Source organism: Massilia sp. LXY-6 (assembly GCF_051233485.1).
In the GTDB taxonomy this organism is placed as follows: Bacteria; Pseudomonadota; Gammaproteobacteria; order Burkholderiales; family Burkholderiaceae_D; genus Telluria.
The window spans coordinates 1-95,478 of the sequence record NZ_JBKFGF010000051.1 but is presented as its reverse complement, the minus strand read 5'-3'; the positions used below and the strand labels follow the sequence as shown (position 1 = coordinate 95,478).

Below are 95,478 nucleotides of genomic sequence, written 5' to 3'. Positions count from 1 at the left end.
TGAAGGCGAAGCAGGGGCGTATCATCAACATCACCTCGGTGGTGGCATCGAGCGGCAACCCGGGCCAGATGAACTACGCGGCTGCCAAGGCCGGCGTGGAAGGCATGGGCCGCGCGCTGGCGCGCGAGATCGGCAGCCGCAACATCACTGTCAACAGCGTGGCGCCGGGCTTCATCGATACCGACATGACCAAGTCGCTGGGCGAGGGACAGCACGAGGCCCTGCTGACCCAGATTCCGCTGGGCCGCCTGGGCCAGCCGGAAGATATCGCACACGCGGTGGCCTTCCTGGCCGGTCCGCAAGCCGCCTACATCACGGGCACGACCCTGCACGTGAATGGCGGCATGTACATGAACTAAGCCAGATCTCATCTTTTAGCAGTAGTTTCAGACGAATTAGCATCAAACGCTGAAAATAGTTTTTCAACGCGCAAACCCTGATAAAATGCGCGCACTTTCCGCAACACATACCTAATGGAGCCATAACATGTCGGATATCGAACAACGCGTTAAAAAAATCGTCGCTGAGCAACTGGGCGTTGCGGAAGCAGACATCAAAATCGATTCCTCGTTCGTTGACGACCTCGGCGCAGATTCCCTGGACACCGTTGAACTGGTGATGGCCCTGGAAGACGAATTCGAAATGGAAATCCCTGACGAGCAGGCTGAGAAGATCACCACCGTTCGTCAAGCCATCGAGTACGCACAAGCGCACGTCAAGGCCTAAGCTTTTAAGTAATTCAGGAGAAACGCTTGAGTTCACGCAACCGTCGTGTCGTCGTAACTGGCCTGGGTTGCATTTCCCCGATCGGTAACACCATTGCCGAAGCGTGGGAGAGCGCCCTGGCGGGCAAATCGGGGATCGCCGATATCACCCGTTTCGACGCCTCGCAATTTTCGACCCGTTTCGCGGGCGAAGTGAAGAACTTCAACGTCGAGGACTACCTGCCCGGCAAGGAAGGCCGCCACATGGATACCTTTATCCATTTCGGCATGGCCGCGGGTATCCAGGCGTTACAGGATTCGGGCCTCGAAGTCACCGAGCAGAACGCCGACCGCATCGGCGTCATGGTGGGTTCGGGCATCGGCGGTCTGCCGATGATCGAAGCGACCAAGGAAGAGTACGCCGCTCGCGGACCGCGCCGCATCTCGCCGTTCTTCGTGCCGGCCTCGATCATCAACATGATCTCGGGCGACCTGTCGATCAAGTTCGGCCTGCGCGGCCCGAACCTGGCGATCGTCACCGCCTGCACCACCGGCCTGCACTGCATCGGCGCGGCGGCGCGCCTGATCGAGTATGGCGATGCCGACGTGATGATCGCCGGCGGCGCCGAGTCGACCGTCTCGCCGCTGGGCCTGGGTGGCTTCGCCTCGGCGCGTGCGCTGTCGTCGCGCAACGACGATCCGGCCACGGCTTCGCGTCCCTGGGACCGCGACCGCGACGGCTTCGTGCTGGGCGAGGGTGCCGGCGTGATGGTGCTCGAAGAGTACGAGCACGCCAAGGCCCGTGGCGCGAAGATCTATGCGGAAGTCGTCGGCTTCGGTATGAGCGCGGACGCCAACCACATCACGGCTCCGCTCGAAGATGGCAGCGGCGCCTCGCGCTGCATGGTGTCGGCAATGAATTACGCCGGCATCAACCCGGACCAGGTGCAGTACGTGAACGCGCACGGCACCTCGACCCCGGTCGGCGACGTCGCCGAAGTGAAGGGCATCAAGCGTACGTTCGGTGGCCATGCCGGCAAGCTGGTGGTCAATTCGACCAAGTCGATGACCGGCCACCTGCTGGGCGGCGCCGGCGGCCTCGAGTCCGTGTTCACCGTGCTGGCGATCCATAAGCAGGTATCGCCGCCGACGATCAACATCTTCAACCAGGATCCGGAATGCGATCTGGACTTCTGCGCCAACACGGCGCGGGACATGAAGATCGACTACGCGGTGAAAAACTCCTTCGGTTTCGGCGGCACCAACGGCACCCTGGTCTTCGCCAAGGTCTGATCGACTCCACCGAGCCTGAACCAAGAACGCCCATTCCGGTCCAAGGAATGGGCGTTTTGTCTTTTGCGGCCTTAGTTTCGGCTTCGGCTACGCGTCCTCTGTTCCCATTCATTCATATCGCCCATGCCGATAGCGGTTTCCGCCATCGTCAGGCCGTCGCGCATCCACCGTTGCCTGCTCATCGGCGCCGGCCTGGCCCTGTTCGCCGCCGCTCTCGCGGTGGGCGTATTCGCGTCCGTACGCTTCCACGCCGGCTTCCTCCAGGCGGGTTTGCTGGCCGGCGCCGGTGCCGTACTGATGCATGCGGGGTCGGGCAGGGCAAAGACGCACCGGCTTGATATTTCTGGAACCGGTGGCCTGGTCCTGACGGTACAACAAGGACTGCGCAAGCGGAGCCCTGCCGGGCGTGCGGGCGCCGCGAATGACGTGGCCGGCGTGGTCCTGTTGCCGGGATCCGTCGTCTGGCCGCCGCTGATGCTGCTGCGCTTGCGGGACGATCGGGCCTGCGTGCACGTCCTGCCCGTGTGGCGCGACAGTGTCGAGCCGGGCGCCTGGCGGGTGCTGGCGGTTGCCGTGCTGGCGCTCGGGCGGCGCGGCGTCAAGCGGGCCGCGTGCGGCGACAACGATGAACTTATTGCAGTGAGCCAACTCTTAAGCAACAAGGACGTTCAGTGACGACCGAACGCGAGTGTGATCAACTGCTGGTTGAGCGTGTCCAGGCTGGCGATCGCCGGGCGTTCGATCTGCTGGTGTCGAAATACCAGCGCCGCCTGATGCGCCTGGTGTCGCGCCTCGTCCACGATCCGGCGGAAGCGGAAGACGTGGTGCAGGAAACCTTCATCAAGGCATTCCGTGCGCTGCGCCATTTCCGTGGAGATTCCGCGTTTTATACCTGGCTGTACAGGATCGGCATTAACACGGCAAAGAATTTTCTCGTCACGCAAGGTCGCCGGGCACCGACCTCGACGGAAGCCGATGCCGAGCGTGCGGAAGGATTTGACGACGCGGACAGCTTGCGAGACATTAATACACCGGAGTCCGTTTTAGCCAGCAAGCAGATCGCGTACACGGTCAATGCCGCGATGGAAGCGTTGCCGCTGGAGTTGCGGACCGCGATCGTCCTGCGCGAAATCGAAGGCTTGAGCTACGAGGAAATCTCCGAAGTGATGGCCTGTCCAATCGGTACAGTGCGCAGCCGGATTTTCCGGGCGCGCGAGGTGATTGCCGAGAAATTGCGGCCCTTGCTCGATATTCCAGCTGACAAACGTCGGTAGCTGACGACAAACGACCAGGTAAAACGAGGATTCGAGACCGACGTGATGGAACCAAGATGGACACGAACAAAAAAAACCGCGAATACATCTCTGCCCTGATGGACGGCGAGACCCCCGAGGCCGACCAGGAACTGGCCATGGCCGCGCTCGCAGGGCCGGAGGGCGAGCAGGCCTGGGACATCTACCACCACGTCGGCGACATCCTGCGCGCCGAGGCCACCGCGGAGCTGTCGCCCGGCTTCGCGGAGCGCCTTGCCGCGCGCCTCGCGGCCGAGCCGCTGCCGAGCAAGCGCGCGGCCGGCACCGCCGAACCCGCGGCCAGTACCGCCGTCGCCGGGCCACGCTGATCCCGGATCGTGCCGGCCGCGGCCCGCCGCCGCGCCGCGCACGCCGCACCCATGGGCCTGTACCGTGGCGACAACGTTGGTATTTTGGCTTACCATTACATTAATTCAAGCCTGAACACCCATCGATCCCATGACAAGCAAAACTGGAAGCACGATCCTGTCGGCCCTCATGTTTGCGGGCGCGAGCCTGATGTTCTCCCCGGCGGCCCAGGCCGCGCCTGCGGCCGCGGCCGCCTCTGCCGCCGCCCCCGTGGTGACCCCGCCGGTCACCGGCCTGCCCGATTTCACCGACCTGGTCGACCGGGTCGGCCCGGCGGTCGTCAACATCCGCACCACCGAGCGGGTGAAGCTCGGGCAGGGCGGGCCGGACGAGGAGATGCAGGAATTCCTGCGCCGCTTCTTCGGCGGCCAGATTCCGCCGCGCGGCGGCCGCGGCGGCCGTGGCACGCCGCAGCAGCCCCAGGAAGAGGAAGTGCAGCGCGGCGTCGGCTCCGGCTTCATCATTTCGGACGACGGTTACGTGATGACCAACGCCCACGTGGTCGAGGGCGCGGACGAGGTCACGGTCACCCTGACCGACCGCCGCGAATTCAAGGCCAAGGTGCTCGGGGCCGACAAGCGCAGCGACGTCGCCCTGCTGAAGGTCGAGGCGAAAAACCTGCCATCGCTGCGGATCGGCGATTCCAACCGCATCCGCGTGGGCGAATGGGTGATCGCGATCGGCTCGCCGTTCAACCTCGAAAACACGGTCACCGCCGGCATCATCTCCGCCAAGGCGCGCGACACCGGCGAATACCTGCCGCTGATCCAGAGCGACGTCGCGGTCAACCCCGGCAACTCCGGCGGTCCGCTGATCAATATGCGCGGCGAAGTCATCGGCATCAACTCGCAGATCGCGACCCTGTCCGGCGCCTACAACGGCATTTCCTTCGCGGTGCCGATCGATGAAGTGATGCGGGTGGCCGACCAGATCAAGAAGACCGGCAAGGTCACGCGCGGGCGCTTGGGCGTGCAGATTTCCGAAGTCACGCGCGACGTCGCCGAATCGCTGGGCATGGGCCGCGCGCACGGTGCCGAGGTCGCGATGGTCGAGCCGGGCGGACCGGCCGAGAAGGCCGGCATCAAGGTCGGCGACATCATCCTGAAATTCAACGGCAAGGACGTCGAGAAGAGCTCGGACCTGCCGCGCCTGGTCGGCGGCACCGCGGTCGGCAGCCGCGGCTCCGTTACCGTGTTCCGCCGCGGCACCCAGCTCGACCTGCCGGTCACCATCGCCGAACTGAAGGACGAGCAGCCGGCCGGCGCGCGCAACCAGCCGAAGAAGAAGGCGCCGGAGCAATCCACCAACGCCCTCGGGCTGCAGGTGTCGGACCTGACCCCGGCCCAGAAGCGCGAGCTGAAGATCGAGTCCGGCGTGCTGGTCGACTTCGTGGACGGCCGCGCCGCCACCGCCGGCATCGAGCAGGGCGACCTGATCCTGCAGATCAATAACGCCGAAGTCAGCAGCGCAGCCCAGTTCAACAGCCTGGTCACCAAGCTCGATCCGAAGAAGACCGTGGCCCTGCTGGTGCGGCGCGAGAACGTCACGCGCTACGTCGTGATCAAGCCGCGTCAATAAGGCGCCCGGCCGGCATGACGCACTTTACTTTGTACTCGCGCAGCTACTGCCACCTGTGCGAGGACATGCTGGCGGCCCTGCGCGCCTTCATGGCGCGCGAAGGGCTGGCCTTCGAGGTCCGCGTGATCGATATCGACACCAACCCGGATGCCGATCCGGGCCTGGCGGCGCGCTACGACGAACTGGTGCCGGTGCTGGTCGGCGCCGATCCGCTCGGACCCGAGTTGTGCCACTATTTCCTCGATGAAGCCGCACTGCGGCGCCACCTGGGGCTGGCGCTTCCCGCCTAGCGCCTCGATCTGGGGCCGCCGCCCCAGAAACCGGGCTTTCTGACCCGAAATCCGGTAAAATGCACGGCTTGGATTCTTACGCTTGATGAAAGCGCTCGCCCGGGGACGGCATTGAACCCCGCCGAAGCGCTTTTTTCGTATTGCCGCGCATGCTTGCATGCCGCTCTTTTTGGTCTTGAGTTTGTTAATGAAAAACATACGTAATTTTTCCATCATCGCCCACATCGATCACGGCAAATCGACGCTGGCTGACCGCATCATCCAGCTGTGCGGCGGCCTGTCGGAACGTGAAATGGACGCGCAGGTGCTCGACTCGATGGACCTGGAGCGCGAGCGCGGCATCACCATCAAGGCCCAGACCGCGGCGCTGCAGTACAAGGCGCGCGACGGCCAGACCTACAACCTGAACCTGATCGACACCCCGGGCCACGTCGACTTCTCCTACGAAGTCTCGCGCTCGCTGTCCGCCTGCGAAGGCGCGCTGCTGGTGGTCGACGCCTCCCAGGGCGTGGAGGCGCAAACGGTCGCCAACTGCTACACCGCGCTCGACCTGGGCGTGGAAGTCGTGCCGATCCTGAACAAGATCGACCTGCCGCACGCCGATCCGGACAACGCCAAGAAGGAAATCGAGGACGTGATCGGCATCGACGCGTCCGACGCCACCACCTGCTCGGCCAAGACCGGCCTGGGCGTGGAAGACGTGCTGGAAACCCTGATCGCCAAGGTGCCGCCGCCCGAAGGCGACCCCGACGCCCCGCTGCAGGCCCTGATCGTCGACTCCTGGTACGACCCGTATGTCGGCGTCGTCATGCTGGTGCGCGTAGTCAACGGCACCCTGCGCCCGAAGGACAAGATCCTCCTGATGGCGACCGAATCCGTGAACCTGGTCGAGAACATCGGCGTCTTCACGCCGCGCTCGGTCTCGCTGCCGGAACTGTCGGCCGGCCAGGTGGGCTTCATCATCGCCGGCATCAAGGAACTGACCGCCGCCAAGGTGGGCGATACCGTGACCCTGGCGAACCGCCCGGCACCGGCGCCGCTGCCCGGCTTCAAGGAAGTCCAGCCGCAGGTGTTTGCCGGCCTGTTCCCGGTCGAGGCCAACCAGTACGACGCGCTGCGCGACTCGCTGGAAAAGCTGAAGCTGAACGACGCCGCCCTGATGTACGAGCCGGAAGTGTCGCAGGCGCTGGGCTTCGGCTTCCGCTGCGGTTTCCTGGGCCTGCTGCACATGGAAATCGTGCAGGAACGCCTGGAGCGCGAATTCGACATGGACCTGATCACGACGGCGCCGACCGTGGTGTACGAGGTCGAGATGCGCGACGGTTCGGTGATCCGCGTCGACAATCCGTCGAAGATGCCGGAGCCGTCCAAGATCAACGAAGTGCGCGAGCCCATCGTCGACGTCAACCTCTACATGCCGCAGGAATACGTGGGTTCGGTGATGACCCTGTGTAACGGCAAGCGCGGGGTCCAGATGGACATGGCCTACCACGGCCGCCAGGTCAAGCTGCACTACGAAATCCCGATGGCCGAGATCGTGCTGGACTTCTTCGACCGCCTGAAGTCGACCTCGCGCGGCTATGCCTCGATGGACTACGAGTTCAAGGAGTACCGCGCCGCCGACGTGGTCAAGGTCGACATGCTGATCAACAGCGAAAAAGTCGATGCGCTGGCGATCATCGTGCACCGCGCCAACGCGCCTTACCGCGGACGCCAGGTGGCCGCCAAGATGCGCGAACTGATCCCGCGCCAGATGTTCGACGTGGCGATCCAGGCCGCGATCGGCGCGACCATCATCTCGCGCGAAAACGTCAAGGCGCTGCGCAAGAACGTGCTGGCGAAGTGTTACGGCGGCGACATCAGCCGCAAGAAAAAGCTGCTCGAGAAGCAGAAGGCCGGCAAGAAGCGCATGAAGCAGGTGGGCTCGGTGGAGATTCCGCAGGAAGCCTTCCTGGCGATCCTGCAGGTCGAAGACAAATAAGCTGAACAAGCAGACAGGAAAGAATAACTAGCGATGAATCTGCAGCCGATCCTCGGAAATTTTGCACTGATCCTGTTCGTGGCCATGGTGGTCACGGGTGTCATCTGGTTCCTCGACGTGTTCGTGCTGTCCAAGCAGCGCCGCGCGAAGGCGGATGCGGCCCTGGCCGAATACGATGCGCACCGGTCCAAGCTGACCGCCGACGGCATCAAGGTCGACAACGGCAACCGCGCGGCGCTCGAAGCGTCGATCCTGCGCCAGCCGACCTGGGTCGAGTACTCGGGCAGTTTCTTCCCGGTGATCGCACTGGTGTTCTTCCTGCGCTCCTTCCTGTTCGAGCCGTTCAAGATTCCGTCGTCCTCGATGGTGCCGACCCTGCTGGTGGGTGACCTGATCCTGGTGAACAAGTTCGACTACGGCATCCGTCTCCCGGTGATCAACAAGAAGATCGTCGACGTCGGCACCCCCCAGCGCGGCGACGTCATGGTCTTCAAGTACCCGAAAGACATGAGCCAGGATTACATCAAGCGCGTCATCGGCGTGCCGGGTGATAAAATCGTTTACGATAACAAGCGCCTGACGGTCAACGGGGTTCCGGTCCAGTACGAACCGATGGACGATTACCTCGACGACGAGCGTCCGGTGTACCACAAGCAGTTCGTGGAGAAGCTCCCGAACGCGCCGCACCGTATCCTGAACATGGATGGGCAGCGCACGATCAACTTGGCTGCGGTCGATCCGGACTTCCCCCATCACGAAAATTGCACCTATTCCTACGATAAATTTACCTGTATCGTACCGGAAGGCAATTATTTCATGATGGGCGATAACCGCGACAACAGTGCAGACAGCCGTTACTGGGGCTTCGTGCCGGACCAGAACATCGTCGGCAAGGCTGTGCTTGTTTGGATGAACTTCAGTAACCCGAAGCGCATCGGCGGTATCCACTGACAGGCGGAGGCGCGGATGCGATGTGCAGTAAAGGGTAGGGAGGCCGGCGTTTCGCTGTCCGGCCTGGTCGTAGTGCTGGTGGTGCTGGGCGCGGCGGCGCTGGTGGCGATGCGGGTATTCCCGGCCTGGGCCGAATACCGCTCGATCAAGCAGGCCATCGTGGTGGCGAAGGCCACCGGCGGCAGCAATCGCGAGATGCAGCAGGCCTTCGAACGGAATGCGGAGATCAACAACATCACCGTGATCTCCAGTCGCGACCTGGTGATTACCCGCGACAACGGCGAGGCCGACATCAGCTTCGCCTACGAGAAACGGATTCCGCTGGCGGGCAACGTCAGCCTCCTGATCGACTACGCCGGCACCACCGATCCGAGCGGAGACGTGGCTGCCAAGGCCACCAAGTAACAAGCCGGGCTGGCGCGGGGCGAGAGTCCGGCGTGTCGGGCTCAAGCAAAATGAAACGACAATGAATCTTCAGTTATTGCAAACTCGCCTCGGTTATACGTTCCGGGACCCCAGCCTGCTCCAGCAGGCGCTGACCCACCGTAGCCACAGCAGCCTGCATAACGAACGCCTCGAGTTCCTCGGAGATTCGATCCTCAACTGCGTGGTCGCCTCGGTGCTGTACGAGCGCTTCAAGGACTTGCCCGAGGGCGACCTGTCGCGCCTGCGCGCCAACCTCGTCAAGCAGCAGTCGCTGTACGAGATCGCCCAGAAGCTCGAGCTGTCGCAGTTCCTGCGCCTCGGCGAAGGCGAACTCAAGTCGGGCGGCTTCCGCCGTCCTTCGATCCTGGCCGATACCCTGGAAGCCCTGCTGGGTGCGATTTTCCTCGACAGCGGCTTCGACAGCGCGCGCGACGTGATCCGTGCCTTCTACATTCCGCTGCTGGACTCGGTCGACCCGCGCACCCTCGGCAAGGATGCGAAGACCCTGCTGCAGGAATTCTTGCAGAGCAAAAAGATCGCGCTGCCGACCTATAACGTGGTGGCGACCCACGGCGCCGCCCACAGCCAGGAATTCGAGATCGAGTGCCTGGTGCCCAAGCTCGGCATCCAGGTGTTCGGGCGCGGCGGCAGCCGCCGTGCCGGCGAGCAGGCGGCCGCTCGCCTGGCCCTCGAGGTCGCCGAACAGGCGGTGCAGAAGAGCCCGGGCAACGCGCGCAAGAGCCGTCCCCGTTCGGCCCAGCTGAAGCTGGCCGGCATCGCGACGGACCAGAGCGCGGAGCAGGGCGCCAACCCGAGCACGGCCCAGGGCGCCGACCAGCCCCGGCATTGAAAGATGCATTGAAAGAATCAACCAGGAACGCAGCATGAACATCGACACCACCCAAGGCGACAACAAGCAGGAGGCGGATTTCCGCTGTGGCTACATCGCCATCGTCGGCCGCCCCAACGTGGGCAAATCGACGCTGATGAACGTGCTGATCGGCGCGAAAGTGTCGATCACCTCGCGCAAGGCCCAGACCACGCGCCACCGCATCACCGGCATCCAGACCCGCGACGACGCCCAGTTCATCTACGTCGACACCCCGGGCTTCCAGACCCGCCACGCGAATGCCCTGAACAAGACCCTCAACAAGACGGTCTCGAACACGCTCACCGCGTCCGACGTGATCCTGTTCCTGGTCGAAGCGGGCACTTTCGGCCCGGCCGACCAGCAGGTGCTGGACCTGCTGCCGAAGAACGTGCCGGTGATCCTGGTGATCAACAAGTCCGACCGCATGAAGGACAAGGCCGAGCTGATGCCGTTCGCGGCCAAGGTGGCCGGCCTGCGCGATTTCACGGCCGTGGTGCCGGTGTCGGCCAAGCTGCGCTTCCAGGTCGACGCGCTGGAAAAGGAAATCCGCCGCCACCTGCCGGAGAATCCGCCGGTGTTCGGCCCGGACGACATCACCGACCGCAGCGAGAAATTCCTGGCCGCCGAGATCGTCCGCGAGAAGGTGTTCCGCCTGGTGGGCGACGAGTTGCCCTACACCAGCACGGTGCTGATCGAACAATTCGAGCAGGAAGGCAACCTGCGCCGCATCTTCGCCGCCATCCTGGTCGAGCGCGATACGCACAAGGCGATGCTCATCGGTAACAAAGGCGCACGCCTGAAAGAGATCTCGACCCAGTCGCGCCTGGACATGGAAAAACTGTTCGGCGGCCCCGTGTACCTGGAAATCTGGGTCAAGGTGAAGTCGGGCTGGGCCGACAACGAAGCCGGCCTGCGCGCCTACGGCTACGAATAAGCTACCGGCGCCCGCCCGCATGCCCGGCCAGGACGACCAGGAAAACAAGCGCCCCGACCAGGCGCAGGAAGCTGCGGCGCCGTATGCCGTGCGGTCCGCCGTCGCGGCGCCCCCTGCACCCGCGCCCGTATCCGCACCTGCGCCCGCAAAAGCCGAACGCCGGCGCACCCCGGCCCGCGATACCCGCGTGCTCGGCCAGCCCGGCTTCGTGCTGCACAGCTATCCCTACAAGGAAACCAGCCTCATCGTCGACATGTTCACCCGCGACCATGGGCGCATCGGCGTGGTCGCGAAAGGGGCCAAGCGTCCGCTGTCCAAGCTGCGCGGGGTGCTGCAGACCTTCCAGCCGCTGTCGATTTCCTTCTCCGGCAAGTCCGAGCTGCGCACCCTGATCGACGCCGACTGGGTCGGCGGCATGCTGCCGATCGAGAAGACTGCGCTGCTGTGCGGCTTTTATCTGAACGAACTGCTGGTCAAGCTGCTGGCGCGCGACGACCCGCATCCGAAGCTGTTCGACCATTACGTGGCGACGCTCAACGAATTGGCGCACAATGAACCGGCGCAGATCGTCTTGCGAAAGTTCGAACGGGCCTTACTTAAGGAGACCGGGGTTGCCGCCGACCTGACGCGCGACACCGGCACCCGCGCGCGGGTCGAGCCGGGCGAGCTGTACGTGGTCGACCCGGAGCGCGGCGCACGCATGGCGCGGATGGGGGATACCTGGCCCGTCGTGACCGGCAAGACCCTGATCGACATGGAGAACGAACACTACGTCGACCCGCAGACGCAGGCGCAGAGCAAGCAGCTGATGCGTTTCCTGCTGGCCTACCACCTCGGTGGCGCGCCGCTGAATACGCGCCAGATTTTGATAGACCTGATGCAGCTTTAAGAAAAATATTATGAGCTTCCTGCAACCCGCCGGCCCGGTCATCGACCTGGGCGTGAACATCGACCACATCGCCACCGTCCGCAACGCGCGCGGGACCGTCTATCCGGATCCGCTGCGCGCGGCCCTGCTGGCCGAGCAGGCCGGCGCCGACCTGATCACGCTGCACCTGCGCGAAGACCGCCGCCACATCAAGGATGCCGACGTGCTGGCGATCCGCCCGCAGCTGCTGACGCGCATGAACCTCGAAGCCGCCGTCACCCGCGAGATGATCGACTTCGCCTGTCAGGTCCGGCCGCAGGACGTCTGCCTGGTGCCCGAGCGCCGTGAAGAGGTAACCACCGAGGGCGGACTGGACGTGATCCGCTACTACAAGGAAGTGGAAGCCGCGGTGACGCAGCTGGCTGGCGAGGGCATCCGCGTCTCGCTGTTCATCGACGCCGACGAACAGCAGATCGCCGCGGCGGCGGCGGTCGGCGCGCCGGTGATCGAGCTGCACACCGGCCGCTATGCGGAGGCCGAGGACGAAGAAGAAGTCGCGCGTGAGCTGGCCCGTATCAAGCTGGGCGTGCGCGCCGGCGTCAAGCATGGCCTGCGCGTGAACGCCGGCCACGGCCTGCACTACACCAACGTGCAGCCGATCGCCGCCATCCCCGAGATCCACGAGCTGAACATCGGCCACGCGATCGTCGCGCACGCCCTGTTCGTCGGCTGGGAGCACGCGGTGCGCGAGATGAAGGCGATCATGGTCGATGCCCGCCTCGGGGTCGCGCTCGGCAATCCGTCGTCGGAGACCTGACAGGGGACCTCATGATCTACGGGATCGGCACCGACATCGTCCAGATCTCGCGCGTCGAGGCCGCCCTCGCGCGCAACGGCGAGCGCTTCGCCGAGAAGATCCTCGGACCGCAGGAACTCGCCAAATACCATGCCCGCCGCGCCAACAACGAGGTGCGCGGGCTGCGCTTCCTGGCCACGCGCTTTTCGGCCAAGGAAGCGTTCTCGAAGGCGATCGGGCTGGGCATGCGCATCCCCATGACCTGGCGCTCGGCCCAGATGCTCAACGCGCCCAGCGGCAAGCCGGTCATCGTCTGCAGCGGCGCGCTCGAGGAATTCATGCGGGAGAACCGCCTCACGGCGCAGGTGACGATCAGCGACGAAGCCGACTACGGCGTGGCCTTCGTGATCGTGACCCAGGCGCCCGAACCTATCTAGCAGGACCCAAGTGACCAAGGAAGTTCGATCAAATGAGCAGCCGGATCTTCCGGCGGCTCCCGAAGTGACGCAGGAAGTCCACGAGGCGCACGTCGCCTATGTGGCCGCCGGTGGCGCCGCCATGCCGGCCCCGGCCCCCGTCGCACCGTCCAAACGCACCCGCGCCGCCAGCAACCGCGCCAAGGCCGAGGGCCAGCCGGAGGGGGCACCGCGCGCGCGCCCGGACGCCTGGCAGGCGATGAAGGAAGAACTCAACGCCACGCTGACGAAGGATGCGACGCAGGGCGTGAAGCCGGGCCTCGAAACCCGCGAGCAGGTGCTGGCGACGGTCGCCAAGCTGCCCGGCCTGCCCGGCGTGTACCGCTACTTCGACGCCGAGGACAAGGTCCTCTACGTCGGCAAGGCGCGCAACCTGAAGAACCGCGTCTCCAGCTACTTCCAGAAGAATCTGTCGAGCCCGCGCATCGCGATGATGGTGTCGCAGATCGCGCGCCTGGAAACCACGGTGACGCACAGCGAGGCCGAGGCCCTGATCCTGGAAAACAACCTGATCAAGACCCTCAAGCCGCGCTACAACATCCTGTTCCGCGACGATAAGTCCTATCCCTACCTGAAGATCACGGGCGGAGACGCCCCCCGCATGGCCTACTACCGCGGCGCGCTGGACAAGAAGAACCAGTACTTCGGTCCCTTCCCGAGCGCCTGGGCGGTCAAGGAATCGATGCAGCTGCTGCAGAAGGTGTTCAAACTGCGCACCTGCGAAGACAGCGTGTTCCACAACCGCACGCGGCCCTGCCTGCTGCACCAGATCGGCCGCTGCAGCGGTCCCTGCGTCGACCTGATCGCCCCGGAAGACTACAAGCGCGACGTCGACAACGCCGCGAAATTCCTGCGCGGGCGCCAGACCGAGGTGCTGGAAGACCTGAACGCGAAGATGCTCGGCTTTGCCGAAAACCTGAAGTTCGAGCAGGCGGCCAGCGTGCGCAACCAGATCCAGGCGCTGTCGAAGGTACTGCACGCGCAGAGCATGGAAACCACCGGCGACGCCGACGTCGACATCATCGCGGTGGTGGTGCAGGGCGGGCGCGCGTGCGTCAACCTGGCGATGGTGCGCGGCGGCCGCCACCTGGGCGACCGCGCCTACTTCCCGACCCAGGTCGGCGACGCATTGGGCAACCCCGTCGAAGAAAGCCCGATCGAGGTCGAGGTGCTGGCCGCCTTCCTGGCCCAGCACTACGCCGACAAGTTCATCCCCGGCACCTTCATCCTGAACACCTTCTTCGACATGCCGGAGCTGGTGAATGCCCTGACCGAGCAGTGCGGGCACCGCATCAACCTGGTGTTCCAGCCGCAGGGGCAGCGCCGCCAGTGGCTCGAACTGGCGCAGAAGAATGCCGAGATCTCGCTGGCTCGCCTGCTGTCGGAGCAGGGCTCGCAGCAGGCGCGCACGCGCGCGCTGGCCGAGGTGCTGGGACTGGACAGCGAGGAGCTGGAAACGCTGCGCATCGAGTGCTTCGACATCAGCCACACGGCCGGCGAAGCGACCCAGGCCTCGTGCGTGGTGTTCCACCATCACCAGATGCAGAACGGCGAATACCGGCGCTACAACATCAACGACATCACGCCCGGCGACGACTACGCCGCCATGCGCCAGGTCCTGATGCGGCGTTACGAGAAGGTGGCGGGCGGCGAGGGTGTGATGCCGGACATCGCCCTGATCGACGGCGGCAAGGGCCAGGTCGAGATGGCGCGCCAGGTGTTCTCCGAGCTGGGCCTGGACGTGAGCTCGATCGTCGGCGTGGCGAAAGGGGAGGGGCGCCGGGTCGGCCTCGAGACCCTGATCTTCGCCGACGGCCGCGCGCCGCAGGAGCTGGGCAAGGAATCGGCGGCGCTGATGCTGGTGGCGATGATCCGCGACGAGGCGCACCGCTTCGCCATCACCGGCATGCGGGCCAAGCGCGCCAAAACGCGCCAGGCCTCGCGCCTGGAGGAGATCGAAGGCATCGGCGCCAAGCGCCGCCAGAAGCTGCTGGCGCGCTTCGGCGGCCTGCGCGGCGTGATCGATGCCAGCGTCGAAGACCTGATGTCGGTCGAGGGCATTTCGAGCACGCTGGCGGAAGAGATCTACCGGCAGCTCCACTAAGCTTCGCCGTCGCTCCCCGTGCTTCACCGTCGTCCCGCGAGGGCCGGGACGACGTTCAAGGGTTTCATCCACGACCGATGAGTTGAACTGGTTCAAATGGCAAGAGCCATGTAGACTAGCGGCGCCATCTCACAGAAACACGCTCTATGCCCTTCAACATCCCGATCCTCCTGACCTGGTTACGCGTTGCACTCATTCCGCTGGTCGTCGGCGTCTATTACCTGCCCACGCCCTGGCTGCCACTCTCCGACCGCAACCTGGCCGCGACCCTGGTCTTCATCGTCGCCGCCATCACCGACTGGTTCGACGGCTACCTGGCGCGGCGCTGGAACCAGACCTCGGCCTTCGGCGCCTTCCTCGACCCGGTGGCCGACAAGCTGATGGTGGCGGGCGCGCTGCTGGTGCTGGTGCAGCTGGGACGCGTGAATGCAGTCCTCGCCTTCATCATCGTCGGCCGCGAGATCACCATTTCGGCCCTGCGTGAATGGATGGCGGAGATCGGCGCGCGCAAGTCGGTGGCGGTGAGCTCGCTCGGCAAGATCAAGACGGCGGTGCAGATGGTCGCCATCCCGATGCTGCTGTTCCACGATCCGCTGTTCACGGTGCTCGACATGCACATCGCGGGGGAGATCCTGCTGTGGATCGCAGGCGTGCTGACGGTCTGGTCGATGTTCTACTATCTGCGCCGCGCTTGGCCGCTGATCAAGGAAAAGTCGGGCGCGGTATAAGATTTCTGTTGGGTCATCCTTGACACATAGCTCAGCATCTCTATAATGCCTGCCTGTTGCGAGACATTGCAGCAAACGAAACGAAGCGGGAGTAGCTCAGTTGGTAGAGCGCAACCTTGCCAAGGTTGAGGTCGAGAGTTCGAGACTCTTCTCCCGCTCCAAAGTTTGCTAGTGTTGAATGCAATAAGTTATAATCGCAAGTTCCAGCGACGCGGGAGTAGCTCAGTTGGTAGAGCGCAACCTTGCCAAGGTTGAGGTCGAGAGTTCGAGACTCTTCTCCCGCTCCAGTCGACGCAAGTCGATGCCGGAGCAGCGGTAAGCAGTAAAAGTAAGACTCCATGCGGGAGTAGCTCAGTTGGTAGAGCGCAACCTTGCCAAGGTTGAGGTCGAGAGTTCGAGACTCTTCTCCCGCTCCAGTCGACGCAAGTCGATGCCGGAGCAGCGGTAAGCAGTAAAAGTAAGACTCCATGCGGGAGTAGCTCAGTTGGTAGAGCGCAACCTTGCCAAGGTTGAGGTCGAGAGTTCGAGACTCTTCTCCCGCTCCAGTGTTTTACGCATCATGTGATGAACTCCTAAGCGGGAGTAGCTCAGTTGGTAGAGCGCAACCTTGCCAAGGTTGAGGTCGAGAGTTCGAGACTCTTCTCCCGCTCCAAGTGATTCACGAACAGCAGGACTCCATGCGGGAGTAGCTCAGTTGGTAGAGCGCAACCTTGCCAAGGTTGAGGTCGAGAGTTCGAGACTCTTCTCCCGCTCCAGAATTCAGGGAAGCCCGTCTTCCCGTGGCGTTGTGGCAGATAACCGGCCCCTCGTCATCGTCAAGTCTCCTCGGGCGAGGTAGCAAAGCGGTTATGCAGCGGCCTGCAAAGCCGTCTAGACGGGTTCGACTCCCGTCCTCGCCTCCAAATTCCCCAGTAGGACAGCGTTTCACTCCCTGTTCAGCCCGGTTGGGCACCGCATGGAATTTGCGGTGCACCCGCACCCGTAGACGGCTAAATTGCCGCGTCGACCGCCCGGTAGAGATAAGCCGATTGGCCACGAAGCCTGACGTAGATCTCGTCCACACGCCAGCACCTACCGGCCTGCGCTGAAAAGCGGCGCCAGCGCGTGTCGGACTCTGGAGCATACGGCTGCACCCGGTGCAGGCAGGTACCAACATACGCAGAGAATGATGGGTTCCTGCTCGACGTGGCGGCCCTTGAACAGGTCGCTCTTGCTGGGACAATTACGCATGCCGGGCAGGGTTCACCATTCTAGCCCAGCCGCAGATTTGCGCCAGAGCTCGCTCGCGGCGTTCATCACCGGCCATGTGCACGATAACTGATACACTCGGGCGATCGAACACTACAAAAGAAACTATCATCGCCCTGATCCGGACGTAACGCTGCTGTTCGTTCCTTGAAATCGGTGGCGGACGTGCGCCCTCGCTGACACCTGAGGAGGTACATGAATCGGCCTGCACAACACCGTCAACGCTATCTCGCAGCGCGAACTGGACCGTTGTCCGGACTGGCTCCCGCGTGCGTTCGACGCACGTTTGACCAGCTCCGGAGAACCATCCCCCATGTTCCCTGCCCACGATGACTGGTGCCGTGCCACCGATAGCGTGCTGGAGAGCATACGCCGTGTCGGCTTCACGGACGTGCAAGTTGTGCGCTTCCACGGGCACGGGTACTTCAGGAAAATAGCAGGATTAGGTGTGATCGAGGACGCGTTCAGCCGGATTGCGATACGAAGCGGTTCCCACTGGTACACCCCGTATGCGTACCCGCTGGTGCCGCGCTGACCAAGGCAGGAGATGCTCGTGGATTCCGTCCGTGTTGGCTTGCTGATCGATGACCTGGTCATGCCGGCCTGGCAGTACCGTGTAATCGAACTCGTCTTGCGTGTGCCTGGCATCAGCACCGTCCTGGTGATCGCTGACGGTCGCAGGGAGCGTGGCGTGCGTGCCCCGCGCCAGGCATCCGGCAAGCGCCTCGGTCCGGGCAACGCCGGCTCGCTGCTGTTCGACATATGGAAAAAGGTGGACAAACGCGTGTTCATAATGGAAGCCGACGCGTTTCGGCAGGTAGATGCATCCCGCCTCCTCGACGGTATCCCATTGCTCCGGTCACACGCGGGGAGGGCGCCCGCGACCGGCAAACCTGTGTACGACGAAATCGCCCGCCACAGTCCAACGGTGTTGCTGCAGCTTGGCGCTACCGAACCGGCACCCGAGATCACGCGCATGGCGCCATGCGGCGTCTGGGCACTCCGGATCGGCGAGCATCCAGCATGCAGCGCGGAGGAGCAGGGACTCTCGGAGGTGCTACTGGACAGGCGCGTCGTCCCCGCGGTCGTCTATATGCGCAGGATGGTCGGCGGGACCCTGCACGAGGTGGGGATTTATCGTTCCTGGTCCGCCACCAATCGGCTATCGCTTTATCGGACTGTCAATCGCTGCTGCTGGAAAGGTGCGTCCTTTTTCCCACGCCTGTTGCGGCGGTTGGCACAAGTGGGGCCAGCCGCGTTTATTGCCGAGCACGTCGAGCGCAATCCCGACCAGGTACAGGCGCCGGCTAGCTGTCCTGCCTGGCAGCGTGACAACGTTCCTGTCGCTTTGCTGGGCAGTCTGTTGCGTCGTCTGCTGTCGGCTGGTGTGAGCCGGCTCTTGTTCAGGGAGCAGTGGTTCCTGCTGTATCGCTCTGGCGGAATGGCCTCGTTGCCATCGATCGTGCAGGGTCTCAAGCCGCTCATGCCGCCCAAAGACCGGTTCTGGGCGGACCCGTGCGTCGTCCGTTACCGCGGCAGGCGTGCAGTGTTCATCGAGGAGCTTGAATATGCAAAGAAAAACGGGCATATCTCCGTGATCGAGTTTGACAAAGACGGCACCCCCTCTCTTCCTCCAGTAAAAGTGCTCGAGAAACCGCATCATTTGTCATACCCATTCGTCTTCGAAGATGATGGCGAACTGTTCATGATTCCCGAAAGCCACCAGAGCAGGAGCGTAGAGATTTACCGTTGCACCCGGTTCCCTGATCAATGGGTGTGGGTCATGAACCTGATGGAGAACGTGATCGTCGTCGATCCGACTCTCTGGCGCCATAACGGCAAGTACTGGCTTTTTGTGAATATGATGGAGCAGGACGGCTGTTCGACTGTAGATGAGCTTTTTCTCTACTGGTCCGATTCCCTGCTGAGCACGCAATGGGTCGCGCATCCGGCCAATCCAATCGTCACAGACGCCCGGCGCGCACGCCCGGCCGGTAGAATCTTCGAGCACGACGGACACTGGTATCGCCCTTCGCAGGATTGCAGCGGCGCTTATGGCCGCGCCATTTGCGTCAACCGCATTGACATGATCAGTGAGCATGCGTATCGGGAAACTCCGCTGTGGTATATCGAACCGGACGGCGGAAAACGGGATTGTCGCGCTCATACGCTTGCGCTGTCCGACGACCTGATATGCGCCGATGCGATGACATTACGCTCAAAAATGGGATTGGTCCGGGCGCGCTTGCCGCCAGTGCTACGCGCGACCCCATTTCCTTGGCGCGAGTATTGAAAGCCGTCTAGACGGGTTCGACTCCCGTCCTCGCCTCCAAATTCTCCTGGTCAGGCAGTGTTTCGGCGCGGGGCCGGTCCGATTGGACACACGCCCTCGCGGAACAGCTTACTCAAGATCGCCGCTATTCAGCTGTACCAATCTTGTATTGACAAGATAATCATGGCAGGATATGCCATCCTGACATCGCGCCAGTGTGCGTGCGCATGTTCGAACCGGGTTTCGATATGCCAGACGAAAACGCCCCCTCCGATCACGACGAGATCCTTGACTGCAAGGTAAGCGAAGCCCGCTATCGCGCGGTATTCGAGCATTGCACCGACGCCATGCTCCTGACAAAGCCGGATGGGCGCATCCTGTCCGCCAACGCGGCCGCCTGCCAACTGTTCGGCTATACGACGGCGGAACTGCTGGCGTGCAATGTAAGCCAGCTGCTCGACAGCAGCGATCCCCACCTGGCGCCGGCGCTTGCGCGGCGCGCAAACGGCGGGGAGATGACGGCCGAGCTGCGCTTCGTGCGCCGTGGCGGCGAATGCTTCGACGCGCGCGTTGCCTCAAGACTGTTCACGGACGGCGGCGGCCAGCCAATGGCCAGCATGATCGTGCATGACATCAGCGACCGTAAACATGCTGAGGCGCGCTTACGCGAGAGCGAGCAGCGTTTCCGCCTGCTGTACGAGAATGCGCCGGTCGCCATCGGCCACGTCGACCTGGACGGCAACTGGACCTATGTCAATCACGCGTTCGCGGCGATCGCCGGCTACGCGCCGCAAGAACTGGTCGGCCGCAGCAATCTCGAGCTTGCCCCGCCCGACGAGCGCGAGCGCAGCCGCCAGTTCACCGATCAACTGCTGGCTGGCGCCATCGAAATCCAGCGCGACCGGCGTCTGCTGCGCAAGGACGGCAGCACGCGCTGGATCCGCATGACCGCGAAAATGCTGCGCGACGATGCCGGCCAGCCGCTGTACGGCATCGTTCTGTTCGTCGACATTACCGACGCCATGCGCGCGGAGGAAGCGCTGCGCCGGAGCGAGGAACGGTTTCGCACCACCTTCGAGCATGCGCCGCTCGGGATCGCCGAATGCGCCGCCGATGGCCGCTTCGTTGCCGCGAACAAGACCCTGCTGGCGATGCTCGGCTACACCATGGCCGAGCTGGAAAACCTGTCGAACCAGGACATTACTCATCCGGCCGACCAGGAGGCGGCAATCCAGAATTTCCACCGGCTGCTGACCGGCCAACAGGCGGTGACGGTCGCGGAGCAGCGCTACCTGCGCAAGGACCGCTCGCAATTGTGGGTGAACGTCACGATCTCGCTGCGCGGCAGCGGCGATGGCCCGCAGGTGCTTGCAATCGTCGAGGACGTCACTGCGCGCAAGAAGGCCGAGGAAGCCTTGCGCAGCGCCGTCGAGTATTCCTACCACTTGGCAAGCCACGACGCCCTGACCGGCCTGGCCAACCGCGTCAGTTTCAACGAACGCCTGAAGGACGCACTCAAGTACGCGCAGCGCGACCGGCATCTGGTGGCGGTGCACATGCTCGACCTTGACCGCTTCAAGTCGATCAATGACACCCTCGGCCACCACGCCGGCGATCTGCTGCTGAAGGAAGTCGCGCGGCGCCTCAAGTCCCACATCCGCGAAACCGACCTGGTTGCGCGTCTTGGCGGCGACGAGTTCGTGATCGTCCAGACCCACCTGGCCGAGGCGGCCGCTGCCGAAGTGTTGGCCGACAAAATCGTGGCGGAGCTGAGCCTTCCCTACCAGTTGGACGGCCAGGAAGTCTATAGCGGCACCAGCATGGGTATCGCCCTGTATCCGGATGATGCGTACGAGCCGGGCCAGCTCATGAAGCTGGCAGACCTGGCCTTGTACGAAGCCAAGAACCAGGGCCGCCTGAACTACCAGCTGTACCGCGCAGCGCTCGGCACGGCGGCCCAGGAAGCCAAACGGTTTGAACGTGAGCTGCAGCGTGCATTGCGCGAGGAGGAGCTATGCATGCACTACCAGCCGCAATACGATCTGGATAACGGCCGCATCGTCGGCATCGAGGCGCTGATCCGCTGGCGTCACCCGGACCGTGGTCTATTGACTGCCGCCGATTTCATTCAGGAGGTGGAAAATGCCAACCTGATGCTGCCGGTCGGAGAATGGGCGCTGCGCACCGCGTGTACGGCCCAGGCCGGCTGGGTGCGCGCGGGGCTCGTGGTACCGCTGACGCTCAATGTGTCGTCAAAACAAGTGCGCCATCCGCGCTTCCTGGCGATGTTGAATAAGATCCTGGAAGACACCGGACTGCCGGCCTCGCTGCTCCGCCTCGAAATGCGGGAAAGCGTGTTGCTGGACCCAAAATTCTCGGCCAACGCGCTGGGGGATATGCGCAAGCGCGGCGTGCGGCTGGGGCTGGACGATTTCGGCGCCGAGCTGGCAGCCCTGACTTCATTGCAAAAATTTCCGCTCGATATAGTCAAGCCGGGCCAGGAACTGGTGCGCCGCCTTTCGCGTGACGAAAATGACTCGGCCATCCTGTCAGCGCTGGTCGGGGTCGCGCGTGACGTGAACATCACGGTCTGCGCCGACGGTATTGAAACGACCGACCAGCTTGCAGCCGTCAAACACCTAGGCTTCACATGCGGCCAGGGCTATCTGCTCAGTCCGCCGCTGCCGGCGGCCGAAATGGATCACCTGGTGGCAGCCGAGCTGGCCGGCTGAGCCTCCGGGACCGGCCTCTCGAGATTCGGGCCATAGTCGTTTGGCTTGATGCGTTGTACGGTTAACGTTGGTCAAGCGCGAAGGATGCCACAGGGTCGCCACCAATTGCTTGAGAGCGATTTGCGTCGACGCAGGAATAAATTCCCCGCCGTATTGCCTCGCCATGTCGAATGCGAAACGGATCTTGGCGGACTCATTGGCCGGGAATAATGATAGGGGTGCTGGCACCAAGAATTGATGAAAGCCCGGGAGTATTAAATAATATTTGCCCCAATTTTTTTGCTTGAGAAGAATGGAGCATTAAAGTGATCGGTGGCGATTCCTGTCGATGCAATTAACATGGGCGGATCCGGCTGTAGCTGCCGCACAAGAAAAGCCAGCAAATTTATTGGTATATCCAGTTTAATAAAAATAATTTTGTCGCACTACGCGTCGCCGAGGAATAAGGTTAAACAGATAATTCTCGGGGAGGCAGAAATGAAATCTTCAACATACAAAGCAACATTTGTTATTGCAGCGGTCGCCATTGCAGCTGTCGGCATGCTACGCGACCCGGATGCGGCGAAAACAGATGAGGTGGGCGTCGCCCACACCGTGGGCAGCACGCCGGGCTACCAGTCCGTTGCGAACGTGCCAAAGTACGAGACCCTGAGCGCAGACAACCTGGCCAAGCTCAACGCGCCGTTGACCGAAACTGCTCCGACCTTCTAGCGGCAGGATCCTCCGATCCTGCATTTCTCGTGCTGATATCGCGTCAGCTGCCAGTGTCTGGAATAGTGCATGCAATACGCATAAAATATTGAGCTGCCGTTATTCCATCGGCCTGAGCGCCAGCTGGCAGAAGACGTAATTCATCGGCCACGAAGCGAAGCACCAAAGTAGACAATTCTCGGCGCTAAATGAAAGGAAAAGCAGGGCGAGCGCAACAAAGTACGCGGCGAGAAAGCCAAGGAGTGTGAGAATATCCGATACCGGGCTGTTCGAGCGGGTGAGCCCGGTGCACAGAAATTCGACGCAGATGGCCAGCATGATCGGTAAACCGAGCAGTGGCACGGACAGGAATATGGATATCGGCATCGCGCCGGCTTTTATTACTCGCATTGTTTTGATGCAGGCTACGTAAAGCGTTCATGCTACATGGTGCTGAGTGCCATATTTATATCGAATATCCACATACTTGTGACCTTACGAAAAATTAATGTTGTGATAATTGATGAGCGAAAGCACGTCGGCCCGGCGGACCGCGTCGTCGCGCCATCATCAATTCGGATTGTCGCGCTGCGCGAGCAGACGCGCAGAGACATCGAGTGACTTGCAAACTTGCTCGAGGCCTGTTCGCGGACGATCTGATCAAGGCCCGCGCAGCGCGCGATTGGATTGCCTCTCTTCTCCTCGGCACAAGTCGATCTTGCCCAACAGGCAAGGGAATGCGGTATGCTTGAGTTCGCTTAGCAAACCGCAATCATCCCGTCGAAGGAGCCGACTTGAAACGCCTGATCGCCAGTTTCGTTGCCATTGCCCTGATCGCATCCGATGCCTCGACCCTGGTCCTGGCGCAGGACTATTCGAAGTACAGTCAGGAGGCGCTGGACAAGGAGCTGGCCCGCACGGTGGCAGCCCGGCTTGGCGTGATGGTGCCGATGCGCGATGGCCTTGCGTTGTCGACCGATGTCTACACGCCGAAAAACGCGAAGGGTCCGCTCCCTACCATCTTCTGGAAGACGCCGTACAACGAGCACAAGCTGCGCGGCGGAACCCTGCGCTATGTCCTCGAATCGGTCAAGCGCGGCTATGTGTTCATCGTCCAGAACGAACGCGGGCGCTATTTTTCGCAGGGTAAATGGGAGATCCTCGGCCACCCGCAGACCGACGGCTACGACACCTTGAGCTGGATCGCGCAGCAAGCCTGGTCGAACGGCAAGGTCGGCACGCTCGGCTGCTCGTCCTCGGCCGAATGGCAACTGGCACTGGCCGCGATGAACCACCCGGCGCACGCGGCCATGGTGCCGATGTCGGCCGGCGCCGGTATCGGCAAAGTGGGGCGTTTTCAGGAGCAAGGCAACTGGTACACGGGCGGGGTACCGCGCAACCTGTTCTTTGTCTGGCTGTACGGCGTCGAGAACCCGCTGCGTGCGGAGCTGCCGGCCTCCCTGACCGACGAAACGCTGCGTGCCCGCATCGAGGCCTACAACGACCTGGATGCGACCAAGCCCAAGGTCGACTGGAACAAGCAGATCAAGCACCTGCCGGTCGACCAGATGCTGAGCTCGCTCGGCGAACCGCCGTCCACCTTCGAGCAATTTATCAAGCGCACGCCCGCCGATCCGGCCTGGCACCAGGGCGGCTTGTATCACGAAGGCATGGGCTGGGGCGTGCCCGCGCTCTGGTTCAACAGCTGGTACGACGTCTCGATCGGACCGAATCTCGAACTGTTCAATGCGGCGCGTGCGGCGAATACCGACAAGGAGGCCAGCGCGAACCAGTATGCGGTGGTGGCGCCGGTCCCGCATTGCCAGTACGCGCGTCTCGGACCCGACACGGTGGTCGGCGAACGCGCCATGGGCGACACCAGCTTCGACGTCGACGCTGCCGTCTACGGCTGGTTCGACCGCTGGCTGAAGGGCGAGCGCAAGGCCTTCCCGGCCGCCACGCCGCATGTGCGCTACTACATGATGGGTGCGAACCGCTGGCAAAGCGCGGCCCAGTGGCCGCCCGAGAACGCGCAGCCGATGCGGCTCTATCTGCGCTCGAAAGGGAACGCGAACACCCTGAACGGCGACGGCCGCCTGGCAGCCGAGGCGCCGCCGGCGGGCGAAGCGCCGGACCGCTATCGCTACGATCCGATGAATCCGGTGCAGACGATCGGCGGCGGCGATTGCTGCAACGGCGGCGTGGTAGTGCCGGGTGCCTTCGACCAGCGCCAGGTCGAGGCGCGTGGCGACGTGCTGGTCTACAGCAGCGATCCGCTCACCAGGCCGGTCGACGTGGCCGGCTTCGTCGACGCCGTGCTGAAGGTGTCGTCGAGCGCCAGGGATACGGACTTCGCGGTCAAGCTGGTCGACGTCGCGCCGGACGGCACGGCCTGGATCGTCGGCGACACGATCTTCCGCGCCCGCTACCGCAAGGGCTACGACAAGCCCGCCTTGATGACGCCGGGCGAGGTGGTGACCATCCACCCGACGCCGATCGCGACCGCCATCCAGTTCGGCGTGGGCCACCGCATCCGCGTCGAGGTGAGCTCGTCCAATTTCCCGAAATTCGTCCGCAACCTGAACACCGGGGGGCCGAACGAGAGTGAAAAGGAGGGCGTCGTCGCCGACAACGCCGTGTACCATGGCCCCGATGCGGCCAGCTATATCGAGTTGCCGGTGTTGCGCTAGCCACACTGCCGACATGCCGACATGCCGATCTCAGCTCAGCAGTTCGAGCCATCGGCGTCGTTGATGACGCTGGTTCCGGTATCGGGTGCGTACACGAGGCGGCAATTCGGATGTTGCGGATCGACGGCGATGACGCCGGCCACCCGGGTGTCGTAGTGATCCGCTAGCCCTGCGGCGATGAGGATGCCGGCGCTGGTCGGATAACCTGACTCGTTCATCTGCACGTTATCGAGGACGGTCGCCCTCGCCGGCGAACCGGCCAGCATCCACTTCATGTGATACACCTGCGCCGACTTGATCACGGCGTCGTGCGCCACTTCCATCTTGGCGACGCGCGCACTGCGCATCATGTCGACATAGCTCGGCAACGCAAGGGCCGACAGCGTGCCGACGATTGCGATCACAGCGGTGGTCTCCAGGAGCGTAAAACCGCCCTGGCGTTTCGACATGCGCATGACATCGCTCCGGACGAAAGGCAAGCGGGGCGCGAATGTGCGCTATCGCGCCCCGTGCGATAAGGAACATCAAAAGTCACTATTCCGATGCATTTTAGACAATTGTCGGGCTGGTCGGCGCGCGCTTGCCTGTCGCAGCTGGTGTTCTACATGCTGCGCCTGGGAACGCTCGGATTCGGCGGCCCGGTCGCGCTGGCGGCCCAGCTCGGCATCTACCTCGGATTCGTCCATTAATGCCTGAGGTGGGTGACGGCGGACCGTGGAGCAAGGAGACACCCGGGTACGCTCCGGGCTGGCCGGTGTCAATTTGGCGCTGTTCGTGATGCTTCATCACCCTAACTTGCGGCGGCTCCGCCGGCAAGCCGCGCAGCCGTGGTGATGCGGCCCTGCGTCATTGATGCCGATGGTAAAATACGGCCAGCAATCCAGGATGCACGAACAAAATCGCCGCCAGCCGGCGATTTTGCATTTCTGGTTCCCCTTTCGATAGCGAACACATCATGGATCAAGAGATCAAGACCATCAAACAAGCCGGCGCGCTCGTGCTGCAGGCCTTGCGCGCAGCGGCGCCTTTCTTCCTCAGCATCGAACTCTGGCTGATGGTCGGGGTGGCCTTTGCCACCGTCGCCGGTTTCTGGCTCGCCGTCCTGGGCAACGCCGGCTGCCTGCTCGCATTCAGCTTCGCGTTCGGCTACCTGGCCGCGCGCTCGGTGCTGCACATGAAGCGCATCCTCGCCTGGCCTTTCATTGCTTGAGCTGCCGCATGGCCCGCTTCTCCCGTAGAGCTACGATTGTCTTCGGCGAGGTAGCAAAGAGGTTATGCAGCGGCTTGCAAAGCCGCGTAGACAGGTTCGATTCCTGTCCTCGCCTTCAACACATCCCCTTTTGAATAGCCCACCGCCGCGTGGGCTATTTTTTATCCCGCGTCGATACCACTGACTATTCCAGTCCATGCCATGCCACGCGACGCGATTGCGCCCACCGTGCCGGGCCCGCTAAAGCGGCCGGCCGCTACGCTGGGCGCGCTGCCGTCCAGCGCTAAGTGATGCCCGCAATCGTGCTGGATAAGCCCATTCGTCAAATGTGTGCCTGCCGCGCACGAATGAGGCGGCGCAAAGCTGCGGGCTTCCGGGCTCGTAAGCTGGGAATCCTTATCCAGGATGAGTAGGAGACCAGCATGCCGCCAGTGCCCCGCATCAGCGTCCTGATGCCGAGCTTCGAGCAGGCGCATTTCCTGCCGCGCGCCCTGGCCAGCCTGCAGGCCCAGACGCTCGGCGAGTGGGAGGCGGTGATCGTCGACGACGGCTCGCGCGACGCCACCTGGCAGGCCGCCGCGCCCTTCCTCGAAGACGCCCGCATCCGCTACCTGCGCCTGCCGCACAACGAGGGGCTGGGCGGGCGCTGAATGTGGCGCTCGATCAGGCCGGCGCCAAGCTGGTGGCCTACTTGCCCAGCGACGACGTGATCTACCCCTGCCACCTGGAGCGGCTGGCGGGCGCGCTGGACGCGGCTCCAGGGGCCGTGCTGGCGTATGCGGGCGTGCGCCACCATTACAACCGCAGCGCACCGGGGGCGATCGCGGATGAAGCCGGGCAGGGCTGGCTGCAGCTAGTGCAGTGCATGCACCGGCGCGTCGACATGCGCTGGATCGAGCGCGCCGAACTCGAATCGGACGACCTGGACCGCCTGTTCTGGTCGCGCCTGCGCCTGCTCGGCGCCTTCGTCGGTACCGGCGAGCTCAGCTGCGAGTGGGTCGACCATCCGGCCCAGCGCCACAAGACCATGCGCGAGCCGATCGGCGGCATCAACCCGTTCCGCCAGCGTTACCGCGTGCGCACGCCGCTGCGCTACCATGCCAGTATCGGCAATGCGATCGACGAGGCGCGCCTGTACCGCCAGTTCCGCGAGCGGCCGCCCACGCCCGCCGCGCCGGATGGGCTGCGCATCCTGCTGGTGGGCGAACTCGCCTACAACGCCGAGCGCGTGCTGGCGCTGGAAGAGCAGGGGCATGCGCTGTACGGCCTGTGGATGCGCGAGCCCTGCTGGTTCAACACGGTCGGCCCGCTGCCTTTCGGCCACGTGCAGGATTTGCCGTGCGAGGACTGGCGCGCCGCCATCCGCGCGCTGCGCCCGGACCTCATCTACGCCCAGCTCAACTGGCAGGCGGTGCCCTTCGCGCACGAGGTCATGCGGGCCACGCCGGGCATCCCCTTCGTCTGGCATTTCAAGGAAGGTCCGTTCATCTGCCTGGAGAAGGGCAGCTGGCCCCAGCTGCTCGAGCTGTACCGCCATGCCGACGGCCAGATCTTCTGCAGCGCCGAGATGCGCGACTGGTTCGACACCGTCTGCCCCGGCCTGAGTGCCTCCACGCCCAGCCTGGTGCTGGATGGTGACCTGCCCAAGCGCGACTGGTTCGAGGCCGCCGCCTCGGCGCGGCTGGCGGATACGGACGGCGAGGTGCACACCGTGGTGCCCGGACGCCCGATCGGCCTGCACCCGCACACGCTGGAGGAGCTGGCCCGGCACGGCATCCACCTGCATTTCTACGGCGACTTCACCCAGGGCCAGTGGCGCGGCTGGATCGACCGGGTGCGGGCGCTGGCGCCGCGTCACCTGCACCTGCACGCGAACGTCGCGCAGGACCGCTGGGTCGAGGAATTCTCGCGCTACGACGCCGGCTGGCTGCACTGCTTCGCCAGCCGCAACGGCGGCGAACTGGCGCGCGCCGACTGGGACGACCTGAACCTGCCGGCGCGGATCGCCACGCTGGCGGCGGCCGGGCTGCCGATGATCCAGCGCGACAACCCGGGGGCGATCGTCGCCGCCCAGGGGCTCGTGCGGCGGCTCGATATCGGCCTGTTCTACGACGAAATCGAGGACCTGGCGGCCCAGCTGCGCGAGACGGCACGAGTGGACAGCCTGCGCGCCAACACGTGGCGCCAGCGCGAGCTATTCGCCTTCGATACCCACGTGCCGGCGCTGCTCGGCTTCTTCCGCGAGGTGATCAGCTAGGAGCGCCCGACAAATCCGCAGGGCAAGGGAGGCGGCCAGCCGACGCATCGCCGCAGCGGCGGACCGCCGCAACGCCGCCATGTGGGCTTTGTTAAGCGCTCAAGGTCCCCACAGCAGGTCGGCGCGCGGATAGCCCCATCCCGGCACCGGATGCGGGCAGGGCTTGCCGTCCGCTTCGGCCAGCGGCATGGTCGAGAAGTTGCGGCTGCCCGGTTCGCCCCAGCGAACGTCGGTGGCGACGCCGTCCGCCAGCGACGGCACACGCGCGAAGCGCAGCCAGGCGTTCACGCGGCAGTTGCCGGCGGCCTGGGCACGCAGGACCGCCAGCGGCTGGCGATCCTCGGCCTGCCACGCGATCTGCGGCGGGGCATCCTCGAGCGCTGGCCCGGCGACGCGCGCCGGGCAGTGCGACACGGGGAGGATGCCGGGCGCGACGCTCAGCAAGCCACGCCGCAGGTGGACGCTGCCGGCGCCGTGTTCTCCGGTGCGCGCCACGGCGGCGAACGACCAGCACAGCGGATTGGCGGGATAGGCCGACAGCGCCGTGTCCAGCAGGCGCTCGCCCGCGTCGATGCGATGCAGTTCCGCCGCGACGATGGCGCGCGCCTGCTGCAGGGCAAGGGCCTGCAGGCCGACGAAGGCGAGCGAAGCGGCCAGCCCGGCCGTGAGCGCCGTGCGTCCGCGTTCGGAGCGGGTTTCGCCATGGTGTTCATCGTTGCGGTGCTGGATCCAGGCCAGCAGCAAGCCGAGCCCCAGCAGTCCGGCCAGCGAAGCCCAGTGCAGGAAGCCGAGCAGCGCCGCGCCGAGCGGTACCAGGGCGATCACGGCCAGCCACAGCCAGCGCAGCGGTCGGCTGCGCACCATGGCTGCCAGCGGCACCCCGAAGCCGATCCAGAATACCGGTTCGACGATGAACACCAGGTCGCCGTAAAACCAGTTCGGGTCGAATGGCCAAAACGGATGCACGCCGTAGACGTTCAGGCTGTCCATGCCGATGTGCAGCAGCAGGCCCGCAGCGGCTGCCAGCAGGGCGCCGCGCCGTGCGGTCGGGCTCTCGCGCAACAGGCGCCGCGCTGCCGGCCACAGCAGCCAAACCAGGGCCAGCAGCAGGGCAGCTTCGCCGATCGCGGCCAGCAGCGTGTGTGTGTGGCCGCGGTGGTGCAGCAGATAGCCCAGCGGCGGCTCCAGCAGGCCCGTGAGAACCAGGTCGAGGTCGGGGAAATTGCTGGCCAGGCAGCCGATGAAGAGCAGCATGCGGGAGCGCAGGCGGCGGCTGTCCGGGTCCGGCTCGGCGGGGAGGGTGCGGTCGATCAGGGCGCCGACCCCGAGGCCGACGACGGAGTGGGTGAGGTTGTCCATCCTGCAATCTTACCCTGATTGCAAGTTGGGTAGGATGCGGTTCAGGCCGGCGGCAGGGCCAGCACGCCGGCGTAGCCTTCCGGCAGGGTCAAGGGCAGGCAGCGGCAGGCGTCCAGCGCATGGTCGCCGTCTGCGCTCCATTCCACCAGCTCGCGGCCCAGGTATTTCAGGCGCGCCTCGCGTTCGCTCCAGGCGCGCGCGAAGGCGGCCGGGCGCTCGTCCGGCGGCAGCGCGGCCAGCGCCGCGGCGGTGTCGGGGCCGAGGTAGTCGCGCGCGACCGGTTCCCAATCCGGAAAGGCAGCCGGGTCGGCGATCTGCGTGACATCGATGCCGACCGGACCGTGCAGGGAGATCGCGGCGACCGACAGCGCGCCGTCGTGGCTGATGGCGAGCCAGGTGCGGCGCGGGCCGTCGGGGAAGCCGAGCTCGGCCCATGGGACCTTGCCGCGCAGCGTGTGCACGATGATCCGCTGCGGCGACAGGCCGCTCAGCAGCAGGAGTTCGGCCGCGATGGCCTCGCGGATCGCGCGGCGTGCCAGGTCGCGGTCGGCCTGGTCCTGGATGCCGATGACGACCAGTTCGCCGCCGCCTTCGAAATTTGCAACTAACCGACGAAAGGTGGCCGGAGCATCAAACCCCAGGCCATCAGGCGCGGCCGGGGCGGCCACGCCGCCGTCCAGCCGGCGCCACTGGACCGGAACGGCGGCGGGAAGCGAGGCGCCGGCCATCATCTTCAGGCCCGCTGCGGCGCCGCCGGCAAGCCGTTCCAGGCGGTCGCCGCGGGAATGTGCTCGCCCTTCATCACCAGGGTCAACGGGCCGATGCGGGCGTTGTCGCCGACCCTGGCGCTGTACAGCACCGCGCTGCGCGGTCCGATGTAGACCTTGCTGCCGATGTCGACCCGGTCGATCTTCATCACGCGGTCTTCGAACAGGTGGGTCTGCGGGCAGGACAGGGCGTTCAGTTCGCTGTGGTCGCCGATATGCACGCAGTCGAATTCCGTGATGTCGGTGGTGTCCATGTAGACGCCCTTGCCGATCCGGCAGCCGAGCAGGTTGAAGGCCAGCGGCAGCCACGGCGTGCCGCGCAGGTAGCGCATGAAATTGGGCACGGCGATACCCTCGTACATATTGGTCACGCCTTCGGACAGCCAGACGAAGGGCGTCCACATCGGTTCCGCGCGCTTCTGGTAGCGGCCCAGCAGCAGCCATTTGAAGGCCAGCACGAACAGATAGTTCCCGATGCCGAAGGCCAGGCCGACCAGGGCCAGGTCCCAGATCACTTCGCCCCAGCGGCCGGCGCCGGCCAGCGGCATCAGGTCCAGCACCACGGTGTAGCCGACCGCGATCACCACCGCGTGCGGCGCGACGATGCGGAAAGCCTCCACCAGGGTACGCCCGAGGCGCCGCGCCATCGACGGCCGGTAGGTCAGGTGTTCCGGATAGCCGCTGACCTGCTCGCGCGCCGGCAGGTGGATCGGCGGCGAGCCGAGCCAGGTATCGCCGCCCGTCATGCGCTCGTTGGACGGGGCGTGGGTGTGCACGCCCACCAGCACGCCTTCCGGCAGCACGGTGCCGTCGGGGATGTAGCTGCCGTTGCCCACGAAAGAACGGTTCGAGACCACGGTCGGCTCCATCGTCATCCAGCCGCCGTCGATCTGCTCGTCGCCCAGCATCACGGCGTCGGCGATGAAGGTCTCGTCGCCGAGGGTCAGCATGTCGGGCACCACGCCCAGCGCCGTCGAGATCTCGGCGTCGCGTCCCACCTTGGCGCCCAGCAGGCGGTACCAGAAGGGCGCGAACACGGTCGCGTAGATGCCGTGCAGGACGTTCAGGCTCGATTCCTGGATGTGGCTGACCAGCCACTTCTTGCAGTAGGCGTTGCTGTGCACGGCCGAGCGGCCGGGTTGCATGCGCGGCAGGAAGCCCCAGCGGATCCCCGCCGACACGATCATGGTCAGGAAGATCAGCACCGCGCTGGCCGGCAGGGCCAGCACGAAGTAGCGGATCAGCTGGCCCTGGATGGTGTTGGCCTGCATCCAGGCCAGCGTGCCGCGCTCGTCGAACCAGTCGATCAGCACGAAGCTGGGGAACACCGGCATGAAGAACAGGGTCGCCACCAGCAGGATGCCGAACACGAAGAACAGGGCCTCGCCCGCCAGGCGCGGGCGCGAGACGCGCGGCCGCGGCGGCAGGGTGGACGGATCGAAGGCACCGGCGTCGCGCGCGGGCGAGCCGCCCCACACGCGGCCGTCGGGAACCGCCGCGCCATCCGCCAGCGCCGACTGGCCTTCCAGGTGGCCGCGCCGGCCGACACGGGTGTTTCCTTCCAGGACCGCGTAGGATGAGACGCAGGCGTCGTCTTCCAGGGCGATCCGGCCCAGCAGCAGGCGTCCGCGCTCGACCCGCGCGTTCTCGAAGTTCACGCCATTGCCGATGCTGACGTTGTCGCCGATCTCCAGCAGGTCGGGCGAGCGCAGGGTCATCGAGCCGATCACGACGTCCTTGCCGACCTTCGCGCCCAGCATCCGCAGCCACCAGCCGTACAGCGAGGAGCCGGCCAGCAGGTAGGTCGGTGCGGCTTCGACCAGGCGGTCGGCCAGCCACCAGCGGTAATAGGTCACGCCCCACAGCGGATAGCTGCCGGGTTGGAGTCTCCCCGCGACCAGCCACTTGCCGGCAGCGGCGAACGCGAATTCCATGACGGTGGCGAGCAAGAACACGCCGATCGAGGCCGCGACTGCGCGCGGCAGCGAGTCGCCCGGGTCGCCGGTCATGAAGTGGTAGGTGAAGAAGGGCGCCAGCCACTGCGCCATGCGCAGGGTCACCAGCACCGGCACTGCAGCCAGCTGGGCCAGGCCGCACAGCCAGCGCCGGCCGGCCGGAGGTGGTGTCCAGTCCTGTTCGACGTGGGCGGTGCCGGCCGCCTGGTCGAGGCTGGAGGCGATCGCGCCGATCTGGCGGTGCTGGTAAATGTCGCGCACCGTCACGTGGGCGAAGGCGGGATCCTTGCGCAGGGCCGTGGCCAGGCGCGCGGCGAAGAAGGAGTGGCCACCCAGGTCGCTGAAGAAATCCAGCTCGCGGCGGATCGGCTGGCCGGGGAACAGCTGGGCGAGGGCGGCGAACAGGGCTTCCTCGGCCGGGGTCTCGGCCACGTCGGAGTCGAAGGCCTCGCTCGGCAGCGGCGCGCTGAGGGCCATCGCCTTCAGGGCCTTGCGGTCGATCTTGCCCGAGGTCAGGCGCGGCATCACGGTCAGGATCTCGAAGCGGCTCGGCACCATGTAGGGCGGCAGGCGGCCGGCCAGGGCCTTGCGGAGCGTGGCGGCGGCCAGCTGCCCGGCGGTGGCGCCCAGCGCCGGCACCAGGTAGGCCACCAGGCGGTCGATGCCGTCGTCGCGGCGCAAGAGCACCGCGGTGGTGCCGATGCCGTCCTGCTGCGCCAGCACGGCTTCGATCTCGCCCAGCTCGACGCGGAAACCGCGGATCTTGACCTGGTCGTCGGTGCGGCCCAGGCAGACCACCTGGCCGTCCGGCTCGATGCGCGCCAGGTCGCCGGTGCGGTACAGGCGCGCGTCGTCGGTGCCCGAGGCCCAGGGGTTCGGCTGGAATTTTTCGGCGGTGAGGTCGGAGCGGCCGAGGTAGCCGCTCGACAGGCCCGGACCGATGATGCACAGCTCGCCGGTGTCGCCGCGCGGCAGGATCTGCAGGCCTTTGTCAAGGTCCGTCGAGATGACCAGCAGGCCGTAGTTCGGCAGCGGATTGCCGATCGTGATCAGCTTGCCGGGTTCGAGGCGCGCCAGGCTGGCCGACACCGTGGCTTCGGTCGGGCCATAGGTGTTGAACATCTGGCGGCCGGGCTTCGAAAAGCGCTCGACCACGGTTTCCGGGCACATCTCGCCGCCCAGGTTGATGATGCGCAGGCTCGGCACGTCCTCGGCGAACAGCGCGAGCAGGGTCGGCACCGCGTGCAGTACCGTGACGCCGTTTTCTCCCAGCAGGCGCGGCAGCGCTTCCGGGTCGCCGGCCGTTTCCTTGGGGCCGAGCCAGAGGGTGGCGCCGACCAGGTAGGAAATCCAGATTTCTTCGAAGGACATGTCGAAGGCGACCGAGAAGCCTTGGTAGACGGTATCGTCGGCCCGCACCCCCAGTACCTCGTTCTCGCTGCGCAGGAAGTGGCAGATGCTGCGCTGGTCGATCAGGATGCCTTTCGGCTTGCCGGTCGAGCCGGAGGTGTAGATGACGTAGGCGGGCGCGTTGCCCGGGACCTTGCCGCGGCGCTTCGGTTCATAGCCGGCCGGCGCCGGCGCCAGCAGGCTTTCCGCGGTATGGATCGGACGGTCCACCCCATGCAGGCGCTCGCCCATGCGTTCGCTGCTGACCAGGGCCGGCGAGCCGGCGTCCTCCATGCAGACCAGCAGGCGCTCGACCGGGGTGTCTTCGTCGACCGGCAGCCAGGCGGCACCGGCCTTGGCGATGGCGGCCTGCATGATCAGCAGGTCGATTCCGCGCGGCATCCAAAGGCCGACGATGTCGCCGGGCCGGATGCCGGCCTCGATCAGGCGCGAGCCGGCCAGGCTGGCCAGGTCGTCGAGTTCGCGGTAGCTGAGCCGGCGCTCGCCGGCGATCAGGGCGGTCTGCCCGGGCGCGCGGCGGGCGCTCGCTTCCAGCAGGTCGGCCAGGATTTCGTCGCGCAGCAGCTCGGGCTGGTGCGGGCCATACAGCACATCGGGATGCCGTGTCAGGGAGGAAATATCGTTCATCAACGGCGGCAGATGAGGGCAAACATAAACTTAAACAAGCACATGAGTACAGCGTACATCATTTTGGGCTTACCCAGCGGTGCGACTCCTTTTTTGATGTACATCAAGGACGATTATTGATGTAGATCTATAAAATCGGCCCGAAAAATATTGCATTAAGGAAATAAGGAGCTCCGCAGTGCGCACCAACCTACCGGTCACCGGCATCGAATACACCCTCCAGGATGGCCAGTCCATCGTCTCCAAAACCGACACCAAGGGCCGCATCACCTACGTCAACCCGACCTTCGTCGAGGTCAGCGGCTTCGAACTCGATGAGCTGATCGGCAAGGCCCACAATGTCGTGCGGCATCCGGACATGCCGCCCGAGGCCTTCGCCGACCTCTGGCAAACGCTGAAAGCCGGCCTGCCGTGGACCGGCATGGTAAAGAATCGCCGCAAGAACGGCGATTTCTACTGGGTGGTCGCGAACGTGGTGCCGATCAAGGAGAACGGCGCGACGGTCGGTTACATGTCGGTACGCACCCGCCCGGACCGCGAGCAGGTGAAGCACGCCGACGCCCTGTACCGGCGTTTCCGCGAAGGGAGGGCGGCCGGGCTGGCGATCCGCCGTGGCGCCGTCGCCAAAACCGGCTGGCGGGCCTGCCTGTCGGCGCTGCGCAGCGTGCCGCTGGGCCGGCGCCTGGGCCTGATGCTGGGTGCCCAGGCGGTCCTGCTGGCCGGGCTGGCCGCCGCCGTCGACGGCGCGTTGTGGCGTGTGGCGGCCGGCACCGGCGCCATTCTCACGCTGCTGGCGTGGGCCGAACTGCAGCGTTCCATCGTCGGCCCGCTGGGACAGGCCCAGGACGCGGTCCACGCCCTGGCCGGCGGCGACCTCTCGCATATGCCGCCGCAAGGCCGCGACGACGAGGTCGGCCGCCTGCTGCTGGCGCTGCGCCAGCTGAACCTCAACCTGACCGCCATCGTCGGCGACGTGCGCACCAACGTCGCCTCCATCGAAGCGGCCACGCGCGGCATCGCGGCCGGCAACCAGGAGCTTGCACGCCGCACCGAATCCCAGGCTGCCAGCCTCGAACAGACCGCGGCCAGCCTGGCCCAGGTCGCGGCGGCGGCCGGCAACAACACCGACAGCGCGGTGCGCGCCGACGGCCTGGTGGGCGCGGCGTCGAGCGTGGCCGACCGCGGCGGTGCGGCGGTCCGGCAGGTGGGAGCGACGATGGTCCAGATCAGCGGCTCGGCCACCAGGATCGTCGACATCATCGGCCTGATCGACGGCATCGCCTTCCAGACGAATATCCTGGCGCTGAACGCGGCGGTCGAGGCGGCCCGCGCCGGCGAGCAGGGACGCGGCTTCGCGGTGGTGGCCGGCGAGGTGCGCTCGCTGGCCCAGCGCTCGGCCGGCGCGGCCAAGGAAATCAAGCTGCTGATCGAAGACTCGGTCGAGAAGGTCGGCCAGGGCAACGAACTGGTCGGCGTCGCCGGCCAGACCATGCGCGAAGTGGTCGCCTCGGTGCAGGAAGCCGCCCGCATCATGCATGGCATCACCGACGCCTCGCGCGAGCAGCACGGCGGCATCGGCCAGGTCAACGCCGCCATGCGCGCGCTGGACGGCATCACGCGCGAGAACGCCGCCCTGGTCGAGGAAGCGGCCGCGGCCTCAAGCAGCGTGGCCGAACAGGCCAGCCATTTGTCGCAGGCGCTGTCGGTGTTCAAGGTCTAGTTCAGCCTGCTCCGCAATTTTTGATGCAGGTCAAGGATTTTGCTGATGTGGATCAATAGACTTCTCGCATAGAGTCAAGGAGTCTTCATGATGCAAGCAGCAGTCCAAGCCATCCCGATGGCCTTCCAGCCGGCCGTCGACTTCGACGCCGGCCTGATCTCCCGCCTGAGCAAGTCCGGCCCGCGCTACACTTCCTACCCGACCGCCGACCGCTTCTCGGACGGCTACGGCTACCGCGACTACCTGCACGCGGTGGCCGACCGCCGCACGCGCGGCAACGCGCGGCCGCTGTCGCTGTACCTGCACATTCCGTTCTGCGACACGGTCTGCTACTACTGCGCCTGCAACAAGATCGTCACGAAAAACCGCGAGAAGGCCGCCACCTACCTGGCCTACCTGAAGCGCGAAGTCGAGATGCAGGGCAGCCTCTTCGCGGGCATGAACGAAGTCGAGCAATTGCACTTCGGCGGCGGCACGCCGACCTACCTGTCGGACGCGCAGATGGGCGAGCTGATGGACCACCTGCGGCGCTGCTTCCGCTTCGCCGCGGACGAAGTGGGGGAGTACTCGATCGAAGTCGATCCGCGCACCGTGTCGGCCGGGCGGGTGCACAGCCTGCGCGCCCAGGGCTTCAACCGCATCAGCCTGGGCGTCCAGGACTTCGATGCGGACGTGCAGAAGGCCGTCAACCGCATCCAGCCGGAGGAGGAGACGCGCGCCATCATCGCCGCCGCGCGCGGGGCCGGCTTCCGCTCGGTCAGCATTGACCTGATCTATGGCCTGCCGAAGCAGACCCCGGCGACCATGGCCGAGACCCTGGAGAAGGTGGTGGCTGCCGACCCGGACCGCATCGCGGTCTACCACTACGCCCACCTGCCGCAGCTGTTCAAGCCGCAGCGCCGCATCCTCGAAGAAGACATGCCCGGCAGCGACGCCAAGCTGGCGATGCTCCAGCTGTGCATCGAGCGCCTCACTGGCGCCGGCTATGTCTACATCGGCATGGACCATTTCGCCAAGCCCGGCGACGAGCTCGCCATCGCCCAGCGCCAGGGCCGGCTGCACCGCAACTTCCAGGGGTACTCGACGCATGCGGACACCGACCTCGTCTCCTGCGGCGTCTCGGCCATCGGCGCGGTCGGCGCGACCTACAGCCAGAACGTCAAGACCCTCGACGCCTACTACGACGCGCTCGACCGCAACGAGCTGCCGGTGGTGCGCGGCGCGCGCCTGGGCATGGACGACGTCCTGCGCCGTACCGTCATCCAGAAGCTGATGTGCCAGTTCGAGCTGTCGATCTCCGTCATCGAGCAGGCTTTTCCTGTCGTGTTCCGCGAGTATTTCAAGGACGAGCTGGCGCAGCTGGCGGCGATGGAAGAGGATGGCCTGGTGAGCGTGAACGGCGACTGGGTCAGCGTCGGCGCCAGGGGACGCCTGCTGATCCGCAACGTGTGCATGGTGTTCGACCGCTATCTCGCCACGCCCGGCGCCGGGCCGCGCTATTCGAAGACGGTATGAGCATGGGCATCGGCGTCAACATCGGCGGCCTGCTGCCCCTGTTCGTGGTCGGCCTGCTCGGCAGCGTTCACTGCGCCGGCATGTGCGGCGGGATCGTGGGCGCGCTGTCGGTGGCGCCAGTAACCTTGCACCGCTCGCGGCCAGCGCCGCCGGCCCTGCTGAACGTGCTCGCGTATAACCTGGGCCGCATCGGCAGCTACATGCTGGCCGGCGCGCTGGCCGGTTCGCTGGCGGCAGGCATCGGCCAGGGCGCCGGATCGCTGGCGCGGCTGCCGGCCCTGCAGGCGGGCGGGTACTGGATGGCCAACCTGATGCTGGCCCTGCTCGGCCTTTACCTGATGGATGCGTGGCGCGGCCTGGCGCGCCTGGAGCGGGGCGGCCAGCTGGTCTGGCGCCATGTGCAGCCGCTGCTGCGCCGCCTGCTGCCCGCGCCCGGCATCGCCTTCGGCCCGGGCCGGATGCTAGCGGCCGGCGCCCTGTGGGGCTGGCTGCCGTGCGGGATGGTGTACAGCGTGCTGGTGACGGCGATGCTGACCGGCTCCGCCACCGGCGGCGCACTGGCGATGCTGGCCTTCGGCCTGGGTACGCTGCCGATGCTGCTCGGCCTGGGACTGCTGGGCGCGCGCCTGCGCGCCGGCCTGCGCGTGCGCGCCGTGCGCGTGGCCTGCGGCGCGCTGGTGCTGGGCTTCGGCCTGCTCGGCCTGGCGCGTGCGGCCGGTGGGCTGCCGCACAGCTGGCTGCAGACCATCTGCGTGACGCCGGGAGCGGCGCCATGAACACGATGGCCGACGTCGCTGCCTGCTACCACTGCGGTGAGCCGGCGCTGGAAGGCATGCGCTGGCACGCGACCGTCGGCGGCGAAGTACGTGTCATGTGCTGCCCCGGCTGCGCGGCAGCAGCCGAGGCCATCGCCGGCGCCGGACTGGACGATTACTACGCCAGCCGCAACGGTTTTGCAGCCACGGCCGACGCCGCCGCGAACGACCCGGCACTCCTGCTGTACGACGACCTGGGCCTGGACGGCGACGCCGTGTTCACCGTCGAAGGCTTGCGCTGCGCGGCCTGCGTCTGGCTGATCGAGCGCCGCGTGGCCGCGCTGCCGGGCGTGGAATCGGCTGTGCTGAACGTCGCCGCCGAGCGCCTGCAGGTGCGCTGGGACGTGCAGGCCTGCTGCCCCAGCGCCATCATCAGGGCCCTGCGCGCGATCGGCTACACCGCCTATCCCTACGACGCCACCCGCCACAGCGCCCAGCTGGAACGGGCGCGCAAGGCGCTGCTGCGGCGCCTGTTCGTGGCGGGACTGTCGATGATGCAGGTGATGATGTACGCCGTCCCGGTCTACATGGCCACCGACGGCACGATGGACCAGGACATGACGGCCCTGATGGGCTGGGCCTCCTTCCTGCTGACGCTGCCCGCCGTGAGCTACTGCGCCTGGCCCTTCTTGCGCGGGGCCTGGCTCGACCTGCGGCGCGGCCTGCCCGGGATGGACGTGCCGGTGGCGCTGGGCATCCTGGCCGCCTTCGCCGGCAGCGCGGTCTCGCTGATGCAGGGACAGGGCCAGGTCTGGTTCGATTCGATCACCATGTTCGTGTTCCTGCTGCTGGGCAGCCGCTGGCTGGAGCTCGACGCCCGCCGCAAGGCCGCGCGGGCGCTCCAGACACTGCAGCTCGCGGCGCCCGCCACGGCCCTGCGCTTACCGAACTGGCCGGCTTCGCGCGACACCGAAACCATCGCCGCCGGCAGGCTGGCGCCCGGCGATGTCATCCTGGTCCCGCCGGGACAGACGGTGGCGGCCGACGGCACGATCGTCCATGGCGCGACCGAGGTCGACCTGGCCCTGCTCACCGGCGAGAGCCGCACCCGCGCCATGGGTCCCGGCGACGCGCTGCCCGGCGGCGCCGTCAACCTTGCCCAGGCGGTGACGCTGTGCGTGACCAGCAGCGCCGCCGACAGCACGCTGTCGATGCTGGTGCGCCTGAGCGAGCGCGCCGGACAGGACAAGCCCAGGCTTGCCCTGTGGGCCGACCGCGTCGGCGCCTGCTTCGTCGCGGTGCTGCTGGCCTTGACGGCGGCCGTGTTCGCGTTCTGGCGCGCGGTCGATCCGGCGCGTGCCTGGCCGGCGGCAATCGCAGTGCTGGTGGTGTCCTGTCCCTGCGCGCTGTCGCTGGCGACCCCGACCGCGCTGGCGGCCGCGCTGGAGCGCCTGCTGCGCCACGGCGTGCTGGCCGTGAAGCCGCACGTGCTGGAGACGCTGGCGCGCGCCACCCACGTGGTGTTCGACAAGACCGGCACCCTGACCCGCGGCCGGCCGGTGCTGCGCGCTACGGTCCCGCTGTGCGTGGCGGACAGCATCGATTGCCTGCGGATTGCGGCGGCGCTGGAAGCCGGCAGCGCGCATCCGCTGGCGCAGGCCCTGCGCGAGGCGCTTGCCGGCAGCGGGGCTGTCGCCCCCGCGGCGGACCAGGTGCAGAACGTGGTCGGGCAGGGCATCGAGGGCGAGGTGGCCGGCCTGCGTTACCGCCTGGGCAGCGCCCCCTTCGTGGCCGGGCTCGCCGGCGGCACCGTGCCGCTGGGGATGCCGCCGGGCGCCAGCGCGGTCTGGCTCGGCAGCCAGGACCGCTGGCTGGCGCGCTTCGAGCTGGCCGACGCGCTGCGCCCCGAAGCACCGGCACTGGTGCGCGCGCTGCAGGAGATGGGCAAGACCGTGGTGCTGCTGTCCGGCGATGACGAGGAAGCGGTGCGCGAGGTGGCTACCCAGCTCGGCATCCGCGATGCGCGCGGCCGCCAGCTGCCGCAGGACAAGCTGGACGCCGTGCGCGCCTTGCAGGCCGAGGGCGCGGTGGTGGCGATGGTCGGCGACGGCATCAACGACGCCGCCGTGCTGGGCGGCGCCGACGTGTCGTTCGCGATGGGGCAGGGCGCCCAGCTGGCGCAGCTGCATGCCGACTGCGTGCTGCTGGGCGACGCCGGCGCGGGCCTGGCGCCGCTGGGCGAGGCGCTGCGCACGGCCGGGGCCTGCATGCGCATCATCCGCCAGAACCTGGGCTGGGCGATGCTGTACAACCTGGTGGCGATTCCGGCCGCCGCCAGCGGCCTGCTGAACCCGTGGCTCTCAAGCCTGGGCATGGCCGGGAGTTCGGCGCTGGTGGTGTTGAATGCGCTCAGGCTGAGGAGGATGTGATGGAAGCCCTGTACCTGTTGATTCCGCTGAGCGTGATCCTGGTGGCGTTCGCGGTCTGGATCTTTTTCGGGGCGGCGGAGAGCGGGCAGTTTGAGGATCTGGATGGGCCGGCTTTGCGGATCCTGAATGATGAGGACTAAACCGACGTCGTCCCCGCGAAGGCGGGGACCTAGTGAACACCGGGGTCAGAGTCCCTTTGAAAGCAACACCGGACTCTGACCCCTAGAGCGTCGGCCCGCGCCCGGTCCGCTGTTCCTTCTCGATCCGCTCCTGGCACTCGACGCAGGTCTGCACCGTCGGCGTCGCCAGCAGCCGCGCTTCGGGAATGTCGCGTCCGCAGGACACGCAGATGCCGTAGCCGCCGGATTCCAGGCGGCCGAGGGCGGTGTCGATGTCGTGCAGCAGATTGGTGTCGTGCTCGGCCAGGTGCTCTTCGTTGTGGCTCAGCATTTCCCCGGCCGGGGCGTCGTCGTTCGAGCCCATGTGGGCCATCGGCGAGATCTCCGGGCGGTCGTCGGTGTCGCCGTCGGTGCGTGCGTGGACGGCGGCCAGCATGTCCTCGCGATCCTTGCGCAGGCGCTTGCCGATTTCTTCATGCAGTTCAGGTGAGATGGGCGGCATGGGAAGTCCTATCGTTGAATGTTGATCGGTCGTCCGCTTTCAGCAACACGTAGTTTCCTACCTCAACCCATTCTGAACATTTTGATTCACATCAAGGATTTTCCACGTTCAGAAACTTACGCTCCTGATGTCGTCCTTTCTTTTCTTCTAGGGAGTGCATTGTGGGCACCAGTCTAAACTATAACTACAAGGTCGTGCGCCAGTTTGCCATCGCGACCGTGGTCTGGGGCGTGATCGGCATGGCGGCCGGCGTGTGGATCGCGGCCCAGCTGGCGTGGCCGGCGCTGAACTTCGATCTCCCGTGGCTCACCTATGGCCGCCTGCGTCCGCTGCACACGAACGCGGTCATCTTCGCCTTCGGCATCTGCGGCCTGTTCGCCACCTCCTACTACGTGGTGCAGCGCACCTGCCAGGTCCGCCTGTTCTCGGACCGGCTTGCCGCCTTCACCTTCTGGGGCTGGCAGGCGGTGCTGGTGGCGGCCGCGATCACGCTGCCGATGGGCTTCACGCGCGGCAAGGAATACGCCGAGCTGGAATGGCCGATCGCGATCCTGATCGCCATCGTCTGGGTGGCCTATGCGGTCGTGTTCTTCGGCACCATCGTCAAGCGCCGCGTGCAGCACATCTACGTCGCCAACTGGTTCTTCGGCGGCTACATCATCGCGGTCGCCGTCCTCCACATCGTGAACGGCATGTCGATGCCGGCCTCGCTGTGGAAGTCGTATTCGATGTACGCCGGCGTGCAGGACGCGATGATCCAGTGGTGGTACGGCCATAACGCGGTCGGCTTCATCCTCACCGCCGGCTACCTCGGCATGGTGTATTACTTCATCCCCAAGCAGGCCGAACGCCCGGTGTACTCCTACCGCCTGTCGATCGTGCACTTCTGGGCCCTGATCTTCACCTATATGTGGGCCGGCCCGCACCACCTGCACTACACCGCGCTGCCCGACTGGACCCAGTCGCTGGGCATGGTGTTCTCGCTGATCCTGCTGGCGCCGTCCTGGGGCGGCATGATCAACGGGATGATGACCCTGTCGGGCGCCTGGCACAAGCTGCGCTCGGACCCGATCCTGAAGTTCATGATCGTCTCGCTGTCCTTCTACGGCATGGCGACCTTCGAAGGCCCGATGATGTCGATTAAAACCATCAACGCGCTGTCGCACTACACCGACTGGGGCATCGCCCACGTGCACGGCGGCGCGCTGGGCTGGGTCGGCTTCATCACCATGGGATCGTTGTACTACCTGATCCCGCGCCTGGCCGGCAAGAAGCAGATGGCGAGTGTTGCCCTGGTCGATGCCCACTTCTGGCTGGGCACCATCGGCATCGTGCTGTACATCGCCGCGATGTGGATCGCCGGCGTCATGCAGGGCCTGATGTGGCGCGCCGTAAACCCGGACGGCACCCTGACCTACACCTTCGTCGAGGGCGTCAAGGCCACCTATCCCTACTACGTGATCCGCTTCGGCGGCGGCCTGATGTACCTGAGCGGCATGCTGACCATGGCCTACAACACCTGGCTGACGATGCGCGGCACCGTCAACGTGGATGCGCGCATCCCGGTCCTGCGCGCGCCGGCCGCCACTCCCGAACACGCCTAAAGAAAACAGGAGCCCATCATGAAATTCACCCACGAGTGGATCGAGAAAAACCCCTGGCTGCTGATCGGCCTGGTGCTGGTCGTGATTTCCTTCGGCGGCCTGGTCGAGATCGTGCCGCTGTTCTTCCAGAAGTCGACCACCGAACCGGTCGCCGGCCTGAAACCCTACTCGCCGTTGCGCCTGGCCGGGCGCGACATCTACATCCGCGAGGGCTGCTACAACTGCCACTCGCAGATGATCCGCCCCTTCCGCGCCGAGACCGAGCGCTACGGCCACTACTCGGTGGCCGGCGAATTCGTCTACGACCACCCCTTCCAGTGGGGCTCGAAGCGCACCGGCCCGGACCTGGCGCGCGTCGGTGGCCGCTACTCGGACGAGTGGCACCGCACCCACCTGGACAACCCGCGCGACGTGGTGCCGGAATCGAACATGCCGGGCTACCCCTGGCTGGCGCAGACCCGCCTGGACCCGCAATCGATCGTGCCGAAGATGCGCGCGATGCAGCGCCTGAACGTGCCGTATTCGGAGCAGGAAGTGCGCGACGCGCCCGCCGAACTGGAAGGCAAGAGCGAGCAGGACGCCCTGATCGCCTACCTGCAGGGCCTCGGCACGCAAATCAAATCCAGAAACTGAGCCAGACACTGAGGAAACGACCATGGCACTCCAACACATTTTCGACGACGCGAGCCGCATCATGACCGTGATCAGCTTCGCCACCTTCGCCGGCATCCTGGCCTGGACCTACGTGCTGCGCAAGGAAAAGGACTTCGCGCAGGCCGCCGGACTGCCCTTCGCCGACGACGCCGACGCCGACGCCGACGCGCCGGGAGAAGATTATGTCTGACTTCACCAGCGGCTTCTGGAACTGGTACATCGTCCTGATCACCGTGCTGGGCATCGCCGGCTGCGCGATCCTGCTGTGGTCGCAGTCGGTGCACAAGGTGAGGATCGGCAAGGACGGCCAGCCGGAACAGACCACCGGCCACGTCTGGGACGAAGACCTGACCGAACTGAATACCCCGATGCCGCGCTGGTGGATGGGGCTGTTCTACCTGACCATCGTGTTCGCGATCGCCTACCTGGTGCTGTACCCGGGCCTGGGCCGCTACGCGGGCAAGCTGGGATGGCAGTCCAGCGGCGCCTACCAGGCGGAGGTGAAGCAGGCCGCCGCCGATTACGGACCGCTGTTCGACAAGTACCTAAAGCAGGACATCACGATGGTGGCGCGCGATCCGCAGGCGCGCGCGATCGGCGAGCGCCTGTTCCTGAACTACTGCGCGCAATGCCACGGCTCGGACGCGCGCGGCAACAAGGGCTATCCGAACCTGACGGACGGTGACTGGCTGTACGGCGGCGAACCCTCCGTCATCAAGGAAACCATCATGAAGGGCCGCAACGGCCAGATGCCGCCGATGGGCGCGGCGCTCGGCTCCGACAAGGACATCGAGAACGTGGCCCACTATGTGCGCAGCCTGTCCGGCCTGACCGCCGACCCGGTGAAGGTCGCCTTCGGCAAGCCCAAGTTCGGCGCCTGCGCGGCCTGCCATGGCGCCGACGCGCACGGCAACCCGGCGCTGGGCGCCCCCAACCTGACCGACAAGGTCTGGCTCTACGGCGGCAGCGCGGAAACGGTGATGGAAACCATCCGCAAGGGGCGCAACAACACCATGCCGGCCTGGGGCGAGTTCCTGGGCGAGGGCAAGGTGCAGGTGCTGGCGGCCTATGTGTGGAGCCTGTCGCATGAGGACGAACTGAAATGAATGCCTCCGAGCCCGTGGTGAAGGAAGCGGTCATCAAGATGTACGCCGCGCGCGAAGAGATCCACCCGCGCGAGGTGAAGGGCTGCTACGCGACGCTGCGCTGGGCCTGCGTCTGGCTGACCCAGGCCCTGTTCTACGGGCTGCCCTGGCTGCAGCTGCATGGGCGCCAGGCGGTGCTGTTCGATCTCGGCGCGCGCAAGTTCCACCTGTTCGGACTGGTCCTGTGGCCGCAGGACTTCATCTACCTGGCGGCGCTCCTGATCGTCTGTGCCTACGGCCTGTTCCTGGTGACGGCGGTCGCCGGGCGCGTCTGGTGCGGCTATGCCTGTCCGCAGACCGTGTACACCGAGGTCTTCCTGTGGATCGAGCGCCGCATCGAGGGCAACCGCAGCGCGCGCATCCGCCTCGACCGGCAGCCGTGGACACCCGAGAAGCTCGGCAAGCGCGGCACCAAGCACCTGGCCTGGGGACTGGTCGCACTGTGGACCGGTTTTACGTTCGTCGGCTACTTCACGCCGGTACGCGCGCTGGCGCACGAGGCGCTGGGCTTCTCGCTCGGCCCATGGGAACTGTTCTGGGTGCTGTTCTACGGCTTTGCCACCTACGGCAACGCCGGCTGGATGCGCGAGCAGGTCTGCAAGTACATGTGCCCCTACGCGCGCTTCCAGAGCGCGATGTTCGACCGCGACACGCTGATCGTCAGCTACGACGTGGCCCGCGGCGAACCGCGCGGGGTCGACAAGAACGCCGCGAAGACGGAGCGGAAGGGCGACTGCATCGACTGCAGCATGTGCGTGCAGGTGTGCCCGACCGGGATCGACATCCGCAAGGGCCTGCAGTACGAATGCATCGGCTGCGCGGCCTGCATCGATGCTTGCGACAGCGTGATGGACAAGGTCGGCAAGCCGCACGGGCTGATCCGCTACGCGACCGAGAATGCGCTGGCCGGACGCTGGTCCGCTGCGCAGGTCAGGCAGCGCATCCTGCGCCCGCGCGTGATCGGCTACGGCCTGGTGTTCGTGGCCATCGCCGGCGCGCTGTCCGCCTCGCTGGCGCTGCGCACGCCGCTCAAGCTCGACGTGATCCGCGACCGCGGCGCGATGGGGCGCGAGATCGAGGACGGCACGATCGAGAACGTCTACCGCCTGCAGGTGATGAACACGGCCGAGCGCGCGCACCTGTACCACGTCGAGGTGGACGGCATCGACTCGGCCGCCATCGCCGACGAGGACGTGGTCGAGCTGGGCGGCGCCTCGACGCGTCTGGTGCCGGTGCGGGTGCGCGTCAAGCCGGGCCAGGCCGGCAGCGGCTCCCATCCGATCCGCTTTACCGTGAGCGCGCTCGACGATCCGTCGCTGCGCGTGACCGAGAAGGCAGTTTTCATCGTTCCGAAATAGGACCATCCCATGCACATCACATCGAATACGGCCCAGGCCGCGCCCTGGTACACCCACCGCTGGCCCTGGTTCCTGATGCTGGGCCCGGCCCTGGTGCTGGTCGGCGGTGTCTTCGTCACCTGGCTGGCGCTCGGCCACCCGGACGCCATGGTGGTCGACGACTACTACAAGCAGGGCAAGGCGATCAACCAGGACCTGCGCCGCGACCGCGCGGCCAGCGCCATGCATCTGGTCCTGCAGCTGCGCTACGAGGGCGGACGCCTGCAAGGCCGGATCGAGAGCTTCGGCCGGCCACTGTCCGCGCCGTTCACGCTGCGCCTGGCCCATCCGACCCTGCCGGAGCGCGACCTGGCGCTGCCGGTGCGGCCGGACGCGGACGGCAGGTTCTCGGTGCCGCTGCCGGTGCTGGAGCAGACGCACTGGCAGGTGGTCGCCGAGGGCACGCTGCACGACTGGCGGCTGGCGAAGGGCTGGAGCTGGCCGCGGCAGCGGGAACTGGCAATCGTGGCGGATCCGGTGTAGGGGGACACACGGGTCACCGCGCTCGTCTTTTCCATGATAAATTTCTTAGAGCCAAACTTTACGGTTGGGCACTAATAATAGAGATTGGAAGAGAGACATGCCACATACCCGTTCGCGCCTCCTGCGCACCACCATCGCTTCGCTGTTCCTCCCGCTGGCGCTCGGCGCCGGCATGCAGCAGGCCACCGCGGTCACCGCCGACAAATCCGTCGCGGCCACCAGGCCGGCCGCAAAGCACGCCGCCAAGGCCGCCGCCGACAAGCCGAACAAGGCCTTCGACACCTGGGCCGACCGCTTCGCCGAGGACTGGGTCCGCGCCAACCCGCAGACGGCCACCTCGACCCAGTACTTCGAGGGCGCCGAACAGGACGCGCTCGACCGCCAGCTGACCCCGCAGACCGGCGAGCAGCGCCGGAAGATGGTCAAGCTGGCGAAAACCGGGGTGGCGCGCCTGGACGCCTTCCTGGCCGGCCCGCTGAGCGAGGAGCAGCGCACCTCGGCTTCGGTGATGCGCTGGAGCCTGGCGAATACCGTCGCCAGCGAGCCCTTCGAGGACAACAGCTTCGTGTTCAACCAGTTCGGCGGCGTGCAGGTCGGCCTGGTCAACTTCATGACCAACACCCATCCGCTGCGCCGGGCCTCCGACCTGAGCAGCTACATGGCGCGCCTGGAGCAGGTTGGCCAGCGCATGGACGAAGCCCTGGTGAAAGCCAAGGAAGCGGCCGCGAAGGGCCTGCTGCCGCCGCGCTTCATCCTCGAGCGCGCCCAGTACCAGGTCGAACTGTTCCTGAAGCCGGAAGCGAACCAGAACGTGCTGGTGACCACGCTCGACCAGCGCCTGGCCAAGCTGCAGGACGTGCCGGAACCGGCGCGCGCCAAGGCGGTGGCGAGCGCCGCCCGCATCGTCGAGGACAAGATCCGCCCGGCCTACCGGCGCGTGCAGGCCTTCATGGCCGAGATCCACCCGCGTACCAACGACACCGCCGGCATCGCGCGCCTGCCGGGCGGGCTGGCGGCCTACCAGCAGGCCCTCAAGACCTATACCAGCACCAACCTGACGGCCGAGCAGATCCACGAGATCGGACTGCGCGAAGTCGCCCGCATCGAAGGCGAGATGGACCGCCACCTGCGTTCGCTCGGCTACACCGGGGGCTCGATCGAGGAGCGCATGAAGAAGCTGGATGCCAGCTTCCAGCCGAAGGGCGAGGGCGATCCCCGTCCCGAACTGCTGCAGAATTACGCGGCGATGGTGGCGGACGCCGAGCAGCGCAGCAATGCGATCTTCAACCTGAAGCCGCGCGCCCCGGTCGAGGTGCGCCGCGAACCGCCGCTGACGGAAGCGTCGGCCGCCGCCCATTACACGCTGCCGGCACCGGACGGCAGCCGCCCCGGCATCTTCTGGGTGCCGATGCGCGGCCCGGGCTTCGACATGATCCGCATGCGCAGCCTGTCCTACCACGAGGCGGTGCCGGGCCACCACTTCCAGCTGGCGATCCAGCAGGAGAGAACCGATCTGCCGAAGTTCCGCGCCCAGCGCATCTTCGGCGGCGGCAGCGCCCACAGCGAGGGCTGGGGCCTGTATGCCGAGCGCCTGGCGGTGGAACAGGGCTGGTACGAGGGAGACGTTCCGGGCCTGCTGGGCGCGCTCGGCTCGGAGCTGTTCCGCGCGCGGCGTCTGGTGGTCGACACCGGCCTGCACACCAAGGGATGGACGCGCCAGCAGGCGATCGACTACGGCATCGGCGCCCAGGAAGTGGAGCGCTACGTGGCCTGGCCGGGTCAGGCCTGCGCCTACATGGTCGGCATGCTGCGCATCCTCGAACTGCGCGACAAGGCGAAACAGGAACTCGGCGACAAGTTCTCGCTGCCGGCCTTCCACGACGTGGTGCTGAAGAACGGTTCGGTGCCGCTGGATGTGCTGGGCGAGATCGTGCAGCGCTGGGTGGCGCAGCAGAAGCAAGCCTGATGCCCTGAGGTCCTCACCCGGCGGCGCTGTTGCCGCCGCCGGGTGAGCTTATCCGACCACGACCTCGCTGATCTGGATGACCGGGGTCTGGTTGGTGTAGTTCGGAATATCGGCCATGATTTCCTTCGAATGCGGACCGAAGCCGGCCTGGAAGGCATCGACCGAGTCGCAGAACAGGTGGCCCATGGCGATGTAGGGCGTATTCGATGCGGACGGGCCGGCCGAAATCGCCCTGTCCACCGTGTAGTACTTGCAGTAGTCGCCCATCAGCTTCTTCACCATGGGCATGTGCTGCTCACGGTAGTAGGCGTCGTCGAAACGTGCTTCGGGACTGTTGGGATACATGACGCTCACCTTGATCATCGTTTGTCTCCTTCTTGTGGGTGGCTCGAGCATATGAGCTCATCGTGCCCCGAAGTCCGGGCCTTGGCAAGTACTTGATGCGCGCTGAAGCACGCGCACTCACGCCATCGGGCTGCACTGCTCCGTCCCCGCCGCCATCGCCTTCAAGCGCGGCAGGTCGAGCAGGGTCACTTCGCGCTTGTCGATCGCGACCAGCCCCAGTTTCTTGAAACGCGACAGCAGGCGGCTGACGCTTTCGATGGTCAGGCCGAGGTAGTTGCCGATGTCTTCGCGCGACATGCGCAGGGCGAACTGGGTGGGCGAGTAGCCGCGGGCGGCGTAACGAGCGGATTTATTGACGAGGAAGACGGCGAAACGCTGCTCGGCCCGCATATTCCCGAGCAGGAGCATGACGTTTTGCTCACGTGTAATTTCCTGGCTCATGATGCGGTGGAAATGGCGCAGCAGGGCCGGCACGTGGCCGAACAGCTCTTCCAGGTTGGCGAAGGGAATCTCGCAGACTTCGCTGTCTTCCAGCGCCACCGCATCGCAGCGATAGCGGTCGCCACTGATCGCATCCATGCCCAGCAGTTCGCCGGCCATCTGAAAGCCCGTGATCTGGGCTTCGCCGGCGGCATTCACCTGGTAGGTCTTGAAATGCCCGAAGCGCACCGCGTACAGGTTGCGGAACGGCTCCCCCATCTTGTACAGGGCTTCGTCGCGCTCGAGGCGGCGGCGGCGCCCGATGATCTTGTCGAGGCGGTCGATGTCCGCATCCTCCAGGCCCATCGGCAGGCAGAGCTGGTGCATGCTGCAGGCCGCGCAGCTGGCCTTCAGCGCTTGCACGTTGAGGGGCTTGTTGTCGCTTGGGAAGGTAATGGCCTGGGTCATCGCGAAGGAAGGAGGCGGTTGGCTGTCGATATCCGGATTATACGGCCCGTTGCTGCGCTCGGGGCCGCTTGCCGGCCCCGGTCTTGACGGCCATTTCATATACTGTGGCATTTTTGCCGGACCGGCCCCTTGCCATCCTGCCAATCGTGCGCGCCCTGGCCCATGCTAGATTCTGCACACGACAATAGCGAGGGGGACTTTCATGTTCGGCTTGGCGGCATTGGACCTGGCGCGCGTGCAATTCGCGTTCACGATGTCGTTCCACATCCTGTTCCCGGCCATCACCATCGGCCTGGCCAGTTACCTGATGGTGCTGGAGCTGTGCTGGCTGAAGACGAAGCGCCAGGTGTTCGTCGACCTCTACCACTTCTGGCTGAAGATCTTCGCCGTCGACTTCGGCATGGGCGTGGTGTCCGGGATCGTGATGGCTTACCAGTTCGGCACCAACTGGAGCTATTTTTCGGAGTACGCCGGCGCCATCACCGGGCCGCTGCTAGCCTACGAGGTGCTGACCGCCTTCTTCCTGGAGGCCGGCTTCCTGGGCGTGATGCTGTTCGGCTGGACCAAAGTCGGGCCCGGGCTGCACTTCCTGGCCACCTGCATGGTGGCGCTCGGAACGCTTATCTCCGCCACCTGGATCCTCGGCTCGAACAGCTGGATGCAGACCCCGCAGGGCTACGCCATCGTCGATGGGCGCATGGTGCCGGTCGACTGGCTGAAGATCGTCTTCAATCCCTCGTTTCCCTACCGGCTGGTGCACATGTCGATCGCCGCCTTCCTGTCGACCGCGCTGTTCGTGGGCAGCTCGGCCGCCTGGCATCTCTTGAGGGGGCGCATGGATGGCCAACGCGGCGAGGCGGTACGCACCATGCTGTCGATGGCGATGTGGATGTTGCTGATCGTGGCGCCGATCCAGGCCGTGGTCGGCGACATGCATGGGCTGAACACCCTGCAGCACCAGCCAGCCAAGATCGCCGCACTCGAGGGTCACTGGGAAAACGAGGGCGACAAGCCGCTGCCGCTGTTGCTGTTCGGCATCCCGTCGATGAAGGACGAGGAAACCAAATTCGCGATCGGCATCCCGCGGGTCGGCAGCTGGATCCTGACCCACACCTGGGGCGGCCAGATCAAGGGCCTGAAGGAATTTCCGCGCGACCAGCGGCCGAATTCCCTGATCCTCTTCTGGAGCTTCCGCGTCATGGTCGGCCTGGGCCTCCTGATGATCGCGCTAGGCGCCTGGAGCCTGTGGCTGCGCATCAGGAAAAAGCTGTTCACGCACCGGCTGTTCCTGCGCATGGCGATGTGGATGGGGCCGGCGGGCCTGCTGGCGGTGCTGGCCGGCTGGATCACCACCGAGGTCGGACGCCAGCCCTGGATCGTGTACGGCGTGCTGCGCACCGCGGACGGCGCCTCGAAAATCACGGCCGGGCCGCTGGCGCTGAGCCTGGCCGTATTCGTGGTCGCCTACTTGTTCGTGTTCGGCGTCGGCATCGCCTACGTGCTGCGGCTGGTGCGCAAGGGACCGCAGGCCTTCGACCTCAGCCGCACGCCGCAGGGCGGGCCGGGCAGGGGACGGACGCCGGCGCGGCCGCTGTCGGTGCCCGAAGCGGACGCCTCCGTCAACGAAGACAATGTAACCTGAGCCTTACCTGAGGCACCGGAACGAGCATGAACATCGACATCACCGCGGTCTGGGCCACGATCATCTTCTTCTCCGTCTTCATGTACGTGGTGCTGGACGGCTTCGACCTCGGCATCGGCATGCTGTATCCCTTCGTGCCGGGCAAGCGCGAGCGCGACGTCATGATGAACTCGGTGGCGCCGATCTGGGACGGCAACGAGACCTGGCTGGTGCTGGGCGGGGAAGGGCTGCTGGCGGCCTTCCCGGCCGCCTACGCGGTGATCCTGCCGGGGCTCTACCTGCCGCTGATCTTCATGCTGGTGGGGCTGATCTTCCGCGGCGTGGCCTTCGAATTCCGTTTCAAGGCCAACGACCGCGAACGGCCGATCTGGGACCTGGCTTTCATCTGCGGTTCGACGGCGGCGGCGTTCTTCCAGGGGGTGTCGCTGGGGGCGTACCTGGCAGGAATTCCGGTGTCGGGGCGCAGCTACGCCGGCGGCCCGCTCGACTGGTTCGCGCCGTTCCCGCTGGCGGCCGGCTGCGGGGTGATGATCGCCTATGCGCTGTTGGGCGCGACCTGGCTGGTGATGAAGACCGAGGGCGAGCTGCATGGCCGGATGGTGAAGCTGGCGCGCCTCTTCACCTGGCTGCTGCTGGGGGCGATCGCGGCGGTCAGCGTCTGGACGCCGCTGTCGCAGCATCAGGTGGCCGAGCGCTGGTTCAGCTTTCCGAACCTGCTGATCCTGTCGCCGGTGCCGCTACTGGTGGCGGCATCCGCGTTCTGGCTGCTGTGGTCGCTGAAGCGCGAACCGTTCCGCCAGCCCTTCATCGGCGCGCTGGCCCTGGTGCTGCTGGGCTTTACGGGGATGGCGATCAGCATCTGGCCGCACATCGTGCCGCCCACGATCACGATCTGGGAAGCGGCGTCGCCACCGGCCACCCAGCGCTTCGCACTGGTCGGCACCCTGATCGTGCTGCCGCTGATCCTGGCCTATACCGGCTGGTCGTACTACGTCTTCCGCGGCAAGGTCGGGGACACCGAGGGCTACCACTGATGGCGCCGCTCTGGCTGCGGCGCGTGGGCTGGCTGGTGGCGCTGTGGCTGGCCGGGGTGGCGGCGCTGGGCGTGCTTGCCTGGGTGCTGCGGGTAGCGATGCATGCAGCCGGCATGAAATAGGAAAGCGCGGAGAGGAGCGAAATAGTTCAACTGTGCGCGCCCTTTGGGTGCCGTGGTACTACACTTTCAGTATAGATTTGCTAACGGGAGAACCACCCAGTGCCACAGGAGACCGCGTCCTTACAAACGATTGCCTTACCCTTGTCCGACGAGGACCAGGCGCGGGCCGATTTTTACGCGCTGATCGCGCGTCTGATGCTGGCGCCACCGAACGCCGCCCTGCTGGCCGCGCTGGCCGCGGCCGAGCCGATCGCCGCCGACGGTGTCGACGAGGCCGGGCGCACCCTCCAGGATGCGTGGCTGAAGCTGACCCAGGCCGCCAGCGTGATGGATGCCGATGCGGTGGCCGAGGAATTCGATGCGCTCTTCATCAGCACCGGCAATCCGCTGCTGAACCCCTACGGCTCGTTCTACCTGTCGGGCCACCTGAACGATTTTCCGCTGGCCGCGCTGCGCCAGGACTTGGCCCGCCTGCGCCTGGCGCGTGCGCGCGGCGTGGGCGAGTTCGAGGATCACCTGGGCTCCCTGTGCGAGACCATGCGCGTGCTGATTGCCGGCGCGCCGGGCATCGCGCGCCAGCCGCTGGCCGAGCAAAAGCAGCTGTTCGTGGCCCACGTCCAGCCCTGGTACGCGGCCTGCCTGGCCGACATCGCTGGCGCCGAACCCGCCAACTTCTACCGGGTGGCAGCCGCTTTCGCCGGCGCCTTCCTGGCGGTCGAAGCCCATGCCTTCGCGGTCTGGGAGCCGGCCGACGCACCACTTGCCGCATGAGGACCAGCATGGCTACCGATGAAAAAGCTCCCGATCCCGCCCGCCGCAGCCTGCTGAAGGCCGCGCCGCTGGGCGCCCTGGCCGTGGTGGCGGCCCGCGCCGGCGCCGCCGAGCCCGGCGTACCCGCAGCCGCGCCCGCGCCGGAGGTACCGGCCAAGCCGAAGGGCTACCACGAAACCGAACACATCCGCCGTTACTACAGCACGGCCGCCTACTGGTGATTTTAGGAACTGAGGAGCAGTCATGACCCTGGTGAAGACTTCGCGCGACAGCGGGTTGAAACGGCGCAAATTCCTGGTCGGGGCCGGTGTCACGGCCGGCGCCGCGGCGGTCGCGCGCCACCTGCCGCTGAACGTCATCGAGCCGGCCTCGGCAGCCGATCCGGCGCCCGCCGCGCCGCCGAAGACCGAGATCAAGCACACCGTCTGCAGCCACTGCTCGGTCGGCTGTTCGGTGGAAGCGGTGGTGCAGAACGGCGTCTGGGTGCGCCAGGAAGCGGCCTTCGACTCGCCGATCAACATGGGGGCCCACTGCGCCAAGGGCGCCTCGGTGCGCGAGCACGGCTTCGGCGAGCACCGCCTGCGCTATCCGATGAAGCTGGTCAACGGCAAGTACGAGCGCATCTCCTGGGACCAGGCCATCAACGAGATCGGCGACAAGCTGCTGCAGCTGCGCCAGCAATCCGGCCCGGACGCGCTGATGGTGATCGGCAGCTCGAAGCACAACAACGAGCAGTCCTACCTGCTGCGCAAGTTCGTTTCCTTCTGGGGCAGCAACAACTGCGACCACCAGGCGCGCATCTGCCACTCGACCACGGTCGCGGGCGTGGCCCAGACCTTCGGCTACGGCGCGATGACGAACTCCTTCAACGACCTGCACTACAGCAAGGCGGTGATGTTCATCGGCTCGAATCCGGCCGAGGCCCACCCGATCTCGATGCTGCACTTCCTGCACGCCAAGGAACTGGGCGCGAAGATGATCGTCATCGACCCGCGCTTCACCCGCACGGCGCGCTTTGCCCACCATTACGTGCGCGTGCGTCCGGGTACCGACATCGCACTGGTGTGGGGCATCCTGTGGCACATCTTCGAGAACGGCTGGGAAGACAAGGAGTACATCGCCGCCCGCACCAACGGCATGGCCGACGTCCGCAAGGAAGTGGCGAAATGGACGCCGGACAAGGTCACGGACGTGACCGGGGTGCCGGAATCCGCCGTGCGCATGACGGCCGAGATGCTGGCCAAGAACAAACCCTCCTCGGTGGTCTGGTGCATGGGCATCACCCAGCACCACGTCGGCACTGCCAATGTGCGCGCCTTGTGCATCCTGCAGCTGGCGCTGGGGAATATCGGCGTGCAGGGCGGTGGCGCCAACATCTACCGCGGCCACGACAACGTGCAGGGCGCCACCGACGTCGGCCCGAACGGCGATTCGCTGCCGGGCTACTACGGCATCGCCGAGGGCGCGTGGAAGCACTTCTCCAACGTCTGGGGCGTCGATTACGAGTGGATCAAGTCGCGCTTCGGCTCGAAGGAGCTGATGGAGAAGCCGGGCATCACGGTCTCGCGCTGGTTCGACGCGGTGCTGGAAGACAACCAGTACGTCGACCAGCCGACCAACCTGCGCGCCGTGTTCTACTGGGGCCACGCGCCGAACAGCCAGACCCGCCTGCCGGACATGAAGAAGGCCATGCAGAAGCTCGACATGCTGGTCGTGATCGACCCCTATCCGAGCATGACGGCATCGATGCACGGGCGCGAGAACGGCGTCTACCTGCTGCCGGCGGCCTCGCAGTTCGAAACCCAGGGCTCGGTGACGGCGTCGAACCGCTCGATCCAGTGGCGCGAGCGCGTGATCCAGCCGCTGTTCGAGTGCAAGACCGACCACGAGATCATGTATCTGTTCGCGAAAAAGCTGGGCTTCGCCGACGAGCTGGTCAGGAACATCAAGGTGGTCAACAACGAACCGGTGATCGAGGACATCCTCCGCGAGATCAACCGTTCCTGCTGGACCATCGGCTACACCGGCTGCTCGCCGGAGCGCCTCAAGCTGCACATGCAGAACAAGCACACCTTCAACCCGACCACCCTGCGCGCCGAGGACGGTCCCTGCAAGGGCGACTACTACGGCCTGCCGTGGCCGTGCTGGGGCACGCCGGAAATGAAGCACCCGGGCACGCCGATCCTGTACGACATCCACAAGTCGGTGGCCGAGGGCGGCCTGCCGTTCCGCGCCAACTGGGGCGTCGAACACAACGGCGAGAGCCTGCTGGCGGCCGACGGCTGGAGCAACAAGGACAGCGAGCTGGACGTCGGCTATCCCGAGTTCGACCACGTGTTCCTGAAAAAACTCGGCTGGTGGGCCGACCTCACGCCGCAAGAGCAGGCCGCCGCCGAGGGCAAGAACTGGAAGACCGACCTGTCGGGCGGCATCATCCGCGTCGTCATCGCCCACGGTTGCGCGCCCTGGGGCAACGCGCGCGCACGCTGCAATGTCTGGAACTTCCCGGACCCGGTGCCGGTCCACCGCGAGCCGATCGTCTCGCCGCGGCGCGACCTGGTGGCGAAGTACCCGACCTACGACGACAAGGCCGCGTTCTGGCGCCTGCCGACCCTGTACAAGTCGGTCCAGCAGGTCGACTTCTCAAAGGATTATCCGCTCATCATGACCTCCGGCCGCCTGGTCGAGTTCGAGGGCGGCGGCGAGGAAACCCGCTCGAACCCCTGGCTGGCCGAGCTGCAGCAGAACATGTTCTGCGAAGTCAACCCGCAGGACGCGGCCCAGATCGGCGTCAAGCTGGGCGACTTCATGTGGGTCGAAACCCCGACCGGGGCGCGCCTGAAGCTGATGGCGATGGTCACCCAGCGCGTGCCGGAGGGCCTGGTCTGGATGCCCTTCCACTTCGGCGGCTGGTGGATGGGCGAGGACCTGGAAAAGCATTACCCGGAAGGGGGCGCGCCGGCCGTGCGCGGCGAGGCCGTCAACACCGGCTGGACCTACGGCTACGACGCCGTGACGATGATGCAGGAAACCAAAGTGTCGCTGTGCCGCCTGGTGCGCGCATAGGGAAAAGGAGATTGAAATGCCCGCAAGGATGAAATTCATTTGCGACACGGAGCGCTGCATCGACTGCAACGGCTGCGTGACGGCCTGCAAGAACGAGAACGAGACGCCGTGGGGCGTGAACCGGCGCCGCGTGGTGACCATCAATGATGGCGTGCCCGGCGAGCGCTCGATCTCGATGGCCTGCATGCACTGCACCGATGCACCCTGCCTGGCAGTGTGCCCGGTCAACTGCATCTACCACACCGAAGACGGCATCGTGCTGCACTCGAAGGACCAGTGCATCGGCTGCGGTTACTGCTACTACGCCTGTCCGTTCGGCGCGCCGCAGTTCCCGGAGAGCGGCCTGTTCAACCACCGCGGCAAGATGGACAAGTGCACCTTCTGCGCCGGCGGCCCCGAACCGGACACCTCCGAAATGGAATTCAAGAAGTATGGCCGCAACCGCATCGCCGAGGGCAAGCTGCCGGCCTGCGCCGAGATGTGCGGCACCAAGGCCCTGATCGGCGGCGACGCCGGCGTGATTTCCGATATCTACCGCCAGCGCGTCGAGACGCGCGGCTACGGCCCAGAATTGTGGGGCTGGGATATCGCCTACGGCAAGCCGAAGCGCGGCGGCGAGATCAAGGCCACCGGCGAGGGCCCGCGCCCGAACCAGGACGTCACGGATGTGCAAAACCCGCGGAGGCTGCCGACATGAAGCGACTTTTCATCACGCTGTTACCACTGTGCCTGCTGGCCGGCTGCCTCGAGGTCGACCAGCATCCGCAATGGGTGAAAGGCCAGTACGCCGGCAAGAAGGACAATCGCCAGTTCGCCACCTGGTTCCATAACGACAGGCTGGCCTGGTGGGGCACGATCAGCAACCGCAACCAGCACCAGAACGAATACAACCGGGCCAATCCCTGAGGAGCCGACCATGCGACTATTTCACTGGTTATTGCCCGTGCTGATGGCGCTGAGCCTGTCCACGGCCTGGGCCGGGGTGCCCAACAACCGCGCCCAGCCGGCCTATGCCGAAGAGCAGACCATCCTCCAGGCCGAGAAGGATTCGCACTCGCCCGAGCCGGGCCTGGCCTCGAAGGATTCGGGCCGCGTGCACATCGACCGCCACTACCTCGGCCAGTATGGCCAGAAGGAGGGCACCGTCATCGTCCAGCGCGGCGGCAATGAATGGCGCGTGCTGCGCAACGGCCCGCTGGCGACCCTGTCGGGCGCCATCCTCGTGCTGGCGCTGCTGGGCGTGCTCGTGGTCGCGAAGGTCGTCGGCAAGATCAAGGCCGACGAGCCCGACACGGGGCGGCGCATCCGCCGCTTTACCGACTGGGAACGCTTCATCCACTGGTCCACCGCGATCAGCTTCATCATCCTGGCCGTTACCGGCCTGGTGATCCTGTTCGGCAAGAAGCTGCTGATCCCGCTGCTCGGCCACGACATCTTCGCCTTCGTCGCCTACATCTTCAAGTACCTGCACAATTTCATCGGCCCGCTGTTCATCCTGTGCTCGGTGGCGATGTTCTTCACCTTCCTGCACCGAAATTTCTTCAGGAAGATCGACTGGCTGTGGTTCCGCAAGGGCGGCGGCATGCTGACCCACGAACATGTGCCGGCCGGCTTCTTCAACGCCGGCGAAAAGAGCTGGTTCTGGCTGGGCGTGACCCTGCTGGGCCTGGTGATGTCGATCAGCGGCCTGATCCTGGACTTCATCGCCTTCGGCCAGACCCGCTACGTGCTGCAGGTCGCCAACTACCTGCACCTGCTGGGCGCGACCTTCTACATCGCCGCCGCCATGGGTCACATCTACATCGGCACCTGGGGCACCCCGGGCGCCTACCACGCGATGCGCCACGGCGACGTCGACGAAAGCTGGGCCAGGGCCCACCACGGCCTGTGGTACGACGAGGTCAAGGCGGGCGTACCGCCGGGCACCTTCGACGACCGCGTGCCGCCCGACCATCCGCCTTCGGGAGGCGCCCCGGGCAATATCCCGCCGGGCAGGCGCCCAGGTCCAGCACACTGAGCAGCGCTCTGAGGCACGAGGAACACACCATGAAAGCATTCGTTTTTCTGATGCATGCGGGTGCGGCGGCGCTGCTCCTGAGCACGGCCGGCTGCAAGCAGCACGGTGACAACGCCATGCGCGAAACCAAGTTTCCGGGCATGGTCACGGCCGGCGGCGGCACCAGCGGCCAAGTCATGGCGCGCAACGGCGGACCGAAGACCGACGCCACCTATGCGGGCGGCACGCCGGGCATCGCCGGCGGCGCCGGCGGCAATACCGCGGGCGCGGGTACCGGCGGCAGCACGCGCGAAACCGGCCAGGGCCCGAGCAACGGGGTGTCGACGCCGTCCAGCGGCACCGCAGCGCAGACGGGCGCCACCGAGAAGCCATCCGGCGACAGCGGCAACAACCCGGTCAAGCCGGAGGCCACGCCGGCGCCGCAACCGGCCGCCGCCCACCGCGACCCGGGCGCGAGCAGCGCTGCGCCGGGCCGCTGAATCGAAGAGGATCATGCCATGAGAACGCATCATTTCAGGCGAGGACACAAGGGCCGGCATCCCGCGATCAAGGCGGCCCTGCTGATTGCCGGACTGCTGCTGGCCAGCGCCGCCTGGGCAGCCCTGCCGCCGCCGACCCCGGCCCAGCAGCAGGCCGCGGCCGCCAAGAAGGCCGCCGCCGACGCCCAGGCCGCCAAGGACAAGCTCAGCCTGGCGGCGTCGATGGATGCCGTCACCGCCCGCTGGCGCACCCGCGCCGCCAAGGAAGGTTGGCAGACCCATCCGGCAGTGGCCATCGCGGCCGCCGCGCCGGCTGCTGGCGCCGCACCGGCCGCGGGCGGCGCACCCGTCACGGCCGCCGGACCGGCCAACGCGCCGGCCCCGGGTACGCTTGGCGCCGGCGCGACCACGGCCGCGGGGCAGGCCGGCTCCAATCCCGCGATCAAGAGCGAAAAACTGGGCACGGCAGCGCCGAGCGCGGACGTCAAGAAGGGGCCCACCATAGCCCAGCCCCGCGATGCCAAGCCGACCGTTGACAAGGGCACGCCTGACGTGAAGAACCGTTGACGTCCTCCCTGGCCTAAAGGACGGGGATTCCTACTACCAGCGATGCACGTCCGCATCGGGCAAGGATATTTTTAGCAGCATTCACATCACGATCATGCTCAACGCCACACTCAGCGCATATCCACTGCCTTATTCCGAGCGCATCCCTACCTTTCGGACTATTGCAGGAAATCGCCCCGCAACCCGAACACGCCTGGGTGGTGTACTTCTCGTCCACTTCCTCAAACCATGCGCCATGCTTAACAGCCTTGTACGCAAGTTGACTCCGAAAGGACGACCAGCCTGCATCGAGAATGGATTTCGCCATGCTGGTCCTGGCGAGTCCTTTGGCATTCACGTTGCCAACAGCAATATAGTCAAACTCCCGGACGATGCGGGTCGAGAGCTTATGGTGAAAGTCATTTCTGCGATGGGCGATCTGCGCATGGATCGCCTTCACTCGTCGCTTCTTGTTGGCCCGCTGCGCGATGGCCAGCGTCTGCTCTGCACCGCGATAGATGCGCTGCGCCTCAATCTTCTCGCCGGTGGACAACGTGGCGAATTCTTTCAGGCCAAGGTCGATGCCGACGCCGCGCACCGGCCGGCGAGCGTTGGCCGTGTCAACCGAAAGGTCGATCACGATGTTGAGGAACCAATGGCCCCGAGCGTTGCGGGAAAAGTTCGTGCCGTCCTTGATCTTCCCTTCGGGGAGCGGGCGGCTATGGAATACACGGAAGGTATTTCCCGCAAAGCGGAACGCATCGCCTTCGCGCTTCAATTCGCGGCCCTTGATCGGCACCCATCCAAGCGAGCGTTTGCCACGATAGCGAAGATACGGACGTTTTTTTTGGGAGCGGGACTTGGCGTACTGCTCGCACACCGCGTTCACCGTGCCGGAATGCAGGCCAAGTTCCCTGCTACTGCCGGTCGTGAGTTTGTTCAGGTCAAAGCCGGTCAGCCACGGACGATTGAAGCGCAAGGCGTCTTTCTGCCGGTCGTTACAGTAGTTCCAGACGAAATTGCATTCTCGGGCCTGCCTGTTCAGCAAGCCGTTCAGCGATTTCACCCGGTATCTGTAGACGAGGATCACTTTTGCTTGTTCAGGAATTCGTCGATGGCACGGCGGATCAGCTCCGACACCGGAACGTCGCACTGCTCGGACAGGGCACGGAGCTGGGCGAGCATGGGCTCTGGCAGGAATGTATTTATGCGCTTCGTATACGCACGTTACCCGTCATTTAACCGAAAGGCAAGCAAGCCTGTGGCTTGCACTCCTTTCACTCCCCGCCCCGCAGGGCGAGGTTTCTCGGAGCAAAATTGATGAAGATGGGCAGTATGCCGATCGCGGTGCTGATGCAACGCCGCAGCGTCAAGCACGTCTGGGCGGACGATGCCTGGGAAGCGGTGGGCGTGGTGCCCGACCGCGGCAACCTGCCGCCCGTGCAGATGCTCAGCCAGACGCCGGAGCGCGACTACTACCTGGTTTCCGGTCTCGAACTGGAGCTGTACCCGGACGAGAACGAAGGCTATTACGAGAACGTGATGGCGCCCGAATCCAAGGTCTTCGTGCTGTGGCGCATGCAGGACGGTCTTGCGATGCCGGTGCGGGCTTCGGTCAGCTACGTCGAGGGAACGCGCATGTTCGACTCCGGCGAAAACGCCGACGGCGTGACCATGCCGGCCGATATCTATTCCTGGGTAGCCGGCTACCTGCGCCAGTACTTCCAGCCCAAGCCGCGCCGCGGGCGCCAGCACGGGTGACGGGCCGCGCCATGTCCGGGGAAGGATTCCTGCGCCGCTGGGCGCGCCGCAAGACCGAAGTCCGTGAGGGAAGGGAGCCGGCGCCGGCAGGGCTGGCCGAGGATTCCGCCGATGCGGCGGCGGCGGCGCTGGCCGTACCTCAGCCGGCACCGCTGCGGGCGCCGGCGGAACCCGCGGCCGCGCCGGCACGCCCGCTGCCCACGCTGGAAGACGTGGCCGCGCTGGACGCCGACTCCGACTTCTCGGCCTTCGTCGCGCGCGGCGTCGACCAGGCCGTGCGCCGCGGCGCCCTGAAAAAACTGTTCGCCGACCCGCATTTCAAGGTGATGGACAAGCTCGACGTCTACATCGACGACTACACCAAACCGAGCCCGATGTCCGAGACCATGCTGGCCTCGCTCGAACATGCGAAGAGCGTATTCATGAAAATGGTCGAGGACGAGCCGGAAGCCGCACCACAGGCAGCATCGCAAGCAGAACCACAAACACAACAACCACCTGAACAAGAGACGCAATGAATATTCGTTTTATCGAAGGACAAGGCGCCGATCCGGCCGGGGAAGCGCGCAACCTGCTCGCCCGCAGCGCCGCCATCGCCGCCCTCGGCAGCATCGCACCGCACGAGCCGCTCGACACGGTCGGCTACCGCTCGGCCGGCCACACCCTGGTCATCGGCAGCGCCGCCTCGGTGCTGCCCTGGGCCGACCGGCTCGCCGCCGGCGTGCAGGTGACGGTGCTGCTGCTGGATGCGGAAGTGGACGAGAAAAACCGGCCGCCGCTGCGCATCTACCCGGTGTTCCCGGCCCGCGCGGTGGTCTTGAGCGGCTGGCTGGGCGCCTTCCAGGCGACCTGGCAGGCGCCGGGGAAAAGCCCGGAACACGGCAAGTTCGACCTGGTGCTGGACCTCGGCGCCAGCCCGCAGATCACGACCCACCAGCGCCCGCACGGCTATTACGCGCCCGGCCCCGACGAAGCGGCGCGCACCGCCGCCGTCGAGCAGCTGCTGGAGATGGTCGGCGACTTCGAAAAGCCCAAATACTTCAGCTACAAGGAGCGCCTGTGCGCCCACAGCCGCAACCAGCTGGTCGGCTGCAATGCCTGCATCGAGATCTGCTCGGCCGGCGCGATCGAGGGCGCCGGCGACCTGATCAAGGTGAACCCTTACCTGTGCGCCGGCTGCGGCGCCTGTACCACGGTCTGCCCGACCGGCGCGATCTCGTATGCCTACCCGTCCGCCAGCGACACGGGCAGCCGCATCAAGACCGCGCTGCGGGCCTATCAGGAGGCGGGCGGGCTTGAACCGGTGCTGCTGTTTCACGGCCTCGAAGGCGCGGCGCTGCTGGCCCAGGCCGGCGACGCGGTCCCCGGGCGCCTGCTGCCGCTCGGCCTGCACCACACGGCATCGACCGGCATCGAGGTCTGGCTGAGCGCGCTGGCCTATGGCGCGGCCGGCGTCACGGTGTTCATGACGGATGCCGAGGCCCCGCAGTACGCGGCCGCGCTCGGCCAGCAGATGGAGATCGCCCAGGCCATCCTCGACGGCCTCGGTTATGCCGGCCCGCACCTGCAGCTGCTGCGGGCGAGCAGCGTCGACGAGCTGACGGTCGCGCTGCAGCACGCGCCCCGGGGGCAAACCCCAAGCCAGCGCGCCGGCTTCAACCTCGCCGCGGACAAGCGCAACACGCTCGACTACGCGCTCGACCACCTGGTGCGCCACGCGCCTGCGCCCGTGCAGGAGATTGCGCTACCGGCGGGGGCGCCGTTCGGCACGCTGGCGGTAGACTCCTCCGCCTGCAGCCTGTGCATGTCCTGCGTCGGTGCCTGCCCGAGTTCGGCGCTGATGGATGGCCAGAACGCGCCCCAGCTGCGCTTCGTCGAGAAGAACTGCGTCCAGTGCGGCCTGTGCGCCACGACCTGTCCGGAAGACGCGATCCGCCTGGTGCCGCGCATGAACCTGATGGAGACGCGCAAGCAGACCGTCGTGCTGAACGAAACCCAGCCCTTCCACTGCATCCGCTGCAGCAAGCCGTTCGGCACGCTGCGCATGGTCGAGATGATGCTGGGGCGCCTGGCCTCGCATCCGGCCTTCGCCGGCAACCTCGAGCGCATGCGCATGTGCGGCGATTGTCGCGTGATCGACATGATGACCCCGCGCGACGAGGTGAGCATCGAGCAGGTCCAGGAGCTGCGGCGAAAATAGCGCACGTGTAACCCGGCCGTCAGCAAGCCATGGCAAAATGTTCGCAATAAAACATACAACCCTGCGAACAAGGAGACAGCCATGGCCGCAACCCCCTACGAGCGCTTCATCCAGGCGCGCGACTTCCTGCAACAGCAGCGCCTCGACTACGACACCGCCTACCGCGACTACCGGGCGCCCGAACTCATTGAATTCAACTGGGCGCTCGACTTCTTCGACGTCCAGGCGAAGGACAACCCGACGCCGGCCCTGTGGGTGGTCGAGGAAGACGGCAGCGAGAAGAAGATCAGCTATGCCGACATGGCGACCCGCTCCGGCCAGGTCGCCAACTGGCTGCGCGCACAAGGCGTGCGGCGCGGCGACCGGGTCCTGCTCATGCTGCCCAACCGCGTCGAGCTGTGGGAGATCATGCTGGCCGGAATCAAGCTGGGCGCGGTGCTGGTGCCGACCACGATGCTGGTGTCGCCCGCCGACCTCGAAGACCGCCTGCAGCGCGGCCGCATCCGCCACGTGATCGCGCAGGCGTCCGAGGCGCACAAGTTCGCGGAGCTGCCGGGCGACTACACCCGCATCGCCGTCGGCGGCGCAGCGGATGGCTGGACCGATTTCGCCGACAGCAGCGCCGCAGCGTTAGCCTTTACCCCTGAGGGCATCACGAAAGCCACCGACCCGCTGCTGCTGTACTTCACCTCCGGCACCACCGCCAAGCCCAAGCTGGTGCTGCACAGCCACCAGAGCTACCCGGTCGGCCACCTGTCGACCATGTACTGGATCGGCCTGAAACAGGGCGACGTGCACTGGAACATCAGCTCGCCCGGCTGGGCGAAACACGCGTGGAGCTGCTTCTTCGCGCCGTGGAACGCCGGCGCCACCATCTTCGTCTACAACTACGAGCGCTTCTCGGCGCGCGCCTGCATCGACGTGATCTGCCGCTGCGGCGTGACGTCGCTATGCGCGCCGCCGACCGTGTGGCGCATGATGATCAAGGAAGACCTGGCGGCGTGGAAGCCGCCGCTGCGCGAACTGGTCGGCGCCGGCGAGCCGCTGAATCCGGAAGTCATCGAGCAGGTCGAACGGGCCTGGGGCATCCGCATCCGCGACGGCTTCGGCCAGTCCGAAACCACCTGCCAGATCGGCAATCCGCCGGGCCAGCTCGTCAAGCCGGGCTCGATGGGACGTCCGCTGCCGGGCTACCGCGTGACCCTGCTCGACGCCGACGACCAGCCGGCCGAAGAGGGAGAGATCGCGTTGAAGCTCGACCCGGTGCCGCAGGGCCTGATGCTGTGCTACGAGGGCGACGAGGCCAAGACCGCCGACGTCATGCGCGCCGGCCACTACCATACCGGCGACACCGCCAGCATCGATGCGGACGGCTACTATTTCTACGTCGGCCGCAACGACGACGTGTTCAAGTCCTCGGACTACCGCATCAGCCCCTTCGAGCTGGAGAGCGTGCTGATCGAGCATCCGGACGTGCTGGAAGCGGCGATCGTCCCGAGTCCCGACGCGCTGCGCCTGTCGGTGCCGAAGGCCTTCATTACGCTGCGTCCCGGGGTCGAGCCGACCCGCGAGCTGGCCGGCGCCATCTTCGCGTTCGCGCGCGAGCGGCTGTCGCCCTACAAGCGGATCCGCCGGCTGGAGTTTACCGAGCTGCCGAAGACCATCTCGGGCAAGATCCGCCGGGTCGAACTGCGCAAGGCCGAGCAGGCGGGCGGACGCGCCGGTGAGTTCCTCGAGGAGGATTTCGGCGCCTGACGCGGCGCCGGCAGGGGAGGGAATCCGTGTAGCAGTCCTGCGGCGATTCGGTGAATAATATAGAATCGACAACAAGCGGCCCCGTCCCTTCAACCTCCCCCTATCCAAAATGAGCACCACGAAGAAACCCGCAGCACCGAAGCTAGCCGCCTACGAAGTCAGGAAGTCCCCGGTCCACGGCAATGGCGTGTTCGCCCTGCGCCCGATCGCGGCCGGGGAACGCATCATCGAATACCGCGGCGAGCGCATCAGCTGGGACGCTGCAACCCAGCGCGCCGCCGAGCGCGGCGGGCCCGTCAACCACACCTTCTATTTCAGCCTGGCCGACGGCAACGTGATCGACGGCGGCCGGCGCGGCAACGATGCGCGCTGGATCAACCACGCCTGCGAGCCGAACTGCGAAGCCTACGAGGAAGACGGCCGCGTCTACATCCACGCCCTGCGCGACATCGACGAGGGCGAGGAACTCAACTACAACTATGCGCTGATCTACGACGAGCGGCACACGCCCGCCCTCAAGCGCCTGTTCGCCTGCCGCTGCGGCACCCCAGCCTGTAGCGGTACCATGCTGGCGCCCAAGCGCCGCGCGAAAAAGCCGGTGCAAGATCGCACCTGAACCGAAAGCCTCCAATGAAACCAGTCGTCCGCAGTCTGCTCGAAACCGACCTTTATAAATTCACGATGTGGCAGGCCTTCCTGCACATGCACCCCGGTGCCATCGGAGAATACGAATTCAAATGCCGCAACACGCCGGCCTTTCCGCTGGCCGAGCTGAAGGACGAGGTCGAACGCGAGCTGGACCGCCTGTGCGAGATGATGTTCAGCGAGGAGGAAGTGGAATACCTGCGCTCGCTGCGCTTCATCAAGAGCGATTTCGCCGATTTCCTGACCCTGTTCCGCTTCCAGCGCAAGTTCGTCAGCGTCAACACCGACGGCCCGCACCTGCGCATCCGCGCTTCCGGCCCGATCGTGCACGTGATGGGCTTCGAGATCTTCGTGCTCTACATCGTCAACGAACTGTATTTCCGCCGTGTCGACCAGGCGGCTGCGCTGGAAGAGGGCCGCAAGCGCCTGAAACAGAAGGTCGACGAATTCCGCGCCTTCGACACGGAACCGAAGCGCCTGAACCCCTTCGATTTCTTCGATTTCGGCGTGCGCCGCCGCTTTTCCGGCGAGTGGCACGAAGAAGTGGTGGCCACCATGGCGCGCGAGCTGCCGCAGTACTTCAGGGGCACCTCGAACGTCTACCTGGCGAAGAAATTCAACCTGGTGCCGATCGGCACCATGGCCCACGAATACATGCAGGCTTTCCAATCCTTCGACGTACGCCTGCGCGACTTCCAGAAGAAGGCGCTGGAAGACTGGGTGCAGGAATACCGGGGCGACCTCGGCACCGCGCTGACCGACGTGGTCGGCATGGATGCTTTCCTGCGCGACTTCGACCTGTATTTCGCCAAGCTGTTCGACGGCCTGCGCCACGATTCCGGCGACCCGGTCGAATGGGGCGAGAAGGCCTTGGCCCATTACGCCAAGCTGCGCATCGACGCCCGCACCAAGCGCCTGGTGTTCTCGGACGCGCTGACGGTGCCGAAGGCCTTGGACCTGTACCGCCACTTCGCCGACCGCGTGCAGCTGGGCTTCGGCATCGGCACCAAGCTCACCAACGACACGCAATTCGAGCCGCTGAACATCGTCATGAAGCTGGTGCGCTGCAACGGCCAGCCGGTGGCCAAGCTGTCGGACAGCCCCGGCAAGGGCATGGGCACCGACGATACGTTTATCGCTTATTTACGGCAAGTATTCGATCAACATATTTAATCCAGAATGCATTAATTCACATTCATTTGTACGATTCTATTTAATATTTTTCGATAAAGAAATTGAACATACTTTTGAATAATGTATTCGTTCAAGATGTCGTTTTTAATCTCTAGATTAATCATAATTATGGACTTTCGGTAAGGATCTGGATTATAGTATTGACGTGTCTCATCAATATGATGTGCGGACATTGGTACCGGAGAAAACATCACCAACGCGCTGAAATTTAGTAAGTAATACCTTCAGCGGATGTTCTTATTTTTTCTAAAAGAAAATATAATGTCCAATATACATAATGTATTGAATAAACCGATTCGCGTCCTGGTGGTCGAAAACCATCAGCTCATGTTGTGGGCGCTGACCAAATTGATCAACGGGCACCGTCCCCTGATGGAAGTGGTCAGCATCGCCAGTAATCAAACCGATGCGCTCCTCCAGATTCCCGGCGTTACCCCGGACCTTGTCCTGATGCGCAACGAACTCGCGACGATGACGGTGGAGGGCCTGTTGCCCGAGGCGCTGACCACCGGACGCCGCACGCTCCTTTTCATGGAAGAGGTCACGGAAGATACGCTGGCGGCAAGCGTCCGTTGCGGCGCACAGGGCGTGCTGACCCGGCGCTCCAGCGCCGACGAGATCATCAAGGCCATCGAAAAAACCCATGAAGGCGAGTTGTGGTTTGGCCGTGAGGCGACTGGGATGGCTTTGCAGGTCATGCGGCGGGCGCGTGAGCAGCCGGCGCCGGCGACACCCAAGGGACATCTTAGTTTACTGACGCCGCGTGAACGCAAGGTATTGCATGCCGTCGTCGATAATAAAGTTCGCACGAATAAGGATCTGGCGAAACAACTCTTTATTTCGGAGTCGACTTTGAGGAATCATTTATCCTCGATTTACCAGAAGCTTGGGGTTGGTAATCGATTGGATTTGTATGTTTATGTGCGGAGCCATCTGGGGGTGGGTGTGGCGGAAGTGGCTTAGCAGGCTGGATAACTAGGTTGTTATTAGACAGGGCGCAATCTTTGGATTGCGCCCTGTGTTTTTGCGATCACTGCTGGCCGGACAGCATTGGACCGACGTGGCGGACGATCTGTATGATTGCCGGTCCTAGCACGACCATAATAATGGATGGAAAAATGAACAAGACAAGCGGGAAGAGCATCTTGGTCGGCACCTTCGCCGCATGTTCCTCTGCCCGCACCTGGCGCTTGTGACGCAGGTCTTCGGAAAACACGCGCAACGAATCTCCGACGCTAGTACCAAATTTATCGGCCTGAATCAGCATGGTAGCGAAGGAGTTGAGTTCTTCCACACCGCTGCGCAGAGATAGATTTCGCAATGCCTTTTCGCGGGTGCTGCCTGCGCGAATCTCTAGGTTAGTTAGCTGCAACTCTTCCGCCAGTGTAGCACTCTTGTCCAGCAGCTCTTCGGCAACGCGCGTGAGTGCGGCATCTAGACCAAGGCCAGCCTCCACACACACCAGCATCAGGTCGGCTGCGTCGGGGAAATTGTCGAAAATCTCGCGCTTGCGTCGCTTTACAACGAAATTCAATAAAATATTCGGAAGGTAGCAGCCAATGGCTGCCGCACAAAACACGCCCGTCAATAGTTTCACAGTGCTTATTTCTTGCGTGCCTCGCAGCAAAAAGAACACCGGGACAGCAAGAAGGAATGGAAGCAGGGTCTTCAGGCCGAAGAAAACGTGTGGGGCCCTTGGCTGGCGGATACCGGCTTGGATGAATTTCAGACGGAACGGGGAAGACTCCCAGTCTCCTGAGGGCGTGGACAGTTTCGCAAACGGTGTAACGACGTTGACGACGGCAGTCTGCCAGCCCATCGCATCAGGATCGCTCCTGTTGGACAAGGCGTGTAGCCGCTTGTCGGTTTTGTCGGGAACGAGCCAGAGGAAAGCTCCGATCGTTCCAAAGGTGACTGCAAAGAAGACGACAATGGGGAGTAACATCGAATTCTCCGATTAGACACGAATCTTGACAATTCGGGACAGAAAAAATGCCCCCACCGCCATCATGCTCAGCAGGGTTTGCAACATTTTGATGCCCAAAGGATCGGTTAAGAAAGGCCCCATGAAGTCGGGGTTAAAGATTTGCAATAGCGCACCGACGAAGAAGGGAAGAACGCCTAAGACCCAGGCCGACATCCGCCCTTCCGCAGAAAGCACTCTGACGCGCCCCAGCAACCTGAGCCGCTCTCGGATCAGGCGGCTGAGGTTCCCGAGCACTTCGGTTAGGTTGCCGCCGGACTGCCGTTGGATGAGAATTGATACCACGAAGTAGCGGAAATCCGTCAACGGCACGCGGTCGCAGAGATTGGACAGGGCTTGTTGCAGCGACACGCCGAAACTGACTTGCTCATGCACATGGCGGAATTCGCTTGCAATTGGATTCGGCATTTCTTCGGTAAGAAGTTGTATGCCAAGAGGAAGCGAATGGCCCGCGCGCATTGCTCTGGTGATCAGGTCAAGGGCATCGGGCAACTGATTCTCCAGCTTGCGGAGTCGTTTGGCACGCGCGCGTCCAACGTAAGTCCAAGGAATCGAGCCAAGTACAAGTGCATAGCCGATGCTTAAAAAGACCGGACTTGCGGTTAGGGCAGCGATGGCGATGCCCATGGCGGCGGCCGTGCCGCTAGTAAGGACCAGACTACTTACTGTCCAGCTGAGGCCGGATTGAGCGAGATAGCGCTCGAGTCTCGGCACAAACGACAATCTGTTCAGAAGTCGGGCGAACGCGGAAACATCGCTCAGCTTACGCTGCTTCAGTAAGGTGCGCTGTCCATCGGCAGTGCCCGATTGGGAAAGCAGGTCCAAGCGCCGGTTCAGACGCAGGGCCTGCGCCCCGCGGCGCGTGCGCCAGAACAAGTATATCGCCTCCATCAGCAACATGACCGTAAGGAAAACCAAGATCGAAATGACCGGAAATATGTCGTTCTTAGGAAGATCGGACATTGCGTGCACTCCTCAGGAATAGTGCCGTGCCGGATCGAACATGCGGTCGGGCAAGTGGATACCGAAGGAGCGTAAGCGTTCGGTAAACTTCGGCCGCACGCCGCTGGCTTGGAAATGCCCGATGATCTTGCCGTCGGCATCGACCCCGGTCTGGGCGTAGCTGAAGATCTCCTGCATCGTGATCACGTCGCCTTCCATGCCCGTCACCTCTTGGATGCTAGTGATCTTGCGCTTGCCATCGGTCAGGCGCAGTGCTTGGACGACGACCGTGATGGCGGAAGCGATCTGCTGGCGCGCGGCCTTGTGTGGCAGGTTCAGGTTCGCCATGCCGATCATGTTTTCCATGCGCGCTAGCGCGTCGCGCGGCGTGTTGGCGTGGATAGTGGTGAGCGAGCCTTCGTGACCGGTGTTCATTGCTTGCAGCATGTCGACCGCTTCGGCTCCGCGCACCTCGCCGATGATGATGCGGTCCGGCCGCATCCGCAGCGCGTTCTTGACAAGTGCACGCGCGGTGACTTCACCCTTTCCTTCGATGTTGGGCGGTCGCGTTTCCAAGCGCACCACATGCGGCTGCTGGAGTTGCAGCTCGGCAGCGTCCTCGATCGTGACTAGGCGCTCGGACTCGGGGATGTACCCAGACAGGATGTTCAGCAGCGTGGTCTTACCGGCGCCGGTGCCGCCGGAAATCAGCATGTTGACCTTGGCCCGGCTGAGCCCCTCGAGCATCTCGGCCATTTCCGGCGTCAGGCTGCGCAGGTCGTTTACCAGGTTTTCCATTCGCAGGGGAATGTGGGCGAAGCGGCGGATCGACATCATTGGCCCGTCGAGGGCGATCGGCGGAATCACCGCGTTCACCCGTGAGCCATCTGGCAGGCGCGCGTCGACCATCGGGCTCGATTCGTCGATGCGGCGTCCAACCAAGGAGACGATCTTGTCGATGATCCGCAGTAGGTGGCGTTCGTCGGTGAAGCTAACGTCGGTTCGTTCCAGTCTGCCGTGGCGCTCGACGTAGACATTATCGTAGGAGTTGACCAAGATATCCGATACGGTGGCATCGGCCATTAGCAGCTCGAGTGGGCCAAACCCCAGCATCTCATGCTGGATATCGCGCACCAGCATGCGGCGCTCGAGGGCACTGACCGGTACCTGTTCGTCAAGCAGTAGCCGGTCGATTGACGCGGCGATTTCCTGGCGCAACTTCTCCGCGGGCAGGCTTTCGAGCGTGGTCAAGTCGAACTGTTCAACCAGCTTCAGGTGCATCTGTTCCTTCAGCTGCTTGTAGGCTTCGCGTTGCACTGTTTGCAGCGGAGCCCGCTCGCCGTCCGGTTGTTGGAGACTAAGTTTTTCTCTGAGCGACATAAAACCTCCGCATTTTAGGCACGCTTGAACAGGCGCTCGAACAGGCTGGCCGGATGCTCGGCAGCGGGCGCCATGGTGTCGCCGAGCTGGTTAAGGCTGCGGATCACCCCATGCTTGCGTTCCAGTTGCATCAGCGGCACACCCTGGTTGATCGCCGTGCTTACCTGCCGGTAGCCGTTGGCGATAGTGTGGATTTCGAGTTGCCCCAGCGCTTTGTGTATCTTGTCGATTGTGATGTCGTTGCGTTTGTCGTAGCGGTTCAGGATTAGCGCGACCTTCTCCCTCGAATAATCGAGCGAACGGAAGGCGGACAGTAGTTTGTCGGCATTGCGCAGATGGGGCACGCTAGCCTGGAGCACCAGGAAGATAGAGGCGGCGCGGTCTAGCGCCGTCATCAGCATTGCATCGACGATGCGGGGCATGTCTAGTAGTACGATGTCGTACTGCGTGACGGCCAACCCGAGAATGGCATCGATGTGCTCGGGCCGGATGTCGGAGGCCTGGCCGGGTTCTTCCGGAGCCGCCAGGATGTGGTAGTTCGGCGTCACGTGAATGGTGCTGGCGTTCAGTAGCGAGCTGTCGAGGCGTTTGATGTCGCGCGCGATGTCGCCGATGGACTTGGATGCCTTGCCATCCTGAATGAAGCTCAACGCGTCGCCGAATTGCAGATTCAGGTCGACCAGCAGCACCTTATGTGATTGGGCAAGCTGGTAGCCGAAGTTGGTCACGAGGAAGGTCGCGCCGCTCCCGCCGCTGGTCGCGATGAATGCGTGGATCTTCGCATGGTCGCTAGCTTGGGCAGCCGTTAGCTTGGCCGCGATGCGTTCGACTGCTGCGCGCAGCAGTTCCTGAAGGTGCGATGGCGAGATGACTTCGCGCACGCCGGCACGCATCGCGGCCAGCAGGAACTTGGGTGAGGCGGCGTCAGAAATCAGGACCACTGCCACCGCAGGGTACTGTAGGGTAAGCCGTTCCACGTGTTCGAGGTCGAGTGCCTCCTTGTTCCTGCCATCAACGAGCATCAGGTCCGGTGCGGATTCTTTCACGATGTTGCGCAGGTCGGGAGCTTGGCTCGGCATCGTCATCAGCTCGTCGTCGCCGTCGCCCAGGATCGCGCGCATTTGCTGAAGCAGGAGTCTATCCTCGGAAATTAGTGCAATTTTCATAGTATCCTCAATGTTGGATTAGCACACCTTGTCGTTGTAGCTCATCATTTCCCGCTGCAGATAGGTGGAAAACGCGGGCATGGCGAAGGTCGATCCGATGGCGGCGCCGACGATCGGGGTGACCCAGGTGAAGTTCAAATCGGTCAAGGACACAGTGACGCCCTCGCAACTTTTGGCGTCGCATCCGGCAGGCTGCCAGTTGACATTTACCTTGGTCGCGCCGACCTGCGGCATGAGTGTCTGCATGCGGGCCACAATGCGATCCTTACTGGATGGGTCGGCGCAAACCACGGCGTAGCGGGCGCCTTCCCTTGTCGCTTCGTTGGCCACGTTCCAGGTGTACAGCATGCGGGAAAATTCGAGAACCCCGAGCAGGAAAGTCATGAATAACGGTAACACCAGAGCGAATTCGACGATGGTTGCACCTGTCTGCTTGCATTTCATGATGGACTCCGCATAGTTGCCGCGATCGGGCCGAAGGTGATGTTGTTGAAAACCAAGCCGAAAGTGTTGGTCACCATGGGGACGAAGGTGTAGCCTGTCACCACCACGCTGACCGTACTGAAGGTCGGGTAGCTGCCGGCGGTGCCCCGGTCGGGAATGCTGACGTTTGTAACGCTTAGGCCAGGGGCAAGGGGAGTACCGGTCCCGGCGGGGTTGCCGTAGACAACGATATTCTTGGCCTTGTCGATATCGACGTTCGGCGCGCGCACGGACAAGTAGCGCACCGCTTCGCGGACCGATTTCGTGATCGTGTTGTATTGGTAATAGGCGCGGCCGAACTCTGTGGCGATGCATGTCATCATGAGCATCAGAGGCAGGACTAACGCGAATTCGACCAAGGCGACCCCCCGTTGTTCTCGTTTCATCGTGTCCTCCTTTAGCGCACCAGCACGGGCACCAGAGGGCCGGCGCTGCTTGCGTTGCCTGCCAAGCCGCCTGCCGTGCAAGGGCTACCCAAGTCGGACGCCTTGCCGATGTATTCTAGGAAGACCTGCGTGGTACTGTTGGGGCTGGGGATTGGCTGCAGCATGAACACGCAGGCGAAATCCTTTATCTGCGTGGGCGTGTTGGTTAGTGTCCCATCTACCACGGGCACTACTGCAACGCGCCGATTCGTGCCATATTGGCGCAACTGGCCGCTTGAACCGCCGGTCGCGAACGACTTAAGGTTATTGCTCAAGGTAAATCCCATGGTTGTCTCGCATGTATTGGCGGCAGCGATGGAAGTGCCGCTGCAGGTGTCGAATGCCTGCCGGCGCAATAGGAATCCTGTATTGCCCGCGCCATCCGAAGCACTGTCGAAGGCACAGCAGGATTTGCCGCTCGCATTCGTCTTCTTCCAATCCGTGCTGGTATACCCATACCCCGTGTAATCCGGATAAATAGTCTTGTAACCAGTAGCATCTTTGTAGATGCCGAAACGGCCGTTCCACTCTTCGACCAAGGAGGCTTTCGTGCCGGCTGCGCCATTGGCGTTAGCGTTGGTAATATTGTCGTCGACACGGCTGCCGCAATAGCCCTGGAGCTGCGTGGTGAGATCCTTGGCCCCACTGTTGTTGCCATCCAAATTTGCCCATCCTATTTGTCCACCGGTGGTAGTGGACTGACCAAGCAGCAAAGGTACCCAGTCTCCCTTGTCGTATCCGAAAGGTCGGCCCGGTCCGACTCTGGTTGCGTCTTTCACCAGCGCGAGCGGCAGCGGACAGGTGGACTGCGATGGCGCCGTCGTTGCTTCGGCGAATGCGTTGACATTCATTGAGCCAGCGTTCGCTGCTGAAGAGTAGGCGCCGAAAATACCCAGCAGCGGTGTTTGCGTACCCTGCTGAGCATGTTCACAGCGCATGAAACGTGCCAGCGTGTCATCGGTAGTCGGGCCGTGGTCTTTATCGAAAAACTTAATGTCGGCGGCGCTGACCTTCGTTTTTCCGTTCCAAGTCGTTGACTGCAAATCGACGTTGTTGGCATTGCCGGCTGCAATGCCAGCATTGATGGCACGCGTGACCGCCTTGAACTGGCCGTTCAGCTCTTGGGCGCCGGCCAAGGCGCAGGCGTCCATGGAGGTCTGCAGTTCGGTGCGGATAACGAAGAGATGGCCGAGGTCTAGCGCAAGCCCCATAAAGCCCAGCAAAAGAAATATAAACAGTGCAAAAGTGACGATAACTGCCCCCTGTTCGCTCCTCTTGGGTTTTATTTTGGGTGTCATCGCGTACTCCTCTTCGTGAGACTAATATTGCCTGCAACCTTGACTCTAGAAGGGGCTGTAAAGTGTTCAGATAACCACGCATGCCCCCACTAGTAGCCAAAGATTCGATTAGCCGGCGGGCTTCGCCGAAGAAGCTAACCAGCTCGCAACGTTATCTCGTAGCAGACTGAAGGCGCCGCCACTGGTACCCAATTGGGCTAACAGAGCGATCAGAACGAGAGACACGGCAGCAATAATGAGTCCGTACTCGACGATTTGGGCACCGTTTTCTTCACGTGCAAAGTCGGCGAGCATTTCCATGCTTGCTTTCAAGATATTCATGATCAAAGTCCTTTCAAGATACGTTGAAAAAGTGCCGCAACGTTGATGAGCCTGCACCCATCTGGCAGGCCCTTAGCAGCCGAATATTCGATCAGCCGGCGGGTTTCGCCGAAGACGCTAACCAACTTCCAACATTGTTTTTCAGCGTAGTGAACGCACCGCTGGTACCACCCAACTGAGCCAACAGTCCGATCAGAACGAGCGACACGGCAGCAATAATGAGTCCGTACTCGACAATCTGCGCACCGTCTTCTTCACGCGCGAAGTCGGCAATCATGTTCTTGCTTACATTAAAAATGTTCATTTTTAAGTCCCTTTAAGATATGTCGAAAATTGTGTCGCAGCGTTGATGAGCCTGCACCCATCTGGCAGGCCATTAGCACCGATATTCGATCAGCCGGCGGGTTTCGCCGAAGACGCCAACCAACTTCCAATATTGTTTTTCAGCGTAGTGAACGCACCATTGGTACCACCCAACTGAGCCAACAGGCCGATCAGAACAAGCGACACGGCAGCAATAATTAGACCGTACTCGACGATCTGCGCACCGTCTTCTTCACGTGCGAAGTCGGCAATCATGTTCTTGCTTACATTTAGGATGTCCATTTCCAATGTCCTTTCAAGATATAGTGGAGTGAATATCGAGGGCGATTGAGTGCTGCCCCGTTCTGCCAGTGCTGCTGACTGCAACTACAAATTAACGCTACCGCTACCGCTACCGCTCGATCTGTTATGTGGTATAGGCGAGAGTCCTATTTGCCGCCGCCTCCACCGCCGTTTCCGCCGATGGCCCCGCCAATATTGATGACGTTGGTCACCGGCGGTGGCTGCCTGAACGATTCTTGGTAGAGCTTTATGCCCTCCTGAGCCGCACGGCCATCGATGCCCTTAACCTCGCCACCACGCTGGCCAGCGCTGGGGTCGATAGTCATTGCCAGCCTGGCCTCGCGCACCGCGTCGCCAAAACGTATGTCGTAGTTCGGGGTCACGGTCTGAGCGCAACCGGCCATGAGCACAAAAGAGCAGAGCATTGCTTGCTTTCTCATTTCTTATTCCTCTCTGCAGTCGAAGGAGCCGGGCTCTGCGCCGCGCGTCCTTCGACGCTGCCGTTCAGGTAAATGTCGCTGCGCGACGGGACGACGTGATTACTCGTCGGCAGGGTGGGCGTGGCGGCCAGTGGCTTGACCAGGCGGGGTGTGATCACGAACATCAGTTCCGTCTGGTCGCTCTGGAATTCCGAGCTGCGGAACAGGGAACCCAGCACCGGAACTTCGCCAAGCCCGGGGAACCGCTTGATGGTCTCGGTGACGTTGTTCTTGATGAGTCCGGCAATTACGAAGCTCTGGCCGTCGTTCAGCTGGACCGTGGTGTCCGCGCGCCGCACCGAAAATGACGGTAGCACCGACGTCACGCCGCCGACCGTCGTAAAGGGAGAGCCTGTCTGCGACAGGTCCGATACTTCGGACACCATTTTCAGATTGATGCGAGAGCCGCCTAGCACGGTCGGGGTGAACTTCACGCCGATGCCGAATTCTTTTTCTTCCAGGGTGACCGTGGCAAAGCCGGTTAGTCCGGCGGCATCGCGCGCAACCGGAATGAAGATCTTGCCACCGGAAAGAAAGCTAGCCTGCTGGCCACTAACTGCCATGATGTTCGGCTCAGCCAGCACCCGCACCAACCCATCATCCTTTTGCCCATCCACCCGCACCGAGGTGCGCCCGATCCGCAGCGCTTCGATCAGCCCGCCACCCTGGCTCAGGAAATCCGACAGCACGGAAAACGAATCGTTACCGCCATTACGGCTGCGATTGACGCCCACGCTGGCACCAAGCTTGTCCAGCAGCGTCTTGCTGACCTCCGCAATCTTCACCTCGAGCATGACCTGCTGCGCACCGCTCACCTTCAGCATGTTCACGATCTTCTTCGGATCGCCATAGGAGCCGGCCAGGGCCAGCACCTGGTCGAGCGCGATGCTGTCGCTGACCTCGCCGGTCAGCACCAGGTTGCTCTGGGCGGCACGCACCTTGATGTTGCGTTCGCCGGGAACCAGCTCGGAAAGCATGCCCTGCAGGGCGGCTGGATCGATCGTCACGACGATATCCTTCAGGTGGCAGCGTCCGTTGCCGTCTTGCAGGATCACGTTCATGGCGCCTGGCTTGCGGCCTAGGACGAACAATTCGTTCGGTGCCAGCAGGGCGATGCGCACATCCGACACCCCATCCGATTCCTGGTCCCCCATCGCCGCAGCCGCTGCCGGTGCCTGCAGCGCGACTCCCGCATTCGGCTGGCTGCCCGGCTGGCCGATGGCGGCCGCCTTCGATCCTGCCTGGCCGCCGCCGACCGCCATGCGCACCACGGAGTAGGGCAGCGGCACGACCGTCGACTTGCCGAGCGTGACGATGGCCGGCTTCTCGACATCGGTGGCGCTGCACTTGCGCAGGCTGGCGGCATCCGGTTTGGCAGCAGGCGGGGTCTTGACCTTGGCTGCGGCAGCCGAGGCGGCGGCGCTCATGGCGAGCAGTGCGGCGGCGACGGCGATCCTGATGGATGGGGTGGGCACGGGTTAGCTCCTGTTCTGGCTGTTCAAATCGTTTTATGTGTCAGTGGAAGCAGCTCATGCGCGCCGAGCCTCCAGTCATGTCGATCACTTCCACGCAATCGCGCGCCACCGCTTCGCGCACCACCGGGCGGCGTGCCACGCGCACCGGAGCGACTGCTTTGAAAATCTTTGCGTCGCCAAACAGGTCGCCTTTGGTGATGCCGTCCGTGGTCACTTTTTCAGGATCGGTCTGGTTGCGCAGGGCCAGCGACAGGGTGCCGATGCTGCGTGCGAGGTCGAGTTTCTCGGCGTCCGCCAGCGACAGTTCCAGGGTCACGGCGCTGACGACTTTCGGCTTGGTGTCGTCGCGGCTGGCTTCCTGGGCCACCGCCAGCACCAGCACGTGTTCGAGCACGGTCTTGCTGATCGGCCTGGCCTTGTCGTCCTTGCCGTTGCCGTCCTGCTGGGTATGCACGAGGATGTCGACGTAGTTGCCGGGTAGGGCGAAACCGGCCACGCCGACGACGTCGTTGACGCGCACGGTCATGGCGCGCTTGCCTTCGGCGATGACGGCGGACAGGCCGCCCTTGGTACCGGCCGGGGCCAGCTTGCCTTCGATGATGGCTTCGCCGCGCACCATGTCCATCTTCACCACGCGTTCCTTCAGCTTGGCCGGATCGGTGACGGCGCCTGCCGGCAGCGCGCCGCTAGGCCAGTCGAGCGTAGTGAGCATCTCGGGGGCGATGCGGCCGCCGGCCGGAATGTCGACCGCCGCGACCACGACCTTGTTGGCCGAGACATGCGACCGTTGCCCGATCCAGACGTTGGCGTAGACCGCAGCGCCCAGGCCGAGCACGATCGCGACCAGTAGCAGGGCGAAAGCCTTGATGTTCTTCATGATGTCACCCTCGTTTGCAAATCACAGGAAACCAAAATGGCTGGCGACGACGGTGCCGATGGTGCCCACCGCGATCGGTACCGCGAAGGCCAGCTTGCCGACCGACTGCCAGCCGCTGTGAGCCACGCTGACCGGTGCTCCCATCGCTACCGCGATACTGCCGACGCGCAGCACGCGGCCGACGTTGGCGAACATCTGGCGCAGCTTGCCGTGGTGCAGGGCAAACGCGATGGCGAACACGCCACTGGTGGCGAGTGAGGCGAGCAGTGCCGTCTGTATCATCTGAGCCCCGAGCAGCGAACCCACTACCGCCATCAGCTTCACGTCGCCGGCCCCCATCATGCGCAGCAGCCAGAACGGAAACAGCACGCCGAACCCGATCGCCGCACCTCCGAGCGCCCACAGGAAGCCGAGATGGCCCCAGAACGGTACGAAGACGCTGTAGATCAGCCCAAACGCCAGTCCGGACAGGACCAGGCGGTTCGGTATGCGGTGGCTGCGCACGTCGATGACTGCCGCATACACGAGGAGGGAAAACAGCACCACCGTGCGCGGATCCGTCACCAGCATGACCGCCAGTTCCAGGAATGCTTTCAGTTCATCCATCGTTGTTCCCTTGAGTGGAGAGCTATGTTTGAGATGGATTGTAGGAGGCCTCCGACAACGAAACATCAGCGCGCTGTCCCAGCTTGCATAGACGGAGAGCCTGATTTTTGGGCGACACCCAGTACAAAACGCCTAGGCCATTTGTACGCACGGCGGCGCCGCCAAACACCCGCTTCGGCTATGCTGACCCCATGCCTCCCACTCCAACCCAACACACCGCCATCGTCACCGGCGCCGCCGGCGGCATCGGCCTCGCCACCGCCCGCCGCCTGCTGAGGGACGGCGCCAGCGTGCTGCTGGCCGACCTCGACCAGAAGCGACTGGATGCCGCCGCCGCCCAGTTAACAACGGACACGAACGCGGACCCCAAGCGCATCGCCACCATCGTCTGCGACGTGTCGCGCGAGGACCAGGTCGCGGCCGCGGCCGATGCCGCCATCGACCGTTTCGGCCACTGGAACCTGGTGGTCAACAATGCCGGACTGATGATCTTCAAGCCGATCGAAGAGCAGACCGTCGAGGACTGGCAGCGCATCCTCGGCGTCGACCTGCTCGGCGCCTTCCTGTTCATCAAGCAGGCTTTCCTTAAGATGAAGGGTGGCGGGGCGGTGGTGAACGTCTCCAGCGTGCACGCGGTCGAGACCGAGCCGCTGGTCGCGCCCTACGCGGCGGCCAAGACGGCGCTGCTGTCGCTGACCCGCTCGGCCGCGCTGGAGGGCAAGCCGAAGGGCATCCGCGTGAATGCCGTGCTGCCTGGCGCGGTCGACACGCCGATGTTGTGGGATAACCCGAACGTGCGCTCCGGCGCCGAGCTCATCAACAAGGCCGAGATCGGTACGCCGGACGACATCGCCGGCGCGATCGCCTTCCTGGCCGGCGACGATGCCCGCTTCATCTACGGTGCCGGGCTGCGGGTCGACGGTGGGCGCCTGGTGCGCCTCTGAGGCGCTCGACCGCAGACACTGCTTGCGCATCCTCCCGCAGCTCCTATGCTGCATGGGTAGGCGTCCGCCGGACGCCTTGGTGGAGGTGCAATATGACCAATATGAAGAACGATATGGTCGACGCATTCAAGGCCACGCTGCGGGGACCGGTGCTGCAGCCCGGCGAACCCGGCTACGACGAGGCGCGGGCGGTCTGGAATGCCATGATCGACCGCCGTCCGGCATTGATCGCGCGCTGTTCCGGCACCGCCGACGTGATGGCGGCGGTCCGGTTTGCGCGCGCGAACGGCCTGCCGCTGGCGGTGCGCGGCGGCGGCCACAGCATCGCCGGCAGCGCGCTGTGCGACGATGGGCTGGTGATCGACCTGTCGGGCATGCGCGGCGTCCACGTCGACCCGCGCGCGCGCCATGCCTGGGTCAGCGGCGGCGCCACGCTTGCGGACGTCGACCACGAAACCCAGTCCTGCGGCCTGGCGGTCCCGCTCGGCATCAATTCCACGACCGGCGCCGGCGGCCTGACCCTGGGCGGCGGCTTCGGCTGGCTCAGCCGCATGTACGGGCTGGCCGTCGACAACCTGTTTGGCGCCGAGATCGTCACCGCGGACGGGCAGCGGCGCTGGGCCGGATTGCAGGAAGAGCCGGACCTGTTCTGGGCCATCCGCGGCGGTGGCGGAAATTTTGGCGTGGTGACGCTGTTCCAGTTCGCCCTGCACCCGGTCGGACCCGAGGTCACGGCCGGGCTGGTCGTCTTCCCGGCGGCGCAGGGGCGCGAGGTGATGCGCCGCTACCGCGACCTGGTGGACACCCTGCCGGACGAGCTGTCGGTGTGGGCGGTGCTGCGCCAGGCGCCGCCGCTGCCGTTCCTGTCGCCCGAGGTGCACGGCAGCGGCATCGTGGCGCTGGCGCTGTTCTCGCCGCAGGGCCCTGGCGCCGCGCAGCCCCTGCTGGAGCGGGTACGCGGGTTCGGCCAGGTGCTGGGCGAGCACGTCGGCCCGATGCCCTACGAAGCCTGGCAGAAGATCTTCGACCCGCTGCTGGCCCCGGGCGCGCGCAACTACTGGAAATCGCACAACTTCACCCACTTGTCCGACGACGCCATCGACGTCGTGCTGCGCTTTGCCGGCAGCGTGCCGACGCCGCACTGCGAGATCTTCCTCGGCCTGATCGGCGGCAAGGCCAACGCCCATCCGCCGGACGCCACCGCCTATCCGCACCGCAACGTGCAGTTCGCGATGAACGTGCACGGACGCTGGCTGGAGGCGGCCGACGACGCCAGCGTGGTCGGCTGGACCCGTGATTTCTTCGCCGCCGCCGCGCCGCACGCGGCCGGCAGCGTCTACATCAATTTCCTGACCCAGGACGAAGGAGCGCGCATCCACGAGGCCTACGGCCCGAACTACGCGCGCCTGGTCGAGATCAAGCAGCGCTACGACCCGGACAACCTGTTCCGCTTCAACCACAACATCCGTCCTGACGCATGACGCGCCGGACCGGATCGCCTGGCATGCCCAGGCGCGGGGCGCTGCCGTACGCGGTGGCGCCCCGGTTCCCCATGGTAAACTTGGCCGATGGTTTCCACTGTCGACCCCCACCTGCGCCTGGAGCACGGAATCGATGGCGAAGTCGATCGGCTGCAGCGTCAGCCGCCTGCACGCGCTGACGAGGGCGCTGCGCAAGGCAACCGGGATGACGCCGGCGGCCTACCGGCGCCGGCAGCGTGCGGGGCAGGGCAGGGGCCAGTAGAACAGGTCAATCCGGCGCGAGAGCCGGTCAAGACAATCCCGGGCGAACCGGAGATCATTTCCGGACTCGGAGGTTGGTAAAACATGCTTGTACGACATCACTGGCTCGGCATCGGCGCGGGCATCCTGGCCGGGGCCGTCTGGGGCCTGGTCTTTCTCACACCGGAACTGACGCGCGGCTTCGCGCCGATCCAGCTCTCGGCCGGGCGCTACCTGGCCTATGGCCTGGTCGCCTGCGCGCTGCTGGCGCGCACCTGGCGCCGGCTGGCGCGCTCGCTGTCGTGGCGCGAGTGGCACACCCTGGCCTGGCTCGGCTTTGCCGGCAATATCATCTATTACGTGTTCCTGGCGAATGCCGTGCAGCTGGGCGGGGTGGCCATGAGCTCGCTGATCATCGGGCTGCTGCCGGTCACGATTACGCTGGCCGGACGGCGCGACGCCGACGCGGCACCCATGCTGCGCCTGCTGCCGTCGCTGGCACTCGGCGTCGCCGGCCTGGCCTGCATCAGCTGGCAGTCCTTGTCGGCGCCGCAGCACGGCTCGGCGCAGGGATCGTTCATCGGGCTGCTGTGCGCGGTGGGCGCGCTGGTCTCGTGGACCCTGTACGCGGTCGGCAACAGCCGCGCGCTGGCCCGGCTGAAAGGCATCTCGGCGCACGACTGGAGCCTGCTGGTCGGCGTCGTCACCGGCGCCCAGGCGCTGCTGCTGGCGGTGCCGGCCTTTATCCTGGCGCCCGGCGTGCATGCGGCGTCGAACTGGCTGTACTTCGGCGGCGTCGTGACCACGGTCGCGATCCTGTGCTCGGTGGTCGGCAACGCCCTGTGGAACCACGCCAGCCGCCTGCTGCCGCTGACCATGACCGGGCAGATGATCGTGTTCGAGACCCTGTTCGCGCTGCTGTACGGTTTCCTGTGGGAGGGCCGCTGGCCGACCGGACTGGAGTGGCTGGCGATGGGGCTGCTGGTGGGCGGGGTGCTGAGCTGCGCGTCGGCGCACCGTGAACGCCGCGTGCCCGAGCCGGCGCTCGGCGCCTGAGCGTTACAAGCGGGGAGGCGCCCGGCGACAGCAGCGCGCGAGCAGCTTGGCGTCGAGCGCCATGCTCATTCACGTGTTGTTACGCAACGACTTGTGACAATTCGCGTATTTTGCGCGGGCCGGGCCTTGGTATGCTGGTCAGATATGTTCCTGAAAAATTAGAAACTAGGATGCCCATCATGAGACGCCCCCTGCCTTCCACCCGCCTGCGCCACCTCTCCGCCCTGGCCCTGCTTGCCGCCCTGGTGGCGGCCACCTGCTTCGGGCTGCAGGCGCAAGCGGAGCCGACCCCGCCGGCGCAGAGCCACGCCACGGCGCGCTGAGCGGCCGCCGGTGTTCAGCTGAAGACGCTCAACTGTCGAAGCGCAGCCGCCACAGCTGCGTCGGCAATGCCGGCGGCGCATCCGGCTTGAAGAATGCCGAGTCCTGGATGTGCGAGGTGGTCACGTAGATCGTACCATCCGGCCCCTTGCTGAAGGTGTCGGGCCAGCGCAGGCGCTCGTCCTGCACCACGAGCTTCGCTTGGGCTTGCGGTCCGTCGGACAGCTTGCGCACCTTGATCGCGTTGTCCTGCACCGCGCTCAGGTACATGTCGTCCGTGCCACGCGCGATCAATAAGCCGTCGTTGACGCCGTTGATGCCGTAGTGCTCGACCTGGTCCGACAGGTCCTTGCCGTCCAGGCCGTCGCCGACCAGCGCCGCGGTCGGGATGCGGTACAGCTCGTCGCCCTTGATCGCCTGCCAGTACAGCCAGGCGCCGTCCTTCGACAGCTCGATGCCGTCGGCCGAAAACTCGACGCCGCGGCCGTCCGGGCGGCGCAGCACCTTGCCGTCCGCACTGACGTTCAGGCCCTTCTTCATCTGCGTCGACGAATGGCCGTCCAGCACGCGCGCCGTCTTCCCGGCCGCGAGGTCGACCACCAGCAGCGCGCCGCGCACGCCGGAATCGGTAATGAAAGCGTACTTGCCGTCGTTCGAAAAGCGCACGTCGTTCAGGTAGGAGCCCTGCGGCGCCGCGTCTTCGTCGAAGGCGATCGTCCGCGCCACCTTGTCGGTCGCCAGGTCGATCTGCACCAGCTTCGGTCCTTTCGACACCACGTGGGCCTGGGCTGGCGCTGCCGGGTCCAGCACCCACAGGCTGCCGCGCTGGTCGGCCACCACGCTCTGCACGCAAACCCAATGGTCGCCAGGGGTGAGCTGGTCCTTCTTCGCGTTGCGCCAGGCGTTCCATTCCTTGTCGGGGTAGGGCGTGAGCTCGCCGTCCTTCAGTTCCGCCACCGAGACGGCGCTGTCTTCGGTCCAGCGTGGGAAGTTCACGAAGATGCGCCCGGTTTCCGAGACCGACACGCCCGTCACCTGGTGGCCGAAGTCGGCGACCAGTTCGATGCTTGCTGCCATTGTTCTTCCTTTCGTCGAAGGTGGGGTTCACGCGGCCTTGCGCCGGCTTTGCACTTTCTTGGGTGCCGGCGCGTCCTGCGCCAGGCGCTGCTGCAACATGGCCAGCACGGCGGCTTCCTCGGGCTCGAGGTCCTGCAAGTCCTCGGCCAGTGTCTCCTCGGCGCGCGCGAGCAGCCCTTCGACCATGGTGCCGTCCATGTAGGAATCGAGCACGGCCGGGTGGACGTAGCACTTGCGGCATACCGAGGGTGTGTTGCCGAGCTTTTCGGCGACCGTCTCGATGGCGCGCACCACGTTCTTCTTGGCCTGGGCCTCGGAATCGAATTTCTCGAATTCCTGCAGGGCGATCGCGGCCAGCACCGTGCCCGACCAGGTGCGGAAGTCCTTGGCGGTGTAGTCCTCGCCGGTGATCTCGCGCAGGTAGTCGTTGACGTCGGCGGAATTGACGGTGTGCGGTTCCTTGTTCTCGTCCAGGTACTCGAACAGGTCCTGGCCCGGCAGGTCGCGGCTGCGCTGAATGATCCGCGCGAGGCGCCGGTCGTGGACCTTGACGTCGTGGAAGACCCCGCTCTTGCCGCGGAAGCGGAATTCGACCTCGCTGCCGTCGATCTTCACGTGGCGGTTGCGCAGGGTCGTCAGGCCGTAGGACTTGTTTTCTCGTGCGTACTCGTCATTGCCGATGCGCATCATGGTCGCTTCGAGCAGGTAGACGATGGTCGCCAGTACTTTTTCGCGCGGCAGGCCGGGCAGGCTCAGGGCGCGGTCGACTTCCTTGCGGATCTGCGGCAGGGCCTTGCCGAACTTGATCATGCGCTCGTACTTCACCTCGTCGCGCACCTCGCGCCACCTGGGGTGGTAGCGGTACTGCTTGCGCCCGCGCGCATCGCGGCCGGTGGCCTGCAGGTGGCCGTTGGCCTGGGGGCAGATCCATACCTCGGTCCAGGCCGGCGGAATCGCGAGCGACCTGATGCGTTTCAGCGTCGCTTCGTCGTCGACCGGATCGCCGTGGGCGTCGAGGTAGCGAAAGCCCTCCTTGGCCGGCTCGCGGCGGATGCCGGGACGGTCGTCGTGGACGTAGCGCAGGCCGGCCGCCTTGGCGGCGGCGGGCGGGTCGCTGTTCGGGATCGGGGCGCCGCCCGATCCGCGGTCTTCGGCTGCGGTGTTGCCGCTGGTGTCGCTTTTCATTGGTTCACCCGTTCGAGATGCGAGGCGGAGCCAGTCTACGCCGCCATCGGGCACGCGAACCGTACGGGAGCGCACTTTATGCGTACTTCCAGAAGGGCGCAGCGCAGGCCCAAGCTGCGTCCTGAACTTGAAAAGCGGCCAATTGTTGAGTGGCGTCCTAACGTCGCTGCTGGCTAAAATCTTTCAGCGTCGGTCAGTTCTTTAGTTTTACTTTGATATATCTCAATGGTGTTACATCAATAAAGCCAAAAATAAATCACTATCTTTGGCGATCAATCCTGAATTCTTGGAGCTACAGCATGTCTTCGATACTTGTCGGCCGTCGAGAATTCATTAATACCTCTGCATCGGCCATCGCACTTCTGTCTTTCCCCCGTATTGGCTTCGGCCAGACAACGACTTCGATTCGGCTTGAATGGCAGCAATTCAAAACGACGGCGCAATATTCGTCCTTCGTCAATGCAGTCCGCAAGATGAAGGCAAATACCAACGCGGCCAGCCCCTCAAGCTGGGAGTACTGGACTAATGTTCACTTGAATTACTGTCCACATGGCATTGCCTATTTCCTGGCGTGGCATCGCGGCTATCTTTATTATCTTGAGCAGCAGTTGCGTACAGTTTCGGGGGACAAAACACTCAGCGTGCCCTACTGGAATTATTACAAATATCCACATATCCCATCGGAATTTACTGACCCCACGCCGGGTAATCCGCTGTATATGCCGCGTGTTGGCACCAATGTCTACAACGCCCTGTCCATGGCGCCATTTGCTTCCGGTGTATGGAATTTTCAGCGAGGAACCACGAATGCCTTCGAGCCACAGCTGGAATCGGCACCGCACAACCCGGTGCACAACCTGATTGGCGGAGAGATGGCCAACATGATGTCGCCCAGGGACCCGATCTTTTTCCTGCACCATGCCAATATCGACCGGCTCTGCCATGCATGGGCGCTGCCTGACGGCAAAGGAATACCGCCCACCAGCAATCCCTATAATGCCGCGACCAGCAGCCCTTACTGGGCAGGCTCGTTTACCTATGCATCCGGGCTGACAATGGCCCGCTACAAAACTTACTACCCGGGCTGGCTGAACTTCGACTACAGCGACGATACGAAGCCGACTGCGCTTCCGCTTGCTGCGCGTACACAGCCTCAAAGCCCAATCAGACTGGTGCAGGCCCAGGTCGCGTCCAGGATCACCCGCCCCGCCACCGGCAGTTTCGCTACGACGGCTGCCCGCGGCCTTTCGCCGACCAGGCGCGCGCTGGGTGGCGTGTCGGGTGTCGTCCTGACCGAAGCCTCGGTCAGCGGCCACCTGCCACTGGCCGCGTCGAGTCTGCAATCGCTGCACGATGCCGTAGCCGTTGCAGTCGAGCCGCCGGCCAGGACGCTGCCTGGCACCTTTCGATCGGTCGTCGTCGTGCTGGATAACGTGCAAATGCTCGGCGCTGGCGCAAAAGGGGGATTTTTCTACAATGTTTATATGAATCTGCCCGCTATCGTCGATACGGACAACGCCCACAGATATTTGCTTGGCACGCTAGGTGCCTTCGAGGTCGCAGGCGCTGCCCACCATGGGGGGGCCACGCTGGAATACCAGGCCACCGAACTGCTATCGAAACTTTCCGCCTACGAGCTGCAGGATGTCAGTGTGTCGTTTGTGCGGGTCAGCGGCGAGAACGCCCCACGTGGTGCGGTCATGAGAATAGGGGAGCTGCGCATCGACATCTCGACCGACGCGCCGTGGGCGCCCAGCCCCCCGACTCAGCGCGGGCAATGCTACTGCTGACAGGGTGGTGCAAAGCCTTGCTGTATCATGCGGCTTCCGAAAACGAAGCCCGCATATGCTCATCATCACCATCAAACAAGGCAAGGAAAAAGGTCTGCTGTCCGGCGATCCTTGGATTTACCTCTCAGCCATCGACAAGGTCGAGGGGCGGCCCCAGGAGCGCAACAAGCCCGGCGCCACGGCGGTCGTGCAGTCGTCGTCGCGCCAGTTTTTGGCGCGCGCGGCGTATAACGCCAAGTCGCAGATCGCGGCCCGCGTCTGGACCCTGCGCGAGGACGAGCCGGTCGACCACGCCATGATCAAGCGCCGCGTGCAGGCTGCGGTCGCGCGGCGCGCCGTTGTGGTGCGCGGCGCCGATCCGCAAGCCTTGGTCCTGGTGATCGATGGCGAAAAAGACGGCCTGCCGGGCCTCATGGTGCACAGCTATGGCGGGACCGGCGGCTACCTGGTGTGCCAGTTCAATGCTGCTGGTGTCGACTTGTGGAAGGTGAGCATCGTACAGGCGCTGCTGGCGGCGACGGGCTGCCTCAACGTATTCGAACGCAGCGACGAGCTGTTGCGCAAGGGGGAAGGGCTGCCCGTCATATGGCGTGCGCTGGCCGGCGACGAGCCGCCCCAGCGCCTCATGGTGCGCGATGGCAAGCGCCTGCTGCCGACCGATATCCGCACTGGTTTCGTCTATCCGCGCTGAGCAGACCCATGCCGGATAGGCGCGCCTGCTATTCGATCAGGTTGATTTCGCTTTCGTCCTCGGTGTATCTGACGGGCGCCAGATGATTTCCGGCGATGAGTTCTTGCACGGTCGGTGCCGCCGACGCCGGTTCTGCTTGTCGGACAATATGCTCATGAGCAAAAATATGCTCGAGGATTTCCCTGTCACTGCAGCGGCTCGCCGTCACGAATTCCAGGGGCTCAGCGATATCGCGGTACCAGACTCGATAAGTTGGCATGCCAATCTCCATGTGATTGCATTGTGAGGAACTAAGACTCCCGATACCGCGCCTCGACCAGATCGATCTCGCGCAGCAGCTTGCGGGCGGTCTCGTCGGAAATCTCGCGCCGGCGGCCCAGGCGCAGGATGGTGTTGCGTTCGGCGCGCAGGGCGGCCAGCCGGTATTCGCGCTCGGCCCGGCGCGCCGCGTGGACGTCGGGTCCGCCACCGTCGTTTAGCTGGATGTTGCGCAGGCGGTTGCGGTACAGGTTGACCACCGTGCCGCAGGCGTTGGCGTGCACTTCGGCGTCGGGGCCGGCGGCATGCTCGCGGCCGGCCCGTTCCACCGCCTCGACGGCGGACTCGACGGCGGCGCGGCGGGCGCGGTCTTCTTCCTGTTCGGCAGAAGTCTCGGCCGGCACCTCCAGCCCGCGCAGCAGGCGCGGCAAGGCGACGCTGGCGAGCAGCAGCGAGACTACGATCACGGCGCTGGCCAGCAGGATCGCGAGCTGGCGGCCGGGGAAGGGCGAGCCGTCGGCCAGGGTCAGCGGCAGCGTCATCACGCCGGCCATGGTCAAGGCGCCGCGCACCCCGGCGAACGAGGTGGCCAGGATCAGCCGCATGCGCGGCTTGAACACCTGCTGGCCCAGGCGGCGCTGGTTCAGGATCGTCAGGCGCAGCGAGACCCAGACCCAGACGAAGCGCAGCAGGATCAGGCCCAGGCTCAGGGCCAGCGCATTACCGGCCAGCCACCACGGATCGAAGGCCTCGCCGCCGCCGGGTGGATGCAGGGCGCCGCGCGCGATGTCGGGCAGCTGCTCGCCCAGCAGCACGAACATCACGCCGTTCAGCGAGAACTGCAGCGCATCCCAGATGACATTGCGGCGGATGCGGGTGGACGCCGTGGCCGTGCCGCCGAGCTCGACGTAGCTCATCGTAACCCCGGCCGCCACCGCCGCCAGGATGCCGGAGGCGCCGATGTGCTCGGCCGCGAGATAGGCGCCGAAGGGCGTCAGCAGGTTGACCAGGATCGGCATGCCGTCGTCTTCGCCGAAGCGGCGCACCAGGTAGGCGTGGCCGCGGGAGATGGCCCAGGTGACGGCGACGCCGGCGGCGACGCCGGCCAGCGCCACCCACAGGAAGGTCAGGCCGGCCCTGGTGGGCGAAAAGACGCCCGTCACCGCGGCCGCCACGGCGAAGCGGAAGCACACCAGGCCGCTGGCGTCGTTGAGCAGGGATTCGCCCTCGATGATGTGCATCAGGCGCGGCGGCACCGGGATCCGGCTGGTGATCGCCGACACCGCCACCGGATCGGTCGGCGCCACGATGGCCGCCAGCGCGAACGCGACCGGCAGCGGCAGCGCGGGGATCAGCCAGTGCATCAGGAAGCCGGCGCCGACCACGGTGAACACGACCAGCCCGAGCGCCAGTTCCAGGATCGTGCCCTTGTCGCGGAACAGGCCGACCTTGGGGATGCGCCAGCCGTCCAGGAACAGCAGCGGGGGCAGGAACAGCAGGAAGAAGATGTCCGGCTCGAGCGCGACGCCGTGGCGGAACACGCCCGAGATCACGGCGCCGAGCCCGATCTGGATCAGCGGCAGCGGCACCCCGAACGGCAGCATGCGTCCCACCCAACCGCTGACGACGACCGCCAGCAGCATCGCCAGGACGACTTCGATCGAGTCCATCCGATATCTCCTTCCCAAAACCCGATGATAAGGGATCAGGCGGATGAGTGTGGTCCGTTAGCGCCTTACGCCCGCCTCGGCGGCCGCCGCCAGGATGTCGGACAGCTGGGTGGTGTTGACCGGTTTTACCAGGTAATGGTCGAAACCGGCCGCCATCGAGGCGTCGCGGTCCTGCTGGCGGCCGTAGCCGGTCATCGCGACCAGGGTTGCGCCGCCGGTTTGCGGCAGCAGGCGAAGGCGGCGCGCCAGTTCGTTGCCGTCGAAATCGGGCAGGCCGATGTCGAGCAGGCAGACTTCCGGCACCATGGTCTTGGCCAGCTCCAGCGCCCCGCCCGCCGAATACGCGACCTCGACGTGGTGGCCGGCCGAGTGCAGAAACAGTTGCAGGGTGTGGACCGCGTCGACGTTGTCGTCCACCAGCAGGATGCGCAGCGGCGCCGCGCCCTCCGGCCGGCGTTCGGCGGCCGGCTGCGGGGCCGGCGCCACCTCCTGCGTGTAGTGCGGCAGGCGTACCGTGAAGGTCGAGCCCTTGCCCAGGCCCGGGCTGTAGGCGGACACGCTGCCGCCGTGCAGTTCGATCAGGCTCTTCACGAGGGCCAGGCCCAGCCCGAGGCCGCCCTGCGAGCGGTCGGGGGTACGCTCGGCCTGGGTGAACAGGTCGAACACACGCTCCACCAGCGCCGCTTCCATGCCGATGCCGTCGTCCGCCACCGTCAATACGTAGTCGTTGCCGTCGGCTTCCAGGCGCAGCTGGAGCGTGCCGCCTTCCGGCGTGTACTTGGTCGAGTTGCCGAGCAGGTTGGCGATCACCTGCACCAGGCGCTTGTGGTCGCCCTTGACGTGGGCGGGCGCGGGCGGCAGGTCGATCACCAGGCGGTGCCGGCGCGCGGTGACGAGCGGGCGGATCTGCTCGGCGGCGTCGTCGATCACGCGCCTCAGGTCCAGCACCTGGGTCGACAGCGAGACCAGGCCGCGCGTCACCCGCGACACGTCCAGCAGGTCGTCGACCAGGCTGGTCATGTGGTCGACCTGGCGCACGATGATCGAGCAGGTCTGGGTGATCTGGGAGTTGTCAGAGTGAAGCAGCTTGAGCAGGTGCGCGCCGGTGCTGATCGGCGCCAGCGGGTTGCGCAGCTCGTGCGCCAGCATTGCCAGGAACTCGTCCTTGCGCTGGTCGGCGGCGCGCAGCTCGCGCTCGGCCAGCGAGCGCGCCGATTCCTTCTTTTGCAGCGAGGCGGCCATGCGGTCCAGGGCCTGGGCCAGGTTGCCGATTTCCTCGTTGGCGTAGTCGATGCCGGAGCGGGCGTCGAGGTCGCCGGCGGCGATGCGCTCGGCGGTGCCCATCAGTTTGCGTACCCGCTGCACGATCAGGACGTCGCCCACCAGCCAGGCCGACAGCAGGGCCAGCATGGTGGTAGCGGCCAGGCCCAGCAGCGACATCAGCTGGTCGTGGCGGGCGGCCGAGGTGATGGTGTCGGTCGGGATGCCGATCGTGACGGTGTAGTCGGTGAGGGCGGGCGCGCCGACGCGGGCGAAGGTGTGCAGGCGCTCGATCCCGTCCTCGCCGCGGATCCTCACGGCGCGCTGGCCGGCGGTCGCCATCGCATCGAGGGTGACCGACGACAGCCGCGAGCCGAAATAGCGTTCCGGATCGGGCCGGCGCGAGATGATGGTGCCGCGCGCATCGACGGTCGCCAGCAAGGAGCCGGGCGGCAGGTTGATGTCGTTGATGAAGGTGTCCAGGCTTTCCAGGTCCATCGCCGCGAACACCACCGCCAGCACCTTGCCCGTGCGGTCGATGACCGGATAGGTCAGGTTGATCGTGTGCTTCTTGATCACGCGGCCGAACACGTATTCGCCGGCGATGAAGCGGCGTTCGGTAATCGCACGACGGAAGTGGCTGCGGTCGCCCAGATTGACCGGATGCAGCAGCGGCACGGCGGAGCAGGTGACGTCGCCGTTCAGCTGGATCAGGCCGAAGTTGACGAAGCCCTCGTTGCGGTCGAGCACGTCCGACAGCAGCGAGGTGCATTTCGCCGTATCGCCCATCAGGTCAGGCACGCTGGCCAGGTCGACCAGGATCTGGCGCGCGCCTTCGATCGACTGGGCCTCGTTGGCCGCCGCCATGCCGGTCAGGCGGCGCAGGTTTTCCTCGGACGCCTTGATGGCGTGTTCGCGTTCGCGTATACCCGACAGGACCGTCATCACCGCGAGCGGCATCATCGCCAGTGCTACCAGCAGCATGAGCCGGCTACGCAGACTATTCAGCCGAAAGCGGCCCAACCCGAATGTCATTATTTTTTCTTCAAATCACCAAATTCCACAATCCTGCGGATGCCGTCGCGCAGCGTCGCCTCGTCGTCCGAAATGTAGCCGAGGCGGATAAAGCCCGGTACGCCCAGCGCTTCGCCGGGCATGATGGCCACTTTCTTCTGTTCGATCAGCCGTTCGGCGAAGCCGACGGTGTCCATCGTCAGGCTGCGCACATCTCCCCACAGGTACGGACCGGAAGCCGGCGCGTGCATGACGATCCACGGGACCTCGGCAAACAGCTTCACCGCCAGGTCGCGCCGCTGGCGGTAGTCCGCCATCATCTCGTGCGGCGCGCCGGTCGCGAAGGCGGCGACGGCCGCCACCTGCGACAGGTGGGGCGCGGCGGCCGTGATCGGACCCTGCAGCGTCTGCATCGCGTTGACCACTTCGGCCGGGGCCAGCGCGAAGCCGACCCGCCAGCCCATCATGGCGTAACTCTGCGAAGCCGAAAAAATCGTGATGACGCCGATCTTCCGCCAGTCGCACAGGGCCGCCAGGCTGGTGTGTTCGCCATCGAAGATCAGGTGCTCGTAGCTTTCGTCGACAATCACCTGGGCCCCGATGCGTTCCACCCAGGCACGAATATGTTCCAGTTCTTGGCGAGTGTACACCTTGCCAGTCGGATTGTGCGGGTTATTGATGATCACGACCCTGGGCGTTTCCAGGCTGTCCAGCAATTGTGGCGTGATGGCATCGGGCAAATCCACCAGGATAGGACGCAGGCCCAGTAGTTGTGATGTGGCAACATATGCCGGCCAGTGCGGCTTGAAGATCAGTACGCTGTCGCCCGGATCGGTGATCGCATACAGCGCTTCGTATAGCGCCTGCTTGGCACCGTTGGTGACGATGATTTCGTCGGCACGGGCCTCGATCCCGTTTTCCTTGCTCAGCTTGGCGGCCAGGCGCGCACGCGCATCGAGGCCGCCGACCACACTCGTGTAGGGCATGGTGCGCTCGTGCTCGACGGCGTCAAGCACGGCATCCAGCACCGGGCGCGGCGCCGGGAAGTGCGAGATCGCGATCGAGAAGTCGATTACCGGCTGTCCCGCATTGCGCATGCTTTCCACGCGCCCATGCATGGCGGTGGTGGCGAGCGGGCGGGAAGAGGCGATCCTGGCCGAGGTCTTCATTCTTATGGTCTCCGTAAGTGACTGATAACACAGGAATTCCTACCCGTCTCAGGTAGATTGTTGCCTAATTGTACTAGTTTCAAAAAAATGTGACGCACGGGACACATATGTAAAGGCCGAGTAATACGGAAGGCGCCGGCAACCGGCGCGGGCGCCGCGCCGCGGCCGTTTCTGATACGGTGGCCGCAAAGCATTCATTCATTGGAGTCAAGCCATGGCTATGGAAAATGTAATTCTGCGGACCTTCAAGCACCTCGGGGCGGCGGAACAGGCGCGCAACGAACTGGTCGCCGCCGGCATCGCGGCGGACGACGTCGAGGTCACGGTCCGCATCGAAGAGACCGGCCCCGTGCAGGGCAACTTCACGGTCGGCGACGATCCCGGCGTGACCGGCAAGACCGCCTACAGCCACACCTTCGCGCCGGTCGCCCAGGACGACGTGCGCGACTGCCAGATCACGGTGAACGCGGGCGACCCGGCCCAGGCCGAGCGCGCGATGGCGATCCTCGACCGCCTCGGTGCGCTGGATCCGGATCCGGCGCACAGGAAGCATTAATCAACGTCGTCCCCGCGCAGGCGGGGACCCAAGTTCTGCGTGAGTTGCAGGCGACGCTACAGACTTGGGTTCCCGCCTTCGCGGGAACGACGAAAAGTGAGACCAATATGAGCGCCATCCATCTCGATCACACCGACGCCCTGCTGATCATCGACCTGCAAGTCGATTTCCTGCCCGGCGGCGCCCTCGGCGTCGCCAGCGGGCACGAGGTCGTCGCGCCGATTAACCACCTGATCGAGCTGTTCCACGGGCAGGGCTTGACGATCGTCGCCTCGCGCGACTGGCATCCGCAGGACCACTGCTCGTTCGCGGCCCAGGGCGGGCCATGGCCGCCGCATTGCGTGGCCGGCACCCCGGGCGCCGACTTCACCGCCGAGCTGGCGCTGCCGGACGATGCGATCGTCGTCTCGAAGGCCGACACCGCACCGGTGGACGCCTATTCGGCCTTCGCCGGCACCGACCTGGCGGCCCGGCTGCGCGCGCGCGGCGTGGAACGGGTCACGGTGTGCGGGCTGGCCACGGATTATTGCGTGCTGAATACCGTCACCGATGCGCTGGAAGAGGGCTTCGACGCCATCGTCGTGCCGGAAGCGATGCGCGCGGTGGACGCCAAGCCGGGCGATGGCAGGCGCGCGCTCGACCGCATGGTGGCGCGCGGCGCGGTGCCGGTGCGGCTGGGCGAGTTGGGGATGACGGCGCTGTCAGTCGCCTGAGCGGCTAACAAAGCCCTCATGGCGGCGTTGCATTCGTCTCGCCGTACTAGACATCATGTATTGACCTGCCGAACCTCAAACAACGCGGATTAAGCTTGAGGTTCCGGAGAACCCCCAGGCTCAGAGCCGAAATTGAGGAGGCAGGTCATGAATCAGTTTAGCAAGTACGTGGGCATGGACGTGCACAAGGCGACGATATCTGTTTCAGTGGCCGAGTCGAACGGGGGTGAAGTGCGGTATCTGGGCGAGGTCGCTAACACGGTTGAGGCAATCGTCCGGTTGGTACGTGAGCTGCGCAAGGGCAATGCCGATCTGTCGTTTTGCTACGAGGCCGGGCCATGCGGATATGGCATCCATCGCCAGCTGACGGAGATGGGCT

At 64.8% G+C, this 95,478-nt stretch carries 96 protein-coding genes, 8 tRNA genes and 1 pseudogene; 74 read left to right on the top strand and 31 right to left on the bottom strand.

Annotated features, from left to right (window positions below; genetic code table 11):
• The 25 genes from ACI48D_RS21510 to ACI48D_RS21390 form a co-directional block, all read left to right on the top strand.
• A partial coding sequence (locus ACI48D_RS21510) for an SDR family oxidoreductase (protein ID WP_435573283.1) occupies positions 1-359 on the top strand: 359 nt, incomplete at its 5' end.
• Positions 360-486: 127 nt separating this feature from the next.
• Positions 487-726, top strand: coding sequence for an acyl carrier protein (gene acpP, locus ACI48D_RS21505; protein ID WP_036168404.1), 240 nt, complete (start codon positions 487-489; stop codon positions 724-726).
• A gap of 26 nt (positions 727-752) precedes the next feature.
• Positions 753-1,997, top strand: coding sequence for a beta-ketoacyl-ACP synthase II (gene fabF / locus ACI48D_RS21500; protein ID WP_435573282.1), 1,245 nt, complete (start codon positions 753-755; stop codon positions 1,995-1,997).
• A 123-nt stretch (positions 1,998-2,120) separates the two neighbouring features.
• A complete protein-coding gene (locus ACI48D_RS21495) occupies positions 2,121-2,672 on the top strand; it encodes a hypothetical protein (RefSeq protein ID WP_435573281.1) in 552 nt (183 codons plus the stop codon).
• A complete protein-coding gene (gene rpoE / locus ACI48D_RS21490) occupies positions 2,669-3,271 on the top strand; it encodes an RNA polymerase sigma factor RpoE (RefSeq protein ID WP_435573280.1) in 603 nt (200 codons plus the stop codon). Before ACI48D_RS21495 ends, rpoE begins: the two co-directional genes overlap by 4 nt.
• Positions 3,272-3,327: 56 nt before the next feature.
• A complete protein-coding gene (locus ACI48D_RS21485; protein ID WP_435573279.1) occupies positions 3,328-3,618 on the top strand; it encodes a sigma-E factor negative regulatory protein in 291 nt (96 codons plus the stop codon).
• 130 nt (positions 3,619-3,748) lie between these two features.
• Positions 3,749-5,236, top strand: coding sequence for a DegQ family serine endoprotease (locus ACI48D_RS21480; protein WP_435573278.1), 1,488 nt, complete (start codon positions 3,749-3,751; stop codon positions 5,234-5,236).
• Positions 5,237-5,250: 14 nt separating this feature from the next.
• Complete coding sequence (locus ACI48D_RS21475; RefSeq protein ID WP_435573277.1) at positions 5,251-5,526, top strand: glutaredoxin family protein; 276 nt, start codon at positions 5,251-5,253, stop codon at positions 5,524-5,526.
• A gap of 187 nt (positions 5,527-5,713) precedes the next feature.
• Positions 5,714-7,507, top strand: a complete 1,794-nt coding sequence (lepA, locus tag ACI48D_RS21470) for a translation elongation factor 4 (RefSeq protein ID WP_435573276.1) — start codon at positions 5,714-5,716, stop codon at positions 7,505-7,507.
• Between the two features lie 33 nt (positions 7,508-7,540).
• Positions 7,541-8,458: a signal peptidase I gene (lepB, locus tag ACI48D_RS21465; RefSeq protein WP_435573275.1), complete on the top strand. Its 918-nt coding sequence runs from the start codon at positions 7,541-7,543 to the stop codon at positions 8,456-8,458.
• Positions 8,459-8,473: 15 nt separating this feature from the next.
• Positions 8,474-8,863 carry a DUF4845 domain-containing protein gene (locus tag ACI48D_RS21460; protein WP_435573274.1) on the top strand — a complete coding sequence of 130 codons (390 nt, stop codon included), beginning with the start codon at positions 8,474-8,476 and terminating at the stop codon, positions 8,861-8,863.
• 61 nt (positions 8,864-8,924) lie between these two features.
• Positions 8,925-9,734, top strand: a complete 810-nt coding sequence (rnc, locus tag ACI48D_RS21455; protein WP_435573273.1) for a ribonuclease III — start codon at positions 8,925-8,927, stop codon at positions 9,732-9,734.
• A gap of 34 nt (positions 9,735-9,768) precedes the next feature.
• On the top strand, positions 9,769-10,689 hold the full coding sequence (era, locus tag ACI48D_RS21450; protein ID WP_435573272.1) for a GTPase Era: 921 nt from the start codon (positions 9,769-9,771) through the stop codon (positions 10,687-10,689).
• A gap of 19 nt (positions 10,690-10,708) precedes the next feature.
• Positions 10,709-11,578, top strand: a complete 870-nt coding sequence (recO, locus tag ACI48D_RS21445) for a DNA repair protein RecO (RefSeq protein ID WP_435573271.1) — start codon at positions 10,709-10,711, stop codon at positions 11,576-11,578.
• Between the two features lie 10 nt (positions 11,579-11,588).
• Positions 11,589-12,374 carry a pyridoxine 5'-phosphate synthase gene (gene pdxJ / locus ACI48D_RS21440; protein WP_435573270.1) on the top strand — a complete coding sequence of 262 codons (786 nt, stop codon included), beginning with the start codon at positions 11,589-11,591 and terminating at the stop codon, positions 12,372-12,374.
• Between the two features lie 11 nt (positions 12,375-12,385).
• On the top strand, positions 12,386-12,790 hold the full coding sequence (gene acpS, locus ACI48D_RS21435; RefSeq protein ID WP_435573269.1) for a holo-ACP synthase: 405 nt from the start codon (positions 12,386-12,388) through the stop codon (positions 12,788-12,790).
• A gap of 316 nt (positions 12,791-13,106) precedes the next feature.
• Positions 13,107-14,933: an excinuclease ABC subunit UvrC gene (gene uvrC, locus ACI48D_RS21430; RefSeq protein ID WP_435573287.1), complete on the top strand. Its 1,827-nt coding sequence runs from the start codon at positions 13,107-13,109 to the stop codon at positions 14,931-14,933.
• A gap of 146 nt (positions 14,934-15,079) precedes the next feature.
• Entirely contained in the window at positions 15,080-15,661 is a 582-nt protein-coding gene (gene pgsA, locus ACI48D_RS21425) for a CDP-diacylglycerol--glycerol-3-phosphate 3-phosphatidyltransferase (RefSeq protein WP_435573268.1), read from the top strand.
• Between the two features lie 85 nt (positions 15,662-15,746).
• Positions 15,747-15,822, top strand: a tRNA-Gly gene (locus ACI48D_RS21420).
• Positions 15,823-15,872: 50 nt separating this feature from the next.
• Positions 15,873-15,948, top strand: a tRNA-Gly gene (locus tag ACI48D_RS21415).
• A gap of 53 nt (positions 15,949-16,001) precedes the next feature.
• Positions 16,002-16,077 (top strand) — tRNA-Gly (locus ACI48D_RS21410).
• Between the two features lie 53 nt (positions 16,078-16,130).
• Positions 16,131-16,206, top strand: a tRNA-Gly gene (locus ACI48D_RS21405).
• 31 nt (positions 16,207-16,237) lie between these two features.
• Positions 16,238-16,313: transfer RNA gene (locus ACI48D_RS21400), tRNA-Gly, on the top strand.
• 27 nt (positions 16,314-16,340) lie between these two features.
• A tRNA-Gly gene (locus tag ACI48D_RS21395) sits at positions 16,341-16,416 on the top strand.
• Between the two features lie 73 nt (positions 16,417-16,489).
• Positions 16,490-16,563 (top strand) — tRNA-Cys (locus ACI48D_RS21390).
• Between the two features lie 87 nt (positions 16,564-16,650).
• Here the strand turns inward: ACI48D_RS21390 and ACI48D_RS21385 are convergent.
• Complete coding sequence (locus ACI48D_RS21385; protein ID WP_435573286.1) at positions 16,651-16,722, bottom strand: hypothetical protein; 72 nt, start codon at positions 16,720-16,722, stop codon at positions 16,651-16,653.
• 740 nt (positions 16,723-17,462) lie between these two features.
• Here ACI48D_RS21385 and ACI48D_RS21380 point away from each other — a divergent pair.
• The 3 genes from ACI48D_RS21380 to ACI48D_RS21370 all read left to right on the top strand — a co-directional run bounded on the left by ACI48D_RS21380 (position 17,463) and on the right by ACI48D_RS21370 (position 22,624).
• Positions 17,463-19,202 (top strand): glucosamine inositolphosphorylceramide transferase family protein, encoded by a 1,740-nt coding sequence (locus ACI48D_RS21380; RefSeq protein WP_435573267.1) that lies wholly within the window; start codon positions 17,463-17,465, stop codon positions 19,200-19,202.
• Positions 19,203-19,429: 227 nt separating this feature from the next.
• Positions 19,430-21,913, top strand: coding sequence for a sensor domain-containing protein (locus tag ACI48D_RS21375; protein WP_435573266.1), 2,484 nt, complete (start codon positions 19,430-19,432; stop codon positions 21,911-21,913).
• Positions 21,914-22,390: 477 nt separating this feature from the next.
• A complete protein-coding gene (locus ACI48D_RS21370) occupies positions 22,391-22,624 on the top strand; it encodes a hypothetical protein (protein ID WP_435573265.1) in 234 nt (77 codons plus the stop codon).
• A 99-nt stretch (positions 22,625-22,723) separates the two neighbouring features.
• On the opposite strand, the gene ACI48D_RS21365 is transcribed toward ACI48D_RS21370, so the two are convergent.
• A complete protein-coding gene (locus tag ACI48D_RS21365; RefSeq protein ID WP_435573264.1) occupies positions 22,724-23,014 on the bottom strand; it encodes a hypothetical protein in 291 nt (96 codons plus the stop codon).
• Positions 23,015-23,397: 383 nt separating this feature from the next.
• Between ACI48D_RS21365 and ACI48D_RS21360 the strand changes: the two genes are divergently transcribed.
• Entirely contained in the window at positions 23,398-25,293 is a 1,896-nt protein-coding gene (locus ACI48D_RS21360) for a CocE/NonD family hydrolase (RefSeq protein WP_435573263.1), read from the top strand.
• Positions 25,294-25,328: 35 nt separating this feature from the next.
• Here the strand turns inward: ACI48D_RS21360 and ACI48D_RS21355 are convergent, their stop codons facing one another.
• Positions 25,329-25,748, bottom strand: a complete 420-nt coding sequence (locus ACI48D_RS21355) for a prepilin-type N-terminal cleavage/methylation domain-containing protein (protein WP_435573262.1) — start codon at positions 25,746-25,748, stop codon at positions 25,329-25,331.
• An 87-nt stretch (positions 25,749-25,835) separates the two neighbouring features.
• Between ACI48D_RS21355 and ACI48D_RS21350 the strand changes: the two genes are divergently transcribed.
• The 5 genes from ACI48D_RS21350 (at position 25,836) to ACI48D_RS21330 (ending at position 28,760) form a co-directional block, all read left to right on the top strand.
• Complete coding sequence (locus tag ACI48D_RS21350; RefSeq protein WP_435573288.1) at positions 25,836-25,982, top strand: hypothetical protein; 147 nt, start codon at positions 25,836-25,838, stop codon at positions 25,980-25,982.
• A 266-nt stretch (positions 25,983-26,248) separates the two neighbouring features.
• The gene (locus ACI48D_RS21345) at positions 26,249-26,503 is read left to right on the top strand and encodes a hypothetical protein (protein WP_435573261.1); all 255 of its coding nucleotides are present in this window, start codon (positions 26,249-26,251) and stop codon (positions 26,501-26,503) included.
• Positions 26,504-26,547: 44 nt separating this feature from the next.
• A tRNA-Cys gene (locus ACI48D_RS21340) sits at positions 26,548-26,618 on the top strand.
• Positions 26,619-26,925: 307 nt separating this feature from the next.
• Positions 26,926-27,153 carry a glycosyltransferase family 2 protein gene (locus ACI48D_RS21335; protein WP_435573260.1) on the top strand — a complete coding sequence of 76 codons (228 nt, stop codon included), beginning with the start codon at positions 26,926-26,928 and terminating at the stop codon, positions 27,151-27,153.
• Positions 27,154-27,155: 2 nt separating this feature from the next.
• Positions 27,156-28,760: a glycosyltransferase family 2 protein gene (locus ACI48D_RS21330; RefSeq protein WP_435573259.1), complete on the top strand. Its 1,605-nt coding sequence runs from the start codon at positions 27,156-27,158 to the stop codon at positions 28,758-28,760.
• Between the two features lie 99 nt (positions 28,761-28,859).
• On the opposite strand, the gene ACI48D_RS21325 is transcribed toward ACI48D_RS21330, so the two are convergent.
• From ACI48D_RS21325 to ACI48D_RS21315, 3 genes are read right to left on the bottom strand one after another with little or no spacing between them, the layout of a single operon-like run.
• On the bottom strand, positions 28,860-30,119 hold the full coding sequence (locus ACI48D_RS21325) for a metal-dependent hydrolase (RefSeq protein ID WP_435573258.1): 1,260 nt from the start codon (positions 30,117-30,119) through the stop codon (positions 28,860-28,862).
• Between the two features lie 41 nt (positions 30,120-30,160).
• Positions 30,161-30,850, bottom strand: a complete 690-nt coding sequence (locus ACI48D_RS21320; RefSeq protein WP_435573257.1) for a 4'-phosphopantetheinyl transferase superfamily protein — start codon at positions 30,848-30,850, stop codon at positions 30,161-30,163.
• A gap of 2 nt (positions 30,851-30,852) precedes the next feature.
• On the bottom strand, positions 30,853-34,878 hold the full coding sequence (locus ACI48D_RS21315; protein WP_435573256.1) for a Pls/PosA family non-ribosomal peptide synthetase: 4,026 nt from the start codon (positions 34,876-34,878) through the stop codon (positions 30,853-30,855).
• A 178-nt stretch (positions 34,879-35,056) separates the two neighbouring features.
• Here ACI48D_RS21315 and ACI48D_RS21310 point away from each other — a divergent pair, with 178 nt between their 5' ends.
• From ACI48D_RS21310 to ccoS, 5 genes are all read left to right on the top strand, one after another.
• On the top strand, positions 35,057-36,598 hold the full coding sequence (locus ACI48D_RS21310) for a methyl-accepting chemotaxis protein (protein ID WP_435573255.1): 1,542 nt from the start codon (positions 35,057-35,059) through the stop codon (positions 36,596-36,598).
• Between the two features lie 90 nt (positions 36,599-36,688).
• Complete coding sequence (gene hemN, locus ACI48D_RS21305; protein ID WP_435573285.1) at positions 36,689-38,113, top strand: oxygen-independent coproporphyrinogen III oxidase; 1,425 nt, start codon at positions 36,689-36,691, stop codon at positions 38,111-38,113.
• Positions 38,110-38,889 (top strand): sulfite exporter TauE/SafE family protein, encoded by a 780-nt coding sequence (locus ACI48D_RS21300; protein WP_435573254.1) that lies wholly within the window; start codon positions 38,110-38,112, stop codon positions 38,887-38,889. The genes hemN and ACI48D_RS21300 overlap by 4 nt, the downstream gene beginning before the upstream one ends.
• The gene (locus ACI48D_RS21295; protein ID WP_435573253.1) at positions 38,886-41,297 is read left to right on the top strand and encodes a heavy metal translocating P-type ATPase; all 2,412 of its coding nucleotides are present in this window, start codon (positions 38,886-38,888) and stop codon (positions 41,295-41,297) included. The genes ACI48D_RS21300 and ACI48D_RS21295 overlap by 4 nt, the downstream gene beginning before the upstream one ends.
• Positions 41,297-41,437: a cbb3-type cytochrome oxidase assembly protein CcoS gene (gene ccoS, locus ACI48D_RS21290; RefSeq protein ID WP_435573252.1), complete on the top strand. Its 141-nt coding sequence runs from the start codon at positions 41,297-41,299 to the stop codon at positions 41,435-41,437. Before ACI48D_RS21295 ends, ccoS begins: the two co-directional genes overlap by 1 nt.
• An 82-nt stretch (positions 41,438-41,519) precedes the next feature.
• Here the strand turns inward: ccoS and ACI48D_RS21285 are convergent, their stop codons facing one another.
• Positions 41,520-41,918, bottom strand: a complete 399-nt coding sequence (locus tag ACI48D_RS21285) for a TraR/DksA family transcriptional regulator (protein WP_435573251.1) — start codon at positions 41,916-41,918, stop codon at positions 41,520-41,522.
• A 161-nt stretch (positions 41,919-42,079) separates the two neighbouring features.
• On the opposite strand from ACI48D_RS21285, the gene ccoN reads away from it, so the two are divergent.
• The 7 genes from ccoN (at position 42,080) to ACI48D_RS21250 (ending at position 49,167) form a co-directional block, all read left to right on the top strand.
• Complete coding sequence (gene ccoN / locus ACI48D_RS21280; protein WP_435573250.1) at positions 42,080-43,522, top strand: cytochrome-c oxidase, cbb3-type subunit I; 1,443 nt, start codon at positions 42,080-42,082, stop codon at positions 43,520-43,522.
• Positions 43,523-43,540: 18 nt separating this feature from the next.
• Entirely contained in the window at positions 43,541-44,155 is a 615-nt protein-coding gene (ccoO, locus tag ACI48D_RS21275) for a cytochrome-c oxidase, cbb3-type subunit II (protein WP_435573249.1), read from the top strand.
• A 22-nt stretch (positions 44,156-44,177) separates the two neighbouring features.
• Positions 44,178-44,366: a cbb3-type cytochrome oxidase subunit 3 gene (locus tag ACI48D_RS21270; RefSeq protein WP_435573248.1), complete on the top strand. Its 189-nt coding sequence runs from the start codon at positions 44,178-44,180 to the stop codon at positions 44,364-44,366.
• Positions 44,359-45,282: a cytochrome-c oxidase, cbb3-type subunit III gene (gene ccoP / locus ACI48D_RS21265; RefSeq protein WP_435573247.1), complete on the top strand. Its 924-nt coding sequence runs from the start codon at positions 44,359-44,361 to the stop codon at positions 45,280-45,282. Before ACI48D_RS21270 ends, ccoP begins: the two co-directional genes overlap by 8 nt.
• Positions 45,279-46,679, top strand: coding sequence for a cytochrome c oxidase accessory protein CcoG (gene ccoG, locus ACI48D_RS21260; protein ID WP_435573246.1), 1,401 nt, complete (start codon positions 45,279-45,281; stop codon positions 46,677-46,679). Before ccoP ends, ccoG begins: the two co-directional genes overlap by 4 nt.
• Positions 46,680-46,688: 9 nt before the next feature.
• Positions 46,689-47,201 carry a FixH family protein gene (locus ACI48D_RS21255; protein WP_435573245.1) on the top strand — a complete coding sequence of 171 codons (513 nt, stop codon included), beginning with the start codon at positions 46,689-46,691 and terminating at the stop codon, positions 47,199-47,201.
• A gap of 97 nt (positions 47,202-47,298) precedes the next feature.
• Complete coding sequence (locus ACI48D_RS21250) at positions 47,299-49,167, top strand: DUF885 domain-containing protein (protein WP_435573244.1); 1,869 nt, start codon at positions 47,299-47,301, stop codon at positions 49,165-49,167.
• Positions 49,168-49,215: 48 nt separating this feature from the next.
• Here ACI48D_RS21250 and ACI48D_RS21245 read toward each other — a convergent pair whose 3' ends face one another.
• Together ACI48D_RS21245 and fnr are read right to left on the bottom strand one after the other, a co-directional pair.
• Positions 49,216-49,530, bottom strand: a complete 315-nt coding sequence (locus tag ACI48D_RS21245; RefSeq protein ID WP_435573243.1) for an EthD family reductase — start codon at positions 49,528-49,530, stop codon at positions 49,216-49,218.
• Positions 49,531-49,629: 99 nt separating this feature from the next.
• A complete protein-coding gene (fnr, locus tag ACI48D_RS21240; RefSeq protein ID WP_435573242.1) occupies positions 49,630-50,400 on the bottom strand; it encodes a fumarate/nitrate reduction transcriptional regulator Fnr in 771 nt (256 codons plus the stop codon).
• 202 nt (positions 50,401-50,602) lie between these two features.
• On the opposite strand from fnr, the gene ACI48D_RS21235 reads away from it, so the two are divergent.
• The 11 genes from ACI48D_RS21235 to ACI48D_RS21185 all read left to right on the top strand — a co-directional run bounded on the left by ACI48D_RS21235 (position 50,603) and on the right by ACI48D_RS21185 (position 60,098).
• Positions 50,603-52,042, top strand: coding sequence for a cytochrome ubiquinol oxidase subunit I (locus ACI48D_RS21235; protein ID WP_435573241.1), 1,440 nt, complete (start codon positions 50,603-50,605; stop codon positions 52,040-52,042).
• Between the two features lie 26 nt (positions 52,043-52,068).
• Positions 52,069-53,076 carry a cytochrome d ubiquinol oxidase subunit II gene (gene cydB / locus ACI48D_RS21230; protein ID WP_435573240.1) on the top strand — a complete coding sequence of 336 codons (1,008 nt, stop codon included), beginning with the start codon at positions 52,069-52,071 and terminating at the stop codon, positions 53,074-53,076.
• Complete coding sequence (locus ACI48D_RS21225) at positions 53,076-53,198, top strand: DUF2474 domain-containing protein (RefSeq protein WP_435573239.1); 123 nt, start codon at positions 53,076-53,078, stop codon at positions 53,196-53,198. The genes cydB and ACI48D_RS21225 overlap by 1 nt, the downstream gene beginning before the upstream one ends.
• Positions 53,199-53,339: 141 nt before the next feature.
• Complete coding sequence (locus ACI48D_RS21220; RefSeq protein ID WP_435573238.1) at positions 53,340-53,969, top strand: TorD/DmsD family molecular chaperone; 630 nt, start codon at positions 53,340-53,342, stop codon at positions 53,967-53,969.
• A gap of 8 nt (positions 53,970-53,977) precedes the next feature.
• On the top strand, positions 53,978-54,190 hold the full coding sequence (locus tag ACI48D_RS21215) for a formate dehydrogenase (RefSeq protein WP_435573237.1): 213 nt from the start codon (positions 53,978-53,980) through the stop codon (positions 54,188-54,190).
• Between the two features lie 22 nt (positions 54,191-54,212).
• A complete protein-coding gene (locus tag ACI48D_RS21210; protein ID WP_435573236.1) occupies positions 54,213-57,035 on the top strand; it encodes a formate dehydrogenase subunit alpha in 2,823 nt (940 codons plus the stop codon).
• Between the two features lie 16 nt (positions 57,036-57,051).
• Positions 57,052-57,732, top strand: coding sequence for a formate dehydrogenase FDH3 subunit beta (fdh3B, locus tag ACI48D_RS21205; protein WP_435573235.1), 681 nt, complete (start codon positions 57,052-57,054; stop codon positions 57,730-57,732).
• A complete protein-coding gene (locus ACI48D_RS21200; RefSeq protein ID WP_435573234.1) occupies positions 57,729-57,941 on the top strand; it encodes a hypothetical protein in 213 nt (70 codons plus the stop codon). The genes fdh3B and ACI48D_RS21200 overlap by 4 nt, the downstream gene beginning before the upstream one ends.
• Before the next feature lie 10 nt (positions 57,942-57,951).
• Entirely contained in the window at positions 57,952-59,052 is a 1,101-nt protein-coding gene (locus ACI48D_RS21195; RefSeq protein WP_435573233.1) for a formate dehydrogenase subunit gamma, read from the top strand.
• A gap of 29 nt (positions 59,053-59,081) precedes the next feature.
• Positions 59,082-59,531 (top strand): hypothetical protein, encoded by a 450-nt coding sequence (locus ACI48D_RS21190; protein WP_435573232.1) that lies wholly within the window; start codon positions 59,082-59,084, stop codon positions 59,529-59,531.
• Between the two features lie 18 nt (positions 59,532-59,549).
• Positions 59,550-60,098: a hypothetical protein gene (locus ACI48D_RS21185; protein ID WP_435573231.1), complete on the top strand. Its 549-nt coding sequence runs from the start codon at positions 59,550-59,552 to the stop codon at positions 60,096-60,098.
• Positions 60,099-60,111: 13 nt separating this feature from the next.
• Here the strand turns inward: ACI48D_RS21185 and ACI48D_RS21180 are convergent, their stop codons facing one another.
• Positions 60,112-61,167, bottom strand: coding sequence for an RNA-guided endonuclease InsQ/TnpB family protein (locus ACI48D_RS21180; protein WP_435573230.1), 1,056 nt, complete (start codon positions 61,165-61,167; stop codon positions 60,112-60,114).
• A complete protein-coding gene (locus tag ACI48D_RS21175; protein ID WP_435573229.1) occupies positions 61,164-61,262 on the bottom strand; it encodes a ribbon-helix-helix domain-containing protein in 99 nt (32 codons plus the stop codon). The genes ACI48D_RS21180 and ACI48D_RS21175 overlap by 4 nt, the downstream gene beginning before the upstream one ends.
• A gap of 135 nt (positions 61,263-61,397) precedes the next feature.
• Here ACI48D_RS21175 and ACI48D_RS21170 point away from each other — a divergent pair, with 135 nt between their 5' ends.
• From ACI48D_RS21170 to ACI48D_RS21140, 7 genes are all read left to right on the top strand, one after another.
• The gene (locus ACI48D_RS21170; RefSeq protein WP_435573228.1) at positions 61,398-61,838 is read left to right on the top strand and encodes a DUF3305 domain-containing protein; all 441 of its coding nucleotides are present in this window, start codon (positions 61,398-61,400) and stop codon (positions 61,836-61,838) included.
• Between the two features lie 11 nt (positions 61,839-61,849).
• On the top strand, positions 61,850-62,356 hold the full coding sequence (locus ACI48D_RS21165; protein ID WP_435573227.1) for a DUF3306 domain-containing protein: 507 nt from the start codon (positions 61,850-61,852) through the stop codon (positions 62,354-62,356).
• Positions 62,353-64,038, top strand: a complete 1,686-nt coding sequence (locus ACI48D_RS21160; RefSeq protein ID WP_435573226.1) for a 4Fe-4S binding protein — start codon at positions 62,353-62,355, stop codon at positions 64,036-64,038. Before ACI48D_RS21165 ends, ACI48D_RS21160 begins: the two co-directional genes overlap by 4 nt.
• Before the next feature lie 81 nt (positions 64,039-64,119).
• Positions 64,120-65,793, top strand: a complete 1,674-nt coding sequence (locus tag ACI48D_RS21155; protein WP_435573225.1) for an AMP-binding protein — start codon at positions 64,120-64,122, stop codon at positions 65,791-65,793.
• 109 nt (positions 65,794-65,902) lie between these two features.
• Complete coding sequence (locus ACI48D_RS21150; RefSeq protein ID WP_435573224.1) at positions 65,903-66,409, top strand: SET domain-containing protein; 507 nt, start codon at positions 65,903-65,905, stop codon at positions 66,407-66,409.
• Positions 66,410-66,423: 14 nt separating this feature from the next.
• Positions 66,424-67,611, top strand: a complete 1,188-nt coding sequence (gene pncB, locus ACI48D_RS21145) for a nicotinate phosphoribosyltransferase (RefSeq protein WP_435573223.1) — start codon at positions 66,424-66,426, stop codon at positions 67,609-67,611.
• A gap of 282 nt (positions 67,612-67,893) precedes the next feature.
• Positions 67,894-68,595, top strand: a complete 702-nt coding sequence (locus tag ACI48D_RS21140) for a response regulator transcription factor (RefSeq protein ID WP_435573222.1) — start codon at positions 67,894-67,896, stop codon at positions 68,593-68,595.
• A gap of 67 nt (positions 68,596-68,662) precedes the next feature.
• On the opposite strand, the gene ACI48D_RS21135 is transcribed toward ACI48D_RS21140, so the two are convergent.
• The 14 genes from ACI48D_RS21135 to ACI48D_RS21070 form a co-directional block, all read right to left on the bottom strand.
• Positions 68,663-69,577, bottom strand: a complete 915-nt coding sequence (locus tag ACI48D_RS21135; RefSeq protein ID WP_435573221.1) for a type II secretion system F family protein — start codon at positions 69,575-69,577, stop codon at positions 68,663-68,665.
• Positions 69,578-69,589: 12 nt separating this feature from the next.
• The gene (locus ACI48D_RS21130) at positions 69,590-70,579 is read right to left on the bottom strand and encodes a type II secretion system F family protein (protein WP_435573220.1); all 990 of its coding nucleotides are present in this window, start codon (positions 70,577-70,579) and stop codon (positions 69,590-69,592) included.
• Between the two features lie 12 nt (positions 70,580-70,591).
• Entirely contained in the window at positions 70,592-71,938 is a 1,347-nt protein-coding gene (locus ACI48D_RS21125; protein WP_435573219.1) for a CpaF family protein, read from the bottom strand.
• Between the two features lie 14 nt (positions 71,939-71,952).
• Entirely contained in the window at positions 71,953-73,104 is a 1,152-nt protein-coding gene (locus ACI48D_RS21120; RefSeq protein WP_435573218.1) for an AAA family ATPase, read from the bottom strand.
• Positions 73,105-73,122: 18 nt separating this feature from the next.
• Positions 73,123-73,548 carry a TadE/TadG family type IV pilus assembly protein gene (locus ACI48D_RS21115; protein WP_435573217.1) on the bottom strand — a complete coding sequence of 142 codons (426 nt, stop codon included), beginning with the start codon at positions 73,546-73,548 and terminating at the stop codon, positions 73,123-73,125.
• Positions 73,545-73,973, bottom strand: coding sequence for a TadE/TadG family type IV pilus assembly protein (locus tag ACI48D_RS21110; RefSeq protein ID WP_435573216.1), 429 nt, complete (start codon positions 73,971-73,973; stop codon positions 73,545-73,547). The genes ACI48D_RS21115 and ACI48D_RS21110 overlap by 4 nt, the downstream gene beginning before the upstream one ends.
• Before the next feature lie 11 nt (positions 73,974-73,984).
• Entirely contained in the window at positions 73,985-75,310 is a 1,326-nt protein-coding gene (locus tag ACI48D_RS21105; RefSeq protein WP_435573215.1) for a pilus assembly protein TadG-related protein, read from the bottom strand.
• 108 nt (positions 75,311-75,418) lie between these two features.
• The gene (locus ACI48D_RS21100) at positions 75,419-75,631 is read right to left on the bottom strand and encodes a Flp family type IVb pilin (protein WP_435573214.1); all 213 of its coding nucleotides are present in this window, start codon (positions 75,629-75,631) and stop codon (positions 75,419-75,421) included.
• 91 nt (positions 75,632-75,722) lie between these two features.
• Positions 75,723-75,935 carry a Flp family type IVb pilin gene (locus ACI48D_RS21095; RefSeq protein WP_435573213.1) on the bottom strand — a complete coding sequence of 71 codons (213 nt, stop codon included), beginning with the start codon at positions 75,933-75,935 and terminating at the stop codon, positions 75,723-75,725.
• 89 nt (positions 75,936-76,024) lie between these two features.
• Positions 76,025-76,237 (bottom strand): Flp family type IVb pilin, encoded by a 213-nt coding sequence (locus ACI48D_RS21090; protein WP_435573212.1) that lies wholly within the window; start codon positions 76,235-76,237, stop codon positions 76,025-76,027.
• Between the two features lie 146 nt (positions 76,238-76,383).
• Positions 76,384-76,677, bottom strand: a complete 294-nt coding sequence (locus ACI48D_RS21085; RefSeq protein WP_435573211.1) for a hypothetical protein — start codon at positions 76,675-76,677, stop codon at positions 76,384-76,386.
• Positions 76,674-78,143: a type II and III secretion system protein family protein gene (locus ACI48D_RS21080; protein WP_435573284.1), complete on the bottom strand. Its 1,470-nt coding sequence runs from the start codon at positions 78,141-78,143 to the stop codon at positions 76,674-76,676. The genes ACI48D_RS21085 and ACI48D_RS21080 overlap by 4 nt, the downstream gene beginning before the upstream one ends.
• A gap of 88 nt (positions 78,144-78,231) precedes the next feature.
• Positions 78,232-79,068 carry a Flp pilus assembly protein CpaB gene (gene cpaB / locus ACI48D_RS21075; RefSeq protein ID WP_435573210.1) on the bottom strand — a complete coding sequence of 279 codons (837 nt, stop codon included), beginning with the start codon at positions 79,066-79,068 and terminating at the stop codon, positions 78,232-78,234.
• 21 nt (positions 79,069-79,089) lie between these two features.
• A complete protein-coding gene (locus ACI48D_RS21070; RefSeq protein ID WP_435573209.1) occupies positions 79,090-79,674 on the bottom strand; it encodes an A24 family peptidase in 585 nt (194 codons plus the stop codon).
• A gap of 191 nt (positions 79,675-79,865) precedes the next feature.
• Between ACI48D_RS21070 and ACI48D_RS21065 the strand changes: the two genes are divergently transcribed.
• From ACI48D_RS21065 to ACI48D_RS21045, 5 genes are all read left to right on the top strand, one after another.
• Positions 79,866-80,618 (top strand): SDR family NAD(P)-dependent oxidoreductase, encoded by a 753-nt coding sequence (locus ACI48D_RS21065; protein WP_435573208.1) that lies wholly within the window; start codon positions 79,866-79,868, stop codon positions 80,616-80,618.
• A gap of 92 nt (positions 80,619-80,710) precedes the next feature.
• Positions 80,711-82,099 carry an FAD-binding protein gene (locus ACI48D_RS21060; RefSeq protein WP_435573207.1) on the top strand — a complete coding sequence of 463 codons (1,389 nt, stop codon included), beginning with the start codon at positions 80,711-80,713 and terminating at the stop codon, positions 82,097-82,099.
• Between the two features lie 133 nt (positions 82,100-82,232).
• Positions 82,233-82,361, top strand: coding sequence for a hypothetical protein (locus ACI48D_RS21055; RefSeq protein ID WP_435573206.1), 129 nt, complete (start codon positions 82,233-82,235; stop codon positions 82,359-82,361).
• Positions 82,362-82,444: 83 nt separating this feature from the next.
• Positions 82,445-83,395, top strand: coding sequence for a DMT family transporter (locus ACI48D_RS21050; protein ID WP_435573205.1), 951 nt, complete (start codon positions 82,445-82,447; stop codon positions 83,393-83,395).
• A 179-nt stretch (positions 83,396-83,574) separates the two neighbouring features.
• Positions 83,575-83,718: a hypothetical protein gene (locus ACI48D_RS21045; RefSeq protein ID WP_435573204.1), complete on the top strand. Its 144-nt coding sequence runs from the start codon at positions 83,575-83,577 to the stop codon at positions 83,716-83,718.
• 28 nt (positions 83,719-83,746) lie between these two features.
• On the opposite strand, the gene ACI48D_RS21040 is transcribed toward ACI48D_RS21045, so the two are convergent.
• Entirely contained in the window at positions 83,747-84,793 is a 1,047-nt protein-coding gene (locus ACI48D_RS21040) for an L-dopachrome tautomerase-related protein (protein WP_435573203.1), read from the bottom strand.
• A 27-nt stretch (positions 84,794-84,820) separates the two neighbouring features.
• On the bottom strand, positions 84,821-85,978 hold the full coding sequence (locus tag ACI48D_RS21035) for a DNA topoisomerase IB (protein ID WP_435573202.1): 1,158 nt from the start codon (positions 85,976-85,978) through the stop codon (positions 84,821-84,823).
• Between the two features lie 299 nt (positions 85,979-86,277).
• Here ACI48D_RS21035 and ACI48D_RS21030 point away from each other — a divergent pair, with 299 nt between their 5' ends.
• Positions 86,278-87,768: a tyrosinase family protein gene (locus ACI48D_RS21030; protein WP_435573201.1), complete on the top strand. Its 1,491-nt coding sequence runs from the start codon at positions 86,278-86,280 to the stop codon at positions 87,766-87,768.
• 55 nt (positions 87,769-87,823) lie between these two features.
• Positions 87,824-88,459, top strand: coding sequence for an SAM-dependent methyltransferase (locus ACI48D_RS21025; protein WP_435573200.1), 636 nt, complete (start codon positions 87,824-87,826; stop codon positions 88,457-88,459).
• A 28-nt stretch (positions 88,460-88,487) separates the two neighbouring features.
• Here ACI48D_RS21025 and ACI48D_RS21020 read toward each other — a convergent pair whose 3' ends face one another.
• The 4 genes from ACI48D_RS21020 to ACI48D_RS21005 are packed head-to-tail and all read right to left on the bottom strand — an operon-like array spanning position 88,488 to position 93,830.
• Positions 88,488-88,718: a hypothetical protein gene (locus tag ACI48D_RS21020; RefSeq protein WP_435573199.1), complete on the bottom strand. Its 231-nt coding sequence runs from the start codon at positions 88,716-88,718 to the stop codon at positions 88,488-88,490.
• 31 nt (positions 88,719-88,749) lie between these two features.
• Positions 88,750-90,387 (bottom strand): Na+/H+ antiporter, encoded by a 1,638-nt coding sequence (locus ACI48D_RS21015; RefSeq protein ID WP_435573198.1) that lies wholly within the window; start codon positions 90,385-90,387, stop codon positions 88,750-88,752.
• A 57-nt stretch (positions 90,388-90,444) separates the two neighbouring features.
• Positions 90,445-92,631, bottom strand: coding sequence for a hybrid sensor histidine kinase/response regulator (locus ACI48D_RS21010; RefSeq protein WP_435573197.1), 2,187 nt, complete (start codon positions 92,629-92,631; stop codon positions 90,445-90,447).
• Positions 92,632-92,681: 50 nt separating this feature from the next.
• Entirely contained in the window at positions 92,682-93,830 is a 1,149-nt protein-coding gene (locus tag ACI48D_RS21005) for a pyridoxal phosphate-dependent aminotransferase (protein WP_435573196.1), read from the bottom strand.
• Between the two features lie 214 nt (positions 93,831-94,044).
• On the opposite strand from ACI48D_RS21005, the gene ACI48D_RS21000 reads away from it, so the two are divergent.
• From ACI48D_RS21000 to ACI48D_RS20990, 3 genes and pseudogenes are all read left to right on the top strand, one after another.
• Positions 94,045-94,386 carry a hypothetical protein gene (locus ACI48D_RS21000; protein ID WP_435573195.1) on the top strand — a complete coding sequence of 114 codons (342 nt, stop codon included), beginning with the start codon at positions 94,045-94,047 and terminating at the stop codon, positions 94,384-94,386.
• 107 nt (positions 94,387-94,493) lie between these two features.
• The gene (locus tag ACI48D_RS20995; protein ID WP_435573194.1) at positions 94,494-95,099 is read left to right on the top strand and encodes an isochorismatase family protein; all 606 of its coding nucleotides are present in this window, start codon (positions 94,494-94,496) and stop codon (positions 95,097-95,099) included.
• Between the two features lie 147 nt (positions 95,100-95,246).
• Positions 95,247-95,478 (top strand): annotated as a pseudogene (locus ACI48D_RS20990) (IS110 family transposase); the annotation flags it as partial.

What these genes read in the sequence shown, in the direction of transcription:
- ACI48D_RS21355 (WP_435573262.1), bottom strand. Translation starts at nt 25,748, where the DNA reads ATGCGCATGTCGAAACGCCAGGGCGGTTTTACGCTCCTGGAGACCACC.
- ACI48D_RS21335 (WP_435573260.1), top strand. Translation starts at nt 26,926, where the DNA reads ATGCCGCCAGTGCCCCGCATCAGCGTCCTGATGCCGAGCTTCGAGCAG.
- era (WP_435573272.1), top strand. Translation starts at nt 9,769, where the DNA reads ATGAACATCGACACCACCCAAGGCGACAACAAGCAGGAGGCGGATTTC.
- lepB (WP_435573275.1), top strand. Translation starts at nt 7,541, where the DNA reads ATGAATCTGCAGCCGATCCTCGGAAATTTTGCACTGATCCTGTTCGTG.
- ccoS (WP_435573252.1), top strand. Translation starts at nt 41,297, where the DNA reads ATGGAAGCCCTGTACCTGTTGATTCCGCTGAGCGTGATCCTGGTGGCG.
- pgsA (WP_435573268.1), top strand. Translation starts at nt 15,080, where the DNA reads ATGCCCTTCAACATCCCGATCCTCCTGACCTGGTTACGCGTTGCACTC.
- ACI48D_RS21285 (WP_435573251.1), bottom strand. Translation starts at nt 41,918, where the DNA reads ATGCCGCCCATCTCACCTGAACTGCATGAAGAAATCGGCAAGCGCCTG.
- ACI48D_RS21015 (WP_435573198.1), bottom strand. Translation starts at nt 90,387, where the DNA reads ATGGACTCGATCGAAGTCGTCCTGGCGATGCTGCTGGCGGTCGTCGTC.
- ACI48D_RS21175 (WP_435573229.1), bottom strand. Translation starts at nt 61,262, where the DNA reads ATGCTCGCCCAGCTCCGTGCCCTGTCCGAGCAGTGCGACGTTCCGGTG.
- ACI48D_RS21115 (WP_435573217.1), bottom strand. Translation starts at nt 73,548, where the DNA reads ATGAAATGCAAGCAGACAGGTGCAACCATCGTCGAATTCGCTCTGGTG.
- ACI48D_RS21140 (WP_435573222.1), top strand. Translation starts at nt 67,894, where the DNA reads ATGTCCAATATACATAATGTATTGAATAAACCGATTCGCGTCCTGGTG.
- ACI48D_RS21130 (WP_435573220.1), bottom strand. Translation starts at nt 70,579, where the DNA reads ATGTCCGATCTTCCTAAGAACGACATATTTCCGGTCATTTCGATCTTG.
- ACI48D_RS21370 (WP_435573265.1), top strand. Translation starts at nt 22,391, where the DNA reads ATGAAATCTTCAACATACAAAGCAACATTTGTTATTGCAGCGGTCGCC.
- ACI48D_RS21160 (WP_435573226.1), top strand. Translation starts at nt 62,353, where the DNA reads ATGAATATTCGTTTTATCGAAGGACAAGGCGCCGATCCGGCCGGGGAA.
- ACI48D_RS21055 (WP_435573206.1), top strand. Translation starts at nt 82,233, where the DNA reads ATGGCGAAGTCGATCGGCTGCAGCGTCAGCCGCCTGCACGCGCTGACG.
- ACI48D_RS21235 (WP_435573241.1), top strand. Translation starts at nt 50,603, where the DNA reads ATGTTCGGCTTGGCGGCATTGGACCTGGCGCGCGTGCAATTCGCGTTC.
- ccoP (WP_435573247.1), top strand. Translation starts at nt 44,359, where the DNA reads ATGTCTGACTTCACCAGCGGCTTCTGGAACTGGTACATCGTCCTGATC.
- ACI48D_RS21120 (WP_435573218.1), bottom strand. Translation starts at nt 73,104, where the DNA reads ATGAAAATTGCACTAATTTCCGAGGATAGACTCCTGCTTCAGCAAATG.
- ACI48D_RS21035 (WP_435573202.1), bottom strand. Translation starts at nt 85,978, where the DNA reads ATGAAAAGCGACACCAGCGGCAACACCGCAGCCGAAGACCGCGGATCG.
- ACI48D_RS21040 (WP_435573203.1), bottom strand. Translation starts at nt 84,793, where the DNA reads ATGGCAGCAAGCATCGAACTGGTCGCCGACTTCGGCCACCAGGTGACG.
- ACI48D_RS21190 (WP_435573232.1), top strand. Translation starts at nt 59,082, where the DNA reads ATGAAAGCATTCGTTTTTCTGATGCATGCGGGTGCGGCGGCGCTGCTC.
- ACI48D_RS21225 (WP_435573239.1), top strand. Translation starts at nt 53,076, where the DNA reads ATGGCGCCGCTCTGGCTGCGGCGCGTGGGCTGGCTGGTGGCGCTGTGG.
- ACI48D_RS21215 (WP_435573237.1), top strand. Translation starts at nt 53,978, where the DNA reads ATGGCTACCGATGAAAAAGCTCCCGATCCCGCCCGCCGCAGCCTGCTG.
- lepA (WP_435573276.1), top strand. Translation starts at nt 5,714, where the DNA reads ATGAAAAACATACGTAATTTTTCCATCATCGCCCACATCGATCACGGC.
- ACI48D_RS21105 (WP_435573215.1), bottom strand. Translation starts at nt 75,310, where the DNA reads ATGACACCCAAAATAAAACCCAAGAGGAGCGAACAGGGGGCAGTTATC.
- ACI48D_RS21200 (WP_435573234.1), top strand. Translation starts at nt 57,729, where the DNA reads ATGAAGCGACTTTTCATCACGCTGTTACCACTGTGCCTGCTGGCCGGC.
- ACI48D_RS21210 (WP_435573236.1), top strand. Translation starts at nt 54,213, where the DNA reads ATGACCCTGGTGAAGACTTCGCGCGACAGCGGGTTGAAACGGCGCAAA.
- ACI48D_RS21480 (WP_435573278.1), top strand. Translation starts at nt 3,749, where the DNA reads ATGACAAGCAAAACTGGAAGCACGATCCTGTCGGCCCTCATGTTTGCG.
- ACI48D_RS21475 (WP_435573277.1), top strand. Translation starts at nt 5,251, where the DNA reads ATGACGCACTTTACTTTGTACTCGCGCAGCTACTGCCACCTGTGCGAG.
- cpaB (WP_435573210.1), bottom strand. Translation starts at nt 79,068, where the DNA reads ATGAAGAACATCAAGGCTTTCGCCCTGCTACTGGTCGCGATCGTGCTC.
- ACI48D_RS21090 (WP_435573212.1), bottom strand. Translation starts at nt 76,237, where the DNA reads ATGGACATCCTAAATGTAAGCAAGAACATGATTGCCGACTTCGCACGT.
- ACI48D_RS21300 (WP_435573254.1), top strand. Translation starts at nt 38,110, where the DNA reads ATGAGCATGGGCATCGGCGTCAACATCGGCGGCCTGCTGCCCCTGTTC.
- ACI48D_RS21495 (WP_435573281.1), top strand. Translation starts at nt 2,121, where the DNA reads ATGCCGATAGCGGTTTCCGCCATCGTCAGGCCGTCGCGCATCCACCGT.
- ACI48D_RS21170 (WP_435573228.1), top strand. Translation starts at nt 61,398, where the DNA reads ATGAAGATGGGCAGTATGCCGATCGCGGTGCTGATGCAACGCCGCAGC.
- pncB (WP_435573223.1), top strand. Translation starts at nt 66,424, where the DNA reads ATGAAACCAGTCGTCCGCAGTCTGCTCGAAACCGACCTTTATAAATTC.
- ACI48D_RS21060 (WP_435573207.1), top strand. Translation starts at nt 80,711, where the DNA reads ATGACCAATATGAAGAACGATATGGTCGACGCATTCAAGGCCACGCTG.
- ACI48D_RS21000 (WP_435573195.1), top strand. Translation starts at nt 94,045, where the DNA reads ATGGCTATGGAAAATGTAATTCTGCGGACCTTCAAGCACCTCGGGGCG.
- ACI48D_RS21345 (WP_435573261.1), top strand. Translation starts at nt 26,249, where the DNA reads ATGGATCAAGAGATCAAGACCATCAAACAAGCCGGCGCGCTCGTGCTG.
- acpS (WP_435573269.1), top strand. Translation starts at nt 12,386, where the DNA reads ATGATCTACGGGATCGGCACCGACATCGTCCAGATCTCGCGCGTCGAG.
- hemN (WP_435573285.1), top strand. Translation starts at nt 36,689, where the DNA reads ATGCAAGCAGCAGTCCAAGCCATCCCGATGGCCTTCCAGCCGGCCGTC.
- ACI48D_RS21150 (WP_435573224.1), top strand. Translation starts at nt 65,903, where the DNA reads ATGAGCACCACGAAGAAACCCGCAGCACCGAAGCTAGCCGCCTACGAA.
- ACI48D_RS21245 (WP_435573243.1), bottom strand. Translation starts at nt 49,530, where the DNA reads ATGATCAAGGTGAGCGTCATGTATCCCAACAGTCCCGAAGCACGTTTC.
- ACI48D_RS21325 (WP_435573258.1), bottom strand. Translation starts at nt 30,119, where the DNA reads ATGGACAACCTCACCCACTCCGTCGTCGGCCTCGGGGTCGGCGCCCTG.
- ACI48D_RS21045 (WP_435573204.1), top strand. Translation starts at nt 83,575, where the DNA reads ATGAGACGCCCCCTGCCTTCCACCCGCCTGCGCCACCTCTCCGCCCTG.
- ACI48D_RS21010 (WP_435573197.1), bottom strand. Translation starts at nt 92,631, where the DNA reads ATGCTGCTGGTAGCACTGGCGATGATGCCGCTCGCGGTGATGACGGTC.
- recO (WP_435573271.1), top strand. Translation starts at nt 10,709, where the DNA reads ATGCCCGGCCAGGACGACCAGGAAAACAAGCGCCCCGACCAGGCGCAG.
- fnr (WP_435573242.1), bottom strand. Translation starts at nt 50,400, where the DNA reads ATGACCCAGGCCATTACCTTCCCAAGCGACAACAAGCCCCTCAACGTG.
- ACI48D_RS21100 (WP_435573214.1), bottom strand. Translation starts at nt 75,631, where the DNA reads ATGAATATCTTGAAAGCAAGCATGGAAATGCTCGCCGACTTTGCACGT.
- ACI48D_RS21135 (WP_435573221.1), bottom strand. Translation starts at nt 69,577, where the DNA reads ATGTTACTCCCCATTGTCGTCTTCTTTGCAGTCACCTTTGGAACGATC.
- ACI48D_RS21350 (WP_435573288.1), top strand. Translation starts at nt 25,836, where the DNA reads ATGCATTTTAGACAATTGTCGGGCTGGTCGGCGCGCGCTTGCCTGTCG.
- ACI48D_RS21095 (WP_435573213.1), bottom strand. Translation starts at nt 75,935, where the DNA reads ATGAACATTTTTAATGTAAGCAAGAACATGATTGCCGACTTCGCGCGT.
- ACI48D_RS21125 (WP_435573219.1), bottom strand. Translation starts at nt 71,938, where the DNA reads ATGTCGCTCAGAGAAAAACTTAGTCTCCAACAACCGGACGGCGAGCGG.
- ACI48D_RS21050 (WP_435573205.1), top strand. Translation starts at nt 82,445, where the DNA reads ATGCTTGTACGACATCACTGGCTCGGCATCGGCGCGGGCATCCTGGCC.
- cydB (WP_435573240.1), top strand. Translation starts at nt 52,069, where the DNA reads ATGAACATCGACATCACCGCGGTCTGGGCCACGATCATCTTCTTCTCC.
- ccoG (WP_435573246.1), top strand. Translation starts at nt 45,279, where the DNA reads ATGAATGCCTCCGAGCCCGTGGTGAAGGAAGCGGTCATCAAGATGTAC.
- ACI48D_RS21020 (WP_435573199.1), bottom strand. Translation starts at nt 88,718, where the DNA reads ATGCCAACTTATCGAGTCTGGTACCGCGATATCGCTGAGCCCCTGGAA.
- ACI48D_RS21270 (WP_435573248.1), top strand. Translation starts at nt 44,178, where the DNA reads ATGGCACTCCAACACATTTTCGACGACGCGAGCCGCATCATGACCGTG.
- ACI48D_RS21295 (WP_435573253.1), top strand. Translation starts at nt 38,886, where the DNA reads ATGAACACGATGGCCGACGTCGCTGCCTGCTACCACTGCGGTGAGCCG.
- ACI48D_RS21080 (WP_435573284.1), bottom strand. Translation starts at nt 78,143, where the DNA reads ATGAGCGCCGCCGCCTCGGCTGCCGCAGCCAAGGTCAAGACCCCGCCT.
- ACI48D_RS21005 (WP_435573196.1), bottom strand. Translation starts at nt 93,830, where the DNA reads ATGAAGACCTCGGCCAGGATCGCCTCTTCCCGCCCGCTCGCCACCACC.
- ACI48D_RS21070 (WP_435573209.1), bottom strand. Translation starts at nt 79,674, where the DNA reads ATGGATGAACTGAAAGCATTCCTGGAACTGGCGGTCATGCTGGTGACG.
- ACI48D_RS21195 (WP_435573233.1), top strand. Translation starts at nt 57,952, where the DNA reads ATGCGACTATTTCACTGGTTATTGCCCGTGCTGATGGCGCTGAGCCTG.
- ACI48D_RS21165 (WP_435573227.1), top strand. Translation starts at nt 61,850, where the DNA reads ATGTCCGGGGAAGGATTCCTGCGCCGCTGGGCGCGCCGCAAGACCGAA.
- ACI48D_RS21320 (WP_435573257.1), bottom strand. Translation starts at nt 30,850, where the DNA reads ATGATGGCCGGCGCCTCGCTTCCCGCCGCCGTTCCGGTCCAGTGGCGC.
- ACI48D_RS21065 (WP_435573208.1), top strand. Translation starts at nt 79,866, where the DNA reads ATGCCTCCCACTCCAACCCAACACACCGCCATCGTCACCGGCGCCGCC.
- ACI48D_RS21365 (WP_435573264.1), bottom strand. Translation starts at nt 23,014, where the DNA reads ATGCGAGTAATAAAAGCCGGCGCGATGCCGATATCCATATTCCTGTCC.
- ACI48D_RS21375 (WP_435573266.1), top strand. Translation starts at nt 19,430, where the DNA reads ATGCCAGACGAAAACGCCCCCTCCGATCACGACGAGATCCTTGACTGC.
- ccoO (WP_435573249.1), top strand. Translation starts at nt 43,541, where the DNA reads ATGAAATTCACCCACGAGTGGATCGAGAAAAACCCCTGGCTGCTGATC.
- rnc (WP_435573273.1), top strand. Translation starts at nt 8,925, where the DNA reads ATGAATCTTCAGTTATTGCAAACTCGCCTCGGTTATACGTTCCGGGAC.
- ACI48D_RS21250 (WP_435573244.1), top strand. Translation starts at nt 47,299, where the DNA reads ATGCCACATACCCGTTCGCGCCTCCTGCGCACCACCATCGCTTCGCTG.
- ACI48D_RS21185 (WP_435573231.1), top strand. Translation starts at nt 59,550, where the DNA reads ATGAGAACGCATCATTTCAGGCGAGGACACAAGGGCCGGCATCCCGCG.
- ACI48D_RS21485 (WP_435573279.1), top strand. Translation starts at nt 3,328, where the DNA reads ATGGACACGAACAAAAAAAACCGCGAATACATCTCTGCCCTGATGGAC.
- ACI48D_RS21315 (WP_435573256.1), bottom strand. Translation starts at nt 34,878, where the DNA reads ATGAACGATATTTCCTCCCTGACACGGCATCCCGATGTGCTGTATGGC.
- acpP (WP_036168404.1), top strand. Translation starts at nt 487, where the DNA reads ATGTCGGATATCGAACAACGCGTTAAAAAAATCGTCGCTGAGCAACTG.
- fdh3B (WP_435573235.1), top strand. Translation starts at nt 57,052, where the DNA reads ATGCCCGCAAGGATGAAATTCATTTGCGACACGGAGCGCTGCATCGAC.
- ACI48D_RS21255 (WP_435573245.1), top strand. Translation starts at nt 46,689, where the DNA reads ATGCACATCACATCGAATACGGCCCAGGCCGCGCCCTGGTACACCCAC.
- ACI48D_RS21110 (WP_435573216.1), bottom strand. Translation starts at nt 73,973, where the DNA reads ATGAAACGAGAACAACGGGGGGTCGCCTTGGTCGAATTCGCGTTAGTC.
- ACI48D_RS21155 (WP_435573225.1), top strand. Translation starts at nt 64,120, where the DNA reads ATGGCCGCAACCCCCTACGAGCGCTTCATCCAGGCGCGCGACTTCCTG.
- ACI48D_RS21025 (WP_435573200.1), top strand. Translation starts at nt 87,824, where the DNA reads ATGCTCATCATCACCATCAAACAAGGCAAGGAAAAAGGTCTGCTGTCC.
- ACI48D_RS21460 (WP_435573274.1), top strand. Translation starts at nt 8,474, where the DNA reads ATGCGATGTGCAGTAAAGGGTAGGGAGGCCGGCGTTTCGCTGTCCGGC.
- ACI48D_RS21085 (WP_435573211.1), bottom strand. Translation starts at nt 76,677, where the DNA reads ATGAGAAAGCAAGCAATGCTCTGCTCTTTTGTGCTCATGGCCGGTTGC.
- pdxJ (WP_435573270.1), top strand. Translation starts at nt 11,589, where the DNA reads ATGAGCTTCCTGCAACCCGCCGGCCCGGTCATCGACCTGGGCGTGAAC.
- ACI48D_RS21030 (WP_435573201.1), top strand. Translation starts at nt 86,278, where the DNA reads ATGTCTTCGATACTTGTCGGCCGTCGAGAATTCATTAATACCTCTGCA.
- ACI48D_RS20995 (WP_435573194.1), top strand. Translation starts at nt 94,494, where the DNA reads ATGAGCGCCATCCATCTCGATCACACCGACGCCCTGCTGATCATCGAC.